Source organism: Flavobacterium sp. N502540 (genome assembly GCF_025947365.1).
Taxonomy (GTDB): Bacteria; Bacteroidota; Bacteroidia; order Flavobacteriales; family Flavobacteriaceae; genus Flavobacterium.
The window spans coordinates 2,076,173-2,191,515 of sequence record NZ_CP110012.1; the positions used below are offsets into that span (position 1 = coordinate 2,076,173).

94 protein-coding genes and 1 tRNA gene (2 of these 95 running past the window's edge) are annotated in these 115,343 nt (G+C 35.1%); 43 read left to right on the forward strand and 52 right to left on the reverse strand.

Features of this window, described 5'->3' with window-relative positions:
* On the reverse strand, positions 1 to 1,362 hold the 5' portion of the coding sequence (locus OLM58_RS09185) for an MFS transporter (protein WP_264532049.1). It extends 159 nt beyond the left edge of the window; only the first 1,362 of its 1,521 coding nucleotides appear in the window; its start codon is at positions 1,360 to 1,362; the stop codon falls past the left edge of the window.
* A gap of 181 nt (positions 1,363 to 1,543) precedes the next feature.
* Complete coding sequence (locus OLM58_RS09190) at positions 1,544 to 2,575, reverse strand: LacI family DNA-binding transcriptional regulator (RefSeq protein ID WP_017494772.1); 1,032 nt, start codon at positions 2,573 to 2,575, stop codon at positions 1,544 to 1,546.
* Positions 2,576 to 2,812: 237 nt separating this feature from the next.
* Here OLM58_RS09190 and OLM58_RS09195 point away from each other — a divergent pair, with 237 nt between their 5' ends.
* The 4 genes from OLM58_RS09195 to OLM58_RS09210 all read left to right on the forward strand — a co-directional run bounded on the left by OLM58_RS09195 (position 2,813) and on the right by OLM58_RS09210 (position 11,169).
* Complete coding sequence (locus OLM58_RS09195; protein WP_264532050.1) at positions 2,813 to 5,776, forward strand: SusC/RagA family TonB-linked outer membrane protein; 2,964 nt, start codon at positions 2,813 to 2,815, stop codon at positions 5,774 to 5,776.
* 37 nt (positions 5,777 to 5,813) lie between these two features.
* Positions 5,814 to 7,442, forward strand: coding sequence for a RagB/SusD family nutrient uptake outer membrane protein (locus OLM58_RS09200; protein WP_264532051.1), 1,629 nt, complete (start codon positions 5,814 to 5,816; stop codon positions 7,440 to 7,442).
* A gap of 23 nt (positions 7,443 to 7,465) precedes the next feature.
* Positions 7,466 to 8,218: a SusE domain-containing protein gene (locus tag OLM58_RS09205; protein WP_264532052.1), complete on the forward strand. Its 753-nt coding sequence runs from the start codon at positions 7,466 to 7,468 to the stop codon at positions 8,216 to 8,218.
* A 77-nt stretch (positions 8,219 to 8,295) separates the two neighbouring features.
* A complete protein-coding gene (locus tag OLM58_RS09210) occupies positions 8,296 to 11,169 on the forward strand; it encodes an alpha-amylase family glycosyl hydrolase (protein ID WP_264532053.1) in 2,874 nt (957 codons plus the stop codon).
* Between the two features lie 97 nt (positions 11,170 to 11,266).
* On the opposite strand, the gene OLM58_RS09215 is transcribed toward OLM58_RS09210, so the two are convergent.
* The 3 genes from OLM58_RS09215 to OLM58_RS09225 form a co-directional block, all read right to left on the reverse strand.
* Positions 11,267 to 11,494, reverse strand: a complete 228-nt coding sequence (locus tag OLM58_RS09215; RefSeq protein ID WP_264532054.1) for a DUF6814 family protein — start codon at positions 11,492 to 11,494, stop codon at positions 11,267 to 11,269.
* A 10-nt stretch (positions 11,495 to 11,504) separates the two neighbouring features.
* Positions 11,505 to 13,001 carry an MFS transporter gene (locus OLM58_RS09220; RefSeq protein WP_264532055.1) on the reverse strand — a complete coding sequence of 499 codons (1,497 nt, stop codon included), beginning with the start codon at positions 12,999 to 13,001 and terminating at the stop codon, positions 11,505 to 11,507.
* Positions 13,002 to 13,556: 555 nt separating this feature from the next.
* Positions 13,557 to 13,632, reverse strand: a tRNA-Phe gene (locus OLM58_RS09225).
* A gap of 104 nt (positions 13,633 to 13,736) precedes the next feature.
* Here OLM58_RS09225 and OLM58_RS09230 point away from each other — a divergent pair.
* The 9 genes from OLM58_RS09230 to OLM58_RS09270 all read left to right on the forward strand — a co-directional run bounded on the left by OLM58_RS09230 (position 13,737) and on the right by OLM58_RS09270 (position 22,721).
* Entirely contained in the window at positions 13,737 to 14,471 is a 735-nt protein-coding gene (locus tag OLM58_RS09230; protein WP_264532056.1) for a type III pantothenate kinase, read from the forward strand.
* Entirely contained in the window at positions 14,464 to 15,696 is a 1,233-nt protein-coding gene (locus OLM58_RS09235) for a hypothetical protein (protein ID WP_264532057.1), read from the forward strand. Before OLM58_RS09230 ends, OLM58_RS09235 begins: the two co-directional genes overlap by 8 nt.
* 52 nt (positions 15,697 to 15,748) lie before the next feature.
* Positions 15,749 to 16,300 (forward strand): LPS export ABC transporter periplasmic protein LptC, encoded by a 552-nt coding sequence (lptC, locus tag OLM58_RS09240; RefSeq protein ID WP_264532058.1) that lies wholly within the window; start codon positions 15,749 to 15,751, stop codon positions 16,298 to 16,300.
* An 11-nt stretch (positions 16,301 to 16,311) separates the two neighbouring features.
* On the forward strand, positions 16,312 to 16,506 hold the full coding sequence (locus OLM58_RS09245) for a hypothetical protein (RefSeq protein WP_017494781.1): 195 nt from the start codon (positions 16,312 to 16,314) through the stop codon (positions 16,504 to 16,506).
* A 3-nt stretch (positions 16,507 to 16,509) separates the two neighbouring features.
* Positions 16,510 to 17,769, forward strand: a complete 1,260-nt coding sequence (locus OLM58_RS09250; RefSeq protein ID WP_264532059.1) for a hemolysin family protein — start codon at positions 16,510 to 16,512, stop codon at positions 17,767 to 17,769.
* 108 nt (positions 17,770 to 17,877) lie between these two features.
* The gene (locus tag OLM58_RS09255; protein WP_264532060.1) at positions 17,878 to 19,977 is read left to right on the forward strand and encodes a peptidylprolyl isomerase; all 2,100 of its coding nucleotides are present in this window, start codon (positions 17,878 to 17,880) and stop codon (positions 19,975 to 19,977) included.
* A 127-nt stretch (positions 19,978 to 20,104) separates the two neighbouring features.
* The gene (locus OLM58_RS09260) at positions 20,105 to 21,304 is read left to right on the forward strand and encodes a hypothetical protein (protein WP_264532061.1); all 1,200 of its coding nucleotides are present in this window, start codon (positions 20,105 to 20,107) and stop codon (positions 21,302 to 21,304) included.
* Between the two features lie 11 nt (positions 21,305 to 21,315).
* Positions 21,316 to 21,891, forward strand: a complete 576-nt coding sequence (locus tag OLM58_RS09265) for a hypothetical protein (RefSeq protein ID WP_264532062.1) — start codon at positions 21,316 to 21,318, stop codon at positions 21,889 to 21,891.
* A 482-nt stretch (positions 21,892 to 22,373) separates the two neighbouring features.
* On the forward strand, positions 22,374 to 22,721 hold the full coding sequence (locus OLM58_RS09270) for a hypothetical protein (RefSeq protein WP_264532063.1): 348 nt from the start codon (positions 22,374 to 22,376) through the stop codon (positions 22,719 to 22,721).
* A gap of 44 nt (positions 22,722 to 22,765) precedes the next feature.
* Here OLM58_RS09270 and OLM58_RS09275 read toward each other — a convergent pair whose 3' ends face one another.
* Together OLM58_RS09275 and OLM58_RS09280 are read right to left on the reverse strand one after the other, a co-directional pair.
* A complete protein-coding gene (locus tag OLM58_RS09275) occupies positions 22,766 to 23,680 on the reverse strand; it encodes a GYDIA family GHMP kinase (protein WP_264532064.1) in 915 nt (304 codons plus the stop codon).
* Between the two features lie 101 nt (positions 23,681 to 23,781).
* Positions 23,782 to 25,098, reverse strand: coding sequence for a hydroxymethylglutaryl-CoA reductase, degradative (locus OLM58_RS09280; protein WP_264532065.1), 1,317 nt, complete (start codon positions 25,096 to 25,098; stop codon positions 23,782 to 23,784).
* Between the two features lie 181 nt (positions 25,099 to 25,279).
* Here OLM58_RS09280 and OLM58_RS09285 point away from each other — a divergent pair, with 181 nt between their 5' ends.
* From OLM58_RS09285 to OLM58_RS09315, 7 genes are all read left to right on the forward strand, one after another.
* On the forward strand, positions 25,280 to 27,451 hold the full coding sequence (locus OLM58_RS09285; protein WP_264532066.1) for a S9 family peptidase: 2,172 nt from the start codon (positions 25,280 to 25,282) through the stop codon (positions 27,449 to 27,451).
* 42 nt (positions 27,452 to 27,493) lie between these two features.
* Positions 27,494 to 29,170 carry a peptide MFS transporter gene (locus OLM58_RS09290; protein WP_264532067.1) on the forward strand — a complete coding sequence of 559 codons (1,677 nt, stop codon included), beginning with the start codon at positions 27,494 to 27,496 and terminating at the stop codon, positions 29,168 to 29,170.
* Between the two features lie 79 nt (positions 29,171 to 29,249).
* Positions 29,250 to 30,908, forward strand: coding sequence for a peptide MFS transporter (locus OLM58_RS09295; RefSeq protein ID WP_264532068.1), 1,659 nt, complete (start codon positions 29,250 to 29,252; stop codon positions 30,906 to 30,908).
* Between the two features lie 14 nt (positions 30,909 to 30,922).
* The gene (locus tag OLM58_RS09300) at positions 30,923 to 32,407 is read left to right on the forward strand and encodes a peptide MFS transporter (protein ID WP_264532069.1); all 1,485 of its coding nucleotides are present in this window, start codon (positions 30,923 to 30,925) and stop codon (positions 32,405 to 32,407) included.
* Positions 32,408 to 32,460: 53 nt separating this feature from the next.
* Entirely contained in the window at positions 32,461 to 32,928 is a 468-nt protein-coding gene (locus tag OLM58_RS09305) for a thioredoxin family protein (RefSeq protein WP_017494796.1), read from the forward strand.
* Between the two features lie 227 nt (positions 32,929 to 33,155).
* Positions 33,156 to 33,608 (forward strand): thioredoxin family protein, encoded by a 453-nt coding sequence (locus OLM58_RS09310; RefSeq protein WP_264532070.1) that lies wholly within the window; start codon positions 33,156 to 33,158, stop codon positions 33,606 to 33,608.
* Between the two features lie 271 nt (positions 33,609 to 33,879).
* Positions 33,880 to 34,326 (forward strand): hypothetical protein, encoded by a 447-nt coding sequence (locus OLM58_RS09315; RefSeq protein ID WP_017494798.1) that lies wholly within the window; start codon positions 33,880 to 33,882, stop codon positions 34,324 to 34,326.
* 52 nt (positions 34,327 to 34,378) lie between these two features.
* Here OLM58_RS09315 and OLM58_RS09320 read toward each other — a convergent pair whose 3' ends face one another.
* The 5 genes from OLM58_RS09320 to surE all read right to left on the reverse strand — a co-directional run bounded on the left by OLM58_RS09320 (position 34,379) and on the right by surE (position 39,193).
* On the reverse strand, positions 34,379 to 36,415 hold the full coding sequence (locus OLM58_RS09320) for a ComEC/Rec2 family competence protein (protein WP_264532071.1): 2,037 nt from the start codon (positions 36,413 to 36,415) through the stop codon (positions 34,379 to 34,381).
* Positions 36,416 to 36,463: 48 nt separating this feature from the next.
* Entirely contained in the window at positions 36,464 to 36,949 is a 486-nt protein-coding gene (locus OLM58_RS09325; protein ID WP_264532072.1) for a C40 family peptidase, read from the reverse strand.
* 12 nt (positions 36,950 to 36,961) lie between these two features.
* A complete protein-coding gene (gene lpxB / locus OLM58_RS09330) occupies positions 36,962 to 38,080 on the reverse strand; it encodes a lipid-A-disaccharide synthase (protein ID WP_249966897.1) in 1,119 nt (372 codons plus the stop codon).
* 68 nt (positions 38,081 to 38,148) lie between these two features.
* Entirely contained in the window at positions 38,149 to 38,421 is a 273-nt protein-coding gene (locus tag OLM58_RS09335) for a hypothetical protein (protein WP_264532073.1), read from the reverse strand.
* Positions 38,414 to 39,193 carry a 5'/3'-nucleotidase SurE gene (surE, locus tag OLM58_RS09340; protein WP_264532074.1) on the reverse strand — a complete coding sequence of 260 codons (780 nt, stop codon included), beginning with the start codon at positions 39,191 to 39,193 and terminating at the stop codon, positions 38,414 to 38,416. Before surE ends, OLM58_RS09335 begins: the two co-directional genes overlap by 8 nt.
* 201 nt (positions 39,194 to 39,394) lie before the next feature.
* Between surE and OLM58_RS09345 the strand changes: the two genes are divergently transcribed.
* Positions 39,395 to 41,578: a carboxy terminal-processing peptidase gene (locus OLM58_RS09345; RefSeq protein WP_202700625.1), complete on the forward strand. Its 2,184-nt coding sequence runs from the start codon at positions 39,395 to 39,397 to the stop codon at positions 41,576 to 41,578.
* Positions 41,579 to 41,701: 123 nt separating this feature from the next.
* Entirely contained in the window at positions 41,702 to 42,487 is a 786-nt protein-coding gene (locus OLM58_RS09350; RefSeq protein ID WP_264532075.1) for a DNA/RNA non-specific endonuclease, read from the forward strand.
* Here OLM58_RS09350 and rpe read toward each other — a convergent pair.
* The 13 genes from rpe to OLM58_RS09415 form a co-directional block, all read right to left on the reverse strand.
* Positions 42,464 to 43,126 (reverse strand): ribulose-phosphate 3-epimerase, encoded by a 663-nt coding sequence (gene rpe, locus OLM58_RS09355; RefSeq protein WP_264532076.1) that lies wholly within the window; start codon positions 43,124 to 43,126, stop codon positions 42,464 to 42,466. The genes OLM58_RS09350 and rpe overlap by 24 nt on opposite strands.
* 335 nt (positions 43,127 to 43,461) lie before the next feature.
* Complete coding sequence (locus tag OLM58_RS09360) at positions 43,462 to 44,325, reverse strand: RNA polymerase sigma factor RpoD/SigA (RefSeq protein WP_007804760.1); 864 nt, start codon at positions 44,323 to 44,325, stop codon at positions 43,462 to 43,464.
* A 124-nt stretch (positions 44,326 to 44,449) separates the two neighbouring features.
* On the reverse strand, positions 44,450 to 46,186 hold the full coding sequence (locus tag OLM58_RS09365; protein WP_264532077.1) for a hypothetical protein: 1,737 nt from the start codon (positions 46,184 to 46,186) through the stop codon (positions 44,450 to 44,452).
* Complete coding sequence (locus tag OLM58_RS09370) at positions 46,174 to 47,400, reverse strand: DUF4249 domain-containing protein (protein ID WP_264532078.1); 1,227 nt, start codon at positions 47,398 to 47,400, stop codon at positions 46,174 to 46,176. Before OLM58_RS09370 ends, OLM58_RS09365 begins: the two co-directional genes overlap by 13 nt.
* A gap of 5 nt (positions 47,401 to 47,405) precedes the next feature.
* Entirely contained in the window at positions 47,406 to 50,141 is a 2,736-nt protein-coding gene (locus tag OLM58_RS09375; RefSeq protein ID WP_264532079.1) for a TonB-dependent receptor, read from the reverse strand.
* Between the two features lie 20 nt (positions 50,142 to 50,161).
* On the reverse strand, positions 50,162 to 50,881 hold the full coding sequence (locus OLM58_RS09380; RefSeq protein ID WP_264532080.1) for a hypothetical protein: 720 nt from the start codon (positions 50,879 to 50,881) through the stop codon (positions 50,162 to 50,164).
* A 239-nt stretch (positions 50,882 to 51,120) separates the two neighbouring features.
* Positions 51,121 to 51,372: a hypothetical protein gene (locus tag OLM58_RS09385; protein ID WP_264532081.1), complete on the reverse strand. Its 252-nt coding sequence runs from the start codon at positions 51,370 to 51,372 to the stop codon at positions 51,121 to 51,123.
* 199 nt (positions 51,373 to 51,571) lie between these two features.
* A complete protein-coding gene (locus OLM58_RS09390) occupies positions 51,572 to 52,318 on the reverse strand; it encodes a LytR/AlgR family response regulator transcription factor (RefSeq protein WP_264532082.1) in 747 nt (248 codons plus the stop codon).
* A complete protein-coding gene (locus OLM58_RS09395) occupies positions 52,311 to 53,957 on the reverse strand; it encodes a tetratricopeptide repeat-containing sensor histidine kinase (RefSeq protein ID WP_264532083.1) in 1,647 nt (548 codons plus the stop codon). The genes OLM58_RS09390 and OLM58_RS09395 overlap by 8 nt, the downstream gene beginning before the upstream one ends.
* Before the next feature lie 177 nt (positions 53,958 to 54,134).
* On the reverse strand, positions 54,135 to 54,527 hold the full coding sequence (locus OLM58_RS09400; protein ID WP_264532084.1) for a hypothetical protein: 393 nt from the start codon (positions 54,525 to 54,527) through the stop codon (positions 54,135 to 54,137).
* 212 nt (positions 54,528 to 54,739) lie between these two features.
* Positions 54,740 to 56,875 (reverse strand): polyribonucleotide nucleotidyltransferase, encoded by a 2,136-nt coding sequence (locus tag OLM58_RS09405; protein ID WP_017494817.1) that lies wholly within the window; start codon positions 56,873 to 56,875, stop codon positions 54,740 to 54,742.
* Positions 56,876 to 57,038: 163 nt separating this feature from the next.
* Complete coding sequence (rpsO, locus tag OLM58_RS09410; protein ID WP_007804772.1) at positions 57,039 to 57,305, reverse strand: 30S ribosomal protein S15; 267 nt, start codon at positions 57,303 to 57,305, stop codon at positions 57,039 to 57,041.
* Positions 57,306 to 57,461: 156 nt separating this feature from the next.
* Entirely contained in the window at positions 57,462 to 57,917 is a 456-nt protein-coding gene (locus tag OLM58_RS09415; protein ID WP_264532085.1) for a GAF domain-containing protein, read from the reverse strand.
* Between the two features lie 71 nt (positions 57,918 to 57,988).
* Here OLM58_RS09415 and xrtF point away from each other — a divergent pair, with 71 nt between their 5' ends.
* From xrtF to OLM58_RS09445, 6 genes are all read left to right on the forward strand, one after another.
* Positions 57,989 to 58,525 carry an exosortase family protein XrtF gene (gene xrtF / locus OLM58_RS09420; protein ID WP_264532086.1) on the forward strand — a complete coding sequence of 179 codons (537 nt, stop codon included), beginning with the start codon at positions 57,989 to 57,991 and terminating at the stop codon, positions 58,523 to 58,525.
* Positions 58,515 to 58,961 (forward strand): exosortase F system-associated membrane protein, encoded by a 447-nt coding sequence (locus tag OLM58_RS09425; protein ID WP_264532087.1) that lies wholly within the window; start codon positions 58,515 to 58,517, stop codon positions 58,959 to 58,961. Before xrtF ends, OLM58_RS09425 begins: the two co-directional genes overlap by 11 nt.
* 45 nt (positions 58,962 to 59,006) lie before the next feature.
* The gene (locus tag OLM58_RS09430) at positions 59,007 to 59,402 is read left to right on the forward strand and encodes an HYC_CC_PP family protein (RefSeq protein WP_264532088.1); all 396 of its coding nucleotides are present in this window, start codon (positions 59,007 to 59,009) and stop codon (positions 59,400 to 59,402) included.
* Positions 59,403 to 59,514: 112 nt separating this feature from the next.
* Entirely contained in the window at positions 59,515 to 61,521 is a 2,007-nt protein-coding gene (locus tag OLM58_RS09435) for a TonB-dependent receptor plug domain-containing protein (protein ID WP_264532089.1), read from the forward strand.
* 125 nt (positions 61,522 to 61,646) lie between these two features.
* Complete coding sequence (locus OLM58_RS09440; protein ID WP_264532090.1) at positions 61,647 to 61,988, forward strand: heavy-metal-associated domain-containing protein; 342 nt, start codon at positions 61,647 to 61,649, stop codon at positions 61,986 to 61,988.
* Between the two features lie 129 nt (positions 61,989 to 62,117).
* Positions 62,118 to 62,798, forward strand: coding sequence for a DedA family protein (locus tag OLM58_RS09445; RefSeq protein ID WP_017494825.1), 681 nt, complete (start codon positions 62,118 to 62,120; stop codon positions 62,796 to 62,798).
* 196 nt (positions 62,799 to 62,994) lie between these two features.
* Here OLM58_RS09445 and rodA read toward each other — a convergent pair whose 3' ends face one another.
* The 6 genes from rodA to purH all read right to left on the reverse strand — a co-directional run bounded on the left by rodA (position 62,995) and on the right by purH (position 70,248).
* The gene (gene rodA, locus OLM58_RS09450; protein ID WP_070905914.1) at positions 62,995 to 64,230 is read right to left on the reverse strand and encodes a rod shape-determining protein RodA; all 1,236 of its coding nucleotides are present in this window, start codon (positions 64,228 to 64,230) and stop codon (positions 62,995 to 62,997) included.
* A 15-nt stretch (positions 64,231 to 64,245) separates the two neighbouring features.
* Positions 64,246 to 66,210, reverse strand: a complete 1,965-nt coding sequence (gene mrdA, locus OLM58_RS09455) for a penicillin-binding protein 2 (protein ID WP_264532091.1) — start codon at positions 66,208 to 66,210, stop codon at positions 64,246 to 64,248.
* Positions 66,207 to 66,713 carry a rod shape-determining protein MreD gene (locus OLM58_RS09460; protein WP_264532092.1) on the reverse strand — a complete coding sequence of 169 codons (507 nt, stop codon included), beginning with the start codon at positions 66,711 to 66,713 and terminating at the stop codon, positions 66,207 to 66,209. Before OLM58_RS09460 ends, mrdA begins: the two co-directional genes overlap by 4 nt.
* Complete coding sequence (mreC, locus tag OLM58_RS09465; RefSeq protein WP_264532093.1) at positions 66,706 to 67,530, reverse strand: rod shape-determining protein MreC; 825 nt, start codon at positions 67,528 to 67,530, stop codon at positions 66,706 to 66,708. Before mreC ends, OLM58_RS09460 begins: the two co-directional genes overlap by 8 nt.
* A gap of 108 nt (positions 67,531 to 67,638) precedes the next feature.
* Entirely contained in the window at positions 67,639 to 68,667 is a 1,029-nt protein-coding gene (locus OLM58_RS09470; RefSeq protein WP_017498379.1) for a rod shape-determining protein, read from the reverse strand.
* Positions 68,668 to 68,721: 54 nt separating this feature from the next.
* Positions 68,722 to 70,248 carry a bifunctional phosphoribosylaminoimidazolecarboxamide formyltransferase/IMP cyclohydrolase gene (gene purH, locus OLM58_RS09475; protein ID WP_264532094.1) on the reverse strand — a complete coding sequence of 509 codons (1,527 nt, stop codon included), beginning with the start codon at positions 70,246 to 70,248 and terminating at the stop codon, positions 68,722 to 68,724.
* Positions 70,249 to 70,414: 166 nt separating this feature from the next.
* Between purH and OLM58_RS09480 the strand changes: the two genes are divergently transcribed.
* Both OLM58_RS09480 and OLM58_RS09485 read left to right on the forward strand, forming a co-directional pair.
* Complete coding sequence (locus OLM58_RS09480; protein WP_264532095.1) at positions 70,415 to 71,662, forward strand: ABC transporter permease; 1,248 nt, start codon at positions 70,415 to 70,417, stop codon at positions 71,660 to 71,662.
* A gap of 97 nt (positions 71,663 to 71,759) precedes the next feature.
* Positions 71,760 to 72,806: an NAD(P)-dependent alcohol dehydrogenase gene (locus OLM58_RS09485; protein WP_017498376.1), complete on the forward strand. Its 1,047-nt coding sequence runs from the start codon at positions 71,760 to 71,762 to the stop codon at positions 72,804 to 72,806.
* A 250-nt stretch (positions 72,807 to 73,056) separates the two neighbouring features.
* Here the strand turns inward: OLM58_RS09485 and OLM58_RS09490 are convergent, their stop codons facing one another.
* The 4 genes from OLM58_RS09490 to OLM58_RS09505 all read right to left on the reverse strand — a co-directional run bounded on the left by OLM58_RS09490 (position 73,057) and on the right by OLM58_RS09505 (position 78,502).
* Positions 73,057 to 73,425 (reverse strand): lipocalin-like domain-containing protein, encoded by a 369-nt coding sequence (locus tag OLM58_RS09490; protein ID WP_264532096.1) that lies wholly within the window; start codon positions 73,423 to 73,425, stop codon positions 73,057 to 73,059.
* A gap of 452 nt (positions 73,426 to 73,877) precedes the next feature.
* Positions 73,878 to 74,732, reverse strand: a complete 855-nt coding sequence (gene accD / locus OLM58_RS09495; protein ID WP_070905905.1) for an acetyl-CoA carboxylase, carboxyltransferase subunit beta — start codon at positions 74,730 to 74,732, stop codon at positions 73,878 to 73,880.
* An 82-nt stretch (positions 74,733 to 74,814) separates the two neighbouring features.
* Positions 74,815 to 75,882 (reverse strand): class II fructose-bisphosphate aldolase, encoded by a 1,068-nt coding sequence (gene fbaA, locus OLM58_RS09500; RefSeq protein WP_017498372.1) that lies wholly within the window; start codon positions 75,880 to 75,882, stop codon positions 74,815 to 74,817.
* A 58-nt stretch (positions 75,883 to 75,940) separates the two neighbouring features.
* Positions 75,941 to 78,502, reverse strand: a complete 2,562-nt coding sequence (locus OLM58_RS09505; protein ID WP_264532097.1) for an outer membrane protein assembly factor — start codon at positions 78,500 to 78,502, stop codon at positions 75,941 to 75,943.
* Positions 78,503 to 78,539: 37 nt separating this feature from the next.
* Between OLM58_RS09505 and OLM58_RS09510 the strand changes: the two genes are divergently transcribed.
* The gene (locus OLM58_RS09510; protein ID WP_264532098.1) at positions 78,540 to 79,268 is read left to right on the forward strand and encodes a TrmH family RNA methyltransferase; all 729 of its coding nucleotides are present in this window, start codon (positions 78,540 to 78,542) and stop codon (positions 79,266 to 79,268) included.
* Positions 79,269 to 79,277: 9 nt separating this feature from the next.
* Here OLM58_RS09510 and OLM58_RS09515 read toward each other — a convergent pair whose 3' ends face one another.
* The 4 genes from OLM58_RS09515 to OLM58_RS09530 all read right to left on the reverse strand — a co-directional run bounded on the left by OLM58_RS09515 (position 79,278) and on the right by OLM58_RS09530 (position 82,128).
* Positions 79,278 to 79,988 (reverse strand): porin family protein, encoded by a 711-nt coding sequence (locus OLM58_RS09515; protein WP_264532099.1) that lies wholly within the window; start codon positions 79,986 to 79,988, stop codon positions 79,278 to 79,280.
* A 1-nt stretch (position 79,989) separates the two neighbouring features.
* Positions 79,990 to 80,721 (reverse strand): bifunctional demethylmenaquinone methyltransferase/2-methoxy-6-polyprenyl-1,4-benzoquinol methylase UbiE, encoded by a 732-nt coding sequence (gene ubiE, locus OLM58_RS09520; RefSeq protein WP_017498368.1) that lies wholly within the window; start codon positions 80,719 to 80,721, stop codon positions 79,990 to 79,992.
* Between the two features lie 568 nt (positions 80,722 to 81,289).
* A complete protein-coding gene (locus OLM58_RS09525) occupies positions 81,290 to 81,772 on the reverse strand; it encodes a dihydrofolate reductase (protein WP_264532100.1) in 483 nt (160 codons plus the stop codon).
* A gap of 11 nt (positions 81,773 to 81,783) precedes the next feature.
* Entirely contained in the window at positions 81,784 to 82,128 is a 345-nt protein-coding gene (locus OLM58_RS09530) for a 2TM domain-containing protein (protein WP_249966914.1), read from the reverse strand.
* A gap of 236 nt (positions 82,129 to 82,364) precedes the next feature.
* On the opposite strand from OLM58_RS09530, the gene OLM58_RS09535 reads away from it, so the two are divergent.
* Positions 82,365 to 82,661, forward strand: coding sequence for an isoamylase early set domain-containing protein (locus tag OLM58_RS09535; RefSeq protein WP_017498365.1), 297 nt, complete (start codon positions 82,365 to 82,367; stop codon positions 82,659 to 82,661).
* Positions 82,662 to 82,701: 40 nt separating this feature from the next.
* Here OLM58_RS09535 and OLM58_RS09540 read toward each other — a convergent pair whose 3' ends face one another.
* From OLM58_RS09540 to OLM58_RS09555, 4 genes are all read right to left on the reverse strand, one after another.
* Entirely contained in the window at positions 82,702 to 83,553 is an 852-nt protein-coding gene (locus tag OLM58_RS09540) for a thymidylate synthase (protein WP_017498364.1), read from the reverse strand.
* Between the two features lie 116 nt (positions 83,554 to 83,669).
* On the reverse strand, positions 83,670 to 84,293 hold the full coding sequence (locus OLM58_RS09545; RefSeq protein ID WP_202700656.1) for a bifunctional nuclease family protein: 624 nt from the start codon (positions 84,291 to 84,293) through the stop codon (positions 83,670 to 83,672).
* Positions 84,294 to 84,458: 165 nt separating this feature from the next.
* Positions 84,459 to 85,427, reverse strand: a complete 969-nt coding sequence (locus tag OLM58_RS09550; protein WP_264532101.1) for an electron transfer flavoprotein subunit alpha/FixB family protein — start codon at positions 85,425 to 85,427, stop codon at positions 84,459 to 84,461.
* Positions 85,428 to 85,502: 75 nt separating this feature from the next.
* Complete coding sequence (locus OLM58_RS09555) at positions 85,503 to 86,249, reverse strand: electron transfer flavoprotein subunit beta/FixA family protein (protein ID WP_017498361.1); 747 nt, start codon at positions 86,247 to 86,249, stop codon at positions 85,503 to 85,505.
* A gap of 493 nt (positions 86,250 to 86,742) precedes the next feature.
* Between OLM58_RS09555 and OLM58_RS09560 the strand changes: the two genes are divergently transcribed.
* Complete coding sequence (locus OLM58_RS09560) at positions 86,743 to 87,720, forward strand: pyruvate dehydrogenase complex E1 component subunit beta (protein WP_202700658.1); 978 nt, start codon at positions 86,743 to 86,745, stop codon at positions 87,718 to 87,720.
* A 67-nt stretch (positions 87,721 to 87,787) separates the two neighbouring features.
* Positions 87,788 to 90,289 (forward strand): DUF5686 and carboxypeptidase-like regulatory domain-containing protein, encoded by a 2,502-nt coding sequence (locus OLM58_RS09565; RefSeq protein WP_264532102.1) that lies wholly within the window; start codon positions 87,788 to 87,790, stop codon positions 90,287 to 90,289.
* A gap of 149 nt (positions 90,290 to 90,438) precedes the next feature.
* Here OLM58_RS09565 and gwsS read toward each other — a convergent pair whose 3' ends face one another.
* The 3 genes from gwsS to gwsG are packed head-to-tail and all read right to left on the reverse strand — an operon-like array spanning position 90,439 to position 92,593.
* Positions 90,439 to 91,443, reverse strand: a complete 1,005-nt coding sequence (gene gwsS / locus OLM58_RS09570) for a grasp-with-spasm system SPASM domain peptide maturase (RefSeq protein ID WP_264532103.1) — start codon at positions 91,441 to 91,443, stop codon at positions 90,439 to 90,441.
* Positions 91,424 to 91,627 carry a hypothetical protein gene (locus tag OLM58_RS09575; protein ID WP_264532104.1) on the reverse strand — a complete coding sequence of 68 codons (204 nt, stop codon included), beginning with the start codon at positions 91,625 to 91,627 and terminating at the stop codon, positions 91,424 to 91,426. Before OLM58_RS09575 ends, gwsS begins: the two co-directional genes overlap by 20 nt.
* Positions 91,628 to 92,593, reverse strand: coding sequence for a grasp-with-spasm system ATP-grasp peptide maturase (gwsG, locus tag OLM58_RS09580; RefSeq protein WP_264532105.1), 966 nt, complete (start codon positions 92,591 to 92,593; stop codon positions 91,628 to 91,630).
* A gap of 592 nt (positions 92,594 to 93,185) precedes the next feature.
* Between gwsG and OLM58_RS09585 the strand changes: the two genes are divergently transcribed.
* The 4 genes from OLM58_RS09585 to OLM58_RS09600 all read left to right on the forward strand — a co-directional run bounded on the left by OLM58_RS09585 (position 93,186) and on the right by OLM58_RS09600 (position 98,201).
* On the forward strand, positions 93,186 to 94,238 hold the full coding sequence (locus OLM58_RS09585) for an acyltransferase (protein ID WP_264532106.1): 1,053 nt from the start codon (positions 93,186 to 93,188) through the stop codon (positions 94,236 to 94,238).
* 47 nt (positions 94,239 to 94,285) lie between these two features.
* The gene (locus OLM58_RS09590) at positions 94,286 to 94,885 is read left to right on the forward strand and encodes a DNA-3-methyladenine glycosylase family protein (RefSeq protein WP_264532107.1); all 600 of its coding nucleotides are present in this window, start codon (positions 94,286 to 94,288) and stop codon (positions 94,883 to 94,885) included.
* Between the two features lie 110 nt (positions 94,886 to 94,995).
* A complete protein-coding gene (locus tag OLM58_RS09595) occupies positions 94,996 to 95,526 on the forward strand; it encodes an inorganic diphosphatase (RefSeq protein ID WP_017498356.1) in 531 nt (176 codons plus the stop codon).
* 122 nt (positions 95,527 to 95,648) lie between these two features.
* Positions 95,649 to 98,201: a sodium-translocating pyrophosphatase gene (locus OLM58_RS09600; protein ID WP_264532108.1), complete on the forward strand. Its 2,553-nt coding sequence runs from the start codon at positions 95,649 to 95,651 to the stop codon at positions 98,199 to 98,201.
* Positions 98,202 to 98,436: 235 nt separating this feature from the next.
* Here OLM58_RS09600 and OLM58_RS09605 read toward each other — a convergent pair whose 3' ends face one another.
* The 4 genes from OLM58_RS09605 to OLM58_RS09620 form a co-directional block, all read right to left on the reverse strand.
* Positions 98,437 to 98,805 (reverse strand): helix-turn-helix domain-containing protein, encoded by a 369-nt coding sequence (locus OLM58_RS09605; protein WP_089076841.1) that lies wholly within the window; start codon positions 98,803 to 98,805, stop codon positions 98,437 to 98,439.
* A 5-nt stretch (positions 98,806 to 98,810) separates the two neighbouring features.
* Positions 98,811 to 99,107 (reverse strand): type II toxin-antitoxin system HigB family toxin, encoded by a 297-nt coding sequence (locus OLM58_RS09610; RefSeq protein ID WP_264532109.1) that lies wholly within the window; start codon positions 99,105 to 99,107, stop codon positions 98,811 to 98,813.
* 175 nt (positions 99,108 to 99,282) lie between these two features.
* Positions 99,283 to 99,897, reverse strand: a complete 615-nt coding sequence (locus OLM58_RS09615) for a deoxynucleoside kinase (protein WP_017498354.1) — start codon at positions 99,895 to 99,897, stop codon at positions 99,283 to 99,285.
* Complete coding sequence (locus OLM58_RS09620) at positions 99,897 to 100,715, reverse strand: hypothetical protein (protein ID WP_264532110.1); 819 nt, start codon at positions 100,713 to 100,715, stop codon at positions 99,897 to 99,899. The genes OLM58_RS09615 and OLM58_RS09620 overlap by 1 nt, the downstream gene beginning before the upstream one ends.
* A 223-nt stretch (positions 100,716 to 100,938) precedes the next feature.
* Here OLM58_RS09620 and OLM58_RS09625 point away from each other — a divergent pair, with 223 nt between their 5' ends.
* The 3 genes from OLM58_RS09625 to OLM58_RS09635 all read left to right on the forward strand — a co-directional run bounded on the left by OLM58_RS09625 (position 100,939) and on the right by OLM58_RS09635 (position 106,888).
* Positions 100,939 to 101,838, forward strand: coding sequence for a GLPGLI family protein (locus OLM58_RS09625; RefSeq protein WP_264532111.1), 900 nt, complete (start codon positions 100,939 to 100,941; stop codon positions 101,836 to 101,838).
* Between the two features lie 30 nt (positions 101,839 to 101,868).
* Positions 101,869 to 104,556 carry a carboxypeptidase-like regulatory domain-containing protein gene (locus tag OLM58_RS09630; RefSeq protein ID WP_264532112.1) on the forward strand — a complete coding sequence of 896 codons (2,688 nt, stop codon included), beginning with the start codon at positions 101,869 to 101,871 and terminating at the stop codon, positions 104,554 to 104,556.
* Between the two features lie 91 nt (positions 104,557 to 104,647).
* Positions 104,648 to 106,888: a CDC27 family protein gene (locus OLM58_RS09635; RefSeq protein WP_264532113.1), complete on the forward strand. Its 2,241-nt coding sequence runs from the start codon at positions 104,648 to 104,650 to the stop codon at positions 106,886 to 106,888.
* A 62-nt stretch (positions 106,889 to 106,950) separates the two neighbouring features.
* On the opposite strand, the gene OLM58_RS09640 is transcribed toward OLM58_RS09635, so the two are convergent.
* The gene (locus tag OLM58_RS09640; RefSeq protein WP_264532114.1) at positions 106,951 to 108,717 is read right to left on the reverse strand and encodes a DUF4153 domain-containing protein; all 1,767 of its coding nucleotides are present in this window, start codon (positions 108,715 to 108,717) and stop codon (positions 106,951 to 106,953) included.
* 180 nt (positions 108,718 to 108,897) lie between these two features.
* On the opposite strand from OLM58_RS09640, the gene OLM58_RS09645 reads away from it, so the two are divergent.
* Entirely contained in the window at positions 108,898 to 110,364 is a 1,467-nt protein-coding gene (locus OLM58_RS09645) for a M28 family metallopeptidase (RefSeq protein ID WP_264532115.1), read from the forward strand.
* Positions 110,365 to 110,821: 457 nt separating this feature from the next.
* Here the strand turns inward: OLM58_RS09645 and metK are convergent, their stop codons facing one another.
* Positions 110,822 to 112,072, reverse strand: coding sequence for a methionine adenosyltransferase (metK, locus tag OLM58_RS09650; protein WP_070905889.1), 1,251 nt, complete (start codon positions 112,070 to 112,072; stop codon positions 110,822 to 110,824).
* Between the two features lie 534 nt (positions 112,073 to 112,606).
* Between metK and OLM58_RS09655 the strand changes: the two genes are divergently transcribed.
* On the forward strand, positions 112,607 to 115,343 hold the 5' portion of the coding sequence (locus tag OLM58_RS09655) for a TonB-dependent receptor plug domain-containing protein (RefSeq protein WP_264532116.1). 110 nt of this gene lie beyond the right edge of the window; the window shows 2,737 of its 2,847 coding nt (coding positions 1–2,737); the start codon lies at positions 112,607 to 112,609; the stop codon falls past the right edge of the window.

Consider the following 115,343-nt stretch of genomic DNA (forward strand, 5'->3'; position numbering starts at 1 on the left):
TATTACTACAAAGAAGTTGAAAACTCCCATATAATATCCCATTTTTGCTGCGGGTAAAGCTCCGGATAACATGGCATAAGGCATTGACAGTATACTTGCCCACGCGATACCTACTCCCAACATTGGAAGAATGAGCATTTGTTTGTCGCCAATAAAATAAATGGAGATTAAACCAACACCTCCAGCGCATAAGGCCAATAAATGTGTTGCTCTAACACCTACTTTTTTGGCAATAACCGGCAATAAAAAAGCAACTGCTGCAGCCACTCCGTTGTAAACTGTAAACAAAACCGAAACCCAGTCGGCGGCATCATTGTAAATTTTGGAAGTAGTGTCTGTAGTACCAAAAATATGCTGTGTAACCGCTTGTGTCGTATAAATCCACATTGAGAATAAGGCAAACCAGGAGAAGAACTGCACCCAGGCCAGTTTTTTCATCGTGACAGGCATGTTCAAAAGATCGGTCATGATGATTGTAAAACCATTGTGAACCCTTGAAGTTCTTAATTGTGAAGCAATCATGAATAGAACACCCATGAAAACCAATCCGATAAACAAAATGTAAAGTTCTTTAGCCAGACTGTTCTCGAAAATTAAAAAGGAGACCAAAGTTCCAACTACGGCCAATAGTAACCCTAGAAAGAATTGTCTTTTAATGTTGCTTTCAGATTCTGTTTCCGGATTAAGGATAGGATCCTCCTTGTCTTTTTTGCTTTGAACTTCAAAAGCATGGAGTTCTTCGGGCGTGTATTCTGTTGTTTTAAAAACAGTCCATAAAACAGAAAGCAGGAAAACAATTCCGCCAATATAAAAGGACCATTTAACAGAGTCCGGTATAATTCCTTCCGGAGCCGTATTGCTTACATCGAAAACATTGGTAAAAAGATAGGGTAAAACCGAACCGACAACCGCACCAGTTCCGATAAAGAAACTTTGCATGGCAAAACCTAAAGTACGCTGCTTTTCAGGTAAATTATCTCCAACAAAAGCGCGAAAAGGTTCCATTGAAACATTTATCGACGCGTCCATAATCCATAAAGTACCGGCAGCTATCCATAAAGTTGGAGAGTTGGGCATGATGAATAGGGCAACAGAAGACAAGATGGCACCAATTAGAAAATAGGGGCGGCGTCTGCCTAAACGAGTCCAGGTTCTATCGCTAAAATAACCAATTACGGGTTGGATAATTAATCCTGAAACCGGAGCCGCAATCCATAAAATTGGAATTTCGTCAATTTTGGCACCCAGAGTTTCAAAAATTCTTGAAGTATTTGCATTTTGCAGTGCAAAACCAAACTGTATTCCCAAGAAACCGAAACTCATGTTCCAAATTTCCCAGAAACTTAATTTACGCTTTTCCATTATCGTAATTAAAGAATTAATTAGACGATAAGCGCTTTGCTTATCAAAACTTACTTATTATTTTCGAAGTAAAAGTAAAAGCTTTGAGCAGGCGTAAAAGTATTAATTATTTTTTTAAATACGCTAACAAAAAAGTCATAAATGTTGTTTGTGACTTTAGAAAATCTTGATTTTTAGGTTTTTAGTCAGTAGATTCTCTTTTTATCAGATGGGTTTCAATAACTTCTGTGGTGTAATTTTCGTTCTCTTCTTCATCGTCCTCATGTTCGGCTTCGAGTCTTTCGATCAGCATTTTAGCGGCTTTATTTCCCATTTTTTCACCACTCTGGCTTACGGTTGTGATGCTTGGAGTAGAGTATTTAGAAATAATTCCGTCAGTAAAGGCAATTACAGCAATGTCTTCGGGAACTTTGAGGCCCATTTTGCTTGCGGTTTTGATAATGGTTACCGCAAAAAGCTCATTTACGGCGAAAACAGCATCAAACGCACGGTCATGCAACAACTGACTGATGGTGATTTCGCAGGTGTCTACATCTTCAATTTTTATGATTAAATCTTCATTAAAAGGCAATCCATTATCGAGAAGTGCTTTTTCGTAACCGTCGGTTCTGAGTTTTCCCACACTTACATAATCTACGGTAGTGACCAGAGCGATTTTTTTACGGCCATTGTCAATCAGACTCTGAACGGCTTCATAAGCAGCTGCTTTGTCATCAATAATGACTTTATCGCATAAAATATCATTGGTGACACGGTCGAACATGACCACCGGCATACCCTGATTGATAACCTCGGTAATATGGTGGAAATCACCTTTGTATTGTGTTTCTTTAGAGAGCGACATGATAAAACCATCGATACTTCCGTTGGCTAACATTTCCATATTCAAAACTTCTTTATCGAAGGAATCGTCAGACAAACAGATCACAACGCTGTAGCCATTTTCATTGGCTACCTGTTCAATTCCGTTGATCACGGTAGAGAAAAAATGATGTACAATTTCCGGAATGATAATACCAATACTTTTGGTTTTTCGATTTTTTAAACTAAGGGCAATATTGTTGGGCTTGTAGTTGTAAAACTTTGCAAATGCCTGCACTTTTGCGCGCGTTTCTTCTCCTATTTCCTGACTGTCTCTTAGTGATTTTGAGACTGTTGAAATAGAGACGTCAAGTTCCTTTGCGATCTGCTTTAGGGTTATTTTACGTTTCATAGTTGTTATTTGAAAAAAATCTAATTGTTAATAAAGGTATCTTTTATTTCTAAAATCGACAATTTTTGACTTAAAAGATTACAAAAAAAAGAAAGTTTTCAACACTACCACGTTTTCGTAAACCAATAAAAAAGCCAACCGGTTGGTCATGTTAATTAATTCCTAATTTTGAAATTCGAAGTAAAATTAAAAACTTAACTAACAATCAAAAACTCAAACTAAATTTAAACAAAAAGTATGAAAACAATTTACAAAAAGTTGTTATTTTTATTCCTCTTGTTGCCGTTTACTGTGTTAGCTCAAAGCACTTTAACCGGAACAGTTGTCGATTTGGCAACGGGACAGCCAATCCCGGGAGTAAATGTAAATGTACAGGGGTCTCCGGGTGGAGCATCAACAGATTTCGACGGTAAATTTCAGTTATCTAATGTAAAAAATGGGGACAAAATTTTGGTTTCATTTATCGGATACAAAACGTCAACCGTAACTTATAATGGTCAAAAAACACTAAACGTTTCTTTGGAAGAAGATACCAATCAGCTTAAAGAAGTTGTGGTGCAGGTAGGTTATGGTACGGTTAAGAAAAAGGATGCAACAGGTTCTGTATCTCAAATTTCAGCCAAAGAATTTAACAAAGGAATTAACGTTACTCCGGAGAGTTTAATCGGTGGGCGTATCGCTGGTGTGAATGTTGTTGGAGGTGGTGCTCCGGGAGCTAAAGCCGATATCAGAATTCGTGGAGGATCTTCTTTAAGTGCCTCTAATGATCCGTTAATTATCTTAGACGGACTTCCTTTAAGTAATGCTGTACCAAGCGGTGCTACAAGTATTTTGTCTACCATAGATCCTAATGATATTGAGTCTTTTACGGTTCTTAAAGACGCTTCTGCAGCAGCTATTTATGGTTCGCGTGCTGCAAATGGTGTAATTGTTATTACCACAAAAAAAGGAACAAAAGGTGGAGTGAAAGTTAATTTTAGCTCTCAGGTTGGTGTTAATACAGTAGCTAACACAGTAGATGTTTTAAGTGCAGATCAATTTCGTGCTGTAGTAAATGCAAAAGGGACACCACAGCAAAAAGCGACATTAGGAACAGCAAATACAAATTGGCAGGATGAAATCTTTCATACAGCACTTACAACAAACAATAATATTTCGGTAAGTGGTGCTTTGTTTGATAAATTGCCGGTACGTTTATCTGTTGGAAATGTAGATAATCCTGGAATCCTAAGAAACACTTCTTTTGAAAGAACTACGACATCGATATCGTTAAATCCGGTATTGTTTGACAATCACTTAAAAATTGATATTAGCGGTAATATTGCATTTGCTAAAAATCAATTTCAGGATGAAGGAGGAGTAATTGGAAGTGCTCTTGCTTTTGACCCTACACAGTCTGTGTATCAGTCTGGTTCTCGTTATGGAGGTTATTTCGAATGGTTAGAAGCAAATGGTAACGTGCCTTTATTACCGGCCAGAAATCCTGTAGCCAGATTAAATCAGGAGGATAAAAGAGCTACTTCTACCAGAAAATGGGGGAATATTAGTGTAGATTATAAATTTCATTTCTTTGAAGACTTAAGAATTATTGCTGAAGCAGGTATTGATAAATTTAGCAGCAACGGGTATAATCAACAAAGCACACAAAGTATTCTGGGATACCAGCCAAATGCTTTTAGTAGCGGGAACTGGGGAAATTTAGGAAATTATAATTCCTATACAGATCAGCTTCAAAATAAAAATTTAAACACGTATTTAAACTATACTAAAACTTTAGGGAAGTTTAAAATTGATGCTACAGCAGGATATAACTACCAGTTATTCCAAAAAGAAAAATACGAGTCAGGGGAAGTTAGACAACCAACACCTAGAGAGGATGTTGCTACAGATCCGGATGTTAATCTGCAATCCTATTTTGGACGTTTGACTTTAAACTATGACAGCCGTTATTTATTGACCTTAAATTATAGAAGAGACGGAACTTCTCGTTTCTCTAAAGAAAACAGATGGGGTAATTTTGGAGGAGCAGCTTTTGCATGGAATATTGCGGAAGAATCATTCTTAAAGGGAAATAGTACACTTTCAAGTTTAAAATTAAGAGTAGGGTATGGTACTACCGGTCAGCAAGACATTACATCTGCTTATGACTTTTTACCAAGAGTAACTTTAGGAACTATTAATTCTCAATACATTTTCGGAAATACGGTTTATCCAACAGCAAGACCGGAAGGATATAATACAGGTATCAAATGGGAAGAATTGGCCGAAACAAACATTGGTGTTGATTTTGGATTCTTTAATGACAGAATTACAGGTTCGGTAAACTATTTTGATAAAAAATCAAGCGATTTGCTAGCGGATGTTTTAGTTCCTGACGGTGCGAATTTAAGAAATCAGGGATTTAATAATATTGGAAGTTTTGAAACAAAAGGGGTTGAGTTTAGTATTCAGTCGGATGTTGTAAAAAATGATAATCTAACCTGGAATGTTGCTTTTAATGCTACTTATCTTCGTCAGAAAATTACAGATTTAGGAAGTACAGTACCTGGTTTCACTGGATATATCGTAGGAGATAATATCGCAGGAGGTTCCGGAAATAAAATTTTGATAAATTCAGTAGGATATGCTCCAAATTCATTCTTTGTCTATGAGCAATTGTATGATGCTAACAAAAGACCAATTGAAGGAGCTTATGCGGATAGAAACGGAGACGGAAAAATTGATGACGGAGACCGTTACAAATACCATAAACCATCAGCAGATTATACTTTCGGTCTTTTTTCAACTTTAAACTACAAAAAGTTCGATTTTGCAATGAACTGGAGAGCCAGTTTAGGAAATTATATTTATGACAACGTAAGTTCAGACAAAGGATATTTATTAGCAGGATTGAGAAGACAGTCTGATCTGGGTAATATTAGCTCTGATTATAATAAGACCGGATTCACAACAAATAATAATTATTTATCAAATTATTTTGTAAAAGATGCCTCTTTTATAAAATTAGACAATGTAACCTTAGGGTATACTTTGGATAAAGCCTTGTTGAAATCTGTTTCTATGAGATTTTCAGCAGGAGTACAAAATGTTTTTGTACTTACGAAATACGATGGTTTAGATCCTGAGAAATTCAACGGAATTGATAACAATGTGTATCCAAGAGCGCGTACTTTTATATTTGGTGTAAATGCTAATTTTTAAAAGGTAATTGATAAGTAAAATTTAAAAAACAAACAAAATGAAAATATCATTTAAATATATATCTTATTTTTTCCTATTTATTTTAGGATTAAATATGACGCTTACCTCGTGTACGGACGATTTAAACGTGACACCGAAGGATGATGATGAATTTCTTTCTGAAGCTTTCTATAAGGATCCGGCTTCATACAAACAGGTATTGGCGAAATTATATGCCGGATTGTATGTAGGAGGAAATGATGGTGATGGTGATGCAAATGTACCCGGAAGAAATCCTGATATAGCAGGACTTGGTGGTGATTTTAGTAGTTATTTGAGACTGCTTTTTGTAACACAGGAATTCCCTACTGACGAAGCAATTATCGCATGGGCTGATGGTAATTTACCAAGCTTAAATGGACAGACATGGTCGGCAGATAATGAGTTCTTGTATGGAACTTTCTCCAGAGCATTTTATCACATTAGTGTTGCCAATGAGTTTTTAAGACAAACTACAGATGATAAATTGACTGCCAGAGGAGTTGATGCTAATTTAAAAGCTCAAATAGCTGCATTTAGAGCAGAGGCTCGTTTCTTAAGAGCTTTTTCGTATTACAATCTAATGGACTTGTTTGGGAATGTGCCAATTACAACAGAAAATGACCCTGTAGGATTCTTTTATCCGGTACAGAAATCAAGAGCTGAAGTTTTTGCTTTTATCGAATCGGAGTTAAAAGATATCGATGCTGGTCTGGTAGCCTCTAAGCAAAATGAATATGGAAGAGTAGATAAAACGGCGGCTAAGTTTTTATTAGCACAAATTTATCTGAATTCAAAAGTTTATACAGGAACAGATAGAAATAATGAAGCAGCAACGGTATGTAAAGATATTATTGATAACTCACAATATACTTTTGCTAACATTCCGTACAAAAATTTATTTTCTGCAGATAATAATAGAAACGGAGCTCAAAACGAATTTATTTTCCCTGTTGTAAGTGATGGAAATGCGATTAGAGCTACTGGTGGTGGAATGAGTTTTATACTTCATGCTTCTATTGGTGGTAGTATGGATGCGGCTGCTCAGGGAATGAATGGTGGCTGGGCAGGAATTAGGACTCGCAGAGAATTTGTTAGTCTTTTTCCTGATGCAACTGCAACAGCTGATAAAAGAGGAACTTTTTATACTAAAGGACAAAATTTAGATATTGCCAGAGTGGATATTTTTACCGAAGGATATGCAGTTACTAAATATACGAATGTAAATTCTGATGGAACTGCAGCACAAAGAAATGATATTCCGGATACGGACTTTCCGATGTATAGATTATCAGATGTCTATTTAATGTATGCTGAAGCTACGGTAAGAGGAGCAAGTGCGGGTAACATTGGTACGGCTGTAGGATATGTGAATAAAATTAGAACCAGAGCTGGTGCTACAACAATTGCGGCTTCTGATCTGACACTGGACTTTATCTTAAATGAAAGAGGAAGAGAGTTGTTTTGGGAATGTCACAGGAGAACTGATTTAATTCGTTTTGGAAAATTCACAGGAGGATCTAAGATCTGGCAGTGGAAAGGTGGAGTTATGAATGGTAGCGCTACAGATCCTTCCAGAGATTTGATGCCAATTCCTTTAAAAACAATTCAGGCAAACCCAACTTTAAAACAAAATCCAGGATACTAACTAACCTTATAAAAAATAATAAAATGAAAAATATATATAGAATTTTACTTGCATTCGTTGGTGTACTAACGGTATCATGTAATGCGGATGATGTACAAGACAGACCTGTAATTGAAGCAGTAACCGCACCGGTATTATTAACTCCAAAATCAGATTTTAGCATTGTGCTTCAAAATGCTAATGCAGCAAATGCAGCAACAACATTTGTATGGGATGATGCTCAGTATAATGGAACTAAGACTGTTGTGACTTATAGTTTGGAAATGGCTGCTGCAGGAACTAACTTTAAAGCTCCTACAGTAGTGGCTACGACAACCGATAAATTTAAAAGTTTTACGGTTGCAGACCTTAATACAGCTTGTTTAAATGCTGGTTTTGCTCCATTTAAGGCAGCTCAGATTGATGTACGTGTTAGATCTTCTGTGGGGACAACAGGTTCAGTAAGTCAGGTTTCAAATTCCTATACAATTACAGCAACTCCATACCCGGCTTGGCCAAATTGGGGTATTATTGGTTCTGCAACTCCTAACGGATGGAATGACCCTGATACCAATTTAGATTATGATTTAGGTACTAAAAAATATTCTTATGTTGGACCATTAACAGTAGGTGAAATCAAATTTAGACTAGATGATTCATGGGGTACTAATTATGGAGATGATGGAAATGATTTAACATTAGATGCCGGAGGAGCTAATATTCCTATTACAGTAGCCGGAAATTATACTATTGTTATAGATTTTACTGCAAAAACTTATACTATCAAAAAGAACTAAGTTTTTTTATCATAAAGGGGCTATCTGCTATAAGATAGCCCTTTTTTAGTCAGACTAACTAACCAATCAACCACATTATGAAAAAAACTTTACTTTTGATCACATTTTTGTGGTCTGTGGCAACTTTTGCCCAATCGCAAACCGTAAGCCACTCTGTAAGTCCGTCAACTTTTGAAGAGACTACACCCATTACCATCACCATTAACGGTACCAGTGTTGATGAAGGCAGCTGGGGAATTACCGACCATTCCTTGTATATGTGGGCCTGGGCTTTTGATACCAACGATACTACTCAGAAGGGAAGTCCGGATAATGGTTCCTGGGATGCCTCAAGCGAGGCGAGCAAGTTTGCCTATAATTCGGGTACAGATACGTATACCAAAACCATTACACCAACAGTTTATTACAATACCACAGGGATTGGAAGAATTGGTTTTTTGGTAAAAGCCAAAAACGGAAATGGGGATAAAAAATCGCAGGATATTTTAGTAGAAGTAGGCAGCTTTCAGGTAAGCCTCACTAGTCCTGCAGAAAATAGTACAACAATTATTGCTTCAGGTGCAAATTTTAATATAGTGGCCACCAATACAAATGGTGTGGCAAGTTACATCTTGAAGTCAAACGGAGCGACCATTAATACCAATACAAGTACGGCAAGTTATTCTTATTCTCACTCAAATATTACAAGCAATCAGAGTTATGAACTGAGTGTGACTCAGGGAGGAACTACTATTGTAAAGAAGTTTTCTGTTGTGGTAAATCCAAATACGGTTTCAGAAGCAATGCCAGCGGGCTTGACAGACGGAATAAACTACAATCAGACCGATGCTACAAAAGCAACTTTGGTTTTGGATGCACCCTTAAAAGACTTTGTTTACGTTGCAGGAAGTTTTAACAATTGGCAGCCTTCATCGGCTTATGCTATGAAAAAAGACCCTACGTCGGGTAAATTCTGGTTAGAATTGACGGGATTGGTTTCAGGTGTCAATAATACCTATCAATATTGGGTGGTTGATACAACACCATTGGCTAATTCACCTTCGATGGTTAAAACTGCCGATCCGTATTCTACTTTAGTGTTATCACCTTATGATGATTCTTCTATTCCTTCAGCTTCTTATCCCAACATGCCTGTTTATCCGGCAGGACAGAATTTTGAAGTTACCGTTCTAAAAACCGGACAAACACCATACAATTGGCAGGTGACCAATTTCGTAAAACCCGAAAAAGAAAAGTTAGTAGTTTACGAAGTTTTGGTTCGTGATTTTGATGCAGCCAGAAACTATCAAAGTTTAATAGACCGTATCGATTATTTTAAAAATCTTAAAATAAATGCAATCGAATTAATGCCGGTAATGGAGTTCGAAGGCAATGAAAGCTGGGGCTACAATACCTCGTTTCATATGGCTTTGGATAAATTTTACGGTACTTCAGATAAGTTAAAAGAATTCATTGACTTGTGTCATCAAAATGGAATTGCGGTAATTCTGGACGTTGCTTTAAATCATGCTTTCGGAAGAAATCCAATGGTGAGAATGTGGATGAATGATCCGGATGGAGATGGTTTTGGTTCGCCAACTGCTGAAAACCCCTATTTTAATACAGTGGCGAAACATGCTTATAATGTGGGGGAAGATTTCAATCACCAGTCGCTAAAAACGCAGAACTATGTCGATCGTGTTATCAAACAATGGATAGAAGAATATAAAATTGATGGTTTCCGTTGGGATTTAACCAAAGGTTTTACGCAAAATTGTACGGCTTCGGATGGAGCCTGTACAGATGCCTATCAACAGGACAGAGTAGACGTATTAAAGAAATATGCTGATTATTCATGGAGTTTGGATCCTACACATTATACAATTTTCGAACACCTGGGATCTGATACAGAGGAAAAAGAATGGGCCAATTACAGAATTGCTGAAACACCGTCTAAAGGAGTAATGATGTGGGGAAAAATGACAGGGCCCTATAACCAATTGTCAATGGGGTACGCAAGTGAGAGTAATATTTCAAGAATGTCCAGCGGAAATCATGGTTTTACCGCAAACCGATTAATGGGATATGCTGAAAGTCATGATGAAGAACGTTTGATGTATAAAAATATACAATACGGAAATTCAGGAACGGGATACAATGTAAAAACGTTAGACACTGCATTGTCCAGAATGTCGGCAATTGGTGCCGTTTCATTGTTAGTTCCGGGGCCAAAAATGATCTGGCATTTTGGAGAATTAGGATGGGAGAACTCTATTTTTACCTGTAACAATAATTCAGTCAATACCGATTTCGATGCCATTGGGGGCGATTGTAAACTCGATACTAAACCACAGCCTCAATGGGTTAATAACTGGCTGGGTAATTCGGCACGTAGTAAAATTTACAACGACTGGGCAAAGATGATTACCTTGAAAACAAAAGAGCCTGTGTTTTTGGGAACTCCTGTAATTGCAAATACAAATTCTTTATCAGTTAACATTAAAATTACCAATCCGGCCTTGTCTTCAACTCAGTTAAAGGATGTTTTAATAGTGGCAAATTTTGATGTTACTGCACAAAATGTTCCAACAGGTTTTCAATATACAGGTACCTGGTATAATTTGATGGACAATACTACTATTAATGTTACTGATGTAAACGCTCCCTTAAATCTTCCTGCAGGAGAGTATAGAGTTTATGGCAATAAAGTAGCAAATTTAGCCATTACGGATTTTGAAAAAGGAAGTACAGTTCATTTGTATCCCAACCCGGTTACAGATTATTTTACTTTAAATGTGCCAGTGTCAAAAGTTCAGGTGTATGCAGTTTCGGGTCAATTAGTGAAAAGTTTTAATGCGAAAGGAAATAAGGATTCTCAGTTTGCTGTAAACGATTTGAAAACAGGATTGTACCTTGTGAAAGCAGTTGATGAGAATGGACATACTCAGATAATGAAGTTTATTAAAAGATAATTGTGCGAATAAGTTTGAAATATACCTTAGGGTAAAAGATTTTTGGTTTTGTTAGTGGTGAAAAGGACTGTCTGTTTTTAGACAGTCCTTTCGTTTTTTATTGTCTTTTAGTATTGTATTCTCCTGCCACAGCAAAATAGCCAAAAGTGCCTAACCCCAAAACGATTAATGGAGTGAGAATGAAAAGAATAATGATTCCGAATACAAGATCGTCTTGTTTGTCTGAAAGCAGTTTAGGTAAGCCAAATTCGAAAATGCAAAAATAAGTCGCTGCAATTGCCAGTATAATCCACAGAACACCTAAAGCTTGTTTGATTGAATTCATAAATAGTATATTAAAGGTGATTTGTTTTGTTTTTATTATCGATGTAAATCATTCCAATTACAAAACATACTGAGGCTATAATAATTGGATACCAAAGCCCGTCAAGATAAAAATCATCTTTTCCGGCAGCTTTAGCATGAGTTACAAAATAAGTTGAAATTGCCGGGAGTAGTCCGCCAAAAATCCCGTTCCCTACATGATAAGGAAGTGACATCGAAGTATATCTGATTTTAGTTGGAAACAGTTCCACTAAAAATGCTGCAATAGGGCCGTAAACCATGGTAACAAATAAAACCTGAATGAAAACTAAGAAAATCAAAGTCCATTCATCATTAGAATTGATATTTATAACAACACTGCTTTGAGATTCTTTTTTATCGGCAAAGTTTGTTTTCTTTTCTGTATACGTAGTTCCGTCAGTATAGGTTTTTGAAATAGTGGTAATGGTTTGATTTTCTTTAAAAACAGCTGTATTTGTAGTTGTTTTCTCGGTTATTTCAGTCTTGTGTTTTAGATCGGTTGTGTTGTACATCTTTTTGTAAATAGGTCTGTAAAACAAAATAGCAAGCAGCATTCCTCCCATCATAATATGTTTTCGTCCGATTTTATCACTCAGCCATCCAAAAAAAATAAAGAATGGTGTTCCGAACAACAATGCGATTCCCAGTAATTCATCTACTTGTGACGAATTAATATTCATCACTGTTTTCATAAAACTCATAGCATAAAACTGTCCGGTGTACCAAACCACACCTTGCCCCATAGTGGCGCCGAATAATGCGAGTAAAACAAATTTCAGGTTATATCGATTCCCGAAACTTTCTTTTAAAGGATTGGAGCTTGTTGTTCCTTCTTTTTTCGCTTTGGCAAATACAGGAGATTCATCCATATTTTTACGAATCAAATACGAAATTCCAATCATCACAATAGAAACCCAAAACGGAACACGCCATCCCCAGGAATCGAAATCCTCGGGCGAAAGAATATTTTTTGTGGCTAATATGACCATCAAAGAAATAAATAAACCAACTGTTGCGGTAGTTTGAATCCACGAAGTCCAATAACCCTTTTGCTCCGCAGGAGCGTGTTCTGCAACATAAGTAGCCGCCCCGCCATATTCGCCCCCAAGAGCGAGACCCTGAAGTAAGCGAAGAATTAAGACCAATAAAGGAGCTAAAAAACCAATTGTTTCGTAACTCGGAATACAGCCAATTAAAAAAGTAGAGCCTCCCATTAATAAGAGGGTAGCCATAAAAGTATATTTGCGGCCAATGATATCACCAAGTCTTCCGAAGAACAATGCTCCAAAAGGCCGCACTACAAATCCGGCAGCAAAAGTGGCTAAAGTCGACAAGAATGCAGCAGCAGGATTATCACTGGGAAAGAATTTAGTTGAAATGACGACTGCTAAACTTCCGAAAATATAAAAATCATACCATTCAATCATGGTTCCCATCGATGATGCCGAAATTACTTTCCAGATGCTCTTTGTAGAGGTCTTGCTCATAAGCTGACTTTGTGTACTTGATGGTGAATAAAAGTATAAAGTGTTATTTCGCGAATATATAAGATATTTTTTTATTTATTTAATGATTTTTTAACAAAAAGATAATATTTGATAATTATTGTTTTTTGGGCAGAATAGTTATGAATCAAGAACAAAATTTGAGAAGAAAAGGGCTGAAAGCCCGAAAAGCAACAGCATTGTTCGCAGTACTATGAACTAGATTAAGGCACAGAATTGCCCTGAAAGGGCAAAAGCAAACTTATACATTATAATTTTCAATAAAGAACAAATCGCTCTTTTATAAAATATAACTGAAAATGGTATAAATCCAACTTTTTGCGCGTAAGCTTCTGCCCTTTCAGAGCAACCGCTTACTGTATTAGCTCTTGGAATTCAAAACTTGGAACTTGAAACCGTACTGTGCATGAAGGATTATACAAGGAACGCAAAGTCTGATCGGAAAGAAAAAAGTTTGTGTTAGAATGTTTATTCTTTTTGGTTTAATTACGAAGGAAAGATAGTAAAAACAAAAAACCCACTCGGTTGAGTGGGTTTTGGTGGTACCTCCAGGGATCGAACCAGGGACACATGGATTTTCAGTCCATTGCTCTACCATCTGAGCTAAGGTACCGTGCTGTGCGCATTGCGGGTGCAAAGATAGAATCATTTTTCGTTTATCCAAAACATTTTTTTAAAAAAATCAATTCGTATCTTCGCCTAGCTAAAAAAACAAACATGATTTTAACGGTTGATGTTGGAAATACCCGAATTAAAGCTGCTGTATTTGAGGATGGTACTGTTCTTGAAGTTTTTATTTTTGAGAAAAATGAACTCGAAAAAAAAATTAAAAAAATTTTAGAAAAATTTCAGAAATGCTCCGATTTGGTTGTTGCATCGGTTGGAAATATCGAAAAACAATCTTTTTTGAATTTCGAAAAGGATTTAAAAGTTCATTTTTTAACCCATGAGGATGTTTTTCCCTTCACCAATAAATATGCAACTCCAAAAACATTAGGGATAGACCGAATGGTTTTGGCGGCCGGAGCAACTTTGAAGTTCCCCGGACAAAACCGATTGGTAATTGATGCCGGAACTTGCATAACCTACGATTTCATCGACGAAAATGATAATTATTTAGGAGGAGCCATATCTCCGGGACTGAGATTGCGTTACGAATCTTTGCACAATTTTACAGCCAGACTGCCGTTACTCACTTTAGAGTCTCCGGATTCTTATATTGGAGATTCCACAAAACAGGCGATTCACTCCGGAGTGGTCAATGGATTCGTCTATGAGATTGATGGTTTTATCGATGAATATCGGGCAAACTTTTCAAATTTTATAATAATTTTAACGGGAGGTGATGCAGATTTTTTGGCTAAACGATTAAAAAATACCATATTTGCCAATTCAAATTTCCTTTTGGAGAGTTTGAACCAAACATTTCAATATAAAATCAACAATGATTAAAAAAATTATAGTAAGCGCTTGTTTGCTTATCTCGTTCGTTTCATTCGCTCAGCAGGGTACCGCATCGCCTTATTCTTTCTACGGAATTGGAGATACAAGATTTAAAGGGACCCTTGAAAACAGATCGATGTCAGGAGTTGCGGTGGAGCAGGATAGTATTCACCTGAATATTGAAAATCCTGCAAGTTATGCGAGTTTAAAGTTTACAACTTTTACAGTTGGGGGATCTTTTGGTACAACTAATCTGAAAACAGGCGAAAAATCGGAAAAGGCACAAAGAGCAACTTTTGATTATTTGGCATTGGGAATTCCAATGGGAAAATTTGGTGCAGCGTTTGGTTTGGTTCCGTTAAGTTCTGTCGGATATAAAATTCAAAATGACCTTACAGATACAGAAGGGGCTACAAGTACGCAGCTTCAGGGGAAAGGTGGAGTTAATAAAGTGTTTTTTGGTTTAGGATATAAGATTAAAAAGAACTGGAATATCGGAGTTGATGCACAATATAATTTCGGAAAAATTACAACTACTAGTTTAGCGCTTAGAACAAATGTTGAAAACGCAACCAGAGAAACAAATGCTTCTGAATTATCGGGTATTAATTTTAATATTGGTACAATGTATCAAACAAAAATTGATAAAAAACTAAGTTTGTTTACCAGTTTGAATTATACTTTTGCCAGTAACTTAAATTCAACCAGTACAAGAGTTATCCAGGTAGATGGTGATTCGGATCCAATTTTAACTCCTGAGCAAACAAATAAACTAAAGTTGCCAAATAAAATAACCTTTGGTGCGGGTATCGGTGAAGCCAGAAAATGGCTGGTGGGTACTACCATTTCTTTTCAGGGCGAGGGAGAGCTTGCTAATTTTTACAATACAAGAGATAATGTACGTTACGAAAAATATCAAAAATATGCGATAGGAGGGTACTATATTCCTAATTATGGATCGTTTACAAGCTATTTTAGCCGAATGACATATAGAGCCGGGTTAAAATACGAGAAAATGGGTTTGGTGGTAAATAATCAGGAAGTCAATGATTTAGGAATGACGTTGGGTATGGGGATTCCACTTAATAACGGATCTTTTTCAAATGTTAATATAGGACTTGAGTTCGGAAAAAGAGGAACAACGTCAGCAGGTTTAGTTCAGGAAAACTATTTCAATTTTAGTATGAGCTTCTCATTTAATGATAAATGGTTCGTGAAAAGTAAATTCAATTAAACATAAACTTTTATGTTTTTTTAAGCTCATTACAATTTACTACATTTGACAAATGAATTTATCAAAAAGATATACAATAGCGGCTGTCACAGTTTTTACTGTGACACTGTTTTTTGGGTGCGAAAGTAATTTTAAAGAAGTTCAGAAAATTAACTTCTCAGAGTTTGTTCCCGGAAGTGATGCAGATACCGTTGATATTAGATATACAGATTCCGGGCGTATAACCGGGGTTTTGAAAAGTCCTAAAATGCTGGATTATTCTAATTTGGATTTTCCGTTTACTGAATTCCCAAAAGGAATTGATGTTACCTTATACGATAAAAACCAAAAGCGTACCTTTATAAGATCAAATTATGCAGTGTCTTATAAACCAACCGGCATAATTGACCTGCAGGGAAAAGTTAGAATCACTTCTGAAGAAGGGCAAATGCTGGAAACAGAACAGCTGTACTTCGATCAGAATAATGAATGGTTTTATACCGAAAGGAAATTTAAGCTTACAGATGCAAAAGGAAGCTCAAATGGTCAAGGGATAGATTTTAGTAAGGATTTTAAAGTGATTAATTCGCAGCGTGTGAGCGGCGAGATCGAATCAGACGAATAAAAAAAGAGATTATGGGTTACATAAAATATACACAATACGTTTACATCATATTTGCGATTTACTTTATTTACGATGGTTTTACAAAGATAAACGATGGAAATGATACTGCCGCTTTAAGTTTTTTAATTGCAGGTATGGCAGTATTTATGTTCTTCTTCAGGAGAAAATTTGTTAAGAAATTTGATGACCGTAATAAAAAGCAGTAAACAATGGAAATAGGGATTATAATATTATGTTTAATATTGTCAGCCTTTTTTTCAGGAATGGAAATTGCTTTTATTTCTTCCAATAAGATTTATCTTGAAATTGAAAAAAAACAGGATAATTTTGCCTCACGAATTTTAACAAAACTTACCGGAAATCCCTCAAAGTTTATTGCCGCAATGCTTATTGGTAATAACCTGGCTTTGGTTGTCTATGCCTTTTACATGGGAGATTTGATTCTGAAATGGATCATCAATTCAGGAGGGCATTTTTCAAATTTAGCAAGTTTGCTGATTCAGACTGCTATTTCGACTTTTGTGGTTTTGGTAACTGCTGAGTTTTTTCCAAAAGTTTTTTTTCAGATTTACGCCAATTCATTAATCAAGATTTTTGCGATTCCGGCCTATTTGTTTTATCGTTTGTTCTATTATTTTTCTACTTTTTTCATTTGGATTTCAGATTTTATTCTGCGTAAATTTTTTAAAACAGAAGGAGATCAGGTACAGTTGTATTTTAGCAAAGTTGAATTGGGAAATTATATTGCAGAACAAATGAATGCTGTTGAAGATGATGAAGAAGTAGATTCTGAAATTCAGATTTTTCAGAATGCACTGGAATTTTCAGGTGTAAAAGCTCGTGATATTATGACTCCGCGTACCGAAATTGTCGATATTGATTTGTTTGACAGCGTTACGGATCTTAAAGAGGTATTTGTAGAGACCGGCTATTCAAAAATTATAGTGAGTCAAAACTCACTTGATGATATTGTGGGGTATGTGCATTCGTTTGATTTGTTTAAAAAACCAAAAACGATAAAATCGGTTTTGATGACGGTTGAATTTGTTCCTGAAACTATTTTGATAAAAGATGTATTAAATCTGTTGATCAAAAAACGAAAAAATGTGGCCGTAGTTTTGGATGAATACGGAGGAACTTCCGGAATTATTACCATAGAAGACATCGTTGAAGAGCTTTTTGGTGAGATCGAAGACGAGCATGATTTAGATGAAGAATTGATGGAGCAGGAATTGGGAGAAGGTAAGTATTTGTTCTCGACCCGATTAGATGTAGAATATCTCAATGAAACCTATAAATTAGCGATTCCTGAGGAGGATTCTTACGGGACTTTAGGTGGTTTTATTGTCAATTCGACCAAAGAAATTCCTCAAAAAGGAGAAGAAATACGAATTGGAAACTATCATTTTGTGATTGAAGAAGCCACAAATAAGAAAATAGAATTGGTTAAATTGACAATAAAAGAGTGATTTTTTAAATTAATAAAAAAAATTGTGTAAAATAAAACGCTAGTTGTATTGTTATTAACTAGATAATTGTATTTTCGCAAACTGAATATAAAATTAACGATAATAAAAATGGCAGTTTTAGCAAAAATTAGACAGCGTTCCGCTTTATTGATAGGAGTTATTGCACTTGCATTATTTGCATTTATAATACAAGATCTATTCACAAGAGGAACCTTTGGTCAAAGTTCAAAAGATGTGGGAAGCATCGATGGAAAAGATATTTCATTTGAAGACTTTAGAGTTAAAGTTAGTAATGTTGAAAAAAGTGGTCAAGGAATTACTTCCACTGAAGCTGCAAACAGAGTTTGGGACCAAGAGGTTTCAATCGCATTATTATCAACACAGTTTGATAAATTAGGATTGAGAGTTGGTGAAAAACACTTACTTGAAGTTTTAAAGGCAGACCCGAATATTGGTAAAAACCCAATGTTCTTAAATGCTGCTGGTATTTTTGATGTAGCTAAATTTAAAGAATACTTTAAAACGAATCCTGAAGCAGCACAATTTATCTCTCAAAAAGAAAAAGATGCTGAGCTAAACGCTAAATTTCAAATCTACAATACATTAGTAAAATCTGGACTTTACACTACTGTAAGCGAAGGAAAACTAAAATATGAAATGGAAGCTAACAAAGTAAACTTTGCTTACGCTGCTGCTTTGTATTCTTCAATTAAAGATAGTGAAGTGAAAATTTCTGATTCAGAGATTGTAGAATATATGAAGAAAAACGAGAAGAAATTCAAAGCGGACGCAACTCGTGAAATTCAATACGTTTTAGTAGAAGATAAGGCTTCAAAACAAGACGAAGCTGAAATTAAAGCTAAAATTACTGCATTATTAAACGGAAGAGTAGAGTACAATGCTAAAACGGGTAAAAACGATACTTTGCCAGGATTTAAAAATGCTACTAACATTGCTGAATTTGTAAACTCAAATTCTGATGTTCCTTACGATTCAACGTATGTACCTAAAAATGCTTTGCCGGCTGTTGATGCTGATAAATTATTCAGTTTGCCTGCAGGAGCAATTTACGGACCGTATGTTTACGGAAGATACTATGCAATTTCTAAATCTTTAGGATTTAAAGCAGGAGTTAATGCAAAAGCAAGTCATATTTTAATTGGATACGAAGGTTCTCAAACTCCAAATACAAAAGAGAAAAGAACTAAAGAAGAAGCTAAAGCTAAAGCAGAAGAAATTCTGGCTCAGGTTCAGGCAAATCCTGATAGTTTCATGATGTTGGCTTTCACAAGTTCAGATGATTCTTCTGCACAACAAGGAGGAGATTTAGGATATTTTGGTCCAAACCAAATGGTGAAACCATTCAATGATTTTGTATTCAGTAACGGAATTGGAAAAGTTGGTTTAGTTGAAACTCCTTTTGGATTTCATATTATCAAAATTACCGACAAACAAGACGGAATTCGTTTAGCTACTATCGCTCAAAAAATTGAGCCTTCCGAAGCTACTTCTGATAAAGTATTTACATTGGCAACTAAATTTGAAATGGACGCTGCTGATAAAGATTTTAATGCTACAGCAAAAGAATTAGGTTTAAAAGTGGCTGCTCCGATAACTGCAAAAGCTATGGACGAAGCATTTGGTCCATTAGGAAATCAACGTAACATCATCAGATGGGCATTTGATAAAGAAACTAATACTGGAGATGTAAAACGTTTTGAATTGGCTAATATCGGTCACGTAATTGCACAATACAAAAGCGAAAACAAATCAGGTTTAGTATCTGTAACTTTGGCAAGACCTTATGTGGAGTCAATTTTGAAGAACAAGAAAAAAGCGGAGATCTTAAAAGCAAAAATGAAAGGTTCGTCACTTGAAGCTATTGCTAAAAGTGCTGGTGTAGCAGTTCAACAAGCGGCTAACGTAACTATGGATAGCCCGGTATTACCTGGAGGTGTAGGACAAGAGCCAAAAGTAGTAGGTAATGCATTTGCATTAGCTGCAAACAAAATCTCTGCTCCAATTGAAGGTAATACAGGTGTATATGTAGTGAAAAACATCAGTACAGTAAAAGCTCCTGCAGCTGCTAATCACGCAGAATACGTTGCTAAAGTAAAAGCACAAAGCGCATCTGATACAAGTAGAATTTTACCAGCATTGAAAGCTAACGCAAAAATTGAAGATAACAGATTGCAATTTAACTACTAGTTTTTAGTTAGTTAAAAGCTCATAAAAAAAACCTGCTCGTTAGTTCGAGCAGGTTTTTTTTATGAAATAAAACTGGCGCTCTAAATCAGTTGTAGTATTTTTCTTATATTTATAAAAATATATTTGTATGAAAAATACTAAAAAATTAGCAATCCTCTTAATGGTTTTAGGAGTTGCAGTATTGGCAGGTCGTTGTGCTTTAGAAGAAGCAGGAGGTAAACAAATAATAGAACAATCTATTGATGTTAATGAAGCGAAGGTTTGGTTTGAACAGTATCAATCAAAGGCAAAAATTGATTCGTCGTTTAAAAATCAGATTTATGATTGGAATAGTGCAACCACAGAAAAGTTTGAAAATGGGTCTGAGGCGATTGTGGTTGTTGTTAAAGATAGAAATCTTAGTAACGCGTATAAAGGACAAAAACTATTGTATTTGTATCCATCAGAGGATAAAAAGGAATTTTCGGCTACATTATATGAAATAATACCGTCATCGGAATCTTTAGAAAAAATAAAAATTTCAGCGGATTTAGTTAACTTTAATGGATATATCATTGCCTGGGATTTAGAAAGCGGATTTATAAACGGAGCAAAATTTGAAAATTCCAATACGACAGCAGGACTAACAGGACTTAGAGTAATCTCTCCGGAGGAGGCAGAGCGTCTGAATAAATCGACGGCTAAATCAGATCCTTTTGAGTTAGATGAAGTGATTATTCGCAGGGAAAAATCCGAAAATAAACAGGAATATGGAGGAGGTGGAAGCGCTGGAGGCTCTTATGGAGGCAGTTTAAACTCAGGATCGAAGGGAAATAGTCCGAAAGGGTATGTGAAATCTCCGGGAGGTGGAGGAAGTAGTAGTTCTACAGGATCGACGGTAACTAAAGTTATTCCGCCCAGCTGTGAGAGTTTTAATTTTACGTCGAAAAAAGGGGCTAATTGGCAAGAAGCTGTGGTTAAAAATGTTCAATTTAAAATTGTTTTATTAACTCCACCGAATAAAGTTCAAATAACCCACGTTATTAATTATCCTCAATCAATAAGTTTTGGCATGCCAATAAACTATAATAAAGGGAATGGAGATGTGACTTCAGGTGTAGCTGCAACCGTTTCTGCGAAAGTTCTTCAATTGGTTATGGATGATGTAGTAAAAAAGTATGGAAGGACCGAAGCTTCAGAAGTAACAGTAAGCATGTATTTTCGTCAGAAATTAATAGATGAGTATCGTGAATATACTAATGGAGGTATTGTAAATTTTAATTCAACATCAAATATTAAAGCTACAGAATATAAAACGAGTCTATTTGGGACCGGAAATTGCGATTAAATTATTTAGATATGATAAGAGAAGTTTTAAAAGAAATAGCATATTTATATTACCCTAAAAATATATGCCCCTGGACTCAAAAGGAATTGTATTTAGAAACTATGGAGTATGAAAGATTGAAAACATTAATTGAATATTTTGATTCTGAGGACAATAAGAAACTACGAAATAGTATTAGAGTCGAGTTTGATAAAGATTTAATTTTAAGGGGTTTTGAAGATTTTTCCAGGCTGGATTGGGAAGATCGATGTTATACCTTTTTTTTGAATATTGTTGAAGGAGGTGAATTGTGCTCCATTACTTTACATTTAAGTATCTTGGTTCCTTATTATATGATTGAGACGATAATTCATAAGAACCAAATGATAATTTCGAAATCTAGGATCGAAGAATTGGAGAAAGAAAATTTAGATCCGAGAAAAATGAAAGATTTGGTTTTGGACATTAAATCAATTGTTGAAACCAAACTACTGTATCAAGAATTTCCAGAAATATTAATTCATAGTGTTATTGAAGATATTAGTTTTCAGGATATATACTTAGGTCATTTTAAAATGTATAATGCTTTTTTTAATAATCGTCGATGAAAAGAATAACTAGAAACTATTTGATTTTTTTAGCATTGTGTAATGTGTTATTCATCTGTTCATATTTTTCTCAGCGTTTCTATACAATTTGTCTTTACGATTCCTATTATCTTATAAGTTATTTTTATTTTGTTATTCTTTTTTTACTCATTGGTACGATTTTTTATTTTTTTAGAGTATTCCAATTAAGAAAAAGAAGAAGTCGAAAATAGAAATATAAAAACCGAAACGTTCTAAGAGAATGTTTGGGTTTTTAGATTTTTTGTGAGGAATTTTGGTTAAAAGTTTGTGGTATTAAGAATATTACAGTTAATTTGTTGAAATTATATTCCAAAATTCAAACAAAACCCACTTAGGACTGATGAATAAATACTTTAGTAATCTAGCATTCCACTTTTATGTTTAAGCTGTTGAAAAGAAAGCCCAGAGTCTATTCTAAGATTGAAAATCATATTTTCGGAATAATAACAGAGCTTTTAAAATTGAGCAGCACTGAAATCAATGGGGATGAATTAGGAGGGAAGTATTACTTGAGTAACGAAGAACAGCATTTTAAAGTAACCATATTAGGCAACGATTATGTAATCAGGCTTACCAATACCCGGGATTCTGTTGCCGAAAAATACGATAAAGCTTTTGTGGAGGATGTTTTGAAAGCTGTAAAAGAAGAAAAACACCGCCGAATGGAAGAAGTCTATGATTCTATAACCAATAATATAGAAAAAATGGCGGAGCGACTGCACAACACACTTAGAGAATCTAATGAGCAGGAAAATCAAAAAGTCAGAAAACTGGAAACCAAAGATCGCGAAAGTAAAAAAGTAAATTAAAATCTCCTTTCTTTTGGTTTTAGATCGGTTAAAATCTGATGACTTTATTTTTGCAGAATCATTTCTTCGTAACTCAGGATGGTTTCGTATCCTTTTGAAGCAAAATAAGATCTGGGATCTTCTTTGGAGATCACCATCACAAAATCTCCGCCCCAGGCGCCAAGACTTTTTACAACTCCATTGAAATCGGGAAAAGCGGCTTCTTTGATGGTTTGCATTTCGAGAATATCACTCAAATGAACCTCATGTTTTTCAGCAGCAAGAGCAAATTCTTTCGCTGTTTTAGCGTTGATAAGAGCAGAGGTAATTTTGTTGTTTTCGGCTATATTTTGCGCTAAATTCTGATTTTTATTGTTGTAATAGGCTTTTATGGCTGCTTTACTATTCTGTTTTTTGTTGAGATAGACAAAATGAATGTTTGTTATAAAATCGGGGCTAAAAGAGATCGGTTTTACAGTATTATTTTCAATTTGATAAACAATTGGTGTGTTATTTTGTGCACAGGCGATGTCATAACCACTGCCTCCAAAACTGTTTTTTAATAAAGTAAAGGCATTGACTTTCGTCCATTGCGCAACATTGTTCAATAAAGTTGACGAAGTGCCTAATCCCCAGTTTTTAGGAAATGTAAGATGTGTGCTGATCTTATAACCATCAGTATCTTTTAGGAAATCCGGGTTCAGAAGGTAAGCTTCATGAAGAATTTGAATCAAAGTCGTTTTTACAGTCTCGATTTCTGACTTTGGATTGTCAATGATCTCTGAAAAAGGAATTGAATCCTCAAACCATAGCTGTCCGTCAAAATCATAGCTTTTCCAGTTGATTTCCTGATTTGTGCCATTTTCAACCATCAGATTCTGACCAAATTTGGTAGGTAAGGCAAAAGCATCAGCTCCGTCTAAAACAAGGTATTCTCCGGAAATAAGCAATTTTCCGTTACTGTAAAAGGTTGTTTTCATTCTTCAATTATAAATTAAATTCCAATCCCCAAACGTCGGTATAAATTCCAAATTCCAAGGTTAATTGGAATTTGGAATTTGAAGTTTGGAATTTAAAAATTTTACTTTTTTCTTAGATTTTCAATAAATTCCACAACGGCGCTATGCGAAACAGCATTTTTCTTAAAGTGAGTTTTAATTAAATGACGTTCTTCTTCGGTTGCTTCAAATTGATTGATAATATTGTTCAGGTGCATTTTCATGTGTCCTTCCTGGATTCCGGTAGTAGTTAAGGAGCGTAAGGCGGCAAAGTTTTGTGCGAGACCGGCAACTGCAACGATTTCCATTAATTCTTTTGCAGAAGGTTTTTCTAGAATATCAAAACATAGTTTTACCAGCGGATGCAAAGAAGTCAATCCGCCTACAGTTCCCAGTGCTAAAGGAATTTCAAGCCAGAAGGTGAAAATTCCGTCTTCAATTTTAGCATGAGATAAACTTGAATATTGACCGTTTTTAGAAGCATAAGCGTGAACTCCGGCTTCGACTGCTCTGAAATCATTTCCGGTGGCCAGAATTACAGCGTCAATACCATTCATAATTCCTTTGTTGTGAGTTACAGCTCTGAAAGGTTCAACTTCGGCAATCTGAACGGCCTGAACAAAACGTTCGGCAAATTCCTGCGGATTCGGAATGTGTTTTTCTGTTAAATCTTCGATAGGGCATGAAACTTCGGCTCTGACAATGCAATTTGGCACATAATTAGACAAAATACTCATGATTACTTTTAGAGTCTCACTTTCCGAAAACAAATCAGAATTATGAAATTCATCTTTTAAGGTAGTCGCAAATTGCTCCAGACACGAATTGATAAAATTCGCTCCCATGCTGTCTTTGGTTTCAAAAGTAGCGTGAAGCTGAAAATAATTTTCCAAAAGACTTCTTTTGTCTTTTAGTTTTATGTCTAAAATTCCGCCACCGCGCTGTTGCATGTTTTTAGTAATGCTTTGCGTGTCGGTGAAGAATTTAGTTTTAATCTGATTGAAAAAAGACTGCAGTTTTTCAGCATCTCCGTTGAAGGTAAAATGTACCTGACCGATTTTTTCGGTTGCAATAACGGTTGCTTTAAAACCACCTCTTGTCGACCAGTATTTTGCTGCTTTTGATGCTGCTGCTACTACCGAACTTTCCTCAATTGCCATTGGAATTGTTTTGTATTTTCCGTTGATTAAGAAGTTAGGTGCCACTCCAAGAGGAATGTAAAGATTGGTAATCGTATTTTCGATGAATTCGTCGTGCAATTGCTGCAGCTTTTCGTCTGAATTCCAGTAATTTCTTATAATAGAAAGGGCTTCTTCAGGGCTTGTAAAATAGGTATTGGCAATCCAGTTTATTTTTTCTTTTTTGGATAATTTCGAAAATCCGGCAACAGCGTTGTTCATTCTCAGTATTTTAAATAATAAAGTTGCAACAAAGATACTATTTTAAGACTTTTGTTTGCTATGTATTTGAAAATTGAAAAGTACGCAATCGTTATTTTTTTTAACATTTAACAATTAAAATGGGTATTATGTTCATTTTTTTTACTAAAATTGGGCTCTTTTTATATTTAAAATAATTCTAATGAATACGGGTAAAATTACTGTAATATTTTTATTGTTAGTTGCAACTGTTTTTGGTCAGCAAAAGATCACTGTCGAGAGTATATATGGCGGAGCATTTCAGGCAAAAGGAATGGATAAGCTCCAATCGTTAAAGAATACAGAACAATATACAGTGCTAAATGTAAATCAGGCCACGAGAAGCATGCAAATTGATTTGTATGACTTTGCAACACTAAAAAAAGTAGCCAATTTAATTGATACAAAGAATCATGCAGCTCTTGACGGGAGAATTGACAGTTATACTTTTGATGCTTCAGAGAAACAGATTTTAATTGCCTGTAATACCAGGAAAATTTTCCGTCATTCGTTTACAGCAGATTACTTTTTGTATGATATTGCTACAAAAACTTTAAGTAAATTGTTTGATTTCCAGATTCAGGAACCAACTTTTTCTCCGGATGGAACTAAAATCGCATATGCAAAAGAGAATAACTTATATGTATATGATCTGGCTTCCAAAAAATCAACAGCAATTACAACCGATGGAAAGAAAAATGCTGTCATCAATGGTATCACGGACTGGGTTTATGAAGAAGAGTTCTCCTTTGTTCGTGCCTTTGACTGGAGTAAAGACAGTAAAAAAATAGCTTACATCCGTTTTGATGAAAGTGCTGTTCCGGAATTCTCGATGTCAATCTTTCAGAAAGATTTATATCCGACCATTGAAACGTTTAAATATCCTAAAGCAGGAGAAAAAAACTCAGTAGTATCTTTACATATTTATGATGCGGTGAGTAATGCGGGTAAAAAAGTTGATTTAGGAAACTATAATGATTTTTATATCGCAAGATTACAATGGACAAATGACAGCAATGTATTATCGGCTCAGGTTTTAAACCGTCATCAGGATAATATGGATTTGCTTTTTGTGGATGGAACTACCGCTGTGGCAAAAGTAGTTTTAAATGAAAAAGACAAAGCTTATGTTGATGTTAATGACAATTTAACTTTCTTAAAAGACAATAGCTTTATCTGGACAAGCGAAAAAGACGGATTTAATCATATTTACTTATATGATAAAAACGGAAAACTTAAAAATCAGGTTACAAAAGGAAACTGGGAAGTAGTCTCTTACTACGGTTTCGATGAAAAAAATAAAACAATTTTCTATCAGTCTACAGAAAATGGTTCAATCAACAGAGATATTTATCGTATTGCTTTAGACGGAAAGAACAAAATTCGTTTGTCTAAAAATACAGGAACAAGTGGGGCAACTTTTAGTCCAAACTTTCAGTTCTTTATCAATACTTTCTCAAGCAGCACACAGCCTACTACTTATACCTTAAATGAGGCAAAAACTGGAAAAGAAATCCAGGTTATCGAAAACAATCAGGCGCTTTCGGATAAATTAGCCGCTTACAATTTACCAGTAAAAGAATTTTTTGTTTTAAAAACAGCTAAAGGCAATGAGCTTAATGCGTGGATTTTAAAACCTAAAGACTTTGATCCTTCAAAAAAATATCCGGTTTTCATGTACCAGTATTCCGGTCCTGGTTCTCAGCAGGTAAACAATGATTGGAATAGTTCAGACGACTATTGGTTTGCATCCTTAACGCAGCAAGGTTATATTGTAGTTTGTGTTGACGGTAGAGGAACTGGTTTTAAAGGGGCAGATTTCAAAAAAGTTACTCAGAAGGAATTAGGAAAATACGAAGTAGAAGATCAGATTGACGCTGCAAAAGTAATTGGAGCATATCCTTATGTGGATGCTTCAAGAATTGGAATCTTCGGTTGGAGTTTTGGAGGATTTATGGCTTCAAACTGTATTTTTCAGGGGAATGATGTTTTCAAAATGGCTATCGCTGTTGCTCCGGTAACCAACTGGCGTTTTTATGACAGCGTTTACACCGAAAGATACATGCAGACTCCTCAGGAAAATGCAAGCGGGTACGATCAGAACTCTCCAATAAATCACGTTGACAAACTAAAAGGGAAGTTTTTACTGATTCACGGATCGGCAGATGATAACGTACACGTACAGAATTCAATGCAAATGATGGAAGCGTTAATTCAGGCCAATAAACAATTTGATTCTCAAATCTATCCGGACAAAAATCATGGTATTTATGGAGGAAAGACCAGAATTCAGCTTTACAACAAAATGACTAACTTCATCAAAGAAAATTTATAATTATAAAACAAAACTAAAAACCTTAAATAAATAATAAAGAATATGGGAGAAACTCAGGTAAAAACAGCGCATCCAAAAGGACTTTGGGTATTATTTGGAACGGAGATGTGGGAACGGTTCAACTTTTATGGAATGCGAGCTTTATTAACTTTATTTCTGGTAAATTCATTGTTGATGAAGGAAGAAGAAGCTTCTTTGATTTACGGAGGTTTCCTTGGGCTTTGTTATTTAACGCCAATGTTGGGAGGTTTTGTTGCCGATCGTTTCTTAGGAAACAGAAATTGTATCATCTTGGGAGGGTTGCTTATGGCAATCGGACAATTGTTGTTGTTTACCAGTGGTAGTGTTTTTGAAGGTAACAGAGCGTTTGCTACGATTATTATGTACACTGCATTAGGAGTTATCGTATTTGGTAACGGATTCTTCAAGCCAAACATTTCAAGTATGGTAGGAAGTTTGTATCCTAAACAGGAAAAGACAAAATTGGATAGTGCTTTTACTATTTTTTATATGGGTATCAATATTGGAGCCTTTTTAGGTCAGTCTATTTGCCCTTTGTTAGGAGATGTTAAAGATGCAGGTGGGGTTAGAGATATCCATGCTTTTAGATGGGGATTCCTTGCTGCTTCTGCTGCAATGTTTATAGGAACAATTCTTTTTTACTTCCTGAAAAATAAATATGTGGTTTCTCCTGAAGGAAAACCATTAGGAGGTTTACCTTCTAAAAATGACGCCTCTGATTTTGAAGAAGGAGAAGCTCAGAAAGCTAATTTCTCAAGTAAAGCTTTAACAATTGCCGGAATCGCTTTTGTAGCTTTAGGATTCTTCTTTCATTATGTGGTAGGTCAGAACTTGATTTATACTTTGATTTATTCTAGTGGTTTGTCATTGGCCGGATTAATTATTTCGGATACTTCTTTGACTAAAGTAGAGAGAGACAGAATTATTGTAATTTACATCGTTTCTTTCTTTATTATTTTCTTCTGGGCAGCTTTTGAGCAGGCAGGTTCGTCATTGACTTTTATTGCAGACAACCAAACGGATAGAAATTTCTTCGGATGGCAAATGCCTCCGTCAATGGTTCAGATTTTTAACGGACTATTCGTAGTATTATTAGCAGTGCCATTTAGTGTACTTTGGGATACTTTGAGAGCTAAAGGGAAAGAGCCAATTTCACCGGTAAAATTAGCCGTTGGTTTAGTGGTAATTTCGGTTAGTTTCTTTATGATCGCTACTCAGGTTTCTTATATCGGAACATCAGGGTTGTTATTGGTAAAATGGCTTATTTTATTATATTTCTTAAATACATGTGCTGAATTATGTTTGTCTCCAATTGGTTTGTCATTGGTAGGTAAACTTTCTCCAAAACGTTTTGCTTCATTATTGTACGGGGTATTCTTCTTGTCAAACGCTTCAGGTTATGCTTTAGGAGGAACTTTAGGTTCAATTTTACCGGCGACCGGAGATAAATTTGCAAAAGCAAAAGAATTAGGAATTGACCTTCAGGCTGTTTTAGATAACAAAATTACACCAACAGCGGAACAGTTGGCTTTACTAGAGCACCACCAAATTAGTGCACATAACCACTTCTTTGCCGGATTCGAAATTCATAACTTATACGAATTCTTCATGGTATTTGTTGTTTTAACTGGTATTGCTGCAATCATATTATTTGCTTTGACTCCATTTCTGAAAAGAATGATGCATGGTGTTAGATAACATAAATCGTAATCATATATAAAAAATTACCTACAGGTTTAGGCTTGTAGGTAATTTTAATTTTAAAGACTTTATAGTTATGTGGAAAAAACACCCAAAAGCATTGCCATTCCTGTTTCTGTCTGAAATGTGGGAACGTTTTGGTTATTATTTAATGATCGGAATTTTTACTTTATATCTGAAAGATGTAAAGAGCGGTTTTGCGATGACCGAGAAAGAAGCTTCTGATTTATACGGGACTTTTATAGCTTTGGTTTTTCTGACTCCGTTTATTGGCGGACTAATTGCTGATAGATATCTAGGATATAGAAAATCAGTCATTCTTGGCGGAATTTTAATGGGGGTCGGTTACTTCTTAATTGGAGTGCATGATCTGACCATGCTTTATATCGCCATGACTTTGATAATTGTTGGAAATGGTTTTTTTAAACCCAATATTTCTACATTACTGGGGAGTTTTTATTCTAAAGAAGAGTATAAAGATAAAAAAGATGAAGGCTACAATATTTTCTATATGGGAATTAATGTTGGGGGTTTTATCTGTAATTTCTTTGGAGCTGCTTTGCAAATCCTTTTGGGGTGGCATTGGGCTTTTATGGCTGCCGGTGTCGGAATGTTTATAGGAGTTATGGTGTTTTTGTTAGGTACGAAGCATTATGTGGGACACGACCAGAAAAAAGGAGTGCAGGAAGGCGATATGCCTTTTTATAAAATTATACTGTTTATTTTATTGCCCTCTTTTGTTTTTGGAGCAATTGGCTGGTTGATAAAAGGAGTAGCTTCAGATGCTAATGTGAATAGTTCTATATTTGGTTCAGACAGTACAGACGCTTTTATTTTTGCATGTATTCCAATAGTCCTCTTTTACGGCTCGCTTTATTTTAAAGCAAAAACAGAAGATAAGCGATCAATAGGAGCTTTATTGGCTATTTTTGGAGTGGTGATTTTATTTTGGGCAGTCTTTAAGCTTAATGGCTCGGCACTTACTACCTGGGCAGATCGATATACTGACAGAGAAGTAACAGGGACGTCGGGTAAGGTTATTGCTAAGCTAAAATTGGCAAAAGAGGTTGAGTATAAAATGGACTCTACTGAATTATATGATGATCAGTTTCGTTTGCAAAAAGTAAATGGAGTGGTTAAGAAAGAAGTAAATTATCCTTTGTATTTTAGAAATGTTGCTCCGGATAAATTACCGGCAGAAGGTGCTAAGGTTCATCTTTGGGCGACAAATTTAAGCCAGTCTATTAACCCGGCCTGGGTCGTTATATTAACTCCTTTGATTGTTGCCTTTTTCTCTTTTTTACGACTGCGTAAAAAAGAACCTTCAACACCTACGAAAATTGCTTTCGGTTTGCTGATTTCGGCCCTGTCTGTTTTGGTTATGATAGCTGCTGTAAAAATTGGGAATAACGGAGCAGAGAAAGTCAGTGCCTGGTGGTTAGTAGCGAATTATGGTATCATAACAATTGGTGAGTTGTTTTTGAGCCCCATGGGATTATCAGTAGTTTCCAAGTTAAGTCCCGTTAATATAACTTCCCTAATGATGGGAGGCTGGTTCCTGTCAACTTCTATAGGAAATAAACTAAGTGGAGTTTTAGCCAGTATGTGGGATAGCTACGACAATAAAGTCAACTTTTTTTGGGTAAATTTTGCGTTGTTAATGTTTGCGACAATATTGATGTTTGCTTTAGTAAAGCAGCTTAACAAAGTGATGAAAGAGAGAGGAATTAATTAATTATTTATAAATAAATGGAGCAAAAAGTCACTTTAGAAGAAATTCAAAATTTTAAAGGCAATTATCCGAAACAATTATGGTATTTGTTTTTTGTCGAAATGTGGGAGCGTTTTTGCTTTTACGGAATGCGTGGGGTTTTGGTTATTTTTATGGTCGATCAGCTTTTCTTGAAAGAAGATCATGCCAGCGAGCAATATGGTGCTATTCAGGCTTTTGTATATGCCTTTACTTTTATTGGAGGTATTTTTGCCGATAAAGTATTAGGATTTAAAAAATCATTGTTTTTTGGAGGAATCGTTATGATTCTTGGGAATCTTTTAATTGCAGTTTCTCCTCATGATTTCTTTTATTACGGGATTGCTTTTTCTATTATTGGGACAGGTTTTTTTAAGCCCAATGTTTCTTCGATGGTCGGAGAATTGTATCATGAAGATGATGGTAGAAGGGATGCAGGTTACGGAATGTTTTATGCCGGTATAAATGTTGGCGGACTTTTTGGTGGTGCTTTGTGTGTGTATTTAGGGAAGTTTTATTCTTGGCAATTGTGCTTTTTATCCGCTGCAATTGTAATGTTTTTAGGGTTGATCACCTTCTTATTTACTAAAAAATATTTAGGACCAATTGGTGATTCTCCGTTATTGAATTTAACACCGCAAAAGAGACGAATTCGTGAGATAGCCGTATATGCTCTGTCTATTTTGAGTTTGCCTTTTATTTTTATAATGGTTAAGAATACGAAGTATACGGATTATTTTATGTATACTATTGGTACAGTTGCTGTTTTGTATTTTGCTTATGAATTGTTTAAACTGGGAGATTCTAAATTGCAAAAGAAACTTTTTGCTGCTTTTCTGTTTGTATTTTTCTATTTCCTGTTCAATTCTATTTACGAACAAAGTGGTGGATCGTTATCGCTTTTTGCAAAAGATAATTTGAATAATAAATTGTTGTTTTTTACAATTGATCCCAACGTTGTGAACAACAGTTCGAATACTTTTTTTGTAGTAGTTTTAAGTCCGCTTATTGGTTTGTTGTGGATATGGTTAGGGAAACGGAAAATTGAACCGAATACTTTAATTAAATTCGGAATTGGGTTTTTATTCCTGGCAGCTTCTTTTTACATCTTCTATCTGACCAAATTCTTTGCTGATGCTAATGGAATTGCTTCATTGAATGTCTTTACGTTTGCTTATCTGATAACCACTATTGGGGAGCTTTGTCTGGGGCCAATCGGAATGTCAATCATTACCAAATTATCTCCAAAAAGATTATTCGGAATGATGATGGGGTTGTGGTTCCTGGCAAGTGCTTTTGGACAGTTGGCTGCGGGTAAACTGGGAGCCGAGATTTCCAGATCAAATACCGGCGACACCTTGATTTCTAAATTGCAATCGTATACAGAAGGTTACTATCAACTGGCTATTTATTCGCTAGTTGCGGGCTTGATATTATTAGCAATTTCGCCAATTATTAGAAAATTAATGCAAGAAGTAAAATAGACGACATTTTGCGATTCTTTTTTTGTTTAAATTTGTGTGTAAAATAAAAGGATATGAAAAAAATATTTTTAATAACGCTTTTTTTAGCGGGAGCATTTGTAACGCAGGCACAAGAGTTAAAATGGTATACGGATGTTAAAGAAGCGATCACTGTTAGTAATAAAGAGAAAAAACCTCTGTTAATGTTTTTTACCGGAAGTGACTGGTGTGGGTGGTGTATTCGTTTGCAGAATGAGGTTTTAAAAACGGCTGAATTCAAAAAATGGGCGACCGAGAATGTGGTGTTGGTTGAGCTTGATTATCCAAGAAGAACACCTCAGACACCGGAGCTTAAAAATCAGAATAATGAATTACAGCAGGCATTTGGAATTCAGGGATTCCCGACTATTTATTTCACAAGCGCCGAGTCAAAAGACGGGAAAGTGAATTTTAAAGGATTGGGTCAGACAGGATATGTTGCCGGTGGTCCGACTGCCTGGTTAACAGTTGCTGAGGGAATTGTGCATCCTAAAAAATCGTAGAGCAAACATTAAATTACAATTATAGTTAGAAAAACTCCTTGCCTTTTGGTAAGGAGTTTTTTTTGTTTCGTAAGAAAAAGCAATAACTAAATTTTACACTTATTGTGTATTTTGTAATTTATTTTGGTTAAAAAAATAGATAATATATTTTTTGTATTAATAAAAATTGGAAAATTAAAATATTATGTTAATTTCGTCTTAATATTCTAACCAAAAACCAATTTAATATGACCAAAAAAATACTTATCCTACTGTTTTTTTTAGGTTCAATTTTTATGCAGGCGCAGAATTTAGTTTGGAAAACAAATATGACGGATGCTATTGCGCTTAGTAATGAACAGAAAAAACCAATGTTAATTTTATTCACTGCCTCAGGTGTGCCGGAAAATCTTCAGAACGAAATTTTTAAAACTCCAGACTTTGCTGTTTGGTCTCGTGACAACGTTATTCTTGTAAAACTTGATTTGTCTGACAGTACAGCTGATGAAAGTGACAGAGAGCAAAAGATCAAATTGAAAAATGCTTTTGGAGTTGAGGACTTGCCTGAAGTTTGTTTTGCAAGTGCTTCGATTAGAAAAAATAAAACCACATTTAGCGCTTTAGGAAAAATCGCGTATAAACCGGGTGGTGCAAAAGCCTGGATTGCAGAGTCAAATGCAATTTTGCATTCAGGTGAGTAGTAAGATTTAAATTAAGTTTCTTAGTTTAATTTGTAGATTCCCTTTTTGCTCTTGGGTGAGAAGGGATTTTTTTTTGAACAGTTTATCCGGATAATCAGTGGTTTTGTCATTTAAAAGAGTATATTTTTCTATTTTCTTAAAAATTCAAGACTTTATTAATGAATTTAAATTTATGCTGTTTTTTTAACTCATTTTATTTGATTTTCACTTGTTTGGTGAAGATATTATGTTAATTTAGTCGCATTAACCTACTTAAAAAACCAATTTTAGTATGAACCGAAAACTACTTATTTTATTACTTTTTTTAGGTTCGTTTGGCCTGCATTCGCAAAATTTGATTTGGAAGACAGATATGAATGATGCTATAATGGCGAGTGATTCACAAAAACGGCCCTTATTAATTTTTTTCACTGCTGCCGGAGTCTCGCAGAGAATCCAGAGTGAAATTTTTGTTACACCTGACTTTGCAGTATGGTCACGTGATAATGTCATTTTGGTAAAACTGGATATGTCAGATACAGAAGCGTCTGACATGGTAAAAGAGCAAAATGTCAAGTTAAAAAATGCCTTAGGTATTCAGGAACTTCCACAAGTATGTCTTTTAATGGCTTCCGTCCGAAAAGGTAAAACTACTTTTAATAACTTAGGTTTGGTTCCGTACAAGCAAGGTGGTGCAAAAGCATGGATTGCGGATGCAAATTTAATTTTGAATCCGTAAATCTTGTCGAATTAAACGAGCTATTTTGTCTTTTCAGACTAAGTTTGATTTATTAGTTTAAAGAATAAAATCCCTTTTCGGCTGTGGCATGAAAAGGGATGTTTTTTTTACAACAACTGCTTTTCCATATTTTTTGAATAGAGTAGGAATTCGATGCATCTGCAATTATAATTTTAGGATGCAGTTTTTGCAGAACGCGATCTAAATTGATTTTCGGGGATTGAATCAATAATAATATGTCAGGTGGAGAGCTGATTTTATAAACCCCGGAACTGTCAATCACTAAGATCTTTTTTCCATTAAAATAAAGCAGGTTTTTGATGCTCACAGTAGTGCTTAATTGACTAAAATCACTCGACAAATAAGAACTTAGAAGAGTTGCTTTCGAGGATTGAAGTAAAAGAGTATCATTTGAAAACACTTTGATACGACTTCCATTTCTTTGAGAAATTAAAGAGTTGTTTTTGGTATGATAAACGATCATTTCACGTTTGGTTCCGGTTTCTCTCCTGGTGTAAATCATAGAAATCTGAAATACTATAACTGAAATCAATACAGCGAAAGTTGTAGGGTAATTTTTTTTCTTACCCCAGATTATGGCAGAAATAATTAGAAAGTAAGAGGAGATAAGAAGACAGAAGTTGAAGCTAATGTTGCGAATAACAAACCACTCGAGCGATGCAATGTAGTGGATGGTATAGTTTAAGAGGAAAATACTTTTTTCAAATATCTCAGTAAGGACCATTGGAGGGGGATAAAAAACAGCAATTAGCAGTACTATGATTCCGGCAATCATGATGAAAGATAGTATAGGGATCACAACAATATTGGTAACAAAAAATAATCCCGGAAACTGGTGAAAATAGTACAAGCATAAAGGTAATGTGCCTATTTGGGCAGCGAAAGAAACAGTTAGTGCGTTCCAGAGGAATTTTGAGATTTTAAGCTTCGGAGACCAGATACTGTTTAAGAGAGGCTGTAGCCAAAGAATGAAAAACAAAGCAAGATAACTTAACTGGAAACCGACATCAAACAAAAAGTAAGGCTCGAAGAGTAGAATTAAAAACAAAGAGACAAGTAAAGTATGATACGTACTTCCTGTTCTTCTAAGATGGCTGCCAACAGCAAGAAAAGAAAACATGACAACAGAACGCAGTACTGACGGAGATAATCCTGAGATTACGGCAAAAAGCGCGAGAGACAGCAGTATTGAAATCAATTTTAATAAAGAGCCCTTTCGCGTATTGGGAACAGGTTTTAAAATAAAACTAATGAACAGCATGATAAAACCAACATGAAGACCTGAAACTGACAGAATATGCGTAGCACCTGAGAACTGATAATCCTGAATCAAATCATTTGAAATTTCTTGTCGTTGTCCCAATATAAGAGCAAGTGCAACGTTCATTTCCGTTTGGTGAAAACCTGTCTTTTTTAGATTGTTATAAATTCTGGAGTGTAAACGTCCGCAGTAATACCAGATGTCTTTTTGAAGTTTTTTATTAACCGCGATTTCTGTTTTATTGAGATAAAGCTGCGCATAAATCTGTTTATCTGAAAGGTATTTTTGGTAGTCAAACTGATTCGGGTTTTTATTCGCACTAGTACGTTGTAAAATGGTTTTGACTCTTATTATACTTCCAATAATAATTGGGTTTTTAGCACTGTCCTTTTCTACATTTATAAGAATTTTTCCGGAATAATCCCTGTTGTTGATCTTCTTTACCTGCACATAGTAGCGGTCGCAGTATGTGTTGCTTTTTAGTTTTTCGCGAACCACAAAAGTTATCGTTTGAGGAGAGCTAAAAACTTCTTTACAATGGGTATAGTTGGATTCTTGCAGCGATTCTGTATGTAGTAAAAGTGTTGCAATGCCAATAAAGAAAGAAATGAAAGAGATACTGATTCCAGAATATACACTTTGCTTGTTATTCTTTTGAAGAGAAGAGTAAACAAGTAAAAAGGCAATAAAACCAAGAACAAAAACGGAAGTTATGACCGTGAATTTTGGCGGGTAATAATAAGCAGCCAAAATGCCGCAGCTAAACCAAATGGTAATTTTAGTTAAAGGAAAATCTAATACTTTCATGAGTCAAAAGTATTAAATTTTGTAAGAAAAAGAATATGATTTATCTAGTTATTCTATTACCCTGTTGATTTGAGCAAATGAATTTTGATAATAGGATTCTTTAGTGGATGAAATAATGACTCCCTTTGAGGTAGAAGAATGCACAAATTTGATTTCATCTGATTTTACTTCTACAATAAGCCCAACATGATTAATCTGCTTACTCCTGTTTGTTTTAAAAAAAATCAAATCCCCTTTTTGGGCGTCATTAAATTTAATGATTCTTCCCACCTTAGCCTGCTCAAAAGAGTTTCGCGGTAGTTTTATATTTTCCGACTCAAAAGTGGTAAACACTAATCCGGAGCAGTCATAACCGCTTTTTGTAGTGCCTCCGGCTTTGTATCGCACCCCAATATTGTCTGTTGCGTGTTCGATTAAATGCGTAACCGTATATCTGTTTTCCCGCTTTGATTCTTTGTTGCCCACCGCAGTTGAAGCCGATTTACAGGAAGCAAAAAGGACAGTGACGAGTATTAAATAATAGATTCTTTTCAAAGCAGGAAAGTTTTAAACGTGTTTTAAATCAGCTACAATAAGCTTTGCTGTTTTTTTACTGGCTCCGACACCTCCCAGTTTTTGCTCTAAGATGTCATAATTCTTTAATAATTTTTCGCGATAGTCAGAAGTCAGTAATTTTTGTAATTCTTCTTTAATTCGTTTCGTATTACATTCACTCTGAATTAATTCTGTAACCACTTCTTCATCCATGATTAAATTGACAAGTGAAATGTATTTTAGCGTGATAATGCGCTTGGCAATTTGATAGGAAATAGCACTTCCTTTGTAGCAGACTACTTCAGGGACTTTAAAAAGAGCCGTTTCCAATGTCGCGGTTCCGGATGTTACCAGAGCTGCGGTTGAAGATCGTAACAAATCATACGTTTTGTTCGATACAAATTTGATGTTTTTATTGCTGATGAATTGCTGATAAAACTCAAAATCCTGACTTGGAGCACCGGCAATTACAAATTCATAATCCTGAAAATCATCCACCACACTTAGCATCACACTCAGCATTTTTGTGATTTCCTGTTGACGGCTTCCGGGTAAAACCGCAATAATAGGTTTTTCTCCCAGTTGGTTTTCTTTTCTGAAGGTTGTTTCGTCAAAAGAAGGCTGATTCTGAATAGCATCAATTAGAGGATGTCCTACAAAATCGACCGGAAAATGATGTTTGTCCTCGTAAAAGCTTTTTTCGAAAGGTAAAATCACAAACATCTTGTCAATATCATTTTTGATTGCCTTGATACGATTCTCTTTCCAGGCCCAGATTTGCGGCGAAATATAATAATGCGTTTTATAATGTAAAGCTTTGGCCCATTTTGCAATACGCATATTAAAACCGGGATAGTCTATAAAAATCAAAACATCAGGTTGAAATGCTGTGATATCCTTCTTGCAAATTTTAATATTGTTTAATATGGTTTTTAAATTGAAAAGAACTTCAACAAACCCCATGAAGGCTAGTTCGCGGTAATGTTTTACAAGAGTTCCGCCGGCTTTTTGCATTAAATCACCGCCCCAAAATCTAATTTCCGCCTGAGGATCTTCCTCATATAGGGCTTTCATTAAATTAGAACCATGTAGATCTCCTGACGCTTCACCAGCTATTATGTAGTACTTCATATTGATTTTTTTGAAAGTGTGTTTCCAACCTTAAACGCAAAATAATTTTTGCAGCACAAAGATAAGATTTAAATAAACAAAGTTGAAATCGCAAGAACAATGACCGCGAAAACAACACCTCTGGCCATCAATTCCCGGTTCGTTTTTAGAAAAATACCAAAAACGGCCAGATCTAAAACGGTACCGATTGTGATTACTTTTCCGAGATATCCTTGTTGCTTGATGGTTTGAATTCCCGTAAAAAAATCAAATTTGGTGAAAAACGAAACAAACAAAAAACTTCCAAGCAAAGCCGTGAAAATCCCAGTAACAAAGCCTATGGTAATGTCTTTTTTATTCATTTAATTTCCAAGTATTAAGCTGCTGCATGGTATGATGAGCGGTCAGATCAAACTGTACCGGAACAATTGAAATGTATCCGTTTTCTAAAGCCCATTCATCAGTATCTTCCCCTTGATCTTCGTTTGTAAATTTTCCGGTAAGCCAGTAGTAATCCTTACCAAAAGGAGTTTGTCTTTTGTCAAACTTTTGAGAGTAGTAAGCTTTAGCCTGACGGCAGATTTTTACTCCCTTGATTTCTTCTTCTTTTAGTTTTGGGAAATTTACATTTAAAACCACACCCGGAGGAAGTTTGTTTTTCAAAGTTTCTAAGGTAATTTTTTTAACGAATGATTTGATCGGTTCAAAATCGGCATTCCAGTCAAAATCCAGTAAAGAAAACCCAATTGCCTGAATTCCTTCTATACCGGCCTCTACAGCAGCACTCATCGTACCTGAATAAATCACATTTATAGAAGAATTTGACCCGTGATTAATCCCTGAAACGCACAGATCCGGTTTTCTTTTTAAAATTTCATTGACGGCCAGTTTAACACAATCTACGGGAGTTCCTGAACAGCTATATTCCGTTACCGCATCTTCTTCTTTAGAAATTTTGTCAAGAAACAAAGTGTTGTTTATAGTAATGGCATGACCCATGGCGCTCTGAGGTTTATCCGGTGCTACTACTACGACTTCGCCAATAGTTTCCATCACACTGATTAAAGCTCTGATTCCGGGAGCTAAAATGCCATCATCATTCGTAACTAATATTAAGGGTTTCTCATTTTTCATGCTAAAATCGTAAGGTTATATAAGGGTCTTAAGCAAATGTAGTGACAGATTTCGGTAGAAAACGAACAAAAAGTGCAAAATTTGTCAACTAATTTGAAGAAGATTTTTGCGCGTCAAACATTTTTATACCTTTAACAAAAAATTATAGCGGGCTTGGCTTTGTTGGCACAGTTTTTACCGTAACTTAGATTAAAAAATTTGATGAATGCTATTATTAAGTTTATGAAAAGAAATTATAAAATACTTATAGCCGTATTATGCTTGTCATTGACTTTGTTTGCTTTTAAAATAAATGCAGACAAATCAGTAGATCCGGACCCGAATAGAGATAAAACACTTTTAGAATTATTAGCATTTGTTATTGAAAAAGGACACTACAGCCCGGCAGAAATAAATGATGAATTCTCTAAAGGAATTTTTAAAGATTATATCGAAGCATTAGATCCTTCAAAGAGATTCTTCCTGCAATCGGATATTGACGAATTCAAACAATATGAATTGCAATTGGACGATCAGTTTTTGAATAAAGACTTAACGTTCTTCAATCTTACGTATACAAGATTGATGAAACGAATGGAAGAAAGCAAAAAACGTTATAAGACAATTTTAGCACAGCCTTTCAACTACGATATAGATGAGACTTTTAATGCGGATTATGACAAATTGCCGTATGCCAAAAATACAGCAGAGATCAACGAAAGATGGAGAAAACAAATTAAGTTATCTACGCTTTCTTCGCTTGTTACCAAACAAAAATTAGAAGAGGATAAAAAGAAAACAGATCCGAATTATAAGGAGAAAACTTTTGAAACTCTGGAAAAAGAAACACGTGAAAGCTCATTGAAATCTTTAGATGACAATTTTAGTCTGATTAAAGATTTGAATAAAGAAGATTGGTTCTCCGTATATGTAAATTCAATCATGACTCGTTTTGATCCTCATACCAGCTATTTTGCACCTGAAGATAAAGATCGTTTCGATGTTAATATCAGTGGAAAACTGGAAGGTATTGGTGCAAGATTGACTAAGAAAAATGATTTTACTCAAATTGATGAGCTAATTTCAGGAGGTCCGGCATGGAAAGGAAAACAACTTGAAGCAGGAGATTTAATTCTGAAAGTGGCACAAGGAAACGAAGAGCCTGTAGATGTTGTGGGAATGCGTTTGGACGATGTTGTGAAAAAAATCAAAGGACACAAAGGAACAGAAGTTAAACTGACTGTTAAAAAAGTAGACGGTACAATTAAAATCATTTCAATCATCAGAGATGTAGTTGAAATTGAAGAAACATACGCAAAATCCAGTATTGTAGAAAGAAATGGATTGAAATACGGAGTAATTTACCTGCCTAAATTCTATATCGATTTTGAGAACAAAGACGGTCGTGATGCCGGAAAAGATATTGCTCTTGAAGTAGAAAGACTTAAAAAAGAAGATATAAACGGTATCGTACTTGATGTGCGTGACGATGGAGGAGGATCTTTGTCGACTGTTGTTGATATTGCCGGTTTATTTATCGAAGAAGGACCAATCGTTCAGGTGAAATCTGCAGGAAAAAAGAAAGAAGTACTGTACGATAAAGATAAAAAAGTGGAGTGGGACGGACCATTAGTAATTATGGTGAACAGTTTCTCTGCTTCGGCTTCAGAGATTTTGGCGGCGGCAATTCAGGATTACAAACGTGGGGTTATCATTGGTAGTAAACAAACCTACGGAAAAGGAACAGTTCAGAATGTTCTGGATCTGAATCAATTTGTTCGTAATGCAAATTACGGAGATTTAGGTGCTTTGAAGATTACAGGACAAAAGTTCTATAGAATTAACGGAGGTTCTACTCAGTTAGAAGGAGTTCATAGTGATGTGGTAATGCCGGATCGTTATGCCTACTTAAAAATGGGAGAACGCGATATCGACAATGCTATGCCTTGGGATAAAATAGATCCGGCGGATTATAGCACATGGCATTCGAATACAAATTTTACTAAAGCAATTGAAAGCAGTAAAAACAGAATTGCCCAAAATGCACAGTTTAAATTGATCGAAGACAATGCGAAATGGATTGATGTTAAGAACAAGGAGAATACTTATAGTTTAAACATCAAAAGCTTCAAAGCAACTCAGGAGCAAGTAGAAACTGAAGGTAAAAAATACAAACCGATTTCAGATTACAAAAACAATTTGGTTTTTAAATCATTGCCTTACGAAGAGCTTGAAATGAAAAGTGATGCTACATTAAAAGAAAAAAGAGAAGCTTGGCATCAGGCATTATCTAAAGATGTTTATGTAGAAGAAGCATTGAATGTTTTAGATGATTTACAAGTAAAAGGTGTGGTAAGAAACAGTGCTACAACTAAAATTAAAAGAGATAAATTAGTAAAGTCTTAATGCTGTAAAAGGATTAATTTGTTAGGAAAACGCTCCAAAATGTATTTTTTGGAGCGTTTTTTTGTAGATTTAACGGTACTCTACAGATGTTGGAAACCAGATAAAAAATATTTGACTGAAAAAATGAAAAATTATATCCTTTTGAGTTTATTGGGATTTGCGCTATTATCCTGTAAAAAAGAAATTAATGAAGGTGTAAAATTGCCCGAACAGGAGAAGCAGACTCCATTTGTTTCGAATCAAAGCAGTTCAGATTCCTTATTTACAGCAGCGTATTTGCCGACTTCTACGACCCGACAAGTTGTAAAACATAACTATTACACATTGTCCTACAATGAAAAATTTGAACAGGCAGAATGGGTTGCTTATGAATTAAAGAAAGAATATCTAAAAAATGCCGATTATAAGCGCCCTTATTTTATTGAAGATCCAAAAGTAACGACCGGTTCTGCAGATTGGAGGAATTATAAAAAATCGGGTTATGATAAGGGGCATCTTTGTCCTGCGGGAGATATGGAGTTTAATGAAAGTGCTTATAACGATACTTTTTACACTTCAAATATTTCACCACAAGATCACGATTTCAACAGCGGAATTTGGAACAGGCTGGAACAGAAAACACGTTATTGGGCTGAAAAGTATAATGATATTTATGTAGTGACAGGAGGAATTTTGAAAGATTCAGATAAAAAAATAGGAACAGAAAAAGTTGCTGTTCCTAAGTATTTTTATAAAATTATTTTAGTCAAAACCGGAAAAGAACATAAAGCTATTGCTTTTTTAGTTCCGAACAAGGATAGTGATAAGTCGCTTTATGATTTTGTAGTTCCCATCGAAACCCTTGAAAAAATGACTGGAATTGATTTCTTCCCGAATGTGAAAAATTTAAAAAGCAGTCAAAGCTTTTAATTCGGCAATAGTCTGAGTTGGGTTTTCGGCTTTAAATACAAAGCTTCCCGCCACTAGAACATCAGCACCGGCTTCTACTAGTTGTTTGGCATTTTTACTGGTCACACCACCATCAATTTCAATAATTGTCGAAGCATTTTTACGAGTAATTAAGGCTTTTAGCTTCTCTACTTTAGCGTAGGTATTTTCGATGAACGACTGACCTCCAAAACCAGGATTTACGCTCATGATACATACTAAATCAATATCGTTGATTACATCTTCTAATAAATCAATATTAGTGTGTGGATTAATTGCAACTCCTGCTTTCATTCCTTCAGCTTTGATGGCTTGTAGCGTTCTGTGTAAGTGAGTGCAGGCTTCGTAATGTACGCTTAGGATATTGGCACCTAAATCGGCAAAAGTTTTAATGTAACGATCCGGATCAACGATCATCAGGTGTACGTCTATCGTTTTTTTAGCATGTCTTGAAATAGCTTCTAAAACCGGCATTCCGAAAGAAATATTCGGAACAAAAACTCCGTCCATAATATCAATATGAAACCAGTCGGCCTGACTGTTGTTGATCATTTCAATATCACGTTGCAAATTAGCGAAATCAGCTGCAAGAACAGAAGGAGCAATAAGTGTATTCTTCATTGTGTAGTTGTATGTTGTGTTGTTTTTTTTGCAAAGTTAATTTTTTTAATCGCAAAGCTCGCAAAGATTTATGCAAAGTTTTTTATGTTTTGAGTTGAGTAATAAATTCCGAAAGATTTATGTTTTTAAAAAGTCTTAGCTGTAAAAAGTATTGCGGTAAATAAATAAAATAAAAAACTCCGGTAATCAGCCGGAGTTTCAATCATCAATCAAAAAACGAACAGTCAATCAAACTGTTGTTTGCTTTGTCGTCCAATATAGGTAGTTTTGAAATAAATTCCAAATTCCAACAAAATAATTGAAATTTGGAATTGCTATAATTGGAACTTTGGAATTTATCCAAGATAAGTTTTAAGAATTTTACTTCTTGAAGTATGTTTTAATCTACGGATTGCTTTTTCTTTAATCTGACGAACACGCTCACGAGTCAGGTCGAAAGTTTCTCCAATTTCCTCTAAAGTCATTGGGTGTTGATCGCCAAGACCAAAATACAAACGAACAACATCGGCCTCTCTTGGAGTTAATGTTTCTAATGAACGCTCAATTTCAGTACGTAATGATTCGTGAATTAATTCTCTGTCCGGGTTTGGAGATTCTCCTGAACGTAAAACGTCATAAAGGTTGGAGTCTTCACCTTCAACAAGAGGCGCATCCATTGATAGGTGACGACCAGAGTTTTTCATAGACTCTTTTACGTCATTTACAGTCATGTCAAGTTCTTTTGCAATTTCTTCAGCAGAAGGCGGACGCTCGTTAGATTGCTCTAATAAAGCATACATTTTGTTGATTTTATTGATAGAACCGATTTTGTTTAATGGTAAACGAACAATACGAGATTGTTCTGCCAAAGCCTGCAGGATCGATTGACGAATCCACCATACAGCATAAGAGATGAATTTGAAACCACGAGTCTCATCAAAACGCTGAGCGGCTTTAATTAAACCTAAGTTTCCTTCATTAATTAAGTCAGGAAGAGTTAATCCTTGATTTTGATATTGTTTAGCAACCGATACAACGAAACGTAGGTTAGCTTTTGTTAATTTTTCTAATGCTCTTTGATCACCGGCTTTTATTCTCTGTGCTAATTCTACCTCTTCATCGGCGGTAATTAGGTCAACTTTTCCAATTTCTTGTAGGTATTTGTCTAATGATGCAGTTTCACGATTGGTTACCTGCTTGGTGATTTTAAGTTGTCTCATGTTTTTTGTCTCCTCAATTTTTAAGTGTACAAATGGTTATACGTAATGAGTTCAAAAAAAGTTACAATTAATTTAAATTATTTTTACAAATTAATTGTTTGGCTGTTTTTTTATCTCTTCCGATCTAATTTGAAAGCGCCTCTTTAACCTCGATAGTCTCTTTTATAAAAACGGGTTTTCCTGAAGCAGAAAATCCTTCCAGTGTGATTTCAAATTTACCGGATACGTCTGAGGTATAAAATTGTACTTTCGAATTTGCATCACTTAAATCTACTTTAGGAACCCAAAGAAGCTGATGCCTGTAATCGGGAATTCTTTCATTTTTAGTGCCGGCATAATCAGGTTTAAAATAGTCTTTTTTAGACTGTGGTCTTAGAAGTTCAGGTCTTAAAATAAAACTGCCTTTAAGTTTGGTTTCGTAATCGCCATTTTTAGTTGTAAAGAAAACTAAGCCGTTAAAAGATTTTGCACCATAATAGTAAATTCCTTTTACAACATTGATTTTATGGATGTTTTTTGGGTTATAATGGAATAGTTCGTTTAGGTCTTCTATAATCAGTCCGTCTACAATTATTAAGGAAGGTAAGGCAGATTCGTAATTAGGATCGTAGTCGTAAACATGAATTGCATAGTTGTTTTTATCTTTTGAAAAATAGACGCCTTTCACAACTTCAGTTATCGTTTCTTCCATAGTTGCGAATCGTGTAAAAGCGTCCAGTTCATACTCTTTTGATAAATTGTTGTAAAAAGGAATGGTATCATTTGAGGCTAATATACTGTCTTTTTTAAGATTGTGATAAGCGTTTTCTATTTGAGTGGAAATCAGTCTTTCTGAAATATTCTGTTTAAAGTCTGCATTGAACTGAAATTCCGGAAAGTTTAAATTTGAAAAATTGATGTTTTTTGGTTTGTCCATTTCAATGGTATAATCCTGTTTGTTGTCTTCCAGAATTTGAACGATTACATTGGAGTTTGGGTTTGGCTTTTCCAGATTAAAAATAAAGTTTCCTTCATTATCTGTTTTGGCAAGTTTCAAAGTATAGTTTTTACCAACGATAGAAAGAGCTACTTTTTTATTTCTTATATCAGCATTGCTTGATCGTATTTTCCCGGAAATTATTTCCCCTCGTAATTCAGGCAATAGAAAATTAGGGTTTTTTATTTCTGTTTGCGGGATTTTAGAAGTATTGCCTGCACTAAGTTCTTCGAAATTGATTTTCTTTTGAGCTACAAAACCATCTGCTTTTCTTACTGAAAGCACATAATTTCCCTTTGTAAATTCATCAGAACTACTGATGATTTGCAATTCTGCCTGGTCTCTGTTTTTGTAAATTTTACTTTTTAAATTAAAAGAGATGTTGTTGTTTGTTATCGTCTCTGCTAAAGTTATTTCTTTTTGAGAAACGGTATTTACAGGTTTATCTTTGTACGGGTTTAAGATGTAAATGTCAAGATTACAATATTCTGAAACATCTTTGTTTAACATCCAGTTGGTGTATCCGATTATTTTATAGTTACCGGTTTCCAGAGTTGTCGGAATGAAAAAATCACTGCCGGCGGTTCCGTTATCCAGAAACAATTTATGGGTAAGAACTGTTGTTTTGTTTTTGTCGACCAGCTGCAAGTAAACAATTTTGCTATATTTCGACATTTCATTTGTTGATTTATTGACACAGAAAATCTTGTAAAACAAAGATTCTCCGGTGATATAGGAATTAGCGTTTGTACTGATGTAAATGGACTCATTAAGGTTTTGATCTATTGTATTCAGTTCCGTTACGGCATTGTTCTTCTGAGCAAACAAAATTTGCTGAAAACACATTGTCAAAGCGATGATTGTTATCTGTTTTAGTCTATCCAAAATGATGGTTTTATGTTTGATGAAAATGAAGTGCAATCTCCGCATTCTACGGGATACAATAGATACTGAGGCGTTTCGTTAGGAAAATAAACTTTAATTCCTGATTTGATTAGGTCTAGGATATCATTCCCCTGACATTCGGCTGAAGAACTGAAACAATAATTAAAGTAAAATTGGTCTATTTCATTTTCAGGAACTGGAGAGGGACAATCATATTGATATTTAGGTATTGGTTCTTTTGGGAAAAGATCGGTAAAATTAAAAAAGAGTCTTTTTTCGGAATAGGAGGACACATTAAAAAAACCAATCACTTTCTCACCCGGATTGTCAACAGGGTTTATGTTTCCGTAGAAAAAACCTGGCTGGGTTTGCGATAGTATACTTCCTATGTCAGAAATTTCTTTTAGGGTTTCGTAAAAAGTATGCGCAGCAAGATTCTGAACATATTGTTTGACTAAGATGCTGTATCTGCTTCTTATGATCGGGTCTTTGCTGCTAATGAATTTAATTGGAAAATCAGTAACTCTGTCTTCACTTAGCTGGTTGGTGTTGGTCAAAATTAACTCATTAGATTTTTTATCGGAATAACAAACTCTAACTTCTGTTGTTCTGTCTTCAAATACAATCTGTCCTTTTGGATTGGAGCCTGGAGGAAAAAAAACAGCGACGGCTTTTTTTGAATAAGCTTTAGGCGCAATTATTTTGTAGGTTTCATCGTATTCGTATCGGTAATATCGGGATTTATTTGTTGGATCATTGCTGCTTACGGCGATTTCAGCACCCAGTTCCCCCTTTTTTGTTATGGCTTTTGCTTCTACTTTTTCAATTTGAGTTTGTTGTGGCAGTTTTTCCTCATTAGAGATATATGTTCTTCCATTCTTTGTAAGGATATGCAATTGATAAGCTCTGCCGGGGTTGGCCTGAAATTGGTTTACGGAAAGATAGGCCTCATTTTTTTCCTGAAAATCGTATTTGTTACCCAGATCATCAGTAACATATACCACTGCTTTACTTTCAAAGGTTGGTTTCTTTCCGTCAAGTTTATACGTTCTGGACAATTTAATTTGATGGTTTTTATATTGATCAGTGATGGTGGCTTCTATTACCAGAGCATCTTCGAAGCCATTGGTTTGGTACGAATAGGGTGTAGTGCATCCCAATACAATTGAAAGAAGTATCGCTATAAGAAATCCGTATTGTAAGATCTTTTTCATAATTTTTAAAATTTAAAATTATAGGTAATTGTTGGTATCGGAACAGAGAAAATAGAGGTTTGATAAGCTTTTACCTGGCCTTCTTTTGTTACGAAAAAGATAGAATAAGGGTTATTACGCCCTAAAACATTGTAAATAGAGATGTTCCAGAAACTGTGGGCTAATTTTTTTATCTTATGATTGCCTTCAATATTCAATCCGATGTCTAATCGATAGTAGTCCGGTATTCTGTATTTGTTACGATCGCTATACAATGTGTATTCTGCACCATTGTAATTGTACTTTCCGATGGGATAAGTTATAGGTCTTCCGGTTTGGTATACGAAATTGGAAGAAAAACTATAGCGGTGTGTAAATTTGTAGTTCATTACAATGCTTACATCATGCGGCTTATCGAAATTAGTTGGAAAGTAAGCGCCATTATTCACCTTTTCATCATTAAACTTGCTGTCCAGTTTTATAAAGGTTCTTGAATAAGTGTAACCAAGCCAGCCATTAAGTCTTCCGGTTGATTTTTTTAGTAAAAACTCTACACCGTAAGCCTTTCCATTACCTTGAAGTAATTCCGTTTCAAGATCCTTGTTTAAAAGTAAGTTGGCTCCAACTTTGTAATCGAGTATGTTTTTAGAAGTTTTGTAATATCCTTCCAGGCTTAACTCGATATCTTTATAATCCAGTTTCTTGAAAATCCCAAGAGAGTATTGTAGTCCGCTTTGAGGTTTTACATTTAAGTCAGATAGCTTCCAGGTATCTGTAGGTGATTGGGTTGTGTTATTGGTTAACAAATGGATGTATTGGTAGTTTTTATCGAAACCGGCTTTTACAAATAGACTTTCATCAAATATATAGCGCAAAGCAAGCCTTGGTTCAAAACCTCCGTAAGTTGTAATTATTTTATTGTTACCATACGTTTTTTCTTCTACAACTGTTGAAGGAGTCTTAGGGACATCTTCTTTGTAAATTTTCTGCGTAGATGCTCCTAAAGCCGCGTAGAAGGAATATCGTGCTCCGACATCTAACAATAGTTTCTCGGTAATTTTAAATTTATCAGAGAGAAACAAAGCCGATTCCAATCCTTTTTCGTCATCAACTTTTATAGGTGTCACTATCGAAGTTTCCCCATTTGGATTAAGTTCCCCGGGATTAACGCTGTATAATTTACTTGATATCCCGTAAGTAAATTTATGTTTACTGTTCAATTCGCTATTGAATTTAAGACTCGCCTGAGTTTCAGTTATTTTATATTTGAAAATAAAGGATTCAGGATTGACAGATTCATAGTTGATACTGAATTTGTACTCACTATTAGAGACATTAAATTCACTATTGTTTTTTTCATTAAAAGCATGTTTCCATTTCAAAGAAATTAGACGATTGCTGTATTGATACAACGAGTCGGGAGTAATAGTGTATTTGTCTTTGCTGTAATATGCGGTACCTTCAATAGTATTGTTTTTATTTATTTTATGACTGTATTTTGCAAACAAATCATAAAAAGAGGCCTGACTGTTTTTGAGGTTTTCATCGTCTAAGCTTTTTAGAATCCAATCAGAATAAGTGGCTCTTCCTCCCAATAGTAAGCTTGCTTTTCCTTTTACAACGGGAATCGAAGCGGTAAGATTACTCGTAACCGGACCAATTCCTCCTTCACCCGAAAATTTCTCCGTGTTTCCATTTTTAGAAGTAATGTCAAAAACCGATGACAATCTACCGCCGAATTCTGATGGGATACCTCCTTTGTAAATATCAACTTTATTGATGGTGTAAGGGTTTAGGGAAGAGAAAAAACCAAAAAGATGAGCAGGGTTGTATATCGTTCCGTTATCCAGTAACATTAGGTTTTGATCTTCCTTTCCTCCTCTGACATTAAATCCTGAAGAGCCTTCTCCGGCAGTTTTTATTCCCGGAATGGTTAGGGCAATTTTTAAGACGTCTCTCTCTCCAAGAACCAGAGGAACTGTTTTTACACCCTCGGCTTCAATTGTCGTAACTCCTGTTATTGCAGTTCTGATGTTCTGACTGTTTTTACCTTTTACCAAAACTTCTTTTAATTGGTTTATTTTTTCAATTATCGGAAAATCTAACGTGCCGTCACTGTAAATCATTATTTTACGGGAGGTGTTGTTGTATAATAACGATTCGATTTCGATTGTTGCCAATCCAACAGGCAATTTTAGACTGTAAAATCCCTGAGCATTTGTAACGGTTGTTGCGGTGGTGTTTTTTGCTTTTACCGTTATGTCAGCAAGAGGTTTACCGTCTTTGAGGTCCGTTATGTGGCCGGAAATGGTGTAAAAGTCAGTTTCAGAATCGATAGTTTCCTTTCCAATTAATGCAATAGGAGAGGTCTGATCTGTTTTGTTCTTCTTTACAGAATCGTACTGTTGAAAAAAGATAGGAATATTACCGGCTTTAACTTTATCATTTTGAAACTTGTCATAGATGATACTGTTCTTAGTCAGAATGACTTTGTTTTTGGTAATAAAGAAATTCAGATCAGTATCTTCAAAGATTTTGCTTAGTATATCCTGTATTGTTTTATTAGAGTAATCTCCGGATATTAATACTTTGTTATCTATCCATTCATTTTGAAAGTAGAATTTATAATTTGTCGAAGCCTCTATTTTTTTTAAAACTTCAACCCGATTAATGTTGCTGTAATTTATGGTGATCTTTTGATCTTGTGAATAAATGCATTGATTAAAACCGAAAAATAATAAAAGAAGGGTAAATATTCTCATTTGGATAATTGCTACAGATTTTAGTTATTTATGTACTTGAGGAGGTTTTTCATAAATAATGCTGCATCTTCTTTTCTTAGATTTCTATACATCAGATAAAAATCATTTATTTTTCTTTTATTCTCCTGAAATAAAGATATGATCTCTTTTTTATCATTTACAGGATAAAAATTGTTCTGCTTTAAAAGGATGAATTCTTTTCTGTTTGTATATCCTATTAAATCAACTTCGGCTTTATTGCTTTTTTTCTTCTCTTTAGAGTGTTTTATGTAAAGAATAATATTGTTTCCCACCGGAACTTCTTCATAGTATCCTTTCCTGAAAGTGGTTGAATTCGGAACGTCTAAATGAACAAATTTATCATTGCCTATTTTAAAGGAACTGATGTTTTCGGTAAAGAGATTAATTTTAGTGGTGTTAAGCTCGCCATACGGTTTTATAACCAGTTCGTCGGTGTAAGTGTCGTAGTTGAGCAGCAGATCAGAATAATTTTGATTATTATACTGCATGCTTCCTTTTCTGAAATCTTCGGAAATGTAATACCGGTTCTCATTGTTGACTGTTTTGTCGAAGTTTAAATGGGCGGGACCATTTTCAAATTCTAATGATTCTACACCCAGATTTTTGTCAAACCAGTTGTATACTAAGATTTCGTTGTTTGTTTGCCCGCAAATTATGTATGCATTTAAGAATAAGATCAATAAAAATATATATTGACCTTTTATTTGGTTTTTCTTCAAAGGATTGGTGGTTTTGATTTTTTGGTTTATAGCTCTTCAAAAATATCAAAAAAATGCCAATAGCAATGGTTTTTTTGTTAAAATTCAATAATGTTGTTATTTTTTAACTTAAAAAACGAGTGATTTATACAAGATTATTGAGTTTGGAAACCTATTCTGTCATAAAATAAAAAAAAAACACTCCGGCTTAAAAAGATTAAGCCAAAGTGTCACGATAAAATTGGGGCAAAATTTATTTTTTAATCTGAAAAATCATCTGAAGTATCTAAAATGTCATCAAATATTTTTTTAAGCGATTTGATGTAGACCGGAAATGCGATGGCTAACAAAAGATATTCGATTCTGAAAACCGTGATGTCGTCCAGAATTTTATATAAACAAGGAATGATAAAGAGAAGAGAGACAGTTACGCCAACCCAGGGGTTGTTTTTTATTTTTTTTAATATAGATAAAAGCTTCATGTCCGATGGTCTGTTTAATTCAATTCTCATTTAGATTTTATAATTTGGATTTCTTAGTGTAAAAGTAATTTCGATTTGCGGGAAGGAAATTAAAAATGTCATGAAAGCAGAATTCTTTGTCATGAAATTTTTTACTAACCCTGTGGGAGGGTATTCTTTTTTTAAAACAAAAAAAAACCTCCCGGATAGAGAGGATTTGCTGAGTTTTTATTTTTTCGTCTTACTGTTGTTATGACAAAATATTCATCTTTTTTATAAAATCTTTGTAGGTGTCACTAAGATTTATTTTGTGGTCACCTTTTAAAATAATGAGATTATCGGCCAAAATAATTTCTTCAATTTTATTCGTGTTTACAATTGTATTTCGATGCGTTTTTATGAATCTGTTTTTATCCAACAGATTGCTGATTTTTGTCAAAGAGATCAGAATTACGAATTTTTCTTTCTCGGTTATGATATTGCAATAACGTTCTTCAACGTCAATATAAAGAATATCATTTAGCGCTACTTTTTTTAAGGAGTTCTTCTTTTTTATAAATAAGTAGTCGTTGCTAATCACGGTATCTTGTTCTTCAGTCTGAAAAACTTCGGTTTGAGCATAAAACTTTTCTACAGCCATTTCTATGGCATAAAGAATTTCCAATTCATTAAAAGGTTTTAGTAAAAAGCTGAACGGTTTTGTGAGCTTGGCTTTTTCAAAAATTTGACGGTCTTGCGAGCTGGTTAAAAACACAAACGGTTTTGCTGCATTTGGAATAATGTTAATCGATTCAGCAAATGTGATTCCTTCCGGTTTTCCGTCTAAGAAAATATCAATGATAATAATGTCGATGGTATTTTCGTAAAAAAGTTTTAACGCATCAGCAAAATTAGTTGCTACGCCTACAACCTTATAATTGTTTTGAAGCAGTACTTTACACAGAGCATCGCTTTGTTCGGGAGTGTCTTCTATAATTAATACATGAATATTATCCATTGGGTGTTGTTTTTGGGAAAGTCAAAATCATTTTAGTTCCTATATTGAGCTCGCTTTCTATGGCTAATGTTCCGCCATTTTTTCTGATCATTTGTTTGCACAGCTGTAAACCTAAACCGGTTCCTATAATTTCAGAATTATTTTTTTTGGCGAGTAAGGAAGTATTATCTGTCAGTAATTCTTTGATGGTTTCCGGGCTCATTCCGATTCCGTTGTCCTCAAGGATAAGGTCACAAAAATCAGGATTGGTTTCCCGGGTGTAAAAGCTTATTTTACCTTCTTCATTCGAAAATTTAATAGCATTGTCTAATAAATTTCGAAGTACAATTTTTAACGAATCGAGGTCTACGAAGATAAAACTATTTTTTGAAACTAAATTCTCAAAACTAATGGCTTTGTCTAATAGCAAAGGTTTGTAGTTGTATTCGATTTGCTGTACGATAGAATACAAATGAATGGATTCTTTGTGAAAATACAATTGTTTGGTTTGTAACATGGCCCAGTGAAGTAAATTATCCAAAAGGTTATAGGCACCGCTTGCAATAGTACTGTTTTGAATAATGAGTTGGTTCAATTCATCATAATTCTTAGTTTCCAATGTTGCTGATAACTTCGCGTTGCTTGTTTTGAGCGCATTTACCGACGAGCGCAGATCATGGCTTACAATAGAGAACAGTTGATCTTTGGTAGCGTTTAATTGGTCGAGCTTGTTTTTTTGAAGCAATATGATTTTGCCGTTTTTTACTTTTTGGGCATAGAGATAAACTCCTGCCGTTAAGATTAATAATAAACCAATGGCGGCAAAAAAGAAACCGTTGCGTTGGGTGTTTTTAAGTCTATTCTCTACTTCAAGTACTTTTATTTGCTTTTGCTTTTGCGCTACAGCGAATTTTTTTTCATAATCAGCAACAGCCCATATTTTATTTTGGTTATTAAGAGAGTCTTTCCATTGCTCATATTCTTTTCTATAAGCCAATGCTTTTTTATAGTTGCCTTTGTTTTCTTCAACTGCAGCCATATTTTGTGTTGTGTTCTTCTTTAAATCAAAATCTATAGTTTTTTGGGATAAATTATATGCTTTTTCAAAATAAGGAATGGCCTGTTTGTCTTTGTATTGAAGGTAATATAGGTTAGCAATGTTGGTGTATAATCCTATAAGGGAGACGGCGTTTTTTTCTTCTTCTTGAAGTTTTAGGCTTTTGAAAAAGTATTCTTCGGCATCATTAAATTGATTGAGGTGCAGATGGCAAATACCTAAATTTTGATAGATGATGCTTATTTTGTAATCTGGATTATTTGTAGTAGAGATTTTTTCTACTTCTTTAAAATAATGGATGGCTTTTTCGTATTGCTTTAATTCTAAAGTGACTTCACCTAAGAATTTATTTACCAATTGGTAGAACATAAAGTTTTTAGAAACAAAACTAAATTCTCTTTTTGCTTCTTGAAATAGTTTTAGTTGTCTAAGTGAATTTCCTCTTAAATAATGACAATAGTCAGCTAATTCTTTGTTCTTGCTTGTATTTAATTGTTTCATCGAATACACTAAAGTAGAGTCCCATTTTTTGTTAATAAAAAAATACTGGGCTTTCTTAAAGTTAATTTCTTTATCAAACTGTATTGCTTTTTTTTTAAGCATTTCATTTAAAGAAATGACACTAATGTTTTCCTTAGAATAAATAGATGATGATAAACACAGAATTGAAATGAAAATTGATATAAATTTGAGCATTTTTGAATTGTGTTAGTTTATGTAATTAAGAAAAAGTATATAGTTAAATTCTAGTTTAACTATATACTTTTTAATTCATAAAAATTAACTTCCAACATGCGTTGTAGTTCCTCTAGAAGTTTCCGGATCCAAATTTCTTAAATAAGATGTAACAGACGTAATTTGGTTAATTCTATCAGAAATATAATCGATTTCAACATACCAAACATCATAGGTGTCTGGTGTGCTTTCATCCCATGTATAGTCAAAATAAACTTCGATATTACTATCGTTTTCTATTAGTGTACGAACTGCTGGGGCAGCTGAGTCTTTAGAGTTGATGTAAACCGTAGCACATATTTTTAAGGTAAGGACTCCTTGGTTTCTGTAAAGTTGTGAAGAGGCTAAAGGAGGGATTGGGAAAGTAAGATTGCTTTTGTCTGAAAATACAAAATCTTGCTGATTAATTCTTGTGATTTGGGTAACGTTGAAGTTCATAGTGGTGTTTTAAGGATTATTAATTTGTTTTTTTGGTGTGTTAAAGATATTTTATTTTCACATATAAATGTAAGGTTTGTCGTGTTTTTTTGTGATTATTCTAGTAACCATGGGAAATTTTAGTTAGAAAATGCCATAAAAACGAAAAACCCCAATTCAAATACATGAATTGGGGTTTTCTATGAATAAACCTTTAGTAAACTAAGATCTGATTACTCTTTTTTCTCCTCACGTGGAGGTCTTTGTAAAAGCGCTTTTCTTGACACTTTTTCTTTTTTAGTTTTTGGATCAACACCTAAGTATTTCACTTGGAATACGTCACCCATGTTTACAACATCAGTTACGTTTTCAGTGCGTTCCCACGCTAATTCAGAAACGTGTAATAAAACTTCATTTCCTGGTGCAGCAGTATATTCCACTACAGCTCCAAAATCTAACATTTTAATTACTTTTACTTCGTAAGCTTCTCCCATTTGTGGTTTGAAGGTAATTGACTTAATTTTTGCCAATACCGCTTCAATTCCGGCAGGATCTGTACCTAAGATTTCGATTACACCTTGTTCGTCAACTTCGTTGATTACAATAGTAGTTCCCGTAGCTTTTTGTAATTCCTGAATTACTTTTCCACCAGGTCCGATCAATGCTCCAATAAAGTTTCCAGGAATAGTTCTGGTAATGATTTTTGGTGCATGTGCTTTAACGTCAGCTCTTGGTGTAGCAATAGTTTCAGTTAATTTACCTAAGATATGCAAACGTCCATCACGAGCCTGACTTAAAGCCTGCTCCATAATATCGTAACGTAAACCGTCAATTTTGATGTCCATTTGACAAGCAGTAATACCATCAGCAGTTCCGGTTACTTTAAAGTCCATATCTCCTAAGTGATCTTCATCCCCTAGAATATCTGACAATACAGCAAATTTCTCACCATCAGTAATTAATCCCATAGCAATTCCGGAAACTGGTTTTACCATTTGAACTCCTGCATCCATCAAAGCCATTGTTCCGGCACAAACGGTTGCCATAGAAGAAGAACCGTTAGATTCTAATACTTCAGAAACAATACGAATAGTGTAAGGACAATCTGCTGGAATCATGTTTTTCAAAGCTCTCTGAGCTAAGTTACCGTGACCTACTTCTCTTCTTGAAGTTCCTCTTAGAGGTTTTGCTTCACCAGTTGAGAAAGGAGGGAAGTTGTAGTGTAAATAGAATTTCTCTTCACCTTGTTCAGATGGAGAATCAATTTGATTTGCTTCTCTTGAAGTTCCTAAAGTTACAGTTGCTAATGCCTGAGTTTCTCCACGTGTAAACAATGAAGATCCGTGAACTCTTGGTAAGTAATCAGTTTCACACCAGATTGGTCTGATATCTGTTGTTTTTCTTCCGTCTAAACGAACACCTAGTTCTAAAACTACATTACGAACAGCTTCTTTGTTTGTTTTGTAAAAGTATTTAGAAACTAAATCACCATCAGCAGCCAATTCTTCTTCTGTAAATAAAGCTTTTACTTCTTCTTTTACTTCAGCAAATGCAGCTCCTCTTTCGTGTTTAGCAGAACCAACTTTTGCAATAGCATAAATTTTATCGTATGCAGCAGCTTTTACTTTTTTGTAAATTTCTTCGTTTTCTTTCTCACCTTCGTAAGTACGAATTTCTTTTTTACCAAAAGCTTCCTGTAAACGGTATTGTGCCTGAATTTGAACTTTAATAGCTTCGTGAGCAAATTTAATAGCTTCGATCATTTCGGCTTCTGAAATTTCTTTCATCTCACCTTCAACCATTGCCACAGAATCCATAGAAGCTCCAATCATCATATCGATGTCCGATTTTTCTAATTCTTCTCTGCTTGGGTTGATGACCAGTTTTCCGTCGATACGTGCAACACGTACTTCAGAAATTAAGTTATAAAAAGGGATATCTGAAACAGCTAATGCTGCAGATGCCGCTAAACCAGCTAAAGCGTCCGGCATAACCTCTTCGTCATGAGACATTAATTGAATCATAACCTGAGTTTCAGCATGGTAATCGTCTGGGAAAAGCGGACGCAGAACACGGTCAACTAATCTCATTGTCAATACTTCGCTATCACTTGGACGAGCTTCTCTTTTAAAGAAACCACCTGGAAAACGACCTGCTGCTGCAAATTTTTCGCGATAATCTACCGTTAATGGTAAAAAATCAACGCCCGGGTTTGAAGTGCGAGCTGAAACTGCTGTTGCAAGAATCATCGTATCGCCCATTCTTACTACTACAGAACCGTCCGCTTGTTTTGCTAAACGTCCTGTCTCGATTGTGATGCTTCTGCCATCACCTAAATCGATTTTTTCTACAAATAATTGTGGAATCATAATTTTTCCTTTTTGATTATACAATGGGTTTTAGTTGTGTTGTAGTTGTTGTTGTGTGTAGTTATTGTTCTAAAACCCAATGAAAAACCAAACTTTTTTTCTTATAAAATGCTTGTAATGTAAAAACAAAAAGAGGCACTCTCGCACCTCTTTTCTATATTGATTATTTTCTGATATTCAATACTTTGATAATCTCACGATATCTGTTGATCTCTTTCTTTTTCAAGTAGTCCAACAAAGCTCTTCTCTTACCTACTAATAGTACAAGTGAACGCTCAGTGTTGTAATCGTGACGATTTTTTTTCAAGTGTTCAGTTAAGTGTGAAATTCTGTAAGTGAACAATGCAATTTGACCTTCTGCGCTTCCAGTGTTTGTTGCACCACCGTGTTGTGCGAAAATCTCTTCTTTCTTTTCTTTAGTTAAATACATTCCAATATTGTTTAATGATTTTTATGTATGTCATACAACTTTTGTAAGACGGGTGCAAAATTAGAACTTTTTTCCGAGAAAATAAATTTTAATACTGAAAAAATTAAACATTTGGTATATATGTGCAATGTTTAACTTTTTGGAATAAGATTTGGATTAAAATAATTTAGCAACTTCCTGATTTACGAATTCTAAAAATCGTTCGTCAGCTTCTGTAAATGGATCTATAACATGACTGTCGATATCAATCTGACCAATATTTACTCCATCAACAAATAACGGAACAACAATTTCAGATTTAACAGTAAAGCTGCAGGCAATATAATTGTCCTGCGCTGCAACATCCGGCACTACAAAATTGGCATTACTTTCGGCTACCTGACCGCAGATTCCTTTCCCGAAAGGAATAACGGTATGATCAGTTTCAGCTCCAACATACGGGCCTAGGTGTAAGGTTTTGTTCTCGTGATTAGCAAAATAAAAACCAACCCAATTATAGTATTCGATATTCTCGTTCAATAACTGGCAGATTGCTAATAATTTTTCGTCTCTAACTAATGCGGTGTCAGAAACAATAGCGCTTATTTTTGGTTGTAATTCTTGAAATGTCATGATGTTAAGATTTTATACAAAAGTATTTAAAGCTAAACTCAAAAAATACATAAATTTGAAAAAAAATTTCGTTGAAAAAATATCTCGTACAGTTTAAACCCTTCCTTATTTTTATAGGCACTTTTTTTGCCGCCTATATTGTACTCACCTTGTTATATAAGTTTTATCTGAATGGTTTTGGATCAAATGAAGTCGATGGAGTAACCAACACTGTAGGACGAAATGTCGAACAATTGATGCAGGGTTTTAATTGTGATATTAAGATTCATAAAAGCCTTACTGATTCCTGGATGGAGGTTTGGTACAATAAGCACTATTCTGTTCGGATTGTTGAAGGCTGTAATGCGGTAAGCGTTATGATTTTGTTTGTTGCTTTTGTGCTTGCTTTTTCTGGAAAGTTCAAAGCCACTTTGTTGTTTATAGTGTTTGGAATCTTCTCTATTTATGTTTTAAATGTAGCGAGAATTGCAATATTGGTTGTTTTATTGTTTCGTTTTCCGGAACAGGATCATTTCTTGCACGGAACTTTGTTTCCTTTGATTATTTATGGTTTCGTTTTTCTTTTGTGGATTATTTGGGTAAATAAATTTTCGAAGTATGCTAAATAGAATCCTCGAACATAAGTCCAAATTAATAATCGCGGTTGCGATTGTATTGTGTTTTGCAGTTATCAGAGCTTTTGAAAATCAGCTGTTCTATGATCCGTTTTTGGATTATTTTGACGGCAATTTTAAAAATTTGCCTTTTCCAGAGGTAAAAACTTTTACTCTTTTTCTGAATTTGTTACTTCGGTATGTCCTGAACACTGTTTTGTCTTTGGCATTGATCTATGTTTTGTTTCAGGATCGGGATATGCTTCAATTTAGTTTGTTGCTGTATGTGTTTTTTGCTGTGATACTTTTGGGGATGTTTTTTGTCGTTCTTGAATGTTTTGCAGAAGGAAACTGGCTTCTTTTTTATGTGCGAAGATTCATTATTCAGCCCATATTTGTGTTACTATTTATTCCTGCATTTTATTATCAGCAGCAAAATTTAAAAAAATAATACTTTATTCAGTCTTTTTTGGAGTCTTTTAAATAATTTTGCAGTATGAAACTAAAAAAGTGTACCGGATTATTTTTAGCCTTCCTATTATTGGTCTCCAATATTGGGTTTGCTTTTGATGTGCACTATTGTGGTGGAGAGATTGCTTCAGTTTCATTGAATACAACAGCAGCAGCTCCGGAAAAGAATTGTTGCGGAATCTCTGAAAAAAAAGCATCTTGCTGTAAAGATAAAGTAGTTCATTTTGAAAAGAAATCAGATGATGCTACCTTAAAGTTTTTCTTCTTCCAGTTTGCTTTTCCTATGGCAGTTCAGGAATATCAACCGATTGTTTTCCTTGGAATTGTAAATTTCAAAAGCAATCAGGTTATTTCTTATTATTCTGATGCCAATGCACCGCCTTTATTTAAGTTGTATCACCAGTATATTTTTTATTCCTGATTTTAATGTTTAGATCCAGGCCTTTTTGGCTTGCGCTATGCTGTTTGTTTATTTCTCCTTTTGAAGAAATTCTATAGAAACAGCTTTCTATTTAACATTAAATCATTTTTTTATGCAAAAAAGTATACTGCTTTTTGTGGCATTTTTGCTATCCGTATCTGCGTTTTCGCAAGAAGATCTGCAGGAAGTAAAAATCACAAAAAAGCAAAAAGGAATAAAAAAATCCTATACGCTTACATCCAATACTACTGTTATTACCAGCAAGGAGTTATTAAAAGCAGCCTGCTGTAACCTGGCCGAGAGTTTCGAAACAAATCCTTCGATTGATGTGAATTTTTCGGATGCTTTAACCGGAACCAAACAAATTAAAATGCTTGGCTTAACAAGCCCTTATTTATTAATCACCGAAGAGAATCTTCCCTCTGTACGCGGGGCTTCACAAGCCTATGGATTATCGTTTACTCCGGGAACATGGATCGAAAGTGTTCAGATTACAAAAGGAGCGGGGAGTGTTATCAATGGTTATGAGAGCATTTCCGGACAGATTAATACTGAACTTTTAAAACCATTAAACGACATCCCGTTTTTTTTAAATGCTTATGGCTCCACAGATGCTCGTTTTGAGCTGAATACCCATTTTAATAGAAAGCTGTCGGATAAATGGGCAACAAGTTTGTTTGTTCATGGTAATGCGCGTGTAGCAAAGAACGATATGAACGACGACGGTTTTTTGGATAATCCGTTGGGAAAACAGATTAATGTTTTGAATCGTTACCAATATTACAATCCCGACAGTGGTTTAGTAAGTTTTATCAATTTCAGGTATATGAATGATAAAAAACAGACCGGAGAACTTGATTTTGATAAGGATACAGATCGCGGAACGAAAAATCACTGGGGTTCAGAAATCAATACAGAACGTTTTGATGTTTCTACAAAAATTGGATATGTCTTTAAAGACATGCCGTATCAAAGTATCGGTTTTCAGAATGCCTTTAATACCCATAATCAGAACTCTTACTTTGGACTGAGCCTTTATGATATCAGACAAAATAGTTTTTATTCGAACTTAATCTTCAATTCGATTATCAACAATACGAAGCATAAGTTTTCTACCGGATTAAATTTTGCTTATGATCAGTATCAGGAGTTTGTAAATGTAAACGATTACAGCCGAATCGATAATTCTGTAGGAGCATTTTTCGAATACACTTATGATAATACAGATAATTTTAGTTTGATTTTAGGAGGCAGGGTAGACAATCACAATCGATTGGGGTTATTTGTTACGCCACGTTTACACATGCGATACAATCCCTGGAAGTTTGGAGTGCTTCGTGTTTCGGCAGGAAGAGGGAAACGTTCGGCTAATATCTTTGCCGAAAATCAGCAGCTTTTTGCAAGTTCGAGAACTTTTTCAATTTTAGATCAAGGTGGGAAAATTTATGGATTGGATCCGGAAATCGCATGGAATTATGGGGTGAGTTTTTCTCAGAAATTCCGTCTTTTTAATAAAAACGCAGAAGTAGGATTTGATTTCTATCGTACCGATTTTCAAAATCAGGCCGTTGTAGATTTGATGCAAAGTCCGCAGGATGTTTTGTTTTATAATTTAAAAGGAAGCTCGTTTGCCAATAGCTTTCAGGCAGAATTTAATTTCGAATTGATTCATAACCTGAATTTAAGAACGGCTTACAAGTATTACGACATTCAAACGGATTATCTGAGAGGAACTTTTCAGCGTCCTTTGCAGGCGAAACACCGCTTTTTGGGGAATCTTGAATACGAAACCCAAGTAAATGAGGGTAAGCAATGGAAATTTGATTATACATTTAACTGGTCTGGTAAACAACAATTACCTTATACGGCATCAAATCCAGTTGCGGATCAATTCCCTGATTTTTCACCTTCGTATGCGGTGATGAATGTTCAGGTAACGCGAATTCTTTCGTCTGTTTTTGAAGTATACGTAGGAGGGGAAAATATTGGGAATTACAAACAGGAAAAAGCCATTTTAGGAGCTTCAGATCCATTTGGTCCTAATTTTGATGCTTCTGTTGCGTATGCTCCTATTTTTGGGCAGATGTATTACGCGGGATTGCGTTTTAAGATAAAATAGAGGTGAAAAGTGAAATGTTATTTGTAAAATGTGAAAAGTGAAATGTGGAAATTCAACCATCTTACATAAATCATCTCACATAAAACATCTAACATAAAAAAAAATAACATTAAATAATAAACAAGATGAATAGAATAATTTTAATTGCACTAGTAACTTTTTTAGGATTTTCAGCTCAGGCTCAAACTAAAAAGAACAAGAATTTAAAGTATACAACAGAAGTAAATGGTACTTGTGAGCAATGCAAAAAGCGTATTGAAAAAGCCGCTTTTAGTGTTCCTGGTGTAAAATCGGCGGTTTGGGATATTAACACGCATCAGCTTGCGGTGATTTTGAACGAAGAAAAATCATCTACGGCAGATTTAAATGCCGTTATTGCTAAGGTAGGGCATGATACTAAAGAGGTTAAAGCTACGGATGCTGATTATGATAATCTACATTCCTGCTGCAAATATGTAAGAGAATAAAAAACAAAAGAGCCCGGGTTTGTATCCGGGCTTTTAATAGTTAATTTATCTTTAAAATATGGCTTTTAATTGTGGTTGAAGCAAATTATTGTTAATTTCACCACCTTATAAATATAACCAAGCGCATTTATGAATAATTTTGATTGGACTCAATTAATCAACCCTGAATTTTATATAACATTAAGCATCGGAGGGGTTCAAATTGGTTTATTTATTGTTCTCTTTATAGTTTTTGCTGAAACAGGACTTTTTGCAGGATTTTTTCTCCCGGGAGACAGTTTACTTTTTTTAGCAGGCATTTACAGTCGTGACTTAATGCAGAATGTTGTTGATATACCAACAGATTTTCTTAATGTATTTATACTTTCGACTCTGGTTGCTATAATGGGAGTATTAGGAAATATGACCGGATATTGGTTTGGTGCCAAAAGCGGTTATTATTTGTTTAAAAAAGAAGATTCTTTTTGGTTCAAGAAAAAATATTTATTGCAATCAAAAGACTTCTTTGAGAAGTACGGTGGAAAAGCAATTATCTACGCACGTTTTCTTCCAATTTTCAGAACTTTCGCGCCTATTGTGGCAGGAATAGTTTCGATGGATAAAAAGAAATTCATGTTTTTTAATGTTCTAAGTTCTTTCTTATGGTCGTTTATACTGATCTTCGCCGGACACTATTTGTATGGAGTGTTTTTGAAAGAAGGAATAGATTTAAAACATCACATCGAATACATCATTATTATAATTGTTATCATATCTACATTTCCTGTATTGATAAAACTCTTTAAAAAGAGACCAAGCGAAAAGATATAATTCAAATAAAATCTATAAAAAAGTCCGAAGCAATTAAGTTTCGGACTTTTTTTATGTAATATGTTTTTCTTGTGAAATGTGAGTTGTGAAATATAGGATTTAAGAGAAACTTTAAACGTAAACCTTTGAATCGTTGAGTCTCTGAATAAAAAACTTAGCACCTTAGTACCTCAGAAGCTTAGTCTCTTTAAGAAAACTACCATTCATTTACCTTATTGGCATCCATTTTTAAGAAGATAAACAGTAAAATTGTGAATCCCCAGAGTCCGGAACCTCCATAAGAAAAGAAAGGCAGAGGAACCCCAATTGTTGGGAAAATTCCAATAACCATGGCAATGTTAACAAAGAAGTGTATAAACAAAATTCCGGCAACACAATACCCGTATACCCTGCTGAATTTTGTTTTTTGCCTTTCAGCCAGATAGATTACTCTCAGAAATAAACCGGCAAAAAGCAAGATTACTACTAAAGACCCTGCAAAACCCCATTCTTCTCCAACGGTTGTGAAGATGTAATCGGTGTGTTGTTCAGGAACGAATCCTCCTTTGGTTTGAGTCCCTTCAAGGAAACCTTTTCCAATCCATCCCCCGGATCCAATAGCAATTTCAGATTGATTAGTGTTGTATCCAATACCTTTCATATCAACACTTTTTCCTAATAAGATATTAAAACGGTCACGGTGGTGCTGTTTAAAAACATTATCGAAAACATAATCTACAGAGAAAACAAAAGCGGACATAACAGCTAAAAGAATACCGCTTAAGATAATATTTCTATCAACCACCCTGCCTTTGAAATGTATGATCGTCAAAACTCCTAAGGCAATTAAAATAACCACATAAGGTTCCAGAACGAGTGTTAATACAAATAATAGAATGGTAATGAATCCAGTCCATACATACCAGGATGGTAGTCCTTCTCTATACAGTACAATAATGAAAATACTATAAATTAAGGCGCTTCCCGGATCGGGTTGAGGTAAAATTAATAATACAGGTGAAAATACGATAGCCAAAGCTTGAAGCTGCCTGTTAGTGTCTTTCAGGTTGATTTGTGTGTCACTTAAATATTTGGCCAATGCCAATGAAGTGGCTGCCTTGGCAAACTCAGATGGCTGCAAAGTGAAGCTGCCAATAGCGTACCAACATCTTTGCCCGGCAATAGTTTTTCCAAATAAGAATAAACCGGCTAAGGACAATAGTGAAACGCCAAAAATAATAGTGGCGTATTTCTCGTAAAACTTTCCATCTACAAAAAGCACCACAAAAATCAGAGGAATGGTACATCCGATAAAGATTAATTGCTTTTGGTAAGTTCCTTCGGTTGATAATAAAGAGGAAGAATAGATGTTCAGCCACCCTAATATCACCAACGAAATGTAGATAAAAACGCTTATCCAGTCAATGTTATTTTTTACACTTTGATTTTTCATTTGAAATAATCTTTGTTAGTTCTTTTTAGTGGTGTCTGATACTGTTTTCTTAACTTCTGCTTTTGGTGTCACCGGTTTAACGGGAACAATTTTAGCTTTTAAAGTAGAATCTTTCGGTGTAGATTCAATGGCACTGGCTTCGTTCATACCGCCCAGTTTTGCATACTCGCTGGCTAAGCTTTTGTTTAAAACCCTTGTTTCTAAATCGGTCCTGGTGATTTTATGTCTCAGATATTTTTCGATCATTAAACTGGCAATCGGACCCGCAACGGTAGCTCCAAATCCTCCATTTTCAATCATAATTGCAATTGCAATTTTTGGATTATCCTTTGGTGCAAAAGCCACAAATATAGAGTGATCTTTAAGCTGTGTTCTTTTGCCGTTAATTTTTGCAAAATTTTCCGCAGTACCTGTTTTTCCACAAATATCAATACCTTCTACCCGAAGTGCGTAAGCTGTTCCTTTGTTATACACATCAAACAAACCACTTATAACTGGCGGAAAATATTTTTGGTCAATTGTGGTAACATGTTTAGTGGTGAATTTTGCATCAATTTTCTTTCCTTCGATCTTTTTAATGATGTGAGGGGTATAATAGTATCCCTGATTGGCGACAGTTGCCATCATATTGGCTAGTTGAATAGGAGTCATTAGAACTTCTCCCTGACCAATAGCATTCGATACGATGGTTGTGCTTCTCCAGCCTCCGTTAGGATAAATTCTTTTATATGTTTTTGATGTTGGGATATTTCCTCTCTTACCTGTTGGAAGGTCATAGCCCATAAATTGTCCCAAGCCGAAACTTTTAATGTGATCGCTCCATACATCTACCGCCTTAGCAGGATTGTTGTATTTGTTAATGGTTAGCATGTAAGATTGTGCAAAATAGGTATTACAGGAATTGTAAATCCCATTGTGTAATTGATGAGGACCAAAACCGTGACATTTCATAAAACGGCCTCTACCATAGCTAAATCCATGGTGACACATAAAAGTGGTTTGCTCGTTGATAACGCCTTCCTGTAAAGCAACCAGACCGGTAAGAATTTTAAACGGAGAACCGGGAGGGTACTCTGCTAAAAGTCCTCTGTCGTATAATGGTTTTGCAATCGAATCGTGATATAAAAGGGTGTAATTTTTAGATCGTTGTCTTCCAACTAAAATTCCCGGATCATAAGAAGGAGCAGTTACTAATGCCAAAATCTCCCCACTTTTAGGTTCGATAGCCACAATTCCTCCTCTTTTATTGATCATTAACTCTTCTCCGTATTTTTGAAGTTCGGCATCGATTGTTAAATTGATGTCTTCTCCCGCTACGGCGATAGTATCGTATTTGCCCTCTTTGTAAGAGCCAATTTCCCTATTGTATTTGTCTTTCTGAATGTATTTTACACCTTTAATACCTCTAAGGATGTCTTCGTAGCTTTCTTCAACACCTTGCTTTCCAATTAAATCTCCACTATTGTAGTAAGGGTTTTTGGCAATCTGTCGTTCGTTTACCTGTGTGATAAAGCCAAAGATGTTGGCGCCGTAATCTACTTCATAGTCACGAAGAGAACGCTTTTGGAAATAAAAGCCTTCATATTTTCGAATTTTTTCCTGAAAAGCGGCGAATTCATTTTTGTTTAGCTGTGCTAGAAATACCGAAGGCAATCTTGGGCTGTATACCTTGGCCTTGGCAATTCTTTTATCGTATTCTTCTCTGGTAATGTTTAATAAAGTACAGAATTCAGGAATATTAAGGTCTTCTTTGATTTCTCTTGGAATCACCATGATGTCATAAGAAGCCTGATTGGCAACCAATAATTTTCCATGTCGATCATAAATATAACCTCTTTCTGGATAGTCATACTTTTTCTTTATGGCATTATTTTCGGATTTTAACTTAAACGAATCATCGATAATCTGCAAATAAAAGATCCTGATCACTAGCAAGGATGCTGCAATAATAATTAAAGAGGGCAGCAAAACTTTTCTCATCGTTTATTAGGCTTAATAAGGTAAATTATGATAATTGAGGTGATTATGGTAAAGATCGAACTAAATAAAGTTCGAAGCAAAACGTCGAGAATAAATTTAAACTGAAAAGCTTCGAGAATAAATAACACGATGTGGTGTAATACAACAGAAACTAAAATAAATGAAAATCGTTCTGGGGTTAAGGAATCATTCAGTTTAATAGTTTGATATTCATAACTAAGTCCAAACGAGAATTTAAAGATATAAGGTCTGTAATAAGCCAGTACAAGACATGCTGCTGCATGAATTCCTCCCGAATTACAAAACATGTCCATAATAATTCCAAGTAAGAAGCTGGATGCAATCAAACCTGTTCGGTTGCTGTTTACCGGATACAAAATAATGTACAAGATATATGGGAAGGGACTTATGTACCCTAAAAAATTCATATTATTGAAAATAACAACCTGAATTGCTAGTAACATAATAAATCGAAAAATATTGAGTAACAAAGCGCTATTCATTTTTCTCCTTGTTTTCTAAATTAATAAGTTCTTCTCTGTCCTTGCTCTTGATGATGTATACGTGTCCCAAGTTGGTCATATCGTTAAACAGTTTAACATTTATGACGTAGTAACTTGTGTTTTTCTCAATATAAATCTTGTCAACTGTTCCAATGTTGATTCCTTCAGGGAAAATTACCGATTGTCCTCCGGTTACGATGGTGTCGCCTTTTCTGATGGAAGCTAATCTCGGAACATCTTTTAACTGTGCAAATCCGGTGCTTTTACCGTCCCAGGTCAATGATCCAAAATGATTTGACTTTTTAATCTTGGCATTGATTTGAGATTTTGTATTCAAAATACTTACGACAGTCGCATATCTTGGTGATGTGTCATCAATAATACCAATAATTCCTAAGCTATTGATTACCCCCATATCAGGTTTAACGCCGTCATTTGATCCCGAGTTAAGCGTGATGAAATTTTCGTGTGTGTTATAGGAGTTGTGAATTACTTTTGAAACAATAATATCCGCAGGTTTAACTCCTTTTACACTGTCTGCCAAAGGTAGTTTTGTGGTGTCTTGTTTGTTGAATAATAGACTTTTTAATCTTGCGTTTTCAAGTACAAGTTCGTCATTTTCAGTTCTTAAATTCAAATATTCATTTACGCGATTGATTCTTTCATAAACACCTCCGCTTAGAAAATTGGCCGAACTGATTATTTTGCTTCTGTGGTAAGAATGAGACTGAACTGTGAGTGCCAACGAAATACCTAAAAGCAGCAAAAACAGCAATCGATTACTGTTTCTTATAATGAAATTAAAAATTTGCTGCATTTCTTGTGTGGTTATTTTGTTTCAGGATATGCTTTTGGTTTCAAATTTAATCAGAGCCAAATGTTTAAATTTGGCTCCGAGAAAATATATTGATTGTTATTATGGATCTTATTTGATTAAGATACTTTTGAACTTTGTAATGTTTTTAAGTGCCATTCCGGTTCCACGAACAACAGCTCTTAACGGGTCTTCAGCAATATAAACAGGTAAATCTGTTTTTTGCGAAATACGTTTGTCAAGACCTCTTAACATCGATCCACCACCAGCTAAATAAATACCTGTGTTGTAGATATCGGCTGCTAATTCCGGCGGAGTCTGAGATAATGTTTCCATTACCGCATCTTCAATACGCTGAATCGATTTGTCAAGTGCTTTTGCTATTTCACGGTAAGAAACATCTACTTGTTTTGGTTTCCCTGTAAGTAAGTCTCTACCCTGAACAGACATGTCTTCCGGTGGTCCGTCTAAATCTTCGATTGCGGCACCAATTTGAATTTTTATTTTCTCTGCTGTACTTTCTCCAACAAAAAGGTTGTGTTGAGTACGCATATAATAAACAATATCATTTGTGAAAACGTCACCTGCAATTTTCACAGATTTGTCACATACAATTCCACCTAATGCGATAACGGCAATTTCTGTAGTACCACCTCCAATATCAACAATCATGTTTCCTTTTGGCTGCATGATATCGATACCAATACCAATCGCTGCTGCCATTGGCTCGTGAATTAAGTAAACTTCTTTTCCGTTTACTCTCTCACAAGATTCTTTTACCGCTCTCATCTCCACTTCGGTAATACCGGATGGAATACAAACCACCATTCTTAAAGCCGGAGTGAACATGCGTTTTTTTAATGCCGGAATACTTTTGATGAACATGTTGATCATCTTTTCCGAAGCATCAAAATCAGCAATTACACCGTCTTTCAAAGGCCTTATGGTCTTGATGTTTTCATGCGTTTTACCTTGCATCATATTGGCTTCCTTACCAACAGCAATGATTTTGCCTGATATTCTATCACGTGCAACGATCGATGGACTATCAATAACAACTTTATCATTATGAATGATTAAAGTGTTTGCGGTACCAAGGTCTATCGCAATATCCTCGGTCATGAAATCAAAAAATCCCATAAGTTTTTTAGGGGTTTAAAATGTTATAAATTATTTTGAACAAAGTTAAACAAATTAATGTTTAAAATGACGTGTTCCCGTAAATACCATTGCAAGATTGTTTTCATTGCAATAATTTATGCTTAATTCGTCTTTTATTGAGCCTCCTGGCTGAATAACAGCAGTTATTCCTGCTTTTTTGGCTAATTCTACACAATCCGGAAATGGAAAAAATGCATCACTTGCCATCGAAGCACCGGTTAAATCAAATCCAAAAGCTTTTGCTTTGTCAACTGCTTGAACTAAAGCGTCAACTCTTGAAGTCTGACCTGTTCCTGACGAAATTAATGTTCCGTTTTTAGCAAATACGATTGTATTTGATTTGGTGTTTTTACAAATTTTTGAAGCAAATATCAAATCTTCTATTTCTTCAGCTGTAGGCTCAGTAATAGTAACGGTTTTTAAATGCTCTTTAGTATCTGTAATATTATTTCTGTCCTGAATTAACAATCCGTTAAGACATGTTCTTACTTGTCTTGTTGGTAATTCAACTTCATTTTGAATTAAAATGATTCTGTTTTTCTTTTCTTGTAGTATTGTAATTGCCTCTTCGTCATAACTTGGAGCGATTACCACTTCACAGAACAATTTGTTGATTTCTTCTGCTGTTGCTACATCAATTTTAGTATTTGCAATCAAAACTCCGCCAAAAGCAGATGTTGGATCACAAGCAAGCGCTGCTAAATAAGCTTCACTAATTGTTTTTCTCGAAGCTAAACCACAAGCGTTATTGTGTTTTAAAATGGCAAATGTTGGGCCGTCAGTTTTGAACTCATTAATTAAGTTTACTGCCGCATCAACATCTAATAAGTTGTTGTATGATAATTCTTTTCCGTGAACTTTTTTGAACATAGCATCAAAATCGCCAAAGAAGAATCCTTTTTGATGAGGGTTTTCACCGTATCTTAAAACCTGACCATCTGCAATACTTTCTTTGTAAATGGTTTCGTCAGTGTTGAAATAGTTAAAAATAGCTCCGTCGTAGTGAGAGGAAACGTGGAATGCTTTGGTTGCTAATAATCTTCTGTTTTCAAGAGTAGTTGCACCATTTTGCTCTGTAATCAAATCTAAAAGCAGGCTGTATTCATTTACCGAAGCAACAATTACAGTGTCTTTGAAATTTTTTGCACCGGCACGGATTAGTGAAATTCCGCCAATGTCAATTTTTTCAATAATATCCTGCTCACTTGCACCTGAGGCAACTGTTTTTTCAAACGGATACAAATCAACAATTACTAAATCAATCTGAGGGATATCAAATTCTTTCATTTGTCGAACGTCGCTTTCGTTATCCTGACGGTTCAAAATTCCACCAAAGATTTTCGGGTGAAGTGTTTTTACTCTTCCTCCAAGAATTTCAGGGAAAGAAGTAATGTCTTCAACAGGAACAACAGGAATACCAAGGTTTTTTATGAAATCTTCGGTTCCTCCGGTCGAGTAAAGTGTTACATTTTGTTCGTGTAATTTTCTAACGATTGGCTCTAAACCGTCTTTTGAAAAAACAGAGATTAATGCCGATTGTATTGTTTTAGTTGTGCTCATCGTGTAGTTATGATTTTTGAGACTGCAAAAGTAGTTTTTTTATATATTACTTTAAAGAAAATTAATGTAACATTATGCTAAAAAAATCTACTGATGAGTAAGTTAACTTTTATTAGGTTTTTGATTTTAAATTATTGAATTTTACTTTATTGAAAAATACGACTATATGCTTGTTTATCTAAGATTATTAAAAGAAAGTTTGGGTTTTGCCGTAAATGCGCTGCGAAATAATAAACTGCGAACGTTGTTGTCGTTATTAGGGGTTACGATCGGAATTTTTTCGATTATTGCTGTTTTGGCGGCAGTTGATTCTTTAGATCGTAAAATTTCTAAAGATTTGAGCAGCTTAGATAAAAATACGATTTATTTAATGAAGTTTAGTTTTGGACCTTCTGAAATTCCGCAATGGAAAAGAGATCAGTTTCCAAATGTGAAATACGATGAGTATGTAGGATTGAAAAATTCATTGACCAATACGGATCAGGTGGCGTATCAGCTTTTTGTAAAACATGAAAGTTTAAAATACGATTCAAAAACCGTAAGTGATGTAAATATTATCCCTTCATCGAATGAAATTGTAGATATTGAAGGAATAAGTTTTGATAAAGGGAGATTTTATACCGAATCTGAGTCGAATTCGGGTGCGGCTGTTATTGTTTTGGGTTACGAAATTGCTGAAGGGCTCTTCGGCACAAGTGATCCCATTGGGAAGAGTATCCGCTTGTACGGACAACGTTTTAATGTAATTGGTGTAATTGCAAAACAAGGAGCAGGTTTTTTTGGAGACAGTAATGATACATCGGTTTATTTGCCGGCTAATTTTTTACGCCGAATGTATGGTGATAGTGATGCTATGACACCTGTAATTGTTGTAAAGCCTGTAAAAGGGATAGATATGGATGCTTATAAGGCACAGGTGGCACAAAAAATAAGAGCTATTCGTGGTATGAAAGCCGGAGAAATAGATAATTTCTTTATTAATGTACTTTCCGGATTTACCGATTTTATAGATGGAATTTTAGGACAGATGAATGTTGTGGGATGGATTATCAGTGGATTTTCTCTTTTAGTAGGTGGTTTCGGAATTGCCAATATTATGTTCGTATCTGTAAAAGAAAGAACCAATTTAATCGGAATTCAGAAATCATTAGGTGCTAAAAACCGATTCATTTTATTTCAGTTTTTGTTTGAAGCAGTAATTCTTTCTGTTATCGGCGGAATAATTGGCTTAGTAATGGTTTGGGGAATTGCACTAGTCTTAACAAAAGTGCTTGATTTTGAATTTGTTCTTAGTTTCGGGAATATAGTTTTAGGAACTACTCTCGCCGCATTTATCGGTCTAATTTCGGGAATATTGCCGGCAATCTCCGCTGCAAATCTGGATCCGGTGGAAGCCATTCGAACCGGGATGTAGGCGTTCTGTTAAAAAAATCAATTTTTAACCGTTATTATTTTGGCCTTACTGTTGAATTTTATCGTAATTTTAATACCCTAACTTAAAAAGCGATACGATGATACCAGTTAAAGCTTATGCAGCCTATGATGCTGTTAATCCGTTAAAACCCTACACGTTTGAAAGAAAAGAGGTGGGTGCCCATCAGGTTCAGATCGAAATTTTGTACAGTGGTGTATGCCATTCAGATATTCATACCGCAAAAGGGGATTGGGGGCCTGTAAATTACCCTTTAGTTCCCGGTCACGAAATTGTAGGCCGAATTGTAGCTGTTGGAAGCGAAGTTTCTAAGTTTAAAATTGGAGAGCTGGCAGGAGTGGGGTGCTTTGTAGATTCCTGCAGAGTGTGTCCAAGCTGTCAGTCTGGTGAAGAGCAATTTTGTGACGAAGGAATGACCGGAACTTACAATGGTGTAGAGAGAGGAACGGATATTCCGACCAAGGGAGGATATTCAACCAGTATTATTGTAGATGAAAGTTATACACTTCACGTTTCTGAGAAACTCGATATCAAAGGAGTTGCTCCGTTATTATGTGCCGGAATTACTACCTATTCGCCTTTGCGTTATTTAAAAGTGGGTAAAGGACATAAAGTTGGAGTTTTAGGACTTGGGGGATTAGGTCATATGGCTGTGAAATTTGCAGTTTCTTTTGGTGCCGAAGTTACGATGTTAAGTCACTCTCCTTCAAAAGAAGCCGATGCTAAAAAGTTAGGCGCGCATCATTTTGCTTTAACCTCAAATCCGGAAACAATGGAGTCGCTTGCCAATAGTTTCGATTTTATTCTGAATACAGTTTCTGCCAAACACGATCATAACGCCTATTTGAATTTGTTAACGACAAACGGAACCATGATTGTAGTAGGCGCTCCGCCGGCACCTGCCGAAATTCCTGTTTTTACTTTAATCATGAAAAGAAGAAGTATTATTGGAAGCTTGATTGGAGGAATCAGAGAGACTCAGGAAATGCTGGATTACTGCGCCGAGCATAATATAACTTCTGATGTTGAGATCATCGATATGGGGTATATTAATGAAGCTTACGACCGAATGAATAAAAGCGATGTGAAGTATCGTTTTGTGATTGATATGGCTTCTTTGAAGTAGCTAAGGTTCTTAGGGGCTAAGATTCTGAGTTTTTAGCAGCTGTTTTTCTTGATCTATAGGTTCCGGTAGCTTTGTTTTGACATGTCGCTCCGTTGGAGCTTTTGCTTGGATTGAATATTTTTGGCTATAGATATAATGCTCCTTCAGAGCTTAGTGGTATAAAAAAAAGTCTGTAAAGTTTGTTTTAGAGCTTTGCAGACTTTTGTTTTATTGAATCTTGTGTGTGGTTTAGGTAAGGATTTTTATCCTGTTAGTTGTCTGCCTTTTTGTATTCTAAAGTTCCAAGTTGATCTTGGGTAATAACACGTTTTTGACTGTCGAAGTATTCAATTTGAAATTTTACAGGCATTAAATCAACAGTAATGGTTAAGATATCATTGTTCTTAGAAAGTTTCCATTTACCGTTGATGCTTTTGTCTCCTACGATTCCTGTAAATTTTCCATCTTCATTAAAGACCTGAAACACCTGATCACTCTTGAATTTTTCTTTTATATCTTTCTCTGTTCCATTTTTACTAAGCTTTACCAGTTGCCATTTTCCAATAAGTTCTTTTGACGTTTGTGCCTGAATGGAGAGTGAAGCTAACATAATTAGTGCTAAAAAAACAATTTTTTTCATAAGGTTACAAATTTAAAGTTGAATTTTGAGGAATTAATTAGTTTTGGTAAAAATACAATTTTTCAGACAAATATTGTTTAATCATTATCATTACAAGTTAAGAAAAATTCCGTAGGAATGAAATATTGGTAGAAAAATGAGATTACAGATCGATAAAAGTTCCGTAGGAATGATATATTTTGGGCAACGGAATTTATTGTTTTGAAGTTAAAGTTAAGGTTACACACCAATAAAAATTCCGTAGGAATGAAATATCGGTAGAAAAATGAGATTACAGATCGATAAAAATTCCGTAGGAATGATATATTTTGTAGCAACGGAATTTATTCCGTTGAATATGATAAATTGCGAATTCAAGAGTTCCAGAGGAACGGCACATTTAATTCTACACAAACGAAAAAAAAATCCCAAGAAAATTTCCTTGGGATTTTGTGTATTTAGTAGTTTAAAAGCTATCTAATTTCGTTATTCTGAATTAAATCGATATACAAGTTAATCTTGTCTTTCAATTCTTTTCTTGGCGTGATAAAGTCAAGGAAACCATGCTCTAATAAGAACTCGGCAGTTTGGAAACCTTCCGGTAAATCTTTTCCGGTGGTGTCACGTACTACACGCGGACCAGCGAAACCAATCAATGCGCCTGGCTCAGAAATGTTGATATCTCCTAACATAGCGTATGATGCAGTTGTTCCTCCGGTTGTTGGATCTGTACAAAGAGAGATGTAAGGTAATTTGGCTTCGGCTAATTGCGCTAATTTTACAGATGTTTTAGCCAACTGCATTAACGAATAAGCTGCTTCCATCATACGTGCTCCTCCTGATTTTGAGATCATTACAAAAGGCAGTTTGTTTTTGATAGCGTGATCAATACCTCTGGCAATTTTTTCACCTACAACAGCTCCCATAGACCCCCCGATAAAGGCAAAATCCATACAGCAAATTACAAGTTCTTTTCCTTTAGATTTCCCCACTCCGGTACGCACAGCGTCTTTTAGGTGAGTTTTTTCCATAACGTCTTTCAGTCGTTCTGCATATTTTTTTGTATCCACAAAATGCAGAGGATCTTTAGAAGTCATGTTTTTATCTAATTCAACGAACTCATTGTTGTCGAATAAAATTTCAAAATAGGTTGCGCTTCCAATTCGAACATGAAAATCATCTTCAGGGCTTACAAATAAGTTTCGGGCTAATTCGTCAGCATCAATAATTTTTCCTGTTGGAGATTTGTACCACAATCCTTTCGGAACGTCCATCTTATCTTCTGTAGCGGTCGTAATCCCTTTTTCCTGTCTTTTAAACCAAGCCATATTGAGTATTTTTTTTGTTTCAGATTTCGGGTTTCAAGTTGCGAAACCTGAAACTTGAAACCGGAAACTTTCAACTTTTTTATTATAATGTATTTACGTTATTCAAGTCTGCAAAAGCTTGCTCAAGTCTTGTGTTGAACGTTACTTCGCTTTCACGTACCCATTTTCTTGGGTCATAATATTTTTTGTTCGGAACATCAGCACCTTCTGGGTTACCAATTTGAGTTTTTAAATAGTCAATGTTTTTAACCATATAATCACGAATTCCTTCTGTATATGCAAATTGCAAATCGGTATCGATATTCATTTTGATTACTCCGTATCCAATTGCTTCTCTGATTTCTTCAAGTGTAGAACCTGAACCTCCGTGGAAAACAAAATCTACCGGATTATGACCAGTGTTGAATTTGTTTTGAACGAAATCCTGAGAATTTTTTAAGATTTTCGGAGTTAATTTTACGTTTCCTGGTTTGTAAACACCGTGAACGTTTCCAAAGGCGGCAGCAATTGTAAATTTAGGGCTTATTTTAGATAATTCTTCATAAGCATAAGCTACTTCTTCCGGCTGCGTATATAATTTTGAACTGTCAACGTCAGAGTTGTCAACACCATCTTCTTCACCACCTGTAATACCAAGTTCGATTTCTAATGTCATTCCCATTTTGCTCATTCTTGCCAGGTATTCTTTGCAGATTTCGATGTTTTCTTCGATTGGCTCCTCAGATAAGTCAATCATGTGAGAACTGTATAATGGTTTTCCTGTTTCTGCAAAATGTTTTTCAGAAGCATCTAATAAACCATCAATCCAAGGTAATAATTTTTTTGCACAGTGGTCTGTATGAAGAATTACAGTTGCTCCGTAAGCTTCTGCCAAAGTATGAATATGTTTTGCTCCGGCGATTCCACCAGCGATTGCTGCTTTTTCACCTGCATTAGATAATCCTTTTCCAGCGTTAAACTGTGCTCCTCCGTTTGAAAATTGAATGATAACCGGTGCATTTAATTTTGCTGCAGTTTCAAGAACCCCATTGATTGTGCTTGAACCAGTAACATTTACTGCAGGTAATGCAAATCCTTTTTCTTTCGCATAGTTAAAGATCTCCTGAACCTGATCTCCCGTAGCTACTCCCGGTTTAATATTGTGTGCCATTGTAATTTTTTTTAGTTGTTTTTAGTTTTTAGGTTGCAAAAATAAGAATTAATTAGCATTAGAATGGATAATTTATTCCAAAATTTAAAACCGAGTGCCCAAAATTGTATTCTTTAAACCAGCGATCTCCCTTCTCATGTGCTGGGTTATAGGTCTTAAAGCCCATATCTAAACGAATAACAAAAAAGCTTAAATCATAGCGTAAACCAAATCCGGTACCCAGTGCAATTTCAGCTAAATCGTTTACGCCAGAGAATTTTGCCTTCTCTTCAGTGACATTATCGAGCACATTCCAGATATTTCCGGCATCTGCAAAGATGGCTCCTTTAACACTGCCAAAAATTTTAAAACGAAATTCGGCACTCATTGCAATTTTCATATTGGCCTCGTTAAAATCATTTGCAGCATCTGTACTTCCTGGTCCCAAAGCATAGGGCTGCCATGCGCGGTTATCATTTGAGCCTCCTGCATAATAACTTCGTGAAAAGGGAATGTAGTTTGAGTTTCCAAATGGAATTGCAATTCCAAAAAAGCTTCGTACTGCCAATACTTTTTCTTTTCCAAAATCCCAGTGTTTGATATAATCAAATTCGGTTTTGATGTATTCTGAGTATTCGAGATTGAAAATTTCGTAATTACCGTTTGTGTTTTTCTGAAATTTTCCAATACTTGAAATGGCCGATAACAAGGTGCCAGCCGATTCTATTTTGGTTTTAAACTGATAGAAGTTATTATCAGCAAGATCTTTTTTTGTGGTTTTGGTAAAGGTATAACTTGTAGATAGAATAAAGTCATTTTCTGTTAGACGAACTCTTCTTTCTTCAATGCTTTTTACATCTTTATACTCAGGATCATCGGAGACTAAAACTGTCCTGTTTTTAAGGACATCGTCTGTAAAGCCTTTTGTCCCGTCAGGAATAGTAAGTTTTTTGCTGATAAGGTCGTCAAAGTATAAAGGGTTTTGATTGTATATTGTACCAATATTGTTCAATTTTTTATAGGCGGAAGTGTATACTCTAAAGTAGTTGTCCGGATTTAAATTTCTTACGAATTGTGCATTAAGCAATTCGAATTTTGCCGTATTACCTCGTTTCGGAGACCAGTTATAAGCAATTCCTCCTGTGAAATTTTCTTTGTCCAGTCCAATATTTCTTTGTTTAGAGAAACCTCCGGCAATACTGGTAGAAGGAATCATTCTTTTAGGAATAATTTTTTCTGTTCCGAAAGGCAGTAGAATTCTCGGAAAATTTAGCTTTAAATCGACACCATATTCTGAAACGTTAAAGAAATTGTTGTTGGGATTCGCCATATCTCTTGAGGATCCAAGATTTAAGCGCGTAGAAATTTCCAAAGTTTCGGCTCTGTTAAAAACGTTACGAATAGTTTCGGAAATACTGGCTCCAATACCAAAATCCTGAATATTAGAATGTGTAACGTCAAAAGTAGCTCCAAAACTATATTTTTTTCTTGGAGTAAGATAAACATTGGCAATTAAGGACTGCGCAGTTGAGTCGCGTTTGTCAACTGTATACTGAATAGACGGGTAATTGAAAATTTTCAGATTGTTGAGATATCTTGAAGAAAGAGTAGTTCTGGTGTCTGAAAAAGTACTTCCCTTGGTGATAAAAACCGCATCGGTAATGGCTCGTGGTTTGTATTTTAGTTTTTTGTAACTGTATAGATTAAAGTTGTTGTAGGTGGTACTGTCTGTGATTTTATTTTTTGCATTTGCTGCAGAATAATCAGTGTAGATGTTGACATCACTAATTTTGTATAGTTTAAAAGGTTCTGTTCTGCTTGAATCTCTTCCTTGGATGTTATTGTTGTTTACAATCAAAGTTACATTGGCTTTGTCTTTTTTACCAATAGTATCAATATCAAAAGTTACATAAGTAGGTTGAAAATAATAGGCCCCGTGGTTTCTAAAGTAGGTGGTAAGACGATTTTTTTCTTCTTCAAAATCTACGGTTTTATATTGTTTTCCTGATTTTAAAACCGATGGGTCAGTATTAACTTTGTATAATGAGTCTAATGCAGGAGTCATTATTTTCGTTTTGATAGTGTCTAAAGTATAAGCAGGTCCGGTTGTGATATTGTAGTTTATTTTGGCTTTTTTTCGGCCAATACTATCAATGTTATAATCTGTTGCAACTTTAAAAAAGCCATTGTTAAAGTAATAATATTTTAGACGTAAAAGCGTTTTCTTTGTTTTCGCAGTATCAATAATTACCGGAGCTTCACCGGTGCTTTTCAGAAATTCATGAATACCTTTGTACATAAAGGATTGTCCCAGACGATCAACTTGTTTTGCAGATAAAAGTTTTGACTGGCGTTCGTACAAACCCGGATTGTTTTTGAATTTAGCTTTATAGGTTGAATCCGGATTTAAATTGGCAAGGTTATATAAATTCAAACGAAGACGATATCCTAATAAGGTACCATTCGGTTTTTGGTACATTTGATTGAAGGCCGTTTCGTCGTTAGTGGACTTTCCATTTACAAGAATAGTATTTTTAACAAGAAGGTTTTTTCCATCAGGAACTCTTTTTACAGCATCACAAGCGCAAATAAATATTGCTATTAGGATAAATGCTATTATTTTTGTGGAATTCTTTTTCAAGTGTTCTTAAATATTTAATTCAAAAGTACATTATTTTATGGTTAGTAAAAACCAAATAAAACTTATCTCAGGTTTACATCAAAAAAAACAACGTTTTGCAAATCAATTGTTTTTCGCCGAAGGAGTAAAAGTAATTCAAGAATTGTTGCAATCCAATTTTGAATTAGAGCATTTATATACGACTCTAAATGATTTTGAAGAGGTTCATTCTTCAAAGCGAACGCTGATTTATGAGCAGGAACTTAAAAAAATAAGTGCTTTGTCTACTCCTAATTCCTGTTTGGCGGTTTTTAAAATTCCTGCCGAAAATAAAATAATCGATTCGGGCTTAATTTTGGCTTTAGACGATATTCGTGATCCCGGAAATTTAGGAACCATTTTGCGCCTTTGTGACTGGTTTGGAATCAAGCAAATTGTTTGCTCAAAAGAAACCGTCGATATTTACAATCCAAAGGTGGTGCAGGCAACCATGGGTTCTATTACCAGAGTAAATGTTAATTATGTTGATCTCGAAACGTTTATTGCTCAAACAAAATTAGCTGTATTTGGAACTTTTATGGATGGCGAAAACATTTATAAAACCGTTCTTCCTCAGGATGGAATCATTATCATGGGTAATGAAGCCAACGGGATTTCATCAGAAATAGAAAAAATGGTTACAAGCCGACTCACCATTCCAAGATTTGGAGAGCTGCAAAAAACAGAAAGTTTAAATGTAGCTACCGCAACAGCAATTATTCTTAGTGAGTTTAAACGAAATAGTTAAGTATTTGTTTTAATGAAAAGTAAAATTTATTAAAATAGCTCTTGATTTCATAGAATCGATATTGTCAGTCCAGGGGCTAGGTCCGTTTGCCGGATTATCACGAATTAATTCGTTTGAAATTCCAAACATTCCCCGAATAGAAGGAGAGAAGATAAAATACTCAGAGAAAATGTCTATTCCAAAACCTAGCTCATAAGCGGTAGTCCATTGTTTTACTCTGAATTTCCCTTCGAAGTTATCGTCTTTTGATTTAGCATTGCTGGATAGATTAAGTGTCGAAGATATTCCGCCAACTAAATAAGGACGGATGTTTCCGGTACGCAATGCCGAGAATTTTAAGAGTAAAGGAAAGTGGATATACGTACTGTTTACTTCTCTAAGATAGTCTTTTTGCAAAGGCAAATTTGGGTAGTACAAGTCACGTTTGGTATAGTACAATCCTGGTTCAAAACGAAGATTAATATATTCCTGTAGTCTTAAATCAGCTACAACACCAACATTAAATCCGGTAGTCTTTTTTGTCTGAACATCCGGACCAGGAGATTTGTAGTCAAACTTAAAGTCAAAACTGTTAAACCCAAGGTAATAACCGAAATACAGGCGTTGTTTTTGCCAGTTTTCAAGATTAATGATAGGATCTTTGCTGAACATGCTTTTAGCAAATTGCGAATATCCTTGTGTCGATATGACTAATAGAAGTAAGACTACAATTTTTTTCATACTATTTTTTAGAGGCAGAATAAATGGTTGCAACACCAAAAGTTTGAGGCATTGCTACAACATCTATAAACCCAATTTTTCTTAAAATATTGTTCAGAGCTTCTCCGTAAGGGAAAACCGCAGCAGATTCAGATAAATAACCATAGGCTGAATTATCTTTAGAAAAGAGTTTTCCTATAATGGGAAGGATGTTTTTGCTGTAAAATTTATAGCCTTGTTTGTATGGTGTTTTATCCGGAACCGAGGTTTCCAGAATTACAAAAACTCCATTTGGTTTTAAAACCCTTAGAATTTCTGCAAATCCTTTTTCCAGGTTTTCGAAATTTCGAACGCCAAATCCAACCGTTATGGCATCGAAATAATTGTCTTCAAAAGGGATTTTCTCAGAATCTCCCAAAACTAAATCTATAGTATTGGATAATCCTTTTGCCTGAACTTTTTTCTTTCCTACTTCAAGCATACCGGCTGAAATATCTAGGCCGATAATTTTTTCAGCATTGGTCTGTGACATTAATATGGCAAGATCACCGGTTCCGGTTGCAATGTCAAGAATGATTTTTGGTTTTGTATCCGAAACAATTTTGAGTACTTTTTTTCGCCACTTGGTGTCAATTCCAAATGAGATCACACGATTTAAATTATCATAGTTGCCGGAGATGTTGTCAAACATTTGGGCAACTTGCTCTTTTTTACCTAAAGAAGAGTCTTTATATGGAGTTATTTTTTCAGACATTATTTTAATTTACGCAAATATAATACAATCTGTCTTAACTGTATTGGGTTTTTTATTTTGTGCTTTAAATGTTTTAAAAGTAAGGGTTTAATTGATGTCGAATGTCAAATTTTGAGCATCACCAAAAATGGTTACTTTAAAAAAATCACTAAAAGTGGGTATTGTGGAGTGATGGATTTATGTGCACTTTTGTCATAGTAATAATGATGAAGTTTAAAAGATTGATCGTTATAAATGGCTTAAAGTAACGGAGTATTATTTTTGCACTTGTACTTAAGTTTGTCAGGAAAGAAGTTAAAGAAGTGTTGTTTTGGGGTCAATACTCTATTTTTAAAAGTGTGAAATACGTTCTTAGGATTAAATTTGTTTTTGGAAATTTGCCTTTAATATCTTAGTGGTATTTGTTATTAAAGGCGTACCTTGAGATTATATCTCAACAAACAGTGTTATTTAATTATTTCAAATGTTATTCTTAACATTTGTTATTTTATCAAAACTATTTCCTGAGTGAGTCCATTTAGAAGATCAGTCATTTTTGAAAAACATCCTCCAAAAGAGGATGTTTTTTTTATTTTCTGATATAAGTTTCGTAAGTATAATCGTAAAGATGTTTTTCGTCTTTAAAGTTTTCTTCTGATTCTACAAGCTGCCATTCCGTTTCATTGATTATAGGAAAGAAAGTATCTGCTTCAAAAGTATGATGTACTTTGGTAACTTCAATAATATCGGTATAGGGCAAACCAAGATTGTAGATTTCACCACCTCCAATAATATAGGAGTCTTCGTTTTCAGGACATACGGCTATCGCTTTTTCGATAGAATCAACAACAATACAACCTTCCGGTTGATAATCATTCTGACGTGTTATTACAACGTGTACTCTGTTAGGTAAAGGTTTAGGGAAGCTCTCAAAGGTTTTTCTTCCCATAATAATATGATGGTTGGTAGTAAGCGATTTAAATCTTTTAAAATCATTTGGTAAATGCCAAACTAAATCATTGTTCTTTCCCAGTGCGTTATTTTCGGCAACAGCCGCTATCATTATAATCATGGCATTCTAAACTAAATTTTATTTTCAGAATCTTCATTTACTTTCGATTCTAGCTGACTAATTCTCTTTTGTTGCAAAGCAACAAGCCGATCAATTTGTTCTCTTTCCCATTTTTTGTTCATGAACCGATCTGTGATGTATACTTTTATAAAATGCAGAATAAAGATAAAAAGCCAGATTGTTATGGCCCAAATACACCAATCTTGTCCGCTGGTGGCTCCCAGACCAAAGAATCGATTGGCGATAAATAAAAATAAACTTCCTAGAATAAAAAGTACAAAATGAAAATAAAGGACCTTCTTTTGTCTGATTCTTCTTCTGGCATATTCGTATTGTTCGTGTACTTCCTTTTCCATAAGATATAAATGAGGTCATAAAGTTAAAATTTATTTTGTAATGACCCATTTAGATAGAGGAATATTTCTCTTAAAGTGATTTAATGTTTTGAAATCCAAAATTTTACATGGATTTATTTGTAGAAAGCAAAAAAAATATGAAGTGTTTTTGATATAATCACAAAACGATTGTAGGGGTGTGGAGAGTTCAGTTGAATTTATGTAATTTAGTCTATGAATCTAAAAATTAAATAGTTATGTCTTTAAAGAAACAGTTTGTAAAAACAAGACCGGTGTGTAAAGTCACCTTTACAATAGATGCAAAAGATGCAAATTCGGCGGCAGTTGTTGGGGATTTTAACAATTGGAATCCCGAGGAAGGAATTTTAAGTAAATTGAAAAATGGAACTTTTAAAGCAACTTACGATTTGGTGAAAGACGCGATTTACGAATTTAAATACGTAGTCGACGGAGTGTATGAAAACGATCCTGAGGCGGATTCGTACAAGTGGAATGATTATGCCGGAAGCGAAAACAGCGTGCTGGTAGTATAAAAAAATCCGCTTAAAATTTTAAGCGGATTTTTTTTATGTTTTATACAGCAACACTTCCTTTTATACCGGCATGCGGTTCGTAATCTAAAAGCGTGAAGTCATTGTAATCAAAGTCGAAAATGTTTTTAATCTCCGGATTTAAAACCATCTTAGGTAACGGTTTCGGCTCGCGTGTAAGCTGCAGTTCTAATTGCTCAAAATGATTGTTGTAAATGTGTGCGTCTCCAAATGTGTGAATGAATTCTCCCGGCTCCAAGTCGCAAACCTGTGCAATCATCAAGGTTAATAAAGCGTAAGAAGCGATGTTAAACGGAACTCCCAAAAATATATCGGCACTTCGCTGGTACAGTTGGCAGGAAAGTTTTCCTTTTGTTTCTCCTTTTTCGGTGTCAGGACTTGTGACATAAAATTGAAAGAAAGCATGACAAGGAGGTAAAGCCGCTTTGTTATTGGCTACATTCTCTTCAAATGATTTTTTAGTATCCGGCAAGACCGAAGGATTCCATGCTGAAACCAGCATTCTTCGACTGTTTGGATTTGTTTTTAGCTCGGTAATCAATTCAGAGATCTGATCAATTTCTTCGCTGTTCCAATTGCGCCACTGATGTCCGTAAACAGGACCTAAATCACCATTAGAGTCTGCCCAGGCATCCCAAATTTTTACACCGTTTTCCTGAAGGTATTTTACGTTGGTGTCTCCTTTTAAGAACCAAAGCAATTCATATATAATTGATTTTAGGTGTAGTTTTTTGGTGGTAACCATTGGGAAACCTTCACTTAAATCAAATCTCATTTGGTAACCAAAAACACTTTTGGTTCCCGTTCCTGTTCTGTCTCCTTTTTGGCAGCCGTTGTCTAAAACGTGTCGTACCAAATCTAAGTATTGCTTCATGGTGCTTTAAGCTTTAGGCTTTAAGCTTTAGGCTTTATCCTAAATACTTATAGCTTGTTTTTTATGTTTTGCGCTTTAAGCTTATAGCCTAAAGCTTACGGCTTACAGCCTTAGAATTATCTTTTTGAAATTTCGTCTCGAATTTTAGCTGCTTTTTCGTAATCTTCCTGAGAAACAGCCTGGTCTAAAAGTTCGTTTAGTTCCTGTAAGCTATGTTTTGAATAGATATCTCCAGATTGATTGCTTTCCTCTTCACGTCCAAAAGTTTCCGGATTCGAAAGTACATCATCGATTTCCTGAGATCCCTGATCGGTTTCTGCTGTATTCGATTTTAAATAAATTCCGGCTTTGTCCAGAATGTTTTTATAAGTAAAAATCGGAGCATTAAAACGTAAAGCCAATGCAATAGCATCAGAAGTTCTGGCATCAATAATTTCTTCGATTTTGTCTCTTTCGCAGATTAAACTGGAATAAAAAACACCATCCACAAGTTTGTGAATAATAACTTGTTTTACGACTATATCAAATCTTTCAGCGAAGTTTCTGAATAAATCGTGCGTTAACGGACGCGGAGGTTTAATTTCTTTTTCCAGAGCAATAGCGATCGATTGTGCTTCAAAAGCACCAATAACGATAGGCAATTTTCTTTCGCCATCAACTTCATTCAAAATTAAGGCATAAGCGCCATTTTGAGTTTGACTGTATGAAATTCCTTTTATGGATAATTTTACTAGACTCATATATATGGATAAAAAAGGGCAATTATTGCCTCATTTTGATACTTTTTTTGATTGAAAAATAAAGGTGCAATTTTAATCAAAAAATATGGAACAAAAAAGCTACCTAAAACAAAGATACGATTATCTTGTTTTTAGGTAGCTATATTTTTAAAGAGAATTTTTAAATTAAGAATGTTGTGCTTTAAAGGCTTTTAATTTCTCAATTAATTGCGGAACAATTTCGAAAGCATCTCCAACTACTCCGTAATCAGCTACTTTAAAGAAAGGAGCCTCAGGGTCGTTGTTGATTACAACTTTTACTTTTGAGGAGTTGATACCTGCAATGTGCTGAATAGCACCTGAAATTCCTATTGCGATGTATAAATTAGTGGCAACCGGTTTTCCAGTTTGTCCAACGTGTTCACTGTGAGGTCTCCATCCTAAGTCGGAAACTGGTTTAGAACAAGCTGTTGCAGCACCTAATACTGCAGCAAGATCTTCAACTAATCCCCAGTTTTCAGGACCTTTTAATCCGCGTCCGCCAGAAACTACAACGTCAGCATCAGCGATAGAAACTTTTCCGGTTACTTTTTCTACAGATTCTACTTTTACTCCAAAATCATTGTCTCCAATTGTTGGGTTGAAATCTTCTTCAGCAGCAGATCCTGCGCTTTCGAAAATTCCGTAAGAGTTTTTAGCCAAACCAAGAACTTTTACATCAGTAGTGATTTCAGTAATATTGAAAGCTTTGTTAGAGAAAGCATTTCTTTTTACCTGAAAAGGAGAAGTGCTTACTGGTAATCCAACTACATTTGAAGCGAAACCAGCATTTAAGGCTACAGCTACTAATGAAGAAAGGTAAATACTGTCTGTTGTAGAAGAAAGTAAAACTACTTTTGTTGCTTCTTTTTCGGCGGCTTGTTTGATTACATCGGCATAAGCCTTAGCAGTAAAACCGGCTAATTTATCGTTGTTTACTTTTAATACTTTATCAACTCCGTATTTTGATAATTCGCTAACATCACTAATGTTTACGGTTAAAGCGGTAACAGTTGTTCCTAAAGTTTCGGCTACTTTTTTAGCGTAAGAAGCTAGTTCAAAAGCAACTTTTTTAAATTTTCCTTCTGCAGATTCTGCATATATTAATATTGACATAATTTTTTGTTTAGAAGTTTAAAGTTTCAGGTTTCAAGTTGATGTAAACTGAAAACTGCAACTGAATACTGATTACTAGATTACTTTAGCCTCGTTGTGTAATAAATTGATTAATTCATCTAAATTATCAGGAGAAACTAATTTTACTGCTGATTTAGGAGCTGGTTTTTCAAATTTTACCGCTTTTGTATTTACTGGGGCATCAACTGGTTCCAAAATAGTTAAAGCTTTTGTTCTTGCTGTCATGATTCCTCTCATGTTTGGAATACGTAAGTCTTTTTCTTCAACAAGACCCTTTTGACCACCAATGATTAAAGGTAAAGTAGTGCTTACAGTTTCTTTTCCACCATCGATTTCACGAACTGCTTTTACATTGCTGCCTTCAACAGTGATCGAAGTACAAGAATTTAAAAAGTTAGAACCTAAGATTCCGGCAATCATCCCAGGAACCATTCCGCCATTATAATCTAAAGATTCTTTTCCGGCAATTACTAAATCATAACCACCATTTTTAATTACTTCAGCCAATTGTTTTGCAACAAAAAAACCATCAGTTGGGTTAGCATTTACACGAATTGCTTCGTTTGCGCCAATTGCCAAAGCTTTACGTAAAGTAGGTTCAGTATCAGGTCCTCCAACATTTACAACCGTTACAGTTGCACCTTGTTGCTCCTGAAACCAGATTGCACGTGTTAGACCAAACTCGTCATTAGGATTAATTACATATTGAACACCGTTGGTATCGAATTCTGAGTCACCATTGGAGAAGTTAATTTTTGAAGTAGTATCAGGCACATGGCTGATGCAAACTAATATTTTCATAAGTATATATTTTGATAAATTATAAAACGCTTCCACAAATTTAGAAATTAAAATTGAAATAATATACTATGCATGCATAATATTTTTTAAAAACTATTACGTTTTCGCAGATTATGGAATAAGGAAGGTCGTTCGTCGTTATTGAATATTGATAATACATTGATGTTTCCTGATTCTTAGGGATTTTGCAAAACAGGGGTTGCTCGAACTGTTAAATTTGTTGTCGATTTATACTATAATTTCGATTGATACGTTAGATAGTAAGAATTTTACCGAAGGAGAGCCTAAGTTTAAAGAGGGAAGTTGGGTTGAAAAGAAGTTTTTAAGTGATAAAGTGATAATTACATCGATTTCGTAATTGTCACAATAAATTTTAAAAAGTTAAAAGCGCAGGAGCGACGGAAGTTCGTGTGATTTTAAATTCAATTTATGCTTTTAAGTGATTTAAAATATTTATTTTTGCTCTTCAGAAAATTCAACATACAATATAAATATGAGAACAATACAATTTAGAGAGGCCATTTGTGAAGCGATGAGCGAAGAAATGCGTCACGATGAATCCATATATTTAATGGGAGAAGAAGTTGCAGAATACAATGGAGCTTACAAAGCTTCAAAAGGAATGCTTGCTGAGTTTGGTGAAAAAAGAGTAATCGATACTCCAATTGCTGAGCTTGGTTTTACAGGAATTGCAGTAGGATCAGCAATGAATGGCTGTCGTCCTATTGTTGAGTATATGACTTTCAACTTTTGTTTAGTAGGTATTGATCAAATTATAAATAATGCTGCTAAAATGCGTCAAATGACAGGTGGACAATTTAATGTGCCTATCGTTTTTCGTGGACCAACTGCTTCTGCAGGTCAGTTAGGAGCAACTCACTCTCAAGCTTTAGAAAACTGGTTTGCTAATACTCCGGGACTTAAAGTGGTTGTACCTTCAACTCCTTACGATGCAAAAGGACTTTTGAAATCTGCTATTCGTGATAATGATCCTGTAATTTTTATGGAATCTGAGCAAATGTATGGTGACAAAGGTGAGGTGCCGGACGGAGAATATACAATTCCATTAGGAGTTGCCGATATTAAACGTGAAGGAAAAGATGTTACAATTGTTTCTTTTGGTAAAATTATTAAAGAAGCTTTTATTGCTGCTGATGAATTGGCTAAAGAAGGAATCTCTTGTGAGATTATTGACTTAAGAACAGTTCGTCCAATGGATAAAGAAACTATTCTTGCTTCGGTAAGAAAAACAAACCGTTTAGTAGTTTTAGAAGAAGCTTGGCCATTTGCAAGTATTTCATCTGAGATTACTTACATCGTTCAGGAACAGGCATTCGATTTTCTTGATGCGCCAATTCAGCGTATTACGACTGCCGATGCACCTGCACCATATTCCCCTGTTTTACTAAAAGATTGGTTGCCTAATGCAGGTGATGTAGTAAAAGCAGTAAAAAAAGTAATGTACAAATAGTAAATTAAACGATACTTATAAAACTTCATCAGTCATATTAATTGATGAAGTTTTTTTTTGCAGGATTATGAAAAGAATAATTTTACTCAGCTTATTTTTTGTACTCGCACTAGTGGGTGGCGTTGCTGCACAAACTAAAGTGAGTGGAATTGTTTTAGACAAATCGAATCAGCCGATTCCGTTTGCCAATGTTGTTTTTAAAGGGTCGAATACGGGAATCGTTTCGAATGAAGACGGACGTTTTTATCTCGAATCGCCTAATACGTATACCACTTTGATTGTAAGCTCAGCGGGATTCTCAGATCGCGAAGTTACATTGGAGAAAGCGGTAAACTATGATTTTAAAATAGTTTTAAGTGAAGCCGAAGCGCTAAATGAAGTCGTTATTTTTACCGGAAAAACCTCCAAGAAAAACAATCCTGCGCTGGATATTCTGAGAAAAATCTGGGAACGTAAACGTAAGAACGGATTATACCAGTTCAGTCAGTATCAAATGCAGAAGTATGAAAAAGTCGAGTTTGATATGAACACGATTGATAGTGCTTTTATGAAGAATAAACTCTTCAAAGGAATGGAATTTGTGTTCCAGCATGTTGATACATCTGAAGTTACCGGGAAAACGTATCTGCCGATTTTTATTAGTGAATCGCTTTATGATGTATACGGAGATAATAAATTAAAGAAAACAAAGGAGAATCTGACCGGAAATAAAACTTCTGGGTTTAATGGCAATCAGCAGATTTTGTCTTTTGTAAAAGACCTGTACTCCGATTATAATATTTACGACAATCACCTTAAATTTTTCGATAAGAGCTTTACAAGTCCGCTTTCCAGAACCGGAATTGATGTTTACAATTATGTTTTAAAAGACAGTGCTTATGTCGATAAAAAATGGTGTTATAATATTGTTTTTTATCCAAGACGTAAAAACGAACTGACTTTTAAAGGGGATTTTTGGGTAAACGATACCACTTTTGCGATTAAAAAAATTAATATGGCCGTTACCAAAAGTGCCAATATTAACTGGGTAAAAGACATTTATATCGAACAGGAATTTGAGGTAGAGAATGATTCTGTATTTCTTCTGACCCGTGATTATATGATGTCTGATTTTGCTTTGAACAAAAAAGAAAAATCAAAAGGGGTTTACGGAAAGCGAACCACATTGTATAAAGATCATAAATTCAATCTTCAGAAACCGGAAAGTTTTTATAAGCAGGAAGTTAATTTTATTGATAATTCTGTCTATACGAAATCGGATGAGTTTTGGAATGAAAACCGTTTTGAAAAACTCAATAAGGATGAAGCGGGTATTTATAAAATGCTCGACACGCTGCAAACTGTCAAAAGATTCAAGCAGCTCTATAGTTTAGTTTCTATTCTGGGAAGTGGTTATGTCGAGTTTAAGAATTTCGATTTTGGACCTATCTTTTCAACATTCGGTTATAATGAAGTTGAAGGATTGCGATTGCGTGCAGGAGGAAGGACTTATTTTGGTCCGAACGACCCTTGGCGTATACAAGCTTATACAGCATATGGTTTTGATGATAATAAATTCAAATACGGAGTTTCCGGAAAATGGATGGTGGACAAGAAAAACCGTGTCATTATCTCCGGAGGAAACAGACGCGATATCGAACAAATTGGTGCTAGTTTAACGAGTACAAACGATATTCTTGGACGAAGTTTTGCTTCTTCCGCCTTATTTACCACAGGAAGTAATGGAAAATTGACGAACATAAATCTGAGTAATGTTTCCCTTGAAATGGAGCCGCTTAAGAATTTTGTTGTTCAGGCCGGAGTTTCCTATAGAACTTTAGAATCGGCTTCCCCTACTTTTAGTTTAGACTATTATACTACTTTACCAACCGCTGCGAATCCGGCTGGTGTAATAGCCAATAAAGTAACACAATCCGAAGCGAACATTCAGTTTGAGTTTATGCCGAATCGTAAGACTATTGGTTTTGGAGTAGAGCGAAATATTGTTGACAGTCCGTTCAGTCATTTCTTTGTGAACTTTAGTTATGGTTTAAAAGGGGTTTTGAATAGTGATTTTGCCTATCAGAAAGTGCAATTGTTTTACAAGCAGCCTATTATTATTGGGCCGTTAGGAAGGTCTAATATTATCATTGAAACCGGAAAAACCTTTGGTACAATTCCGCTGGGATTAATGAGTGTAATCCCTGGAAACCAAACCTATTTTACGATTGAAAATACCTTTAGCAACTTGAACTTCTATGAGTTTGTAACCGATCAGTATACTACTTTACAATGGAATCATGATTTTGGAGGAAGGCTGTTTGCAAGAATTCCTTTCATGAGAAAATTAAACTGGAGAGAATTTGTAGGAATCAGAGCTGTACATGGAACTATTTCGGATGCTAATCGTGCCATTAATGCTTCGGGCTTACCTTATAATGCACCCGAAAATGTGTATTGGGAATACAATGCCGGAATTGGAAATATATTCAAAGTATTCCGTCTTGACTTCTCCTGGAGAGGGAATTACCTCAATATGCCGGATGCAAGCAAATTTGCGATAAAAGGATCATTTGGTTTTTACTTCTAAGAAGCGTCACAAGATTTCAGTCATTTAGAATCTCTAAGTCAGTTTTTTTATCTGCAATACAATTGTGTTTTACGGCTATATTTTGAGAAGATCAGTAGTCAGATAAAATATGTGAAGTTAAAAATACAGCCTAAATCAATTTATAGCGATCAATTCCAGGTACCTTGATAGGGGTCATAATTACAACGAGTATTAAATTTATAATTTGATTTTTCCGAATTAACTCTTTGAGGAATTCTTCCGTCTGGGCATACATAGCGAAATTCGCAGTCTTTACAAATTTCGATTTCATCTTTAGTGATGTTCCAAAAAGCACTAAATTCCTCATTCATAATTACCTCCTTTATGCTGTTTTTGATGATTTTTCCATAGGATTTAGAATCTGAAAAATGTTTTTTGATGTTGCCAAAAGCGTCAATAAAAACGGTTCGGTTAAACATCAGATTGTGATGTAATGCTTCGTGGTAAATATCTATATCTAAAACAAAATCGGATGCATGCTCGATAGAAATATTGTAGAATATTTTTTCGAGTGATTGTTTCTCGAAATAAATTTTTTCCTCCATTAAAGAAGGTGTGTTTTCTGTATTGGAATTGTAAAAAACCACCTGTAAAATTCTTGGATTGTCTATTATAAGCGATTTTATTGAGGAAAGCCTTTCTTCGCAATGTTCCAGATAAATGATAATATTTTTGATTTTAGATGTTTCTAAAAGAGCGTTAATTTTAATTAGATTATTAATCTCATTATTTTTCACAATAAGCTTTAAGGCATTTACTCCTAATTCATTACTTTCATTTTTTATGAGAAATTCAAAAAAATCGAAAGAAGTGTCTATTTCGCATCCAATCGTATCCAGGACATGAGGCTTTGTAAAATTGTGGTTTAAGGAAGGGTAGTCTTCTGTGTTTTCGGATACAATTAGCAATTCATTCGACAAAAAATAGTGAATGTAATTTTTGAGTATCGCTTTACTTTTTCTAAAATCAGTAAATAAACTATAAATGTTTTTTTCAGCATATTCTTCAATCAAATCTATTATTTGATTAGGAACCTTATGAAGTGTCTTTCTTTGAAAATCTACGATTAAGCCATTTTTGGCTCCTTTTACAGGAACACAACATTGGAATAATTTAAATTTCTTGTCTTTCATTTTTATGGATGTGTAATGGTTTTGAAGTGGTTTTACAGCTTAACTTTGAAGTTTGGTAATACTCTGACGTGACATGCTGCTTTTTGGATATGGTTTTCGGTATTTCATAATCCTCAACTTCGGTGCATTCGAAAATAATAGGAAGCGGTATTTCCGGATCAGAAAGGAGATCTCTTACTTTCATTTAATTGGAATTTTGTATTAAATAATCGGCTACTTTTTGATGTAAATTATAGTTACAGGGTTTGCTTGTCATGCTAAATTGCCCAAAAGGATTTACCTCTAAAAAATAATATTCCCCGGTTTTTGACGATTTTATAATATCCAGAGAACCCGTATTTAAATTTATACTACTCATAAATTCGGTAATTTGATTTTGGATTGTTTTGGGTAATGTATAAGGTACAAATCTATTGGGGTTTTCAGCATCATAATTTCTGAAGTCAATTTTGGTTTTTTCATTGTTTTGTGAAAAAATGGCCATCGAATAACATTGTTTATCCAGATAAAAAGTTCTGATTTCTATTTCTTTGTCAATATACTCCTGAAATAAAGAAGGAGAGAATTTTGAAGGAAGTGTGTCTATTTTTTTTATGGTATGTGTAGCCAGAGTGAAAGTTTTATCACTATAAATCACTCCTCGTGCATCTCCTATTGATTTCGTAATTATAGAATGATCGTGGAGGTCATAGAACTCGCTTAATTTTTGCTTGTCGGAGGTGATGAGGGTTTTAGGAATGTTTAAGCCGCCTTTAGCTGCTTTATTCAAAATGTCAATCTTGGAAAAAGCAGGGCTGTTTTTACATAAAAACTTCTTGTTTTCCAATAATTTGAAAATCAATCTGGACAGACCATTGAACTCGGAGTATAAATAGGTTATGAAATCATTGTTTTGGCCAATCTTTTTTTCGTAATCAATTAAAAAGCCAAATTTTCTATGCCATACTATTGTAATGTCTTTCAAGAAGATTTTTTGAGAATAATGCTCAAAATAGGTTTCATCAGGCTGTTCCGGATTGTGATTAAAAATAGTGATGCCCTGCATTAAATCTTCATCATTCAATCTGAAAAAAGGTGCTTTGTGCCGTACGAGCCAATCAATTACATGGTTTGTATCATAATCTGTTGGTGTGCTTAAAATTAAAATCATGATTGCTTGTTTGAAAGAAAGAAATCCAGCATCATTGACGATGCCAGATTTCTATAATCTAATTAACTTTTAGATGTCGTAAATTACTTCAGAAATTCGTGAACCTTGGTAGATATATGTCCATCCGGGCTCTTGTTCATATGGTATTCCACTTTGACCGCCAGTAATATTTTTAGTTTCGATTTTTTCGCATTGAAAGTCTTCTAGGTTTTTCATAGTAATTTTGATGTTATAAGGTTTAATGATCTTCAATTTTTTTAAAGACATTTGAAGTTTATGTCTACTCTTGCGCAAGAATTTCTTTATATTTAATTTTTATAATTGTCAGAATAAATATGTTAGTGCAAACGTTTTTAAGGTTGCTTGATTTTGTAAATATATAAGATGTTGCTTATGTTTTTGTGAATGATTTGTTAATAATGTAGTAATTGTAGTCCACAATGGTTAATTGTTTGATGTTTTTATCGTTTTGTGATTGTTTTTTTTGGAAAGAGTCTCGTAAGAAATTGGCAGACCACTAAATTTGCTAATAAAGGATCATCTGTTTTTTATTTTTAGATAAATTGTCAGATTTTTTCTTAATTTAGTTGCTATGAGCATAGTAATTGAAAGTAAGAATTTAAATTGGACAAATAATCTCAGAGTTTTAGCCACCATCAGCGTGATCGTAGTGCATGTAGCCTGCGATATTCTGTATCAGTATGGCCATATATCCAATTTTACCTGGTGGACAGGTAATGTTTATGACGGTCTTGTTCGTTTTTGTGTACCGGTTTTTCTGATGCTTACCGGAGCATTAATGCTGAACAAAAAATACGAACTGAATGATTTTTTGAGAAAAAAGTTCTCGAGAATTATTTTACCTTTCTTATTCTGGAGTCTTTTTTATGTTCTGCTAACCGTTAGAAGCGAATTTTTGTTAGAATCTGAAAAAGCATTTGTAGATATTTTTAAGCGTGCCTTTACACTTATTATCGGAGGGAGCTCCTTTCATTTATGGTACATTTATATGGTGATTGGGATTTATCTTTTTATCCCGATTCTCAGCAAGTGGATTCAGAATGCCAATGAAAAAGAGATATTGTATTTTCTGGCCATTTGGATTTTTGCTCTAATGATCAATCAGCCCATTTTCTCTGCATTTCGAATCAATATTGATCTGACCTACTTTACAGGCTTTTTAGGATATCTGGTTTTGGGGTATTATTTGTCGGTCAAGTCATTCCAATATGATGCCCGAAGATTGAAACAGATTTCTGTACTCTTGCTTTCTTTTGGAGCCATTATTACCATTTTCGGAACTTATTTTCTGTCGATAGCAGAAGATCGTTTTAATGAATATTTTTATGGTTACCTGACCTTTAATGTGATGCTGGTCTCTATTGGATTGTTTATTTTCTTCAAAAATTCAAAAATTTCAAATCCAACTCTCATTCGGGTTATTAATTTTATCAATAAATACAGTTACGGAATTTATCTGGTCCATATTTTGGTGCTTCGCTTTCTGGTCTTTTCAGGAATTGATTATGATTTTATAAATCCGATTTTGGCTATTCCGATTACTACTTTATTGTGTTTGTTTATATCTTCTTTTATTATTTACGGAGTGAATAAACTTCCGTTTGGGGAGTACATTTCGGGATAATTATTGCAGTAATTTTGTTTAATTTTGAGTAATCTTAAAACAAAGTTATGCAGGAAGCTATCGATTTTCTATCTGTCAGAAACCCTGTTTTTCTGGAAATTATCAACAAATACGGATTGCCGCCGATTCCAAAACGACCACAAGGTTTTGCGACTTTGGTATTGCTTATTTTAGAGCAGCAGGTTTCGATAGATTCAGCAAAAGCTACGTTTTTAAAGATAAAAGCCTATACGACCTGTAATCCTGAAAACATGGTAGGGTTATCAGATGAAGAATTCCGAAATTTAGGAGTGAGTCGTCAAAAGACGAAATACATTAAGATATTGGCAGAAGCCGTTTTGAGTAAAGAACTGGACATTGAAAGTCTGGCCACAAAATCGGCAAAAGAAGTTCGTGAAGAGCTTATTAAACTGAAAGGAATCGGAAACTGGACGATTGATATTTATCTGATGTTCTGTCTTCAGGAACCCGATTTGATTCCGTTGGGAGATATTGCGGTTGTCAACACTATTAAAGAATTATTGGATATTCACGACAAAAAGGAAATGGAAATTCATGCAGAACAATGGAGTCCGTATCGGTCTTATGCCACCTATTTACTTTGGCATTATTATCTAAACAAAAGAAATAGAAAGATTACGTATTAACTCCCTGTTTTTTAAAAGAAAAGTACGGAGATAAATGCAGTTTTTTATTGTAAAAAGGGATTCTTTAGTTACTTTTGCAGTCGAAATTATAGAAACAATAAAAAACAAAAATGACCGCAGACAAACTAACAACTTTCGATGTGTTAATCGAAATACCAAGAGGAAGCAGAAATAAATACGAGTACGATTTTGAAATTAAAAGAATGCGTTTCGACAGAATGTTATTCTCTTCAATGATGTACCCGGCTGATTACGGATTTATTCCGGAAACTTTAGCTCTTGATGGTGACCCTCTTGATGTATTGGTTTTAGTAAACGAACCAACTTTCCCTGGATGTGTTATGGAAGTAAAACCAATTGGTGTTTTCCACATGGCAGATGATAAAGGACCAGACGAAAAAATTATTTGTGTACCAGTTTCTGACCCAATCTGGAATTCATTAAATGATCTTTCTGATATCAACGGACACTTAGTAAAAGAAATCGAGCACTTCTTCCAGGTATACAAAGATCTTGAAAACAAAAAAGTAGACGTAGAAGGATGGGGAGATGTAAACGAAGCTTATGCTATTATTGCAGAGTGTACAAAACGTTTTGATGATATTGAAAACAAACCGGAAGGATTATTTAGCATTAAATAATTTATAAGCCGCCCAATTATAAAAAAAGCAATACTACCGTCAGGAGTATTGCTTTTTTGTTTAAATTCGTTTGAGTTAGTTTATTGACTTTTAACTATTAACCAAAAAACCATTACTAGATTATGAATGCATTTATGATTTATTTGCCAATCGTTATGGCAATTTTAGGATTACTTTTCATGGGAATAAAAAGGGCTTGGGTTTTAAAACAAGATGCGGGCGACGGAAAGATGAAAGAGATTTCAGAACACATTTACGAGGGAGCCCTCGCCTTTTTAAAAGCAGAATATAAATTATTGACCATTTTTGTAATTATTGCCAGTATTGCATTGGCCGGAATTACTTTTATTCCGGGAGTTAAAACGCATTTATTAATAGTAGTCGCTTTTATATTTGGGGCCTTATTTTCGGCTTATGCCGGTAATATCGGTATGAAAATAGCCACTAAAACAAATGTTAGAACCACACAGGCCGCCCGTACAAGTTTACCGCAGGCTTTAAAAGTTTCGTTTGGCGGAGGAACTGTAATGGGACTTGGAGTTGCAGGTTTAGCCGTGTTAGGACTTACAGGTTTCTTTATTATATTTTTTAATATTTTATCGGGAGGTGTATGGAAAGATACCGAAACTATGACGGTTGTTCTGGAAACATTGGCTGGGTTTTCACTTGGTGCCGAATCAATTGCTTTGTTTGCCAGAGTAGGAGGCGGAATTTACACCAAAGCTGCCGATGTAGGTGCCGATTTAGTTGGTAAAGTAGAAGCAGGAATTCCGGAAGACGATCCTCGTAACCCGGCTACAATTGCTGATAACGTAGGAGATAACGTAGGTGACGTTGCCGGTATGGGAGCCGATTTATTTGGTTCGTATGTCGCGACAGTTCTGGCCGCAATGGTTTTAGGAAACTATGTGATTAAAGATATGGGAGGCAATATTCAGGATGCTTTTGGCGGAATCGGACCAATCTTGCTTCCAATGGCAATTGCCGGTTTTGGGATTTTATTCTCGATTATCGGAACTACACTGGTAAAAATAACAGATGATAATGCCAAAGAAGCGCAGGTGCAAAAAGCATTAAATATAGGAAACTGGGTTTCTATTGTTCTTACAGCAATTGCCTGTTTCTTTTTAGTACAGCACATGTTACCGGAAGTAATGACAATGGAATTCTTCGGAGAAGGATCGCAGCAGATATCTTCTATGCGAGTTTTCTATGCCACTTTGGTAGGTTTAGTAGTGGGTGGAGCAATTTCATCTGTTACGGAATATTATACAGGATTAGGTACAAAACCGGTTTTAGCAATTGTACAAAAATCATCAACAGGCGCCGGAACAAATGTAATTGCGGGTTTGGCAACCGGAATGATTTCGACTTTTCCAACCGTTTTATTGTTTGCAGTAGCCATTTGGATTTCTTATGCTTTGGCAGGATTTTACGGAGTTGCTTTAGCGGCTTCTGCAATGATGGCTACTACAGCGATGCAATTGGCGATTGATGCTTTTGGCCCAATCTCTGACAATGCCGGAGGAATAGCTGAAATGAGTGAATTACCAAAAGAAGTACGAACCAGAACCGATATTTTAGATTCAGTAGGAAACACTACCGCCGCAACCGGAAAAGGATTTGCTATTGCCTCAGCGGCTTTAACGTCTTTGGCATTATTTGCAGCTTATGTAACTTTTACCGGAATTGACGGTATTAATATTTTTAAAGCACCAGTTTTAGCCATGTTGTTTGTGGGGGGAATGATTCCGGTTGTTTTCTCAGCTTTAGCGATGAATTCCGTTGGAAAAGCGGCTATGGATATGGTTTATGAAGTACGTCGACAGTTTAAAGAGATTCCGGGAATTATGGAAGGAACCGGAAAACCTGAATATGGTAAATGTGTTGAAATTTCAACAAAAGCGGCTTTGCGCGAAATGATGCTTCCTGGGATTCTAACTATTGGTTTCCCAATTGCAATTGTATTATTAGGCAAACTGGTTTATGCAGACAACAATCAGTTAATTGCTGAGATGTTAGGAGGATATATGGCGGGAGTAACGGTTTCCGGAGTACTTTGGGCAGTTTTTCAAAACAATGCCGGTGGTGCCTGGGACAATGCGAAAAAATCATTTGAAGCTGGAGTTTTAATCAATGGCGAAATGACGTACAAAGGATCGGATGCACACAAAGCAGCAGTAACCGGAGATACCGTTGGTGATCCGTTTAAAGATACTTCAGGTCCTTCTATGAATATCTTGATTAAACTGACTTGTTTGATCGGTTTGGTAATTGCACCTATTTTAGGAGAAGGACATTCGTCTTCAGGAATGATGGAAAAAGGTTCCTGCTGTAAAAAAATGGAAATTCACCTTGGAGGAGATTCTAAATGCGGAGATTTCTCGAAGATGAGTAAAGAAGAATGTGCTAAAATGTGTAAAGAAAAAGGATGTTCTGCCGAAGAAACAGCAAAATGTCTGGCGCATTATGATGCTAACGGAAAATACGTTCATCAAAAAACAGATTGTTTTGATACTACAAAATACAGTAAAAAAAGAGTAGAAGTTAACCTGTCTACGGTTAATGGTGTAACAGTGGGAACTGTAACCAAAACCGAAAATGGTAAAACCACTACAGAAGTTTTTGAAGGAACAGAAGCCGAAGTAAAAGCCAAAATTGAAGCTGTGAAATAAGTATATTTATCCTAACAGGTTTTTAAAACTTGTTAGGTGTAATTGGTTTGGGAATCGGATAATGTATTTCTTCGTATTTTTCGATGAGTATTCCCGAAAAAAAGAGCCATCGGCTCGACCTGTTTTGTAGAACCGGATTTTAATCCGGTTTCAAAATAAACACACAAAACAAAGAACCGTAGGTTCGAAACATATAAATCCATAAAAAATGCCTCTAAATATTTAGAGGCATTTTTTATGGATTTAAAGCATATTCTTTAATTAAGGTTGAAGCTGGAATATGAAGCGCTTCTGTCAAAATCCTGATTTGGTTTAAGGTTAGGGCTCTTTTTCGTTTAAAAATTTCGGATACTCTTGAGCGACTGTTTAAAATAACTCCTAAATCGGCGTCAGTAATTCCATTTTGTTCCATCATAAATTTAATGGCTTCAATTGGGTCAGGTTCCGGAATAGGATAATTTATTTGTTCGTATTTTTCTATGAGTGTAACCAAGATATCTAATTCATCACCTTCATCCGTATTGGGTTTCGCATCAAAAATAGCATTTACACGTTCTAAAGCAAGATCATAATCGTGTTCCGTTTTAATAGGTCGTATTTCCATATTACTTATAAGTTTTTAATATCGTCAAGTTTGTCATAATCATGGTGGGTACCTACAAATAGAATGTAGACAATTTGAGTTTCATAATTAATTTTTACAATTAAGCGATAATGATTTCCACAAATATTAAAAACGACTTTATTATGGCCAACAAAATCTGCAGAACCGAAGATTGATTTTATAGCATTCGAATTATCAAAATTATTTTTATCAAAGATTTGATACCATGATAACAACTGTTGTTTTGCATTTGGGAAACATTCCCAAAAATTTTGCAAAGTTCTTTTGGCTATTATTCTCATAACTGATTAGGCAAAGATAAATATTTTTTCCCAATTTGGGAAATGTTTTTTTTTGAAACAAAATAAAAGTAAGTTATTATTTACGAATAAAAAACAGCAAAACCTTAAAAAACAAAAATGCCTCTAAATATTTAGAGGCATTTTCATTGGTGTAAATTTGTGAAATTTGTGTTTCTTAGAACAGTCCGTTTAGCTCAGCATCAATTCTGTTAATGATGTTCCCTAAGTCTTCCGGATTATCTACAAAATTAATATTGTCAACATCAATAATCAATAATTTCCCTTTAGTATAGGTTTGAATCCATGCTTCGTATCTTTCGTTCAGACGGCTTAAATAGTCAATTGAAATAGAATTTTCGTAATCGCGTCCACGTTTGTGAATCTGTCCTACCAGATTTGGGATAGAACTTCTCAGGTAAATTAACAAATCAGGAGCTTTTACTAATGACTCCATTAATTCAAAAAGAGAAGTGTAATTTTCGAAGTCACGACTTGTCATCAATCCCATTGAATACAGGTTGGGAGCAAAAATATGGGCATCTTCATAAATGGTTCTGTCCTGAATAATTTTCTTTCCGCTTTCGCGAATTTGTAATATCTGACGGAAACGACTGTTTAGAAAATAAATCTGAAGATTGAACGACCAACGCTCCATTTGATGGTAAAAATCATCTAAATACGGATTGTCAACTACATCTTCATAATGAGGCTCCCATTTAAAATGTTTCGCCAACAATTTAGTTAAAGTAGTTTTTCCGGCTCCTATATTTCCTGCTATCGCTATGTGCATTACGGTGTTACGATTTTATAATTTGTGATTTCTTTAGCTGTAAAAATAGATAAAATTTGGTCTTTGTAATAGAATTTGTCGAAGGATTTTTCTAAAATCTCAATTTCAGAAAATGCATCGGAGTCCGGACTTGTAATGTCTTTAAAATACAACAAATTAGCCTTGCTGAAAAGATATTGATGATGGTTAATAATTTCGACAGCATCAAAATCGGGGATTTTGCCCAAAGCCGTTATTTTTCCGAAAATGGTACACGAGAACCAATTGTTTTTTTTGTCAATCCAATAAAAAGTATTGAAATCGGTCAGGTAATATTTTATAGGTTCTGTTAATGGTGTAGAAACCGTTTTATATTCATTATTCAGATAATCAAAAAGACCAATTTGCTGATTTAAAGAATTGTAAATCCATAATTGATTTTGTGCTGACATTCCAATTGCCGAAACGATAATTGGGGTGTTGCTAAACGAAAAATTAATTTCAGTAATTTTATTCAGTTGATTGTCGAGTAAAACTATTGTATTGAAGTCTTCGTAAAACAAAACTATTTTAAGAGGATTCTGTAAATCGACTTTCGTGATCGTTCCAAGAGAAATATTTTTATATTCGAAAACCTCTTTTTCTTTGATTTTGGAGAAGACATTATTCTTGATCTGATAATAGTATCCAAACGAATCATAGCCTAAGAACTGATCGATATTATTAGCAAAATGAGAGACTGAGACTGCTTTTATTTTGAGGTTTTGCGAAAACATCGTTGGGAAAGAACAGATCACAAAAAGAAAGGATAAAAGAAAAGGATGTGTCGCTCTGTTCATGATGTTTACGTTTCTAAGAGCCAAATTACAAAAAACTACAGTAGAAATGGCGCAAAACGCTGATATTTAGATTTTGCCATTTTTGAAATTGTAATGGTCTGATAAATAATTGATTTTGTCTATATCTTAAGGGAGTTGATCTATTTCATTTTCTGTATTTTAAAATAAACAATACATTTGAGTATAAGTTTATTAGACCAAATTCACTTTTAAAGATAAAACAATGAAAAAAGCAATCTATTATATGTCATTGATGCTTGTAATCACACAGATGCAGGCTCAGAAGGATTTTCAGGGAATGGCCGTTTACGAATCGAAAACACAGGCTCCAAAAATGGGAGAAATACGTGCGAATCGTGAAATTACACCCGAAATGCAAAAGAACATGGAAGAGCGAATGAAGAAAATGCTCGAAAAAACATTTGTCCTGAATTTTGATAAATCGACTTCTATTTATAAGGAAGAAGAAAAATTGGAAACTCCAGGGCAACAAGGTGGCGCAATGCGGGTTATGGTGAATTCGTTTATGGGTGGCGGAGGAACTTTTTACAAAGATGTTAAAGCCAAAACCTATACGGTAGATAAGGAGTTTATGGGGAAAGAATTTCTGGTAATAGATTCCCTGCCGAAGCTAAACTGGAAAATGGAATCTGAAACGAAACAGATTGGAGGTTATACCTGCTACAAAGCCACAGCAGTAAAAGAAGCCAGCAAAACAGATTTCAGGAACCTCAGACCTAAAAATAAAGAGGAGAAAAAAGACGATAGCGGGAAGGCTTCCGGAGAAACAAAGACCAATTTTGCGGATAATTTCGAAATGCCCAAAGAGATTATTATAACTGCATGGTATTCGCCGGAGATTCCTGTAAATCAAGGGCCTGAGAATTATTGGGGATTACCGGGTTTAATACTTGAAGTAAATGATGGAAGAACCACTATTCTATGTTCTAAAATAGTATTGAATGCAAAAGATAAAATTGAAATCAAACCTTCAAAAAAAGGGAAAGTGATCTCGCAGAAGGACTATGACGAAACGGTCATTAAAAAAATGGAGGAATTGAGAGAAATGAACCGCGGTCGCGAAGGCGGTCCTGGCGGCGGCCCTGTATTGATAAGACGTTAATTTATAGCACATCACCTTTAGTTTTTTCCAATGAAAAATATACTTGTCTTCGTTATTTTATTAATGACGTCTCTTTGTGTTGCCCAAACCGTACGTTTTGATGGTTTTATTCAGGACGAAAAAAAGAATCCATTGGAAATGGCCAATGTGATGGCGGTTAACACAGCTACAAAAGCCATGGATTCGTATGGAATTACCAATGACAAAGGGAAGTTTCAGCTGACATTGAAGCCCAATACTTCTTATTCCATCAAGATAAGTTACCTTGGGATGAAATCAAAAGAAATTGCGATTTCAACTCAAACGGCTAACATCGCCCAGAATATTGTTATGGACGATGCCGGAATTGAATTAGAAGGTGTTGAGATTGTTCGTGAAATGCCGGTGTCGATTAAAGGCGATACCATCGTTTACAATGCGGATTCTTTTAAATCCGGAACCGAAAAAAAGCTGGAAGATGTATTGAAAAAACTGCCGGGTGTTGAGGTAAATGCCGATGGAGAGATTGAAGTAGAAGGCAAAAAGGTCAGTAAGTTAATGGTCGAAGGAAAAGACTTTTTTGATGGGGACACGAAACTTGGGGTTAAAAATATTCCGGCGGATGCTATTGATAAAATTCAGGTTCTGAGAAATTACAATGAAGTCAAGGCATTAAAAGGTCTGGAAAACGATCAGGACAATGTGGCGATGAATATCAAACTTAAGGAAGGTAAAAAGAACTTCTGGTTTGGCGATGTGACCACCGGAATTGGCGTCGCAGAACTTGACAGTCGTTATATCATCAACCCGAAATTGTTTTACTACAGTCCGGAATACAGCATTAATCTGATTACTAATTTTAATAATATTGGAGAATTACCACTCACAGCACAGGATTATTTTAAGTTCACAGGAGGATTTAAAAATATGATGAAAAAAGGAGGGAGTAACTTTAATGTTTCGTCTAATGATTTGGGAATTTCGATTTTGAGAAACAATCGCGCTAAAGAAATTGAAACGAAATTTGGGGCAACAAACTTTGCTTATACCATTACAAAAAAATGGAACATCAGCGGTTTTGGAATATTATCTACTTCGAATACTGATCTCGAAACCAAATCGAAAACGACTATTTTAGATTCCGGAAACGAACAAAAAAGGGACGAATTAACACATCAAAAAAATAATTTGGGACTTTTTAAACTGAGTTCGACTTATAAACCCAACGAAAAATTTCAGTTTGATTACGATATCTTAACCAAATTATCCAAACAAAATGAAGATGGCAATTTGCTGCGCGAATCGGTTGTGGGTAACATTTCGGCTTTGGAAACCATTTTAACCAATAAAAGACAGGATCCAACTTCGGTAAATCAGGATTTGAGTTTGTATTACACTCAGAGCGACAAAAACATCTTTGCTTTCGAAATGCAGCATTTGTATCAGGATGAAAATCCGTTTTACAATGCCAATTTACGCACACAGCCTTTTGATCTGGCAGGTTATATTTCCGGACAAAACAGAAACGACCTGAACCAGGAGCGGTTTGTAAAAACCAATAAAGTCGATGCTAAACTGGATTACTATTATATGGTGACGCCAAAAAGCAACATCAATATTACGCTGGGAAATACATTTTCGTATCAGGATTTTAATTCCCATATTTTTCAGATTTTGGACAATGGAACTAAAAATGATCTGAATGATCCGACGAATAACAATCAGGTACAGTACAATTTTAATGATGCATTTTTGGGATTTCATTATAAAATCCTGGCAGGTAAATTTACATTGACCCCTGGAGTCAGTGTGCATACTTACAACATGAAAAACGCGCAATCAGGAACCGACTATTCGCAAAACTTTATGAAAGTACTGCCTGATTTTTTTGCCTTGTATCAAATTAAAAAATCAGAAACACTTACCTATAATTTCTCTTTATCTAACGATTTCACCGATATCAATCAGTTGGCTTCGGGCTACGTTTTGTCCGATTACAGCAGTTTGTTCAGAGGAAACCGTTATCTGGAGAATGCAACATCGCAGGTACACTCTTTGCGTTATTTCAAATACAATATGTTCAATTTCGAGAATATTTTTGCCAATGCGACTTACACTAAAAAAGTAGATGCCATCAAAACAAAAGCAAATTTTGAAGGGATAAACCAGTCTTCATCACCATATAACTCGAACCTGGCCGATGAAACTTTTACCGGAATGGGGAATTACGGACGTTCTTTCCTTAAAAATTATAAAGCTTCTGCCAATGCAACTTTCAATTGGTCAAAATTCAATAATATTCAGAACAATATTCTGGCTACAACGGAGAGTTTTAGTCAAAGTTATACTGTAAGAGCTTCAACAAATTATAAAAACTTTCCCAATATAGAATTTGGATACAATGCATTAATTAATAAATACAGCGGTTCAACGTTTTATACCGATAAGCCTTTTGCCCGATTGGATTATTACTTTCTGAAAAGCTTTTCGTTTGTTTCGGAATATGAATTTTACCATTATTATAACGGTGATAAAACGGTGGACAACGAGTATGATTTTTTGAGTGCCAGTTTAATTTATCAAAAAAAGGACAGCAAATGGGAGTATAAAATCGCAGCGACGAACCTCTTAAATACAAAGTACCTCAATGATGACAGCTTCTCACAGTTTTCCACAAGGGTTTCACAATACACGGTACAGCCTCGTTACATCATCTTTTCAATGAAATATAATTTATAGTATTTTAAGTACAAATGTTATATTTTTAGTACTCGATTTCAATTACAATACGGTATCTTTGCGCGCGATATTAACAACCAAAATTTTAAACATGCGTAATTTTACATGGAGTTTTTTAATGTTTTTTTGTTTCGTTTTTTCTTCTTTTTCTCAAACAAAAAGTGTTGAAAAAGGGACCTATCTTTCGACGAACAGAGGGCAAAAAGTTAAATTAAATTTATTAGAGAATGGTAAGTACGAATTTATATTGTATTTCGGTGATTACAATGTAAAGGGGGATTCATTACTATTTTCTCAAAATAAGAGTGTTGAAGAAGGTTTTGATCTTTCCTTTATAACGGATAAAAAGGCAAAAAAAATTAAAATAAAGTTTGTAGATCCTTCTTTTTATCCCTTTTATGTAGGAACACAAAAAGGAAGTGAAGCAATTCAGTATAAAAAGCTTTCCGATATCAAGATTGAAACAGATCCGGAGTGGAAAGATCTTGATACAGCATTTGATATTGATAAATGTGATTTTTTATATTTAGCTTTAGAAGGTTATGATACCGAAACCAAACTTTATAAGTATGCACTGCCAAAGGATGTTGCTGAAGTAACCATTAAATACAATTCGCTTACTGAGGGGGATTTAAAAATTTCCGGTCTTTGGGATAAGAAGACCAATCAACTCCGAATTTCAGATAAGGGAGGGAAGAACCCGCTGACTTTTGTAAATGAAAAAGAACAGAAGCCGGAAGCCAAAGAAGTAAAAGTTACCCCTATGGAGAGTCTGAACATTCCTAACTGGACTTATCCGGGGAAAGATCCTGTGGTGGACGCAGATTTTGAAATGACAGTTGATTCTGCCGCTACTGCAGTTGTTGATTCTGCATATGTTCCTGAAATTTATGATTTTAAATTCAAAATTCAAGATAATCTTAAAAGTGCTCTCGCGGCAACTGCAGCCGATAAAACTAAATTCCTGGTTGTGGCAGTTGACACTAAAAACCCTTCTGCAAAAAAGGATTTTGATGCTTTTATTGAAAAACAGGAATCTCTTTTGGGCGTTCATATGGCTACTGCTTATGACGCAGAAAATGATTCTTTTAATTTTTATCTGGCCAATGCCAATGATAAAAAATGGCTGAAGTCAGTTAAAATTACGGATGATAAAAGTTTGATTGTCTTAAATGAGAATGGGGACGTTTTAGCAAGTGCAAAATCTACATTGTCGGAAAAAGAAGCACTTTTTGATGTTTATTCGGATTTTGCGAGAGAACTAAAAAGCGTTGATACTTTCTCTTCACTTGGTAAAGTGTTAAAAAATAAAAAGGCAACGGATGGAGATTTAATTTCCGCATTCCGAAAATCAGTAGTGTCTTATGATTTTGGGAGTTATGATGTAACGTATGCTCAAACCAATGAACCTAATGAGGGAGATTTTAAGTATGCCAGTACCAAGCTGGACATAAAAGAGGCAACACAAGCGTGGAAAAAATTAATTGAACTGCATCAAAAAGATACAAAACCTAATATGTATTTGGTAGAGACAATTTTGAAAGAAATCAAAAATCAGGGATTCTCGAGACAAATTTCAAAAGTAGATAAAGTTTTAAACGATACTGATTTTCTTTCGATCGATTATTTAATCAAACATTATGATGCTATTGATGCGGAGCGTTTAGTATACAATGAAAAAGAAGGAGAGAAACACAGTATAGGAAGTTTAAACCAGGAAATTTCGGGAGCTTTACAGCAAAACAAGAATATCGCAGCAAATGAAGTTTCCGCTGCCGGTAACCAAGACAAAACAATCTCGATCTACAAAAAACTAATTGCGGCCGGAAAAGGAAACTTTGAGACCTATCAGAATTATTTAGCTTATTTAGCTGAAACAGCTGATAAAGATGGTTCTAATGGAGCTTATTTGAAGGAATTCAATGCTTATTTTAATACAAATCTGGGAGATAAAGGAAATGTAATCGAAAGACTGGATCAGATGTTTGGTTCATTAGGGACTGATTCTGAATATGGTTTCAATGGTTGGAACTGGTTTAAAGAATACCACTCTAATCTTTGTAATTCGGCAGCGTGGACAGTAGTATCAAAACCAGGAAATACCGATTTTTTAAAATCAGCAATAGGATGGTCTGAGTACAGCCTTGCCGTTTCAAAGAACAATCCTTATTATTTGGATACCCTGGCACAGTTGTATTATAAAGACGGGCAAAAAAACAAAGCAATCGAGACGCAAATTTTGGCTGCTAAATATCTGAACAGTGAAATTGAAGAGCAAACAGCAGCAGAGATCAGAGAGACTTTAACAAAAATGCAAAACGGAACGTATTAAAATAGAAGTGTTTCGTAAAGTAATACCCCCGACAGTTTCCAGGAACTGTTGGGGGTATTTTTTTATTTTTTTATTTGTACCAGTACGTTTATCATATAACGATTTACGGTTTTCTTATTGTCTTTAATTTTGCCATTGGCGCTGAGGTACGTAATCAGAATTTTATATTTTGAAGTTTGCACTTCCTGCGTTATTTTTTTGCCATAATCCTGATTACGTTTGAAATCAGGAGTTGCATTAATAAAATCAACAATTTTTAACGGAATGCTTTCTTTGTTAATCTCTAAGTTTAATCCGTAATCTTCTACCGTAGAGGTAAGAGAATAGCTTTTATTCTCAATTTTTACACAATCATGACATTCATAAGGGGTGTCACTGGAAAGGTCAACCGAAAAGTCATATCCGTGAATATTCAGCACCTCGTTTTGTTGGTAATAAAAGTAAAACGAATCATTGACTTTTTCTTCCTGGGCGTATGCTGACTGGTATTCATAGCCTAAAGCTTCCATGATTTCATAATCGCTTGGATCTTTCTCTTTTTTAAGCAGTGCTTCCAGCTTGGTTTTGGCATACGGAACCATAATTTCAACCCCATAATTGCGCTCTAAAAATGAAACAATACTGCTTAAATCCTGTTGTTGTTCGAAACTCAGTTTTTTAGCGGTTTTATTTTGCACATAACTTTCAAAACGGGCCAGCTGACTGTATTTTGAAATCGAATTAGCACTTTGCGGTCCTGCTATAGAAAACAAGCCTGCGAGACATAAACTTATCGGAATGAACTTTATTTTAGGATGCTTTTGAATGAGAAAATACCCCACAACAAGGGATAACCATACTGACATTAACAGTACATAATAGCGTTCATGTGTAAAACCATACAGATTGATTCGGTACAAAATGGCCCAAAAAAGCAATACTAATAACGGAATTAATAAAAAATAAAACCATCGATTAAAAGTTCGCATCCAAAGATTAGCCGTTTCGGCAGCAATTGGGTGAACCAATAAAAAAGACAAGATTCCGAAAATAGCAAACACTAAAACGAGATAGGAGACCCAGCCGACTGGAAGTGAAAATGTCAGCAGAATTTTTGCTTCATAACAGATTAAAATCACCAGATAAAGACTGATTAATGGCAGCAACACAAATTGAGTGAAGTTTTTAAGTCCTTTCGGGTAATTCAGAACCAGAGGCGTCTGACTATTGTTAGTATCCGGAACACCGCTTAAAAAGAAAGTGGTATTAAAAACCCCGGCAATCACAAAAAAGACATGCATGTAAATACGATCGTAAAAGTCAATATTAAAAAGTTTGTCAATCGCTAAAATAGCCAATGCCAGACCGGAATAAAGCACAATACTGTACAAACCTGACGTTAAAATTCTCAGGAAAAGCTGTTTGTTAAATTCCCAAAACTCATCCTGATTGTAAGTTCTGGGCAGGAACCCTGCAAACGAAACCAATAAATGAAATACAATATTCAGAACCATAAACTGCTGTATTTCGACATCTGTAGTGTACTTGTGAAAAGTATTGACAAAGAGAAAAACAAGACTTCCTAAGCCAATACTAATGGCAAAACGCAGGAGATTACTTTTTTTCGAAGCCAAAAAAAACAAACTGACAGAGAGAAATAAAACGAGACTCAAAGAGCAACTCATTAAAGCTTTTTCATAGAATTCTTTGTTGGGACTGTTGTAATTTCCTTCGCTAAGAATTATAGCAAAGACAGTTCCTAGAATGGCGGTTAGTATTTCTAAAGGAAACCGAAGAACGGTTTTCAGTGTTGCGTTCAGGACGTTCTGTAACGATGGAAGTTTACTCATTTTTTTATCAGGTATTTTGTACTAAGGAAGGTAAAATGTAAGAGATAAACAAATAAAAATAGTAATGCTAAAAAAAGAATACTGCCATTTTGCCGATTTTGCATTTCGGTAATGTTTAAGAGCCTGAGCCGCTTTTTATTCTCTTTAAATCACTAAGTTTGGAATACTAAATTTAAACGTATGAAAAATAAAATGATGCTCGTTTTGATTGCTTACGGAGGAGTAGTTTTTTCGCAGGCAGTTAAGAAACCTTTAGTTTCAGCAATTACAGATAAAGATTTAAAAACCGATATGTACCAGATGGCCGGAGATCATTTTAACGGTCGTGAGGCAGGAACCTTAGATGAATTAAAAGTATCGATGTGGCTCGCCAATAAAGCTAAAGAAGCCGGAATGACTCCGGCAGGTGATGATGGAACTTATTTTCAGTTTTTTGATTTGTACAGGCATCAGGTGACACCCAATACAAAATTTAAAATTGGACAAAAAGAATATAAACTGTGGAAAGATGTTCTGGTAGCAGAAACGACCAACATTAAAGTAGATGCTCCATTGGTTTATTTAGGTGCAGCCACAAAAGAAGCAATTGAAAAAGCGGATGTCAAAGGAAAGGCAGTTGTATTATTAGCCTCCAAAGAAGGAATAGCAGATGATATTTCGTTATTCGACAGACGTTACCCGGGTTTGGTTCGAAACAAATATTATGATCTTGTGGTAAAAAAGGGTGCAACAGCTCTGATTATGGTTGCCGATGAGTTAGCAGAACAAAGCTGGTCTCAGGTGGAACCACAAATGACAAGAGGAATTTACGGAATTGAAGGTTTTCGAGATAAAATTGGTGCTACAATGCCAGTTTTTTGGGTTCACAATGATCAGTTAGAATATCTAAAAAATACCAAAGATCTTTTATCAACTGAAGTGATTTCAGAAACTTATAAATATCCTTCGGTGAATGTTGTAGGTAAAATTGAAGGAACAGATCCTAAACTGAAAAACGAATATGTTCTTTTTAGCGGACATCAGGATCATGATGGTGTAAGACAAAAATACGGACAGGACTCTATTTACAACGGAGCCGATGATAATGCCAGTACCTGTGTGGCGATGCTGGCCATTGCAAGAGCTTATAAAAAGCAACCTGGAAAAAGAACTTCCTTATTTGTGTTTCATGGTTCAGAAGAGCGAGGTTTATTAGGTTCAAGATGGTATGCTTCGCACACTACAGTTCCTGAAAAAGATATTGTTGCCGTTTTAAACGGAGATATGATCGGAAGAAACAACGTCAATCAGGCGGCTCTTTTAGGTTCCAGTTCTCCTCATGAAAATTCTTCAGATTTAGTCGCAATTGCCAAAAAAGCAAACGATGAAGGGCCTAAATTTGATCTGGACAAACTTTGGGACAGACCGGAACATCCGGAGTATTTTTATTTCCGTTCCGACCACTTACCTTATGCCAGAAGAGGAATTCCTTCTGTTTTTTATACCAGTGTTTTGCACAGTCAGTACCATACACCAATGGATGAGTCTGAAAACATTGACTTTGTAAAATTGCACAAAATGACCGAATGGATGTATCGCACAGGCTGGATTTTATCGAATGATGCAGGGCGTCCTAAAACATTGCCCAACGTACAATTAGAACGATAGGAAATAGTGGTTTGCGTTGAATTTTAGACGCGGATGACGCGGATTCGCTATTGCGAAAACGCGGATAAAAACGGATTTTTCTGCTGTTTTTTTCTAGGAAGTAATTTAAAAACATGGTTATACAATTTGTATCATAGTCCAATCCGGAAATAGGCATAACAAAAAAAGGCTTTCTGAAATTTCAGAAAGCCTTTTTTTATTGTCAACTAAATTCGATAGTTTTCAAATATTAAATCCGTTTTTATCCGCGTTTTTACGAAGTAAATCTGCGTCATCTGTGTTGAGATGAAATGTTGATTTTGTCGAATGATGCAGGTTGTCAGCTATTAAAACATAAAAAAACCGATTTCTATTTTTAGAAATCGGTTTTTTTTATATTTAAGAATAAATAGTTATTGTCTGACAATCTAAAAATTCAAGCTAGTCTAATAATCTATTTAGTCTAATAATCTAAGATCTATAATCCGAAAGCAGCTTTTACCTGGTCAACGAAATCAAGTTTTTCCCAAGTAAACAATTCAACAGTAACTGTTTTTTCGTTTCCACCAGGAGCAGAGAAAGTTTTAGTTACAGTTTCCGGTTTACGTCCCATGTGTCCGTAAGCAGCAGTTTCACTGTAAATAGGGTTTCTCAATTTCAAACGCTGCTCGATAAAGTAAGGACGCATATCGAAGATAGCTTCTACTTTTTTAGCGATTTCACCGTTAGTTAAGTTTACTTTAGAAGTTCCGTAAGTATCAATAAAAATACCCATTGGCTCAGCAACTCCAATTGCGTAAGAAACCTGTACTAAAATCTCATCAGCAATACCTGCTGCTACTAAGTTTTTAGCGATATGACGTGTTGCATAAGCCGCACTTCTGTCTACTTTACTTGGATCTTTTCCTGAGAATGCACCACCACCGTGAGCACCTTTTCCACCGTAAGTATCCACAATAATTTTTCTTCCTGTTAAACCGGTATCTCCGTGAGGTCCTCCAATAACGAATTTCCCAGTTGGATTGATATGGTAGTTGATCTTATCGTTGAATAAATGCGCGTGAGCAGGGTTTTTAGCAATGATTCTTGGAATCAAAATTTCGATAATATCTTTTTTGATTTTAGCAAGCATTGCCGCTTCTTCATCAAAATCGTCGTGTTGAGTTGAGATTACAATTGCATCAATACGAGTTGGTTTATTATCGTCACTGTACTCTAAAGTTACCTGTGATTTTGCATCAGGACGTAAATAAGTGATTTCTTTATTTTCACGTCTTAAAATAGCTAACTCCTGTAATAATTTATGAGACAGGTCAAGTGCCAATGGCATGAAGTTTTCAGTTTCGTTAGTTGCATAACCAAACATCATTCCCTGGTCTCCGGCACCTTGCTCTTCCGGCTTAGCTCTGTCAACCCCTTGATTAATATCTGCTGATTGCTCATGAATTGCTGAAAGAATCCCGCAAGAATTTGCCTCAAACATATATTCGCTTTTAGTATATCCAATTTTACGGATTACTTCGCGGGCAATTTGCTGCACATCAAGATAAGTATTCGATTTTACTTCACCAGCTAAAATTACCTGACCTGTAGTAACCAGAGTTTCACAAGCTACTTTTGAGTCAGCATCAAATGCCAAAAAATTATCAATTAATGCATCCGAAATTTGATCTGCAACTTTGTCTGGATGCCCTTCACTAACAGATTCTGACGTAAATAAATAAGCCATAATAATGTATTAAATTAAAATTAAGCGAGAAAAAATAATTGCTAAAAAGGGCTAAAGGAGAATTTCTGCTTTAGCATTTTTTTACTACCGAAATTAATGTTTCAGTACCCATAACGAACCGTTTCATTATGAAGAGGTTGCAATCAGTTCAAATTTTTCCTCTGTATTCGCGTGCAAAGGTATAAAACCATTTTGATTTGCAAATTAAACTTTTCATTTTTTTGATTTTAGAAGCAGAAATTTAACATATCATACTATTTTGATAGGGTAATAGAAATTATTTTGGTTTTTGTTTGGTCGATTAAAAAATAGTTCGCAAATTTGCCCCATCAAAATAAAACAAAAGATGAAATTAACGATTTGCAATATGTCATGTATGATGCCGGAGCCTTCCGCAGAGACACTGTTGTAGTTTTTTTTAAGAAATATACATATAGAACCTCTGCCGCTCGCAGGGGTTTTTTTGTTCCAAAAAGAATCCGGATTGTAAATCACTTTTTAAGTCAGAAAACAATATAAAACCAGAAAAAAGTAATGAAAAAGAATGTAGTATTAGCTTTGAGTCTTTTGACCTTTTCAGGCATTTATGCACAGGAGAATAAAAAAGAACAGGACAGCTTAAAGAATAATGAATTGACTGAAGTGACCATTGTAGGGTCGCGCAGTAAAAACAGAGTAAAAACAGATGTGCCAGTACCGGTTGATGTTTTTAATATTTCGGAAATAACAAAAGGAGCGCCGCAAACCAGCGTAACTCAAATTTTAAATTATGTGGCACCTTCTTTTACGAGTAACGCAACTTCTACAGCAGATGCGACAGATCACGTTGATCCTGCACAGTTAAGAGGTTTAGGACCGGATCAGGTTTTGATTTTGGTAAACGGAAAACGAAGACATACAAGTTCATTAGTCAACATTAACGGTTCGCCGGGAAGAGGATCTGTAGGAACCGATTTAAATGCCATACCTTCATTTGCTATTGAAAGAATCGAGGTTTTGCGTGACGGTGCAGCGGCTCAGTACGGTTCGGACGCTATTGCAGGAGTTATTAATATCGTATTGAAAAAGAATGCTAATTATCTTTCAGGAGGTATACAGTATGGTACTAATTTATCGTCGGGATCCAATAATTTTAAAGGAGGAGCTGATGGTCAGAATCTGCAAGTTGATTTAAATTACGGAACTTCTTTAGGTAAAGCAGGGAGTTTTCTTAATGTTACCGGTAGTGCTGTGACCAGACAGGCAACAAGCCGCGCAGGAATTAGAAGTAATGCTATTTTTAACGCTTACAATGCTGTCGAGAACAGAGCAGCTCAGGACGGTGTGAACATTAATTCATTTTTCAGTAATATTAACAACACCTCAAATTCAGCACAAATTTTGAGTTCGCTGAAACAGTATGCACCACAGGTGGGCTACTTTACACCGGTACAGCAAAATGCTATCGCTTCGGCTGGTACTATTGCCCAAATGCAAACCGCTTTGAATTTTGATGTAACCAATAATGAATTGGCGTACAGAGGACAGGAAAGAAGTGACTATAATATGAGTGTAGGTCAGTCTGAATTAGCATCTGGACAATTATATTACAATACAAAGTATCCGTTAACTGAAACGACTTCATTGTATTCATTTGGAGGTTTGTCTTATAGAAATGGTAGATCGTATGCTTTTAACAGACTTCCAAACGGTTCAGGAACTTTTACACAGGTATATCAAAATGGATTTTTACCGGAAATAGAATCTTCGATCTTAGATGCTTCTGCGGCAGTTGGAGCTACGACAGAATTATTCGGTTTTGACACCGATATCAGTACAAACCTCGGAACAAACTCTTTTAAATATGATGTGAACAATACTATTAATGCTACTTTGGGAACCAATTCGGCGTCGAGTTTTTATGCTGGTAAAGTTTCGTTTTTGCAAAGTACAACCAATCTGGATTTAAGTAAAAAATACGATGTTTTAAACGGATTGAATGTTGCCTTTGGTGGAGAATTCAGATATGAAAATTATCAGATTCAACAGGGAGAAGAAGCTTCTTACGGATTGTACGATACCAACGGAAATTTGGTTCCTGGAATTTTACCAAGCAATTCACCTTTAATCGTAACCGACTTTTTCGGGAATAAGCGTGGAGCCGGAGCACAAGGATTCTCAGGGTTTCAGCCTTCAGATGCTAAAATTAAAGATAGAAAAAGTGGTGCGGCTTATGTAGATTTAGAATTAAATGCAACAGAAAACTGGCTTCTAAACGGAGCAGCGCGTTACGAGAACTATTCTGATTTTGGAAGTACCGTTACCTTTAAACTGGCGTCTCTTTTGAAATTAACAGACAATATCAACTGGAGGATTTCAGGACAAACAGGTTTTAGAGCACCTTCCTTACAGCAGAAATATTTTGAAAGCAGTTCAACTCAGTTCATAAACGGTTCACCTTATCAGGTTGGATATTTTACAAATGATTCACAGGCTGCCAAAAGTATTGGGGTTGAAAATTTAAAACCGGAGAAATCAAAAAGTATCAGTACAGGGTTTACTTTCAAGATTCCTGAAGCAAACATTACCATTGCAACAGATGCTTATTTTACCAGAATCGACGACAGAGTGGTATTAACCGGGCAGTATGCAAGACCAACAGATGCACAGATCAATGCAGCAACATCTCCGGAACAAAAAGATGCCTTAACTTTATTTCAACAGGCGTTTGATTTAAAAGGTGTGGAAAGAGCTTCGTTCTGGACCAACGGAATCAACTCTGAAACAAAAGGTATTGATGTTGTAATTTCACATAAATACAATGTTATTCCGGATTTCACGATCAGAAATGATTTTGCGTTGAGCTACAATACCACCAAAAGAGTAGGAGAATTAAATGTTCCTCAATCGATCATCAATGCAGGTGGAGAGCCTTTTAAGTATTCATTCTTTCCGGAGTCAAGCCGAATTTATTTAGAAGAAGCTATTCCAAAATTGAAAGCCAATTTGATGACTACCTTTAGTATTAAAAAACTGGACATTTATTTAAGAAACAGTTATTTCGGAGCAGTGACAGACCCAGGAGCAACGGATGTAAATTTAGACGGATCATCTTCTGTTTACGAACATCCTGAATACAGCGCTAAATTGGTTACCGATTTGTCTTTTGGATATCAAATTAATGAGAAATTCAGATTCACCGTTGGGTTTAATAATATAGGAGATGTTTATCCGGACCGAAATAATCCTGCAACACCAGCCTTTACCAATACAACGCCAACCTTATCGCCTG

What these genes read in the sequence shown, in the direction of transcription:
- OLM58_RS09625 (WP_264532111.1), top strand. Translation starts at nt 100,939, where the DNA reads ATGAAAAAAGCAATCTATTATATGTCATTGATGCTTGTAATCACACAG.
- OLM58_RS09415 (WP_264532085.1), bottom strand. Translation starts at nt 57,917, where the DNA reads ATGACATTTCAAGAATTACAACCAAAAATAAGCGCTATTGTTTCTGAC.
- OLM58_RS09295 (WP_264532068.1), top strand. Translation starts at nt 29,250, where the DNA reads ATGTGGAAAAAACACCCAAAAGCATTGCCATTCCTGTTTCTGTCTGAA.
- OLM58_RS09470 (WP_017498379.1), bottom strand. Translation starts at nt 68,667, where the DNA reads ATGGGATTTTTTGATTTCATGACCGAGGATATTGCGATAGACCTTGGT.
- OLM58_RS09525 (WP_264532100.1), bottom strand. Translation starts at nt 81,772, where the DNA reads ATGATTATAATGATAGCGGCTGTTGCCGAAAATAACGCACTGGGAAAG.
- OLM58_RS09235 (WP_264532057.1), top strand. Translation starts at nt 14,464, where the DNA reads ATGATTAAAAAAATTATAGTAAGCGCTTGTTTGCTTATCTCGTTCGTT.
- OLM58_RS09215 (WP_264532054.1), bottom strand. Translation starts at nt 11,494, where the DNA reads ATGAATTCAATCAAACAAGCTTTAGGTGTTCTGTGGATTATACTGGCA.
- OLM58_RS09435 (WP_264532089.1), top strand. Translation starts at nt 59,515, where the DNA reads ATGCAAAAAAGTATACTGCTTTTTGTGGCATTTTTGCTATCCGTATCT.
- OLM58_RS09485 (WP_017498376.1), top strand. Translation starts at nt 71,760, where the DNA reads ATGATACCAGTTAAAGCTTATGCAGCCTATGATGCTGTTAATCCGTTA.
- OLM58_RS09590 (WP_264532107.1), top strand. Translation starts at nt 94,286, where the DNA reads ATGCAGGAAGCTATCGATTTTCTATCTGTCAGAAACCCTGTTTTTCTG.
- surE (WP_264532074.1), bottom strand. Translation starts at nt 39,193, where the DNA reads ATGAAAAATGAGAAACCCTTAATATTAGTTACGAATGATGATGGCATT.
- OLM58_RS09255 (WP_264532060.1), top strand. Translation starts at nt 17,878, where the DNA reads ATGGCAGTTTTAGCAAAAATTAGACAGCGTTCCGCTTTATTGATAGGA.
- OLM58_RS09425 (WP_264532087.1), top strand. Translation starts at nt 58,515, where the DNA reads ATGCTAAATAGAATCCTCGAACATAAGTCCAAATTAATAATCGCGGTT.
- gwsS (WP_264532103.1), bottom strand. Translation starts at nt 91,443, where the DNA reads ATGAAAGACAAGAAATTTAAATTATTCCAATGTTGTGTTCCTGTAAAA.
- OLM58_RS09265 (WP_264532062.1), top strand. Translation starts at nt 21,316, where the DNA reads ATGATAAGAGAAGTTTTAAAAGAAATAGCATATTTATATTACCCTAAA.
- OLM58_RS09230 (WP_264532056.1), top strand. Translation starts at nt 13,737, where the DNA reads ATGATTTTAACGGTTGATGTTGGAAATACCCGAATTAAAGCTGCTGTA.
- OLM58_RS09600 (WP_264532108.1), top strand. Translation starts at nt 95,649, where the DNA reads ATGAATGCATTTATGATTTATTTGCCAATCGTTATGGCAATTTTAGGA.
- gwsG (WP_264532105.1), bottom strand. Translation starts at nt 92,593, where the DNA reads ATGATTTTAATTTTAAGCACACCAACAGATTATGATACAAACCATGTA.
- OLM58_RS09585 (WP_264532106.1), top strand. Translation starts at nt 93,186, where the DNA reads ATGAGCATAGTAATTGAAAGTAAGAATTTAAATTGGACAAATAATCTC.
- OLM58_RS09550 (WP_264532101.1), bottom strand. Translation starts at nt 85,427, where the DNA reads ATGTCAATATTAATATATGCAGAATCTGCAGAAGGAAAATTTAAAAAA.
- OLM58_RS09200 (WP_264532051.1), top strand. Translation starts at nt 5,814, where the DNA reads ATGAAAATATCATTTAAATATATATCTTATTTTTTCCTATTTATTTTA.
- OLM58_RS09510 (WP_264532098.1), top strand. Translation starts at nt 78,540, where the DNA reads ATGGTTAGTAAAAACCAAATAAAACTTATCTCAGGTTTACATCAAAAA.
- rpsO (WP_007804772.1), bottom strand. Translation starts at nt 57,305, where the DNA reads ATGTATTTAACTAAAGAAAAGAAAGAAGAGATTTTCGCACAACACGGT.
- OLM58_RS09530 (WP_249966914.1), bottom strand. Translation starts at nt 82,128, where the DNA reads ATGGAAAAGGAAGTACACGAACAATACGAATATGCCAGAAGAAGAATC.
- OLM58_RS09595 (WP_017498356.1), top strand. Translation starts at nt 94,996, where the DNA reads ATGACCGCAGACAAACTAACAACTTTCGATGTGTTAATCGAAATACCA.
- OLM58_RS09300 (WP_264532069.1), top strand. Translation starts at nt 30,923, where the DNA reads ATGGAGCAAAAAGTCACTTTAGAAGAAATTCAAAATTTTAAAGGCAAT.
- OLM58_RS09395 (WP_264532083.1), bottom strand. Translation starts at nt 53,957, where the DNA reads ATGCTTAAAAAAAAAGCAATACAGTTTGATAAAGAAATTAACTTTAAG.
- OLM58_RS09290 (WP_264532067.1), top strand. Translation starts at nt 27,494, where the DNA reads ATGGGAGAAACTCAGGTAAAAACAGCGCATCCAAAAGGACTTTGGGTA.
- OLM58_RS09260 (WP_264532061.1), top strand. Translation starts at nt 20,105, where the DNA reads ATGAAAAATACTAAAAAATTAGCAATCCTCTTAATGGTTTTAGGAGTT.
- OLM58_RS09405 (WP_017494817.1), bottom strand. Translation starts at nt 56,875, where the DNA reads ATGATTCCACAATTATTTGTAGAAAAAATCGATTTAGGTGATGGCAGA.
- mreC (WP_264532093.1), bottom strand. Translation starts at nt 67,530, where the DNA reads ATGCAGCAAATTTTTAATTTCATTATAAGAAACAGTAATCGATTGCTG.
- OLM58_RS09565 (WP_264532102.1), top strand. Translation starts at nt 87,788, where the DNA reads ATGAAAAGAATAATTTTACTCAGCTTATTTTTTGTACTCGCACTAGTG.
- OLM58_RS09400 (WP_264532084.1), bottom strand. Translation starts at nt 54,527, where the DNA reads ATGAACTTCAACGTTACCCAAATCACAAGAATTAATCAGCAAGATTTT.
- OLM58_RS09390 (WP_264532082.1), bottom strand. Translation starts at nt 52,318, where the DNA reads ATGGATAATATTCATGTATTAATTATAGAAGACACTCCCGAACAAAGC.
- OLM58_RS09315 (WP_017494798.1), top strand. Translation starts at nt 33,880, where the DNA reads ATGAACCGAAAACTACTTATTTTATTACTTTTTTTAGGTTCGTTTGGC.
- OLM58_RS09515 (WP_264532099.1), bottom strand. Translation starts at nt 79,988, where the DNA reads ATGAAAAAAATTGTAGTCTTACTTCTATTAGTCATATCGACACAAGGA.
- OLM58_RS09220 (WP_264532055.1), bottom strand. Translation starts at nt 13,001, where the DNA reads ATGAGCAAGACCTCTACAAAGAGCATCTGGAAAGTAATTTCGGCATCA.
- OLM58_RS09245 (WP_017494781.1), top strand. Translation starts at nt 16,312, where the DNA reads ATGGGTTACATAAAATATACACAATACGTTTACATCATATTTGCGATT.
- mrdA (WP_264532091.1), bottom strand. Translation starts at nt 66,210, where the DNA reads ATGAGAAAAGTTTTGCTGCCCTCTTTAATTATTATTGCAGCATCCTTG.
- OLM58_RS09615 (WP_017498354.1), bottom strand. Translation starts at nt 99,897, where the DNA reads ATGCACATAGCGATAGCAGGAAATATAGGAGCCGGAAAAACTACTTTA.
- OLM58_RS09320 (WP_264532071.1), bottom strand. Translation starts at nt 36,415, where the DNA reads ATGAAAGTATTAGATTTTCCTTTAACTAAAATTACCATTTGGTTTAGC.
- OLM58_RS09480 (WP_264532095.1), top strand. Translation starts at nt 70,415, where the DNA reads ATGCTTGTTTATCTAAGATTATTAAAAGAAAGTTTGGGTTTTGCCGTA.
- OLM58_RS09560 (WP_202700658.1), top strand. Translation starts at nt 86,743, where the DNA reads ATGAGAACAATACAATTTAGAGAGGCCATTTGTGAAGCGATGAGCGAA.
- OLM58_RS09610 (WP_264532109.1), bottom strand. Translation starts at nt 99,107, where the DNA reads ATGAGAATAATAGCCAAAAGAACTTTGCAAAATTTTTGGGAATGTTTC.
- OLM58_RS09430 (WP_264532088.1), top strand. Translation starts at nt 59,007, where the DNA reads ATGAAACTAAAAAAGTGTACCGGATTATTTTTAGCCTTCCTATTATTG.
- rpe (WP_264532076.1), bottom strand. Translation starts at nt 43,126, where the DNA reads ATGAAGAATACACTTATTGCTCCTTCTGTTCTTGCAGCTGATTTCGCT.
- OLM58_RS09635 (WP_264532113.1), top strand. Translation starts at nt 104,648, where the DNA reads ATGCGTAATTTTACATGGAGTTTTTTAATGTTTTTTTGTTTCGTTTTT.
- OLM58_RS09385 (WP_264532081.1), bottom strand. Translation starts at nt 51,372, where the DNA reads ATGAGAATTGAATTAAACAGACCATCGGACATGAAGCTTTTATCTATA.
- OLM58_RS09490 (WP_264532096.1), bottom strand. Translation starts at nt 73,425, where the DNA reads ATGAAAAAAATTGTTTTTTTAGCACTAATTATGTTAGCTTCACTCTCC.
- OLM58_RS09540 (WP_017498364.1), bottom strand. Translation starts at nt 83,553, where the DNA reads ATGAAGCAATACTTAGATTTGGTACGACACGTTTTAGACAACGGCTGC.
- OLM58_RS09605 (WP_089076841.1), bottom strand. Translation starts at nt 98,805, where the DNA reads ATGGAAATACGACCTATTAAAACGGAACACGATTATGATCTTGCTTTA.
- OLM58_RS09205 (WP_264532052.1), top strand. Translation starts at nt 7,466, where the DNA reads ATGAAAAATATATATAGAATTTTACTTGCATTCGTTGGTGTACTAACG.
- OLM58_RS09280 (WP_264532065.1), bottom strand. Translation starts at nt 25,098, where the DNA reads ATGAACAACGCTGTTGCCGGATTTTCGAAATTATCCAAAAAAGAAAAA.
- OLM58_RS09620 (WP_264532110.1), bottom strand. Translation starts at nt 100,715, where the DNA reads ATGAACAGAGCGACACATCCTTTTCTTTTATCCTTTCTTTTTGTGATC.
- OLM58_RS09285 (WP_264532066.1), top strand. Translation starts at nt 25,280, where the DNA reads ATGAATACGGGTAAAATTACTGTAATATTTTTATTGTTAGTTGCAACT.
- OLM58_RS09370 (WP_264532078.1), bottom strand. Translation starts at nt 47,400, where the DNA reads ATGAAAAAGATCTTACAATACGGATTTCTTATAGCGATACTTCTTTCA.
- rodA (WP_070905914.1), bottom strand. Translation starts at nt 64,230, where the DNA reads ATGAAAAATCAAAGTGTAAAAAATAACATTGACTGGATAAGCGTTTTT.
- OLM58_RS09375 (WP_264532079.1), bottom strand. Translation starts at nt 50,141, where the DNA reads ATGAGAATATTTACCCTTCTTTTATTATTTTTCGGTTTTAATCAATGC.
- lptC (WP_264532058.1), top strand. Translation starts at nt 15,749, where the DNA reads ATGAATTTATCAAAAAGATATACAATAGCGGCTGTCACAGTTTTTACT.
- OLM58_RS09275 (WP_264532064.1), bottom strand. Translation starts at nt 23,680, where the DNA reads ATGAAAACAACCTTTTACAGTAACGGAAAATTGCTTATTTCCGGAGAA.
- OLM58_RS09195 (WP_264532050.1), top strand. Translation starts at nt 2,813, where the DNA reads ATGAAAACAATTTACAAAAAGTTGTTATTTTTATTCCTCTTGTTGCCG.
- accD (WP_070905905.1), bottom strand. Translation starts at nt 74,732, where the DNA reads ATGGCTTGGTTTAAAAGACAGGAAAAAGGGATTACGACCGCTACAGAA.
- OLM58_RS09445 (WP_017494825.1), top strand. Translation starts at nt 62,118, where the DNA reads ATGAATAATTTTGATTGGACTCAATTAATCAACCCTGAATTTTATATA.
- OLM58_RS09305 (WP_017494796.1), top strand. Translation starts at nt 32,461, where the DNA reads ATGAAAAAAATATTTTTAATAACGCTTTTTTTAGCGGGAGCATTTGTA.
- OLM58_RS09555 (WP_017498361.1), bottom strand. Translation starts at nt 86,249, where the DNA reads ATGAAAATATTAGTTTGCATCAGCCATGTGCCTGATACTACTTCAAAA.
- OLM58_RS09440 (WP_264532090.1), top strand. Translation starts at nt 61,647, where the DNA reads ATGAATAGAATAATTTTAATTGCACTAGTAACTTTTTTAGGATTTTCA.
- OLM58_RS09345 (WP_202700625.1), top strand. Translation starts at nt 39,395, where the DNA reads ATGAATGCTATTATTAAGTTTATGAAAAGAAATTATAAAATACTTATA.
- OLM58_RS09360 (WP_007804760.1), bottom strand. Translation starts at nt 44,325, where the DNA reads ATGAGACAACTTAAAATCACCAAGCAGGTAACCAATCGTGAAACTGCA.
- OLM58_RS09575 (WP_264532104.1), bottom strand. Translation starts at nt 91,627, where the DNA reads ATGAAAGTAAGAGATCTCCTTTCTGATCCGGAAATACCGCTTCCTATT.
- OLM58_RS09335 (WP_264532073.1), bottom strand. Translation starts at nt 38,421, where the DNA reads ATGAATAAAAAAGACATTACCATAGGCTTTGTTACTGGGATTTTCACG.
- OLM58_RS09645 (WP_264532115.1), top strand. Translation starts at nt 108,898, where the DNA reads ATGAAAAATAAAATGATGCTCGTTTTGATTGCTTACGGAGGAGTAGTT.
- OLM58_RS09640 (WP_264532114.1), bottom strand. Translation starts at nt 108,717, where the DNA reads ATGAGTAAACTTCCATCGTTACAGAACGTCCTGAACGCAACACTGAAA.
- fbaA (WP_017498372.1), bottom strand. Translation starts at nt 75,882, where the DNA reads ATGGCACACAATATTAAACCGGGAGTAGCTACGGGAGATCAGGTTCAG.
- OLM58_RS09190 (WP_017494772.1), bottom strand. Translation starts at nt 2,575, where the DNA reads ATGAAACGTAAAATAACCCTAAAGCAGATCGCAAAGGAACTTGACGTC.
- purH (WP_264532094.1), bottom strand. Translation starts at nt 70,248, where the DNA reads ATGAGCACAACTAAAACAATACAATCGGCATTAATCTCTGTTTTTTCA.
- OLM58_RS09630 (WP_264532112.1), top strand. Translation starts at nt 101,869, where the DNA reads ATGAAAAATATACTTGTCTTCGTTATTTTATTAATGACGTCTCTTTGT.
- OLM58_RS09210 (WP_264532053.1), top strand. Translation starts at nt 8,296, where the DNA reads ATGAAAAAAACTTTACTTTTGATCACATTTTTGTGGTCTGTGGCAACT.
- OLM58_RS09350 (WP_264532075.1), top strand. Translation starts at nt 41,702, where the DNA reads ATGAAAAATTATATCCTTTTGAGTTTATTGGGATTTGCGCTATTATCC.
- OLM58_RS09535 (WP_017498365.1), top strand. Translation starts at nt 82,365, where the DNA reads ATGTCTTTAAAGAAACAGTTTGTAAAAACAAGACCGGTGTGTAAAGTC.
- OLM58_RS09250 (WP_264532059.1), top strand. Translation starts at nt 16,510, where the DNA reads ATGGAAATAGGGATTATAATATTATGTTTAATATTGTCAGCCTTTTTT.
- metK (WP_070905889.1), bottom strand. Translation starts at nt 112,072, where the DNA reads ATGGCTTATTTATTTACGTCAGAATCTGTTAGTGAAGGGCATCCAGAC.
- OLM58_RS09310 (WP_264532070.1), top strand. Translation starts at nt 33,156, where the DNA reads ATGACCAAAAAAATACTTATCCTACTGTTTTTTTTAGGTTCAATTTTT.
- OLM58_RS09545 (WP_202700656.1), bottom strand. Translation starts at nt 84,293, where the DNA reads ATGAGTCTAGTAAAATTATCCATAAAAGGAATTTCATACAGTCAAACT.
- lpxB (WP_249966897.1), bottom strand. Translation starts at nt 38,080, where the DNA reads ATGAAGTACTACATAATAGCTGGTGAAGCGTCAGGAGATCTACATGGT.
- ubiE (WP_017498368.1), bottom strand. Translation starts at nt 80,721, where the DNA reads ATGTCTGAAAAAATAACTCCATATAAAGACTCTTCTTTAGGTAAAAAA.
- OLM58_RS09460 (WP_264532092.1), bottom strand. Translation starts at nt 66,713, where the DNA reads ATGAATAGCGCTTTGTTACTCAATATTTTTCGATTTATTATGTTACTA.